The organism is Deltaproteobacteria bacterium (assembly GCA_019309045.1).
Lineage (GTDB): Bacteria > Desulfobacterota > Syntrophobacteria > BM002 > BM002 > JAFDGZ01.
Window position 1 is genome coordinate 1 of sequence record JAFDGZ010000001.1, and the last position, 115,343, is coordinate 115,343.

Here is a 115,343-nt window from a genome sequence, read left to right on the forward strand (position 1 = left end):
GCAATACGACTGTTTCAGCATACTGCGGCCCACAAGCCCATTTCGGCTGCCGCAGACCATTCAGCGGGCCTGGCAGGAGTTTCTCGAGGAAGAAGGGGTTGATTCTCTCAGGGCCGTGGAAAAGTGCAGCCAGCACCCAGGCAAGATGTGGGTGATTCGAGGAAAAAGGATGATGCCCCTGCTGCCGCTCAGCCCGCCTGAGCAGCCCTGGCATAGCAGTCAGTATCAGTCGCTGCCCGAGGTGTATGTCCAGAATGCCAGCCTGGAGATTGCCTGGTCGCGGGTGGTCTTTGAGGAGGGAACCATTGCCGGCAATGTCTTGATGCCATTTCTTACCAAGGAGTACGAGGGCTTCGACCTCAATACAGACTACGACTGGAGAATCGCCCAGGAACTGGTTCGGCAAGGCAGGGCCGAGCTGCCGTTCATAGAGCGATCCCCTTATCCCCTCGAGGAGCTGTCGAATAAATGCTAGAAATCAGGCTTATTCCCAGAAAAGAATTTCAAAGAATTCAGCAGGCAGGCATCGACAACTATGACAAACTGGCACTTCTTGCCGATATGTGCAGGGCAAATGCACTGGCCACGGTGAAAAAGGCAGGCTCCGGTCATCTTGGCTCCAGCTTCAGTTCTCTTGATATCGTCACCCTGCTCTACTACTCGGTAATGAACACCGTGGAACTGGGTCTGGACCACCCAGACCGGGACATCTACTTCTCTTCAAAAGGCCATGACGTCCCCGGCCACTATGCCGTTCTCTATGCCCTCGGCATCCTGCCGGAGGAGCAGTTCATAAAGCTGCGGCGTCTCGGGGGCACCCACGGCCATCCGGATGTGAGTGTGCCGGGCATAGAAGCGAATTCCGGCTCCCTGGGCATGGGCATCTCCAAGGCCAAAGGCATGGCCCTGGCCAAGCACTACCAGGGCGCTGGCGGCCGGGTGTTCGTCATGACAGGAGACGGGGAACTCCAGGAAGGTCAGATATGGGAGTCACTGCAGACTGCAGTGCATCAAAAAGTTAGCAACATCAATGTTATCATCGACTTCAACAAGATTCAGACGGACAAACCCGTTGAGGAAATTGTCGAACTTGGCGATCTGGAGAAGAAGTTTGCCACCTTCGGCTGGCACGTGGAGCGCTGCAGCGGACACGATTTTGCAGCACTCCAGGCAGCATTCGCAGCATTGCAACAAATTGGAGACAGGCCAAAGGTTCTCATTGCAGATACCATAAAGGGCAAGGGCGTTTCTTTTATGGAAGGACCAACCGCCTTGAGAGAGGGCAAAGGTCTTTACAGCTGGCATGCGGGAGCACCGGATGATGAGGCCTTTGAAGCGGGCTATCAAGAGATGTTGCAGCGGTTGCAGGAAAGATTACAGAGGCTTGGTCTGGCGCCTTTGGCGACCCGGGTCATAGAAAGGAGAGAAAAACACAGAACCAGGCTGAAGGATACCGCTGAAAAAGTAGTCAACGCTTACGGGGAGGCCCTGGTAGAGTTGGGTGGCCGCAGGAAAGACCTGGTGGTTCTGGATGCCGACCTGTCTGCCGACTGTGGCTTGCGCGCCTTTGAAACCACCTTTCCTGAACGGTTCATCGAAAACGGCATCGCCGAGCAGGACATGGTCTCTACTGCTGGCGGCCTGGCGCTCCAGGGACTGCTGCCCATAGTGAACTCATTCGGCGTATTCCTCGCCTCACGCGCCAATGAGCAAATCTATAACAATGCTACCGAACACACCAAGATCATCTACGTTTGCCATTACGCCGGGCTCATCCCCGCCGGCCCCGGCAAATCCCACCAGAGTCTGCGCGATGTCTCCCTGTTCGGCGCCCTGCCCAACTGCACTATAATAGAGCCGTGCAATGCAGTGGAGACCAAACAAGCTCTGGAGTGGTGCGTCATGGAAGCAGCAGAGAACTGCATGCTGCGGCTGGTGATTTCGCCTTCACCCAGAACCATTGCTCTGCCAGAAAATTATCGCTTTTTCTACGGCAGGGGGACTGTACTACGGGACGGCAGCGACGCTGTACTTTTCGGCTATGGGCCCGTGCTCCTCCACGAGGCACTGGTTGCCAGTGAGATCCTGGCAGAACAGGGCATCCATCTGAAAGTGATTGACATGCCCTGGTTGAACCGACTGGACAGGGACTGGTTCCAAGAAGTGACCTGGGGATGCAGCAAGGTCTTCGTCCTTGACAACCATGCTCCCTACGGCGGCCTGGGAGACTGCCTGCTCAAGGGGGCTGCTGCTGCAGGCCTCTTGCTGGACAAGCATCTGGTCAATTTTGCTGTCGACGACTTTCCTGCTTGTGGAACACCACCAGAAGTTCTACAACACCATGGTCTGGATGGCGCATCCCTGTCGCGGCGGATTGCCGGCATACTGCAAAATGCCAGCAAATGATGCTAAGATTCTCTACTCGAATTCCGGGAGTATGGTAGATCCATGGCAGTAAACAAGGCCCTGTTGCTCATACCGGTGGAAAACCAGGTGCGCGAACTGGACCCCAAGCTGCTGCTGGCCTGCGTGGCAGCCAGAAGAGGTTATTCCTCGGTTGTGGGCTCCCGCCGGGAGATGGAGTTTCACATCGATTCCTTCCCTCCCAGCATATATCTTTCCAAGAGCATGACCGTACGCAGCCTGTTGTTTTTCCGGGCTGCCAGAAAGCTGGGGCATGAAATCGTTGCCTGGGACGAAGAAGCACTGGTACACCTGCCCCCGGAAATCTACTATTCCCGCAGGCTGGATCCCAGGGCCATCAGGTACGTCTCTCGTCTGTTCGCCTGGGGTAAGGACAATGCTGAGCTGTGGGAACATTATCCTCATCTGCCTGCAGACCTGCCGATTCACATTACCGGCAATCCGCGCAGCGACATGCTGCGCTCCGATATCTGCGGCTTCTACCAGCAAGAAGTCGACAATCTACAGAAAAGATACGGTGATTTCATCCTGGTCAACACCAATTTTAACCATGTCAATGCCTTTGGACCGGATCTCAACCTGTTCAAGCCGGCCAAACTGCCTACAGGCAAGCCTCGATTCGGCCGGGCAGCGCGGGGCATGACTCGAGAATATGCCGAGGGGCTGCGAGATCACAAGCAGGCGGTCTTCGAGGACTTCCAGAGATTGATACCAATGTTGGACCTCGCTTTTCCAGATTTCAACATCGTGGTCCGCCCCCATCCCACTGAAAGTCACGAGATTTACCGCACGATCGCTGCCAGCTGCAAGCGGGTGGAGGTTACCAATGACGGCAATGTGGTGCCCTGGCTGATGGCCGCCCGGGCCCTGGTGCACAACGGCTGTACTACAGGAGTGGAGGCCTACCTTATGGGCGTACCGGCCCTGAGCTACCGGGCCACCATTGACGAACGCTATGACCTGGGTTTTTACCGATTGCCCAATCTGCTCAGCCATCAGTGTTTCAGCTTCGAACAGCTGCGGGACACCCTGGAAAAGGCGCTGGCTGGCCAACTCGAAGTTGCCGGCGACGACGATCGCCAGGCCATCATCGCCCATTACCTGGCGGCCCGCCATGGGCCCCTGGGCTGTGAACGTATGCTGGATGTGATCGAAGAAATGCTGGCTGCAGGGTTGGACTCGAATAGCAGCAACACCCTGGTGCGCCGCACTGTCTCCGCCGGGTTGCAGGTGGCCCGCAACCTGAAGTATCACCTGCCCGGTTCGCACAATCGGCCGGAATTCCAGCAGCATCGCTACCCGGGGATCTCTATGGCAGAGTTGCAGCAGAGGATTTCCCGCTTCCAGGAACTGCTGGGCGATGATCGGCAGTTGACAGTGGAGACGATTTCCCCAGTCCTTTTTCTAATCAGCCCCTGAGAAAGAGCCTGCAAAATCCCGGAGCTCAAACGCATGAAAAAAAGAACTGCACTCAAGTCAAAGGAATCATACGAAGACACCTGGAATGATGCTTTAAAGATTATGCAAAGCGATATAATCAACAAAGATAAGCATCTGATCGATATTTTAGATAATCTACTTAAGAATAAGGTGCATAAACGTTTCGAGAAAAAATTCTTTCGTGATTTTCACAAGAAATTAGGGATTCCTATGAAAAGGAATCAACTGCCTAGAGAACGTCTGGTAGTCCAAAATGGTGAATACAGGATTGTGCCTTTAAATACAATCCTAGACTATAATTTTATCGATATATTGGCAGAGTTTGTCCAGGAAAAAGAAAATCAACTTGATTATGTAATTGAACTCGGCAGCGGTATTGGCATAAATCTATTTTTGCTTGCCTATAAACTTGAACCCGCTCTGAGAAAACGGCTAAGATTTTTTTCGTGTGAGTTTACCGATTCAGGGAGGAAAGCCTGTCAAGAATTACTAAAATTAAGAGATGAATTCCCAATGTCAATAGAATATTTTGACTACTATAAGCCTGATTTCTCATTCCTTTCACCCAAGAAAAATGTGCTGTTTATTACCGCTCATTCGATTGAACAGATTCCTCAAATAGACAGGGCTGTCTTTACAGAAATGTTAGAGGTGTCGAACCAATGTTATTGCTATCATGCTGAACCTGTCGGTTGGCAATATGATGAAGCCGTAGCGAGTCAACGACTTCATTTGAAGCCCAGTCACTGGAAAGAAAATAGATCCAAATTTAGGCATAGACTGGAAAAAATTGATAGATGGACATTCTCACGATTTGGTATTGGTGTGGTAAATATAGGCGGAAAATTTGGAATCGACATAGAGAAAAGTGATATTGGCAGGAGTGATAAAGTCTCAACCAATGCTGCAATGTATTCATTTGCCAAAGACTATAATGCCAATCTGGTAGCAGTATTAAAAGAGATGCAGAGCGAAGGTTTAATTAAAATCGACACGGAAATGATAAATCTGTATGGCAAGAACCCGTTTAATCCAACCTCGTTAATTTCATGGCATAAAATTGGTGTTTGAATATAGTTCAGCAGGATTTACTGGAGTAGCCAAGAATAAAGTTAACCGCTAATCACTCGATCGCATTGATGACATGATATCAAGTAGACAGTGAACTGAGCTGAAGGGCAACAGTGAAAAGGATCCATAAAAAAGTTTCCCTGATTATTCCCGTTGAGAGCCAGTGGCGTGAATTTGATGCCAAGATGCTCCTTGCCTGTATTGCAGCTGCACGGGGATTTTCTGCTTACATAGGGCCTAATACGGAAATCGAATCGCAGATTTCTTCTTTTCCAAAGGGGTTTTATCTTGCTTATCGGCTGAAATCTGGAAATGCGAGATTCTTTAGAATTCTATGCAAGCTCGGCTTTGAAATAGTTGCCTGGGACGAGGAAGCCCTGGTGCGCTTACCTTCTGCAATGTACTATTCACGAAGGCTTTCTCCCAAGGCATTTCGCTGGGTTTCGCACCTGTTTGCCTGGGGAAAGGATAATTTTCACTTGTGGCGCCGCTATCCTCACCTGTCGTCCGATACGCCAATTCAAATCACAGGCAATCCGCGCTTCGACCTGTTGAGATCAGAATTGCGAGCTTTCTATGAACAGGAAGCTGCTGCTCTGCAGGAGAAATACGGCAACTACATACTGCTCAATACCAACTTCAAACATGTGAATGCCTTTTACCCCTTTCTGAATATATTGCAGCCCTCACAAGATGAAGCAGCAGCACCGATACTCGGCAGGGGGGGCAGCGGCATGACGTTGGAGTATGCAGTGGGGCTTCACGAACATAAAAAGAAGCTTTTCCACGCTTTCCAGGAAGCCATTCCTTTACTGGAGCAGGCTTTCCCAGATTACACCATCATCGTCAGACCACATCCGGTTGAAGATCAGCGAATTTATCATAACATCGCCGCCAGATGCAAACGGATCATTGTGACCAATGATGGTAATGTTGTTCTCTGGATGCTGGCGGCCAAAGCGCTCATTCATAATGGTTGTACTACAGCTGTTGAGGCGCACTCGATGGGACTGCCAGCAATCAGCTATTGTCCCGTTTTGAACGAGCTTTATGACGCTGGTTTTTACCATCTACCAAATTCCCTCAGTCACCAGTGTCTCAACTTCGAGCAGCTGTGCCAGACGCTGAGTAGAATACTTGCCGGCGAATTGGGACCGCCAGATGGAGCAAAAATAAGAGAACTCCTTGATCACTACCTGGCTGCTCAGGACGGCCCTCTAGCCAGTCATCGCATAGTTGACGTTCTGGAAAAGACTGTCGAAAGCCGGCCAAACTTCTCCAGGGCGGGGATTCGCGACAGGTTACATGGTCGGTACCTGGCCGTCAACCATCGTCTGAAGAAGAAGCATCGAAAAACTGAACTCCGCCGGCATCGCTATCCGGGCATAGCACTAGAGGAATTACAGAAGCAAGTTGACAAGATGCTGGAAGTATTGAAGATCGACAGTAACATAAGGGTAAAGCAGCTGGCCGAACAAATCTTCCAAATCAGCTCCTAGAATTGTCACCTCATATAGCAGCAGTAGATAACAGTCCCAAAAATTGGAAAATGTGCTAATCTGGGGGTCGGGCCGTATTAGGTCACTGCTGATTTTTAGACACTATCAAGATTAGAGAAGATGCGCTTTTTACTTATCATCTTTCGGCGGTATCCTGGGCAGACCATCATGCTGCTGATAGCTCTCCTCTTTGCCGGCATTGCCGAGGGTATTGGTATATCGGCGATGCTGCCGCTGCTTACCATTACACTGGGCGGCTCCGGAGCAGCAGCCGGGAAAAAGGCCACGCAGGCCGAGCAGATGATCCAGCATATTTTTGACTGGCTCGGCTTTACGCCAACGCTGGAATTTTTGCTCATCCTCATCTTTTTTACCTTCCTGATCAAAACCCTGCTGGTGTTGTTCGCTAACAAACGCGTCGGCTATACAGTGGCACAGTTAACCACTGATTTGCGCCACCAGGCGTTAAAGGCCTTCATTATGGCGGGGTGGGAGTTTCATCTGTCCCAGCCAATCGGCAGGCTATCGTCAGCCATGGGCGGCGAGACAGCTCAGACAGCCAAAGCATACGCAGCCGGCGTTTCCATGATTGTTGTCGTCATCCACACAATGATCTATATAGGTGTGGCCATGATGGTTTCCTGGAAGGCAACATTGGTCGCCCTGGCTGCCGGCGTCCTGATCTGGTATCCCCTGAACCACTTCGTCAAGAAAGCCAGAAAAGCCGGCCGCCGTCAGGTGAAGCTGAGGCGATCTCTGTCGTCTTTTTTTGTGGACACAATTCAATCCATGAAACCACTCAAAGCCATGGCGCGCGAGGACCGGGCGGAAGCTGTTCTCATTTCCAAGACCAACAAACTGAAAAAGGCTTTGCAGAGGGAAATTATAAGCAAAGAGTCTTTGTCAGCCTATCAGGAAATAATGCTGGTAACCTTTCTGCTCATTGCCATTTACGTGGCAATCGCTGTCTGGCATATGGCAGCGAGCACCGTGTTGATCTTGATAGTGCTGTTGCGCCGCATCCTGAGCAAGTTGGGCAAGATTCAGAAGCAGTACCAGCTGATGAGCATCCAGGAAGTCGGTTACTGGACAATGACCAAAACCATTGAGACGGCCCGTAATATGCGAGAGAAGAACCTCGGCCAGCAGAAGCCAGTGCTGAGGCATGCCATTCGGTTGCAGGAGGTGACATTTGCCTACGGTGAACACAACATCCTCGACAATGCCTCCCTTACCTTCCCGGCTGGAAAGATCACCGCAATTGTTGGGCCGTCGGGAGCTGGAAAAACCACCATTGTGGATCTGGTGATCGGGCTCTTGCGTCCACAGAAAGGTGAGATCTGGATAGACGACCTGCCGCTGGCCGAAGTGGACATTCGCCAGTGGCGGCGCATGATCGGTTATGTGTCCCAGGAGCCTATTCTGCTGCACGATTCCATTTTCATCAACGTCACTCTCGGAGATCCGAACGTCACTGAAAAAGAGGTGCGTGAAGCCTTGAAGAAGGCCGAGGTCTGGGACTTCGTTGCCACGATGCCCAAGGGGATGTACAGTTCCGTGGGACAGCGTGGCCTGAGATTGTCCGGAGGCCAGCGGCAGCGCGTTGCTATAGCCCGGGCACTCGTACACCAGCCCGAGTTGCTCATTTTGGACGAGGCCACCACCGCCCTCGATCCGAAAAGTGAAGCGGCCATCTGTGCTACCCTGCGAAGGCTCCGGGGTGATCTTACGATCCTGGCAATCTCCCACCAGCCTGCTGTACTGGAGGTTGCCGACCAGGCCTACCGGGTGCAGAACGGCACAGTGGTCCCTGTAAGCATAATTGCCAAGAGCGATGCTGTCTTGCAAGAAGTCAATGTTAGCTCTGACGAGAAACCGCAGACAGGCTGTGCAGTCAAGAAAACACCTTGAGAACAATCAAAATCCAGCTCCAGGGGTGCTGGTATAATTTCCCACCTGGAATGACTTCATGCCAAGACGTTACCTGCATAAATCAATACTATTATCACCATAGTATCTAGCCGTGCAATTTGGAAAACAATCTCTTTCTCTCTCTCTGGGAGAACAAGTTCGGTATATCCCGCAGAAGGCCGCCGCAGGCAAGAATATAACTGGGCCGCACGTCATAGCCAAATTGCCTGGCATAATTCCTCGTGATAGAGCTTACCAGATGAGCCTGGTCGACAGTAAGCGCCGCCTGCCATTTGTCGGGATCATTTCTGACGATTTCATTCAGCTCAATGTTTTTTCTTTTCCAGAATTCATGTTCCTGGACAATCTTCTCCGGGGCGGCAATATCAGGAACTCCCTGGCCGCCAAACGGGATATCCAAGAACTGCCATAGATTGTGAACAACTTTTTCTGTTTCAGAAGTTAAATCTTCATACCTAACTAGAAATACATTGTTTTCATTTTTGATTTGTATTATAGCTGCGGCAATTTTGTTATATAGAAGGGCTAGCCGTGTTATTGATTTCCTTTCAATCTTGGTCCTAGTTTTTTGTGAACTGACCACATTTTTCGGCTCACGAATCATGCAGATAAATTTAGCCGTCGGGTAATAATGAAGTATCTTTGAATAAAAAAATACATGCCTGGGGGTTTTCTCTAGGAAAGTATTCTTGTTCTCTTCATTAAATATATCAATAATATATTCAAATATTTCTTTTTGCGACTCTAGACTGCAGATAATTTCTTCATCTACTTCGATTCTTGCTTTTTTCTTTAAAAGATGCTGTATTTTCTTCCTGTTTTTTTCATCTAACTGTTCAGGCAAGCCATACCCCACCCGCGAAAAAAAGTGGGTCTCGGGCACTGGGAAATAATATCCTGTGTTGCACAGGATTCCCTGGATCAATGTGGTGCCGGACCTGGGCATCCCCACGACAAACACAGGATCTCGATAAGGCCTTTTGGCTTCTATTCGGCTCATGGCAGGGTAGCTTGCTGAAATTCACGATATTTTCGAACAGATCTTCAATACTTCTCTATACAGCCCAGTCGTCATATCTGCAATAATTTGTAACTGTTCCTGCGTCAATGTCTTGTATCTGTTTAGTGTGCTTTCGATGATCCCGGCTTGCTGGTCTTTGAACGAGGTGTTGGCCCTGATAGGGAATTTGTTGAATGAAGGAATCAACAGGCAATCATCAAAAGCAATCTGCAAAAAGTCGGCTAAAAAACGCATGACTGCTTCAGTGTGTAGTATTAAATCTTCGAACGTCAGAACACAGACGCGCTCGCCATACAGTGCTTTGTTGCGGAGCATTGCCTCGGCATTCTCTCTCCACAACTGCAATGATTCCCTGATATTGCCATAAATCGAAGGCTTGTGCCTTGCTGCTGAAGGATACCAGTTCTTGGGATCTCTGATGATGGATATCAGCCGACCGTCAGGGTAGATTTCGAAGAACGATTTTACATTGCTCTCATCCATGGCCAGCCTGGCAGTGAAAGCAATGATGAATTTTTTCTGGCCAGCACTGTTCTGGTTGTTGAGCCAGGCCCCGAAATAGGAGGTCATGTAAGCATTGAACACATCCCGTTGGGTAACTGAAGCCAGTTCGCCCAGATGTCGCAAAAAGAGCTCCTTTTGAACAGCTGGCAGGAACAGAAACAGAAACGTTTCATCCATGTTTTTCTGCTTTTTGTAGCCGCTTTTGAAATGCTTCAGAACAACCGGCTCGAACAGGACTTGCAGCCACCGTTCTGGTTCTTCATCAAGATGAAATTCAGGCCACACGTATTTTGTTGGAAAACCAATTTTCAGCTCGTGGGGGTGGGCATGAACTTCAGGATGACCATCGAAGAGCTGGCTCAACAGCGTGCCACCGGAACGCTGGAGCTGAGAGATAAGGACAAGAGGCGACTCCACAGTTTGCATGTGTGCTGCGCACGACCGCTGCAAGGCCTTTAACTGATCACTGCGACAGCGAAATTCCCTTTTCAGTTCATTGAGGCGGCGCCTCTGCTTGCGAAAACGCTTGAAAGTAATTTTGCCGTCTCTGGCAATCATGGCGTCTGTAGCACTGCGCCCCAATGTCTTCTGCGAAATTTTTGTCAAAAATTCTTGATAAATCATAGCATTTATGCCGGCTGTCTCTTATTAAAGCCGACTCTGTCACCTGACCACCTCTTTAATGGGCTACAGCACATCAGAGTGTGCAGTTGTTGAAAACGACCTATCTGCCGCCATGTTCACGATGAAAGCCTGGTAATCTCCGAGCACGTCTCTTTCCTCTGCGCCCCCATAAATGATCTCCGAGAGGAATCTAGCCACATTCTCCTCAGTATAGGGCAGGGCAGCCCTGTCTTTCTGCAATGACGCCAGGGCGTTCTGCAATTCAACCTCATCATGGATAATCCAGCAGGCCCCCAGTTCCTCGTACTGGGTAATGTTTTCATGGAGGTATTTTAGATAGAGAACTGGTTTATGCTGGACCAGAGATTCGATGAGGATACTCGAGCCAATAACCAGCATAACATCCGCCCATTCACATAACTCCACAGAGGAAATCTCGGCAACATTGGCAAGCGGCATCTCTTCATAAACAATTGCCTCCTTGCCGGTGCGAGTGTGAGGCTTGACCACCACGTCAATCCCCTCGATCCCTGCCAGGATGTCGAATGTTTTCAGCATCCTGTCCACATCGATTCGGTATGCAAATCTAGTTGTCATGAAAACAACTTTTAATCCTTGTCGGTCCTCTGTTGGCAATTTCGCAGTCCTCGGGAGGATGCTTTTGTTCTGTCTCATCCACTCCTTACAATAACGGGTACTGCCCAGCACAAAAATCTTATCTCTGTCAACTCCTGCTCGAGCCAATACTTCTTTGCGCAGATTATTTTGCGTAACAATAGCATCAAAGCGATTGAATTTATCGTATCTACTGTCCTCTGTCGAACCTATTCTAACGAAATTATTGGTATATATAAAGACACCGTGAGGAAGGGCAATTGTAGGCACCTTTTTTTCTCTTGCCGCTTTCAAGAGCACTTTGACTACAAATCTCTTTGGTTTTACATGGTCGAAACACATGACCTTTGTCCCTGTTTGTTCAATGATGCTGCGGGCCCAGGAAACATCATAAAATTTTCTTCTCGAATATCTGTATATTTTCTTGCCGATTTTCCGAAGACGGTTTCTTGATATGGAAAACAGGGGAGTTAAAACGTGAGATTTATTGTCCGCTCTGTTGACAACTGCAAAGCAGGTTCTGCTGAGCAGTCGCAGTAAACGGTGCACTGGACCCAAACCCTGGGCAAACTCGTCAAAGATATAATTGACGTTGACTCCGCTCTTTCTCAAGAATTCCAAACGATAATCACCTCGGATGTCATATTCTGGATTCAGACAGTAGACGGCAACCGGAAAATTATCCAAATTCATTTTCCACACCACAGGTGTGATGTGATCAATATCATTGAATTCTCTTACAAAAAACATATACATGTTAACCCTCTGACAACTCTTCTCAAAGTGTAGCCACGGACGGTTGGAATCTCTTGGAATGCCCTACATCATAGGAAGGGACCGATTTTTTTTCAATACCTGTGTGAGCTGCCAGTGGTACTGAAACTCAGCAATTTGTTTGAAAACGGCTGTAGAAGCTGATTGTGAACATGGATAGCAGCTATAAGCCAACGAAATCATGTTCTGCTTCTCTGGACATATTTCTTCTCACCTTTCCTTGAAATGCGGCTGAATCTTGTGGTAAATGAATTTTCTCTATCAATTAGGAAAGATGTAGGTAAAATACAGATGTCTCCAGCAGAGTAAAAAAGTAGAAGGAGAACAAGCAAGGCATGACGTCGAAGAGACCGTTTTTGTTGATTCCGGTGGAAAACCAGGTACGTGAACTGGATGCCAAACTCTTGCTGGCTTGCATTGCTGCCAACCGCGGCCTTTCCTCTATTATCGGCTCCAAGCGGGAGCTGGAAGCTCGCATTGCAACTTACCCGAAAAGCATCTATCTCGCCAAATCACTGCTGCACGGCCACAGCAAGTTTCTGCGCATTGCCCGTCAGCTCGGCCATGAAATCACTGCCTGGGACGAAGACGCCCTGGTCCATCTGCCGGCCGAGATTTACTTTTCTCGGCGGCTCTCGCCTGACTCCATTGCCTGCGTGTCTCAGCTGTTCGCCTGGGGCAAGGACAACGCCGAGCTCTGGCGCCAGTATCCCGCCATGCCGGCGCACATGCCTATTCATGTTACGGGAAACCCTCGCAATGATCTGCTGCGCCCTGAAATCCAGCCGTTTTATGACAAGGCGGTCAGTGAAATCAGGGACCAATTTGGCGATTTCATCCTCATCAACACCAATTTCAATCACGTCAATGCCTTTTCGCCCATCCGCAAGCTGTTCCTACCCCCGGACAAACCTGGTGAGGCCCCCAGGTTCGGCCGCGCCGCCAGGGGCATGCCGCGAGAATATGCCGAAGGGTTGCAGCTGCACAAGCAGGCTGTCTTCGAACAATTTCAGAAAATGATCCCTGCTCTGGACAGGGCCTTTCCAGATACCACCATCATTGTTCGTCCTCACCCGGTGGAAAGCCAGGAAATATATCACCGCATCGCCAGAGAATGCAAAAGGGTGCAGGTGACCAACCAGGGCAACGTGGTGCCCTGGCTGCTGGCCTGCAGGGCGCTCATTCACAATGGCTGCACCACCAGCGTCGAGGCCTATGTCATCGGCGTTCCCGCCATCAGCTATCGAGCAGTCACCAACGAAGTCTACGACTACGGTTTCTATCGCTTGCCGAACACACTCAGCCATCAGTGTTTCAATTTCGATGAATTGCAGCAGACTCTACAAAAGATCCTGGCTGGGGAGCTCGGCATCGTAGAGGGCCAGGAAGCCAGGGCAATGATGGAGCATCATCTGGCAGCTTATCATGGGCCGCTCGCTGGTGAGAGGATCGTCGATGTACTCGAAAAAATGGTGCACTCCCTGCCAGAGTCGCCCAAACCCCCCGCGGCAGCTCGCCTGGAGGGTTGGTATCGAGCGAACAAACGCCGCTTACGGCGCTGGACCAAGTCGGTGCGCAAGGATGCTAGCAGGTCCCTCGAACACCAGCGCAAAAAAAATCCGGCTGTTCCCCTGCCAGAGTTGCACGAGCGGATTGCCAGATTTCAGAAAGTGCTGGGGGAGAGCCGCCAACTCCAGGTAGAACAGCTTCACCCCACCCTCTTCCGTATCACTCCTTGAGGTTGCTGTTTTTCTGCTTCAATCAAAGACCGCCGCTAGAGCCATGACCTCTGCATAGGTCTCCGCCGTCATGCCTTCAATGGCCCGCAACTGTTGTCCTGTCAGTGTTTCGTACCTGGACAGCGGACCGGACAAGATACCAGCCCTGGTCGCTTCGAAGCTCGTGTGGGCTTTGATCGGAAACTTGTTAAAGGTTGGCAGCAAGAGAATATCAGCAAATTCTATATCCAGGAACTCGGCCAGATGATGCATCACAGCCTCAGCCTTGGCGAGCAGGTCTTCAAAGGCAATGATGCACATGCGCTCGCCATAGTGCTTCTTGTTCAAAATTGCTGCCCGGGTGTTGTTGTTCCACTGGCTGACGGCCTGCTTGAGGTCTCCGTATTTTTCTGGCACGTGTCGCAGGGCAGACGGATACCAGTTCTTGGGATCCCGGACAATGGTGATCAAGCGGCCATCTGGATAGACGTCAAAAAAGCGAGCCACGTTGTCCCTGTGCTCAGACAGTCTGGGGGTAAAAGCGGTCACAATCTTCTTGCGGCCGTGCATGTTCTGATTGTTTATCCAGGCACCAAAATAAGAGGTCATATAGGCATCGAAGACCTGACGCAATGTTCGAGTTCCCCTGGACTTGAGGCACGCCAAGAAGATTTCCTTCTGCAGAGAGGGCACAAAAAAGAAGGCAAAGGCTTCCTTGTCCCGCCGTCCTTTCTTGTAGCCCTTCTGGGAATGTTCCAGGACCATCCTTTCAAAGAGAACTGTAAACCAGCGCTCAGGTGAATCGTTGAGATCAATTCTTGGCCAGATGTACTTTTTCTTATAGCCCAGCATCAGCTCGTGTGGATGAGCGTGTATCTGCGGATGTCCATCAAATAGTTGACTCAGGAGCGAGCCGCCCGAGCGCTGGATCTGAGAAATGAGAACGAGCGGTTCAGTAACGGCTAAAATGTGCTGCAGGCAGGTTTGCTGCAAGTACTCCAATTGCAGTTCCTTGTCATTACAAAGCTTCCTGATCATTTTGGACCTGGAGTGACCCGGCAAATACGCCCTGCCTTTTTCCCTATTTTCTGCAGCACCCGGGGAGAGCACTTTTTCTGCCCTGTTCTTTCCGCAACTATCCTTGTCAGCCTGCCTGCCGCTTGCCTGCACATACGCTTGCAGGAGTTATGACCTTCTGGCGCGGCCTGGAACCGCAAGCAACAATGAATTGTAGATAACTGCCGAGCACATCCTTGTTGCTGCTGCCGCCATAGACCACCTCTTTCAGGTATGCCGCCACGTTCTTCTCACCATATGGCAGGTCCTGTTTGTCCTTGTGCAGCTTGCGCAATGCTCTCTGCAGTTCCACTTCGTCTGTTATGAGCCAACAGGCTCCCAGCTCTTCAAACAAAGTTGTGTTCTTGTGGAGATACTTGAGGTAAAGAGCTGGCTTTCCCTGCATGAGGGCCTCGGTAACAACGCTTGAGCCCACCACCAGCAGAACATCGGCCCATTCACACAACTCGGCGGTCAGGATGGTGGAGGCATCCAACAAATGGCTTTCATCTAGTTGTCGATTGTGATCGCCGCTTCTGGTATGGGGTTTGACCATCGTCTGGATGTCGGCAAGGTGGGCCAGGACGTCAAAGGTGGTAGCCATTCTTTGCAAATCAATTCTGCATTGCGGCTTTGACTGCATAAACACTACCTTCAATTTCCCAGAATCACTCTGGGCCGCTCCTAGTGATCTGGGCAGAATCCTGCTGTTCTGCTGCAACCATTCTTTGCAATAGCGGGCGCTGCCGAGTACGAATATTTTGTTCTCTGGAATGCCGGCCTCTAGCAAAAGTTCTTTGCGCAAGCGATTGGGAACCAGGATATAGTCGAATCTGGCGAACTTGGCCCTTCTTCTCCTGCGGGTTGACTTTGGTTTGCTATTCTTATTGGTATACAGCATGACCCCGTGCGGCAGCGACACCGTAGGTATGCACATCTCTCGGGCAGCTTTCAAGAACGAGCTGACCACATAACGCCGCGGCATGACGTAGTCGAAGCAAATCGCCTGCGCGCCGGTCTGTACCAGTATGCTATGCGCCCATGTCTTGTTGTAGTACAAGAGGCGCGTTATCTTGTAGAACAGTGTGCCCAGAAGAGCAAAAAAGGTTATTAGCAGACGGCTCGAGGCATCAGCAGTCCCAGGTTTCAGGGAAGCAAGCCTTTTTTCCCTGCCGTAGCTGGCATGCGTCAGAGTGCTCAAGAGCTTGTGAAGACGCCCTCGGTTTTGATCAAACTCGTTGTGGAGATAATTGACAGTAACGCCCAGCTGCTGCAAGAAACGGAGCCGATAATCCTCGGAGATATCATATCTGGGGTTCATACAGTATACGGCAACCGGATAGTTTTCCTTATGCATCTTCCAGACAACAGGCACGGTGTGGTCTATATCATTGAAGTGCCTCACAAAAAAAAGGTACATCCTGGCAACCCCTCTCTCCGCTCTAGCTGCCCGCCGCTAAGCACCGGAGATGGCAGCGGCCTGCTCGAGCACTTTCTTATACACCTCTCCTGTCATTTCTTCAATGATGCCAGAGTCTTCTGGAGCGATATCCCTTATTTTGGACTCTCCATGTCCAAAATTACTGGTCTCTTTTAAAGGATTCTTGTTAAAAGTGGGCGTCAACAGAATATCGTCAAAACAGACTCCCAGAAATTCTGCCAGATACCTCATGACGACCTCGGTGCGCTCGAGCAGGTCTTCAAATAGTATCAGGCACACCCTCTGGCCATATTTTTGTCGATTTCTCAGCACGGCCGCAGCACTCTTGTTCCATTGACTCAGGGCTTGGCGGAGATCTGCAAATTTGTCATGGCAGCAGTCCCTGGCCGAAAAATACCAATCTTGTGGCTCCCGAATTACCGAGATCAACCGACCTTCAGGATAAATTTCGAAATATGACTCCATATTTTCATCAGTGTGAGCCAGCTCTGAGGCAAGAGCCGTAATGAATCTTTTCTCACCGACCATATTCTGATTGTTGACCCAGGCGCCGAAGTAGGAGGTCATATAGGCGTCGAAAACATCACGAAGTGTGATGGAGTCCAATGTCGGCAGGTATTTCACAAAAAGATCTCTCTGCAGAGGCGGCAGAAAGATAAAGAGGAAGCTATCCTGGCAGCTTTCCAACTTCCCAAAACCGTCACGAAAATAGTCCACAACACTGTCTTCGAACAGAATCTCGAACCATTCAAGAGGAGTCTTGTCGAGGTCAATCTTGGGCCAGGTATCTCTTTCCGGATAGCCGATCTGCAATTCACCTGGATGGACGTGCAACTCGGGATGGCCGTCCAGGAGCTGCGTCAGAAGTGCTCCTCCTGAGCACTCTAGCTGGGAGATCAACACGAGCGGTGCCGCAAGCGGCGATATCTGCTGCTGATAGGCACGAAGAGAGCGCTCCAGCCAGCCGACTCCGTGCTTGAACTCCCTGTCCAGCCTCGAGAAGCGCCATCTGAGCTTGCAGCTTCTTCTCAGGCCAATCTTGCCGCCCTCGGCAATGATCGAATCCGTTACACTGTTGCCGAGCAACCTTCTCGCCACTTTTTCCTGCAACTCTTTATAAGTCAAATTGCCAAGCCTCACATCTGTCGAGACCTTGATTTGCTGTGGAGGCCCCCCACCTGAATGCTGGGGCCCCAGGTCGCCTCATATCATACCGCCAATAACCAACTCTGTCATCAAGCGCTGTCGTTGCCATATGGCGCTTGCCGTTGGAATCTCATATCCGCAAGGCAAACGGTTGCCTCTCACCTGCACGGCTGCGACAGCAGTGCAGCCTTGAAGGCTGTCACCAGTTGTAATTCTAGCTTATCTCCAGAATAACTTTCAGATATTTTTGGGACCTGGCCAGTTGCCAGGCCTGGGCGTAGTCAGAGAGGGGCAATATTTTCTCGGTAAAGCAACTGGTGTCGATTTGCGGCAAGAGCTCGATAGCCAGGTCGAAATGCTTGGCAGCACTACCGACAGAGCCCACAATCATCTTGTCATAGGCCACAATATTTTCAAATGTATACTGCCTGCGCGCATAAGGCAAACCGAGCAGAAGAATCTTGGCACCCGCAGGACTGTCGTGCAGCAGGACATCTAGCGCCTCTGGATTACCTGTCACTTCCACCAGATTTTCAAAATCAGCCAAACCGGAGAGGTTCTCTGCTACTTCGATGCCAGAGCCTCTGAGGTAGTCCAATCTTTTCGGGTTGCGGTCTATCACCGTTACCTGATGGCCCCAGAGTTGTAATACTCGGGCACAGAGGTGGCCGAGTGAGCCGGCGCCAACCACGGCACACTTCTTTGGCGCTTTTCTTTCCCGCCAGGTTCGCCGCAGCCGCTTGAGGCCTTTCAGGGCAACCGCCAGAGGCTCACAAAGACAGGCTTTCAACAAATCGAACTCTGCCGGCAGGGCATGGACATATTTCCCGGGCACGGCCACATATTCTGCGTAACCGCCGTTTCTGCCGATGACGCCCAGCTCAACCCTCTGGTTGCAGGCGATCCAGTTTTCTCGCTGACAGGCCTCGCAGGTGCCGCAGCTCTGAATGCACTCCACCACAACGGCATGACCGACCTTCAGGTGGTTGACATTGGGCCCAATGTCAACCACCCGGCCACTGAACTCATGTCCAGGGATAATGGGATATTTTGCCGTCCCTTGCCTGTAATACCCCAGGGTTCCCTCATAGACTTCGATGTCAGTAGCACAGACTGCCTCATAGGCAACCCGAATCAGGACATCTCCAGGTTTGACTCTGGGAATGTCAATTTCCTCGAGTCTGGCTTCGCCCGCGCCATGAATGACCACAGCTCTACAGGTACGGTCGAAAAGTATCTCCTCCCTGGCATTTGGATTTTCCATAATACCACCATCCAGCAACCCTTTTATGGTGCCTATGCTCTTGTTGGCCCGAAAGCGCGTAGTCTCGCCAACCATCTGCCAGAAGCGCAGCGATCCTGCTCGTCTGTCGTCAGCTGAACATAGAAAGCGTCCCCAGTCAAAGACGAGCCGTGTTGCTTCCTGGAGCGGTGTAGCCACAGCATGCTTGCTCCCTTTGATGCCAATCCAGCGGGCAGCAACTGCCTCGCGATAGTAGCGTCTGCGAACCTGCCGCCAGTTCTCCTCGTGTATATGGTAAAGGGCGGCCTCTGGTTCATAAACAACCTGGTAGTTGCGCTCCATCCAGTATTTGGCCCATTCAATATCTTCCAACCCCAACAGACTTTCGTCAAATGGGTGTTCCAGCCACAGGTCTCTGCGGATGGCAGAATTGGCGTTGTTGGCAAAAAAACGAGGCGGCCGCATAATCCTGGGTCTGGGACCAAAGGTTCGCCGCATGTCCTGGATTTCACTGAACTTGGAAGATCGCCCTCCCATCTGCCGGCCATAAACCATGGCTGTGCTGGGATCACGCAGCGGCTCTACCAACCTGCCCAGCCAATGTTCATCAACTGGCAGGGTATGGGCCGAGACAATGGCGATGAACTTCCCAGAACTGTTGCGAATACCCACGTTCAACGAATAGCCGAAAGTAAAATCATGGCTCTGCACGTGAAGCAGCTTGTCTGCCTCCCTGCGAGCGATATCGCAAGTTTTGTCCAGCGATCCTGAATCGACGACAATGGTCTCATAATCCCTGTAAGCCTGCTTGGCCAACGCCGCCAGCAGAGCCGGCAAGAACTTCTCTTCATTGAATGTGCGGATAACTACAGTTGTTTCTGGCTGACCCATCTATCCTTGACCTGAACTAAGCCCAAGTCTTTCAACTCATAACTTCAACAATGAACTTGTTTATTCAGGGCTTAGCGCTGAGTGAGCAATTGCTTCGAGGTAAGTCAACTAAGTACGTCACCATATTTGCGAATCTAAGTACCTGGTGAAGCTAAAGCAAAATGCCTGCAGTTTACTCCTGCGCCGACGTCCCGAAGAGGCTGCAGTATTATTGCTTGCGCCAGGCAGCAATCAATACAACAGGGGCCCATTATTCAGTGCCCACCGAAATAATCAGGCGAGCGCTGCCTGGCGCAGTCCGGCGAGCAAGTTTCGCACCGTACTTTCATGCACCCGCTTCCAGGCTCGCGGGCTGCTGTTCGCAGTGTGCGGAGCCAGCAGGCAGTTGTCCAGGCTCCGCAGTGGACTGTCCGCCGGCAGGGGCTCCTCTTCAAACACGTCCAGGGCAGCACCGGCAATAAGGCGCTGGCGCAAGGCTTCTATCAAAGCAGCTTCATCCACCACCGGCCCCCGAGAGGTGTTGATCAGATAAGCGCCCGGCTTCATCTGCTCCAGTTCCGCTCTGCCAATCAGGTGGTAGGATGTGGGGTTGAGATCGGGGTTGAGACTGACAAAATCAGCTGTGGCCAGAAGTTCTTCCAGGGAAACCACCTCTAGGCCGGTCTCAGCTATGAATTCATCTGGCAGTTCCACGATATCGTTGCCAAGGACGCGCATGCCGAAACTGACCGCCCGCCGCACAACTGCTTTGCCGCAGTCCCCCACTCCCACGACGCCCAGGACGCATTCTCCCAGAGAGAGCAGGCTCGGCTTCTCCCATTTGCCATTACGGATGTCCCGGTCCAACCACGGCAGCTTGCGGGCGAATGTCAGGATATAGCCGAGAACTGTATCAGCCACCGGCTCGGAGAAGGCATTCGGGGTTCGGTAAACCGGGATTCCCCGACGGGCCGCGGCTTCAGCATCAATTGAGTCGATGCCGGTGCCCCACTTGGAAATCACTTTGAGGCGTGGAGCAGCCGCCAACACACGTTCAGTAATTTTGTCGTCGCCGCAGATGATTCCGTCAATGTCCCCAATAACTCCCAGCAGTTCCTCTTCGCTCAATCTCTCCCTCACCCGAGCGCCAATGAGTTCCACGCCTTCTCCAGCAAGGCGCTCCCGGTAATCTTCCATTACGGGCAGAAAGTACGGCGCTGACACCAAAACTCTCCAGGTCATTTTTCCCTTCACTCCTTATTGTACTATATATTTCTTGGTCAATGGATCTTCTTGCAACAATGCTTCTACGAGATGCAGATCTTCAGGGGTGTCAACGGGATGCGTGGCGTAGGTAGTTTCCACCATCTTCACTTTGCGGCCGTGCTCGATAAAGCGCAGCATGTCTATGGACTCAGCCACCTCCAGAGGTGTTGGCGGCAGCCGGCTGAACTCCTGCAGGGATTCGGTAGTAAAGGGAATGATGCATACCTGTCTGTAAACAGGCAGCTGAGCGAAAGGTTGCAGATGGCGGCTCGGTATCGGTTCCCGGGACATGTACACCGCAAACCCCTCCAGATCCATAACCACCTTGATGGTGTTTGGATCGACAAACTCTTCTTCCGATTGAATGCGGCCTGCCAGATTGACGCAGGCAATTCGTCTGTCGCCGCTGCGCAAAGGGGCCGTAGAAGTCGCAATCATCTCTGGATAGGTCATGGGCTCGTCGCCTTGCACCATAACAACAATATCTGCGCTGAGTTTGCTGGCCGCCTCAGCTACCCGGTCACTGGCTCGCTGGTGAGATGCTGAGGTCATCACAGCCTTGCCGCCGAAGGCCTCCACAGCCGCCATAATCTCCTGATCACAGGTGGCCACAAGAACCTCGTCCAGTATGTCGCACATGGCAGTACGGCGGTATACATGCTCTATCATTGGCAGACCCAGGATGGGAGCCAGGGGTTTCCCCGGAAAGCGGCTCGAACCCATGCGAGCTGGTATTATAGCTATTATTTTCATAAGCTATCCTTCAATAAGCACTGCCCGGGCCGGGGCGCCGTCGCAGCCCACCAGCTTGAGCGGCAGGCAAACGAGCTGGTAGGCTCCTGGGCTGACGTGCCGCAGGTTGAGCCCTTCGATGATAACAACGCCAGCCTGCAACAGGATGCAGTGGGTCAATGGCTTGGAGTCGGTGAAAAGCTGCACCGACAAGTAATCAATGCCTACAAGGCGAATGCCTCTGGCTACGATCCAGCTGGCAGCTTCCTGGGTGAGGGCAACGTATTCAGTCTGAAAGCTGTGCTCCGCCTGGCGCCACAAGTTCGAATTGCGGGTCTTGAAAAGCAGCCGTTCGGTGCCAGCGGGCAAGGAGAGGCTGTCCAGAAACTCTGGTTCAATCCTGGTGTCCACTTGCGGCACTTCCACAATAAGGACCGGCCCAATGAGTGCCTCCAGCGGCAGCTCGTCAATCGCCGGAGCCTTGTCGATAAAGTGGCTGGGAGCATCAACGTGGGTACCCGAGTGCACACTGCACGAGAGTCTGGAGACGTTGCATTCGTCGCCTGTTGCTATGGATCGATAGCGCTCCACCTTGACAGGCGAGTCACCTGGCCACACCGGCAGTGCCGGGCTGACCGGCAGCGAAATGTCTAAAATTTTCAAGAGCTCATATCCCTTCAGGCTACACCCAAGAAACTGTCAACAGCGAGAACACTTTCCTGGAGAATGCGGAGCAATATAACTTTCGACTATAATTTTGTCAAGATTTTGATATCTTAACACCTTCCTGAAATATGGACAATTGCGGGCCCCGAGAGTAGCGTTAGACGAGCCGTCAAAACATGATAGAATAAAACTCAGTATATTCCTGAAGCGCAGAGCCAGATTTTCTTGCAATGCCAGGGACTCCTGTGATACATGCGCTGCAATCAGAACATTTATCTGGCTGCAGCGGTACTTGCACTTTGCAGGCTTGCCAATATAATACCACCCTGCCTCGACCGCATGAAGTGGAGAGCCGTGGTCTATGAGCGCCCCTATCTGGAAAAAAACAGCTTTACTGATCCCGGTAGAAAACCAGGTGCGTGAGCTGGATGCCAAGCTGCTGCTTGCTTGCGTTGCTGCTAGGCGCGGCATGCAGTCCGTTATCGGCTTCAAGCGGGACATAGAGTTTGGCATTGCCTCCTTTCCACCCAGCATCTTTCTTGCCAAATCCCTAAGGATCGGCAAGCGCAAGATTTTTCCACTGAGCCGCAGACTGGGCCACAAGATCGTCGCCTGGGATGAAGAAGCCCTGGTGCATTTGCCGGCGGACATTTATTATTCGCGGAGATTATCGGCTCGGGGAATGAAATACGTATCGCATTTGTTTGCCTGGGGCGATGATAATGCCGAGCTGTGGCGGCGGTATCCTGCATTGCCCGGCGCCACCCGGATTCACGTAACGGGCAATCCCCGAGGCGACCTGCTGCGGCGCGACATGAGGATCTTTTATCAGGAAGAAGCAGCAAGAATCAGACAATCTTATGGACAGTTTATACTCGTTAACACCAATTTCAACCATGTGAATGCCTTTTATCCAGCACAGAACCTGTTTCAACCCATAAAAAGATCAGGTGAAGAACCGGAGTTCGGTCAGGCGGCCCGGGGAATGCCGCGCAAGTATGCCGAAGGGTTGCGGGATCACAAGCAGACCATTTTCGAGCATTTTCAAAGACTTATTCCTGTCCTGGACGAGTCTTTTCCGGAATACACCATCGTGGTGCGGCCTCACCCCACAGAAAACCAGAAGATTTACCAGGAGATCGCCGCCAGGTGCCGTCGGGTCCGGGTCACCAATCAGGGCAACGTGGTGCCATGGTTGCTGGCCACTTGCGCCCTGATTCATAACGGCTGTACCACAGGGGTGGAAGCCTATGCCATGCGGGTGCCCAGCATTTCCTACATGCCGGAAACAAATGAATACTACGACTATGGTTTTTATCAGTTGCCGAATCGACTGAGCTACCAGTGTTTCAACCTCAGCGACCTGCAAGATACCCTGGCGCGGATCCTGGAGGGACAGCTGGCTGCCCTCCATGGTGAAGAGGGCGAGGCCCTTGTCAAGCGTCACCTGGCAGCCCAGAGCGGACCTCTGGCCTGCGAGCGGATCGTGGACATTCTGCAGAAGGTCGCTCAAGACCTGATCCGATGTCCTTCACCATCCTGGCGCCACAGGCTGGCTGGCCGGCTGCAGACAACCAGCCGCCGCCTGAGACAAAATGTAAAAGCCAAACTGCCGGGTGCAACCAAGACCAAGGAGTTCCAACAGCACCGCTATCCACCGGTTGCCCTGCAGGACATCAGCTCGCGAATTGACAAATTCCAGGAGATTCTGGGCGGCGACGAACAGGTAGAGGTAAGTCAGGTATCCAGAAATATTTTCCGGGTGGCGCCGGCAGCGAGGCATATCTGAGGTAATGCTGCCAACACTGTTGTTTGCAATGCTCAACTGGAAGCTTTGTTGATATTCAACCGGGAGATTATATGAAAATTCTCATCCTCGGACGCGGAAAATCTGGAACAACCGCCCTGTTATTCAAAATGGCGGCCGGGCTTGCAGACTGCCAGGCCTTTTCCGGTGGATATCCTGCCAGACATCAAAGCCTGCATGGCAATGCCATTTTCAAATATACTTATAGCGAAAGAAAAGGCAAGACCTTCGAGCTCTATCAGCAACACCTGGCAGAGCAACCGTATGATCGGAAAATCTGGATGGCGCGTGATCCTCGGGATGCCGCCGTGAGCAAGATGCTCTATCGTTGGCACAAGGGACCAAAAGGAAGCTGGAGACAGTTCTGGCAGCACCTGCGGCTGGTGGAGCAAAAAGAGCGCCAGCCCCACTCGATTCCTTTCCATGTCCTTTGCAGCTATGCTGGCCACGGCCCCTGGCCTCTGGCAACTGAGGCGTTGATCGAGGGCGAACGGTTTCGCAGCCAGCGAATGGCCGAGTTCGTAAAGAACCTTGGTGATGATTGGTTTGTCTTTACCTACGAAGACATGGTGCGCGGCAATTTCAAGGCCTTGAATCACTATCTCGGTTTCGAGGTCCACCTGGAGGCAGAGGTGCCGCAAACCACCAAGAAATCAAAGGTGGCTCGCAAGAAGGCCTTTGGCGATTGGCGCAACTGGTTTACACCGGAAGACGTCCAGCTGTTCAAAGCAGCCTACCTGCCGTATATGGAAGTCATTGGCTATGACTGCCGCGACTGGCAGATCAACCCCAGGCCCGTCATAGAGCCGCAATTTGCCTCTCTCTATATGAAAAGCCTGGTGCGCAAGAATGCCCTGAACAAAATCCGCAAATTCTGCACCAAGATATTTGCTGGTACAACTCACAGTAGTCGGCCGCAGCAGTGATCTCAATGCCCCCGGGACAGAACACCGTGATCAGTTGGCGCAGTCGGCCGCCTCCTGGAAGCCTCGGCAGGAACAGGCCGACAATGCTGGCCCGGACGGCAGTTTTCACAAGTCAACTGCTTCGTCGAGCAGGGCCTGGTAGATTTCCCCTGTTTCCGTGTCAATTTTTCGCAATACTTCCGGGCTGAGAGTCTGGTACCGGTAAAGAGTACTCCGCAAGATCTTCTCTTTTTCCGGACCGAAGCTGGTGTTTGCACTGATCTGGTTGCAATTGAAGGTGGGGATCAACAGGATATCATTGAAGTCGATATCTAAAAATTCACATAAGTACTGCATGACGTCTGCGGTTCGGCTTACCAGATCTTCAAAGCGAATGATGCAGACTCGGTCGGCAAACATCTCTTTGTTTCTCAGCATGGCGGCACCATTTTCTTGCCACTGAGCCAGGGCGTTATCGATGTCACCGTACTTGTTATGCTTTTTCTGGGGAGCATGCCGCAAGGCCGATGGATACCAGTTCTTGGGGTCCCTGACGATGGATATCAGGCGCCCATCCGGATAGACATGGAAAAACGCCTTCATGTTGGAAACTTTCATTGACAGCCTGGGTGTAAAGCCAGTGACGAACTTTTTTGACCCCAGCACATTATAGTTGTTGAGCCAGGCTCCAAAAAAAGAAGTCATGTAAGCATCGAAAATGTCACGCTGGCTGATCCGGCTGATGCCCGCAAGGTATTTGCAGAATATTTCCTTTTGCAGAGCAGGCAGAAAGATGAAGGGAAATGTCTCATCAGAGCGCTCTTTGTGATAGCCTTCTTTGAAGAGACGGACAACGATATCTTCGAAAAGGATCTCAAACCAGGCCTCTGGACTGTCGCGCAGATCGAGTACTGGCCAGAAGTACTTCTTGGGGTAACCAATTTTCAGCTCATAAGGATGCGCATGCAGCTGGTGGTGGCCGTCAAAGAGCCTGCTCAGCAGTGTTCCCCCTGAACGTTGGATCTGAGATATGAGAGCCAGGGGTTCGGTTACTGGAATCAAATGCTTGAGGCAGGTGCGGCTGAGATCATGGAGTATGGATTTGCTGCCATTCAGCTCACTCTTCAGAATTTTTCTTCTGGTCAGGCTCTTGCGAAGTCTGTGCAAGCTGACGCGCCCCTCTGCGGCCATGATGGCCTCGGTCATTCTTTCTCCCAGGATCTGCCTGGCTGCAAGAAACAAGAATCTTTCATAGTATTTTTTCAACATGTTGTTTTCCATAAATCGCCAGCAAACCAACCGCCTGTTTGTTAGCCTGGCTGCCTGCAAGGAGCATACTACCCGGCAACCCTGCAGCTCCAGGGCAGTTTAGAGCCTGCAACGCTCTGAAAAAAACACCATCTCTCTGCTCAAGAAATGGAGTTTGTCTGAGGTTGCCGCTATGTTCAAGACTGTTCCGTCAACTCCCGATAATTTGCTGCATCTTAAAGCAATTTACGCTCACCCTGCTGTGATTGTCAAGATATCCTCCCCTGTTGCGGCAATTGTCCTCGGCAGTGCTGCGCAGCTGCTTCACTGCCAAGAGTGCCAGAGCCTCGCAAAGGATCACTGTCAGCAGCAACACTCAGACCAGGCTGCATACCATTGTATCTGCAAGCGGCGCCATGGACCTTCTCAAGTTTTGTCCGAGTCAGGATAATCCGTACTTGACACTTGCTTCCTCCTTGGCCTAACATTTTTTGGACAACTGAAGAGCCCCTCGGGCGAAGGCGCCGGGCTCTAGCAGTGACTGCCATTGAGAGTTAACTATATGTCAATAAAATCCTTGCTTATTCCCGTTGAGAACCAGGTCCGCGAATTCGATCCCAAACTCTTGCTCGCCTATGTTGCTGCCAAGCATGGTTTCACCTCCATTATCGGGCCTCGCCGAGAAATTCATTTTCGTATCGCCTCATACCCTCCAAGCATTTATCTTTCCAAGAGTATCACTGTACACAGCGACATGATGTTCAAGATCATGCACAATCTCGGCCACGGCATCGTGGCCTGGGACGAGGAGGCCCTGGTTCACCTGCCCCCAGAGATTTACTTCTCGCGCCGGCTGTCGCCGGTGGCCCTGTCATATGTTTCTCATCTGTTCGCCTGGGGGGAGGACAATGCAGCACTGTGGCGCCAGTATGATCAACTACCAGCCGGGGCCAAAATCCATGTTACTGGAAACCCCCGAGGGGATCTATTACGGCCGGAAATGCGGCCTTTCTTTGAGCAAGAGGTGGCTAAACTTCGGGGAAAATATGGGGACTTCATACTCATCAACACCAACTTCAATCATGTGAACAGTTTTTCTCCTGTGCAGAATCTGTTTCAACCCACTAAAAAAGCCGGCGAAAAACCTAGATTCGGCCGAGCAGCCAGAGGCATGACCAGGGAATACGCCGAAGGACTGCGTGATCACAAACAGGCCATCTTCGCTGCTTTTCAGCGCCTCATTCCCTGGTTGGCGAAAACTTTTCCTGACTACAACGTAGTGGTGCGGCCTCACCCCACTGAGAATCCCGGTATTTACCAACAGATTGCCTCTAAATGCCAGCGGGTGTACGTAACCAACAAGGGCAATGTGGTTCCCTGGCTGTGGGCTACCAGGCTGGTGATTCACAACGGCTGCACTACCGGCGTAGAGGCTTACGTAATGGGTGTTCCTGCTGTCAGCTATCGAGCCAAAATCAATGAATACTATGACTACGGCTTTTATCGCTTGCCGAATCTCTTGAGTCACCAGTGTTTCGACTTTGATGAATTGCAAGAAACCTTGGCAGGAATTCTTGCTGGCAAGCTTGGCCCTGCAGAAGGGGCCGAGCGTCAGGCGCTGATTGAACACTATCTGGCCTCCAGGCAAGGACCTCTGGCCTGTGAACGGATGGTAGCAGTGCTGGAACAGATGGCAGCAGGTGAATCTGAATTGCCGCAGCCTTCCAGGCGTCAGCGTCTTGAAGGCAGAGCCGTTGCAGCTGGACGAATGATCGTCAAGCGCTGCAAATCCCGCCTGCCCGGGTCTCATAACAAGCCTGCCTTTCAACGCTATCGCTATCCAGGGGTAACACTGCCAGAGGTGCGCGCCAAGATCGCCAGGTTTCGCCGAGTGCTGGGGGATGCCAGAGAAGTACAGGCAGAACAGATAGCCGAGCAGTTCTTCCGAATCAGCTCGTGAAAGATTCGCCGCTGACCGCAGGCTCTGGGGACTATTGCTCTTGACAGCCTGTTGCCTTCCATCTATACTCCGGCCGCTTTCAGGGATTCATGCCACTGTTGCCGAGCAATGCCGGAAGGCGTCTTGCTTGCTCAGGCATTGAGCCTGCCGACTTTCGAGTTTAGAGGCGTTTTGCTGAGGGACTCTCATGAAGATTTTCATCTTGGGCACAGGCAAGTCAGGGACTACAGCCCTGCTCTACAAGGTTGCAGGAGGACTGCCCAACTGCCAGGCTTTCTCTGGCGGCCGTCCGGGCAAATATGTGGGCGACTACCAGAATGCTGTATACAAGCATACCTATGAGGAAAGAAAAGGGAAAACCTTTGATCTCTATCTGGCGCACCTGCAAAAGGAAGCTTATGATCGCAAAATCTGGATGGCCCGCGATCCCCGGGACGTTGCGGTCAGCCGGATGCTCTACCGCTGGCATCGCGGCTATCTAGGCAGCAAAAAGCAGTACCAGGCGCATCTCGATCTGGTCCTGAAAAAGGAGCAGGATCCTGCCTCTGTTCCTTTTCATGTCATCTGCCGGTATTCGGGTCACAATGGTTGGCCGCGAACAACTGAGGAAGTGGTGGCCGAGGAGGAGCGCCGTTATAAGCGCATGTCCAAGTTTGTCAGGGAACTTGACCAGGATTGGTTTATCTTCACCTATGAACAGATGGTTGCCAAAAATTTTGACGACTTGAACAGTTATCTTGGCTTCCAGGTAAAAGTGGACACTGAAGTCCCCAGGTCAACAGGCAAGGCCAAGGTGGTCCGCAAGAAGGCTACTGGTGACTGGCGGCACTGGTTTACCCCAGAGGATGTGGAACTGTTCAAACCAGTGTACCTGCCTTATATGGAAGTTATCGGCTATGATTGTGAAGATTGGGCCCTCAGCCAGCAGCCAGTGATCGAGCCGGAATTTTCTTCCCAATACATGCAAAGCCTGCCCAGGAGAAAATCTCTGAATTCCTTGATGACCTTCAAAGACCTCCTGATTCGCCGCTTGCGCAAATGAAGTAAGTTGCTGGAAGTTGTGCAGGCGTCAACCTGCCGATGATGCCCAAGAACTCGAATATTCAGCGTACCATAGTGTTCTCAGAATGTCAGGCAGATATCCAGACTGGTATTCATTCACATGATGAGCCTGCCAACTTCTGACGGTGTGAAATGGAGGTGGGCAAAGAGCTTTCTCTCTACGGCTCGGCAGGTGGCAAAATTGCTGATAATCCATTGACGGCGGAGGGGATTGTCCCGACCGTAGCGCTCGAGAATGTAGCGCAGCCGCTCGTCAAGACTCACCACCGAACTGTGATTCACCCTCTTGTCGGCATAATAGACGATTTCCTTCTCTGAAATGCCGTCTTGGGGATCAAAAGTTTGCAATATTACATGCTCGCCAATAATGTCAGCAATCTCGTCAAATTTGTGGCGCAGGCATATTACCCTGCCAAGGGCAGCATGATCACCACCGTTTCTTAGGCACAGGGTCTTGCCTATATCGTGCAGCAAGGCAGCAGCAAGAGTAGCTTCCACTGAGACCCTGGCCCCAGCAGTCGAAAGGGTTTCGGCTATCAGATGAGCAATCTTGGCCACCACAATGCTGTGCTCCCTGATATTGTCCAGCATGCGGTAGTCATCCATTAAACTGTAGCATTGAGCTATAGTAGGTATCACCTGTCACGTTCCTCTCGAAGTCGAACGTTTCATTTCGGAAGCGCCGCTGATAACATAAATGTATAACTTACCCTTGCTTTTTGTGCAATCCCTGCGGCGGCAAAGCAGGAAGCATTGCGCAGACTATCAAGCTGACCAGACAGACAGCCAGGGCCAGCCAGAAAACTGCCTCCACTCCCTGGGCAATTGCCTGTTGTACTGCCTGCCGAGCTGCTTCAGGAAATTGCCCCTGCAACTCCGGTCTGAGGAATTTTTGCATGTTCCTGGAAATCTCTGCCGCCATCTCTGCAGAAAGCCTCGCACTGTCCTGCTGGGTGAATGCCACCAGGCTGTTGTGAAGCTTATAAAAAAGCACACCACCGCTCATGCCAATGCCGATAGTGCCGCCCAATGTGCGGGCAAACTGTTGCGACGAGGTGGCAAGGCCCAGATCACTTTCTGACAGGCTGTTCTGTACTGTAAGGAGCGTGGCCACTGAGACGAAGCCCATGCCCGTGCCAATGGCACAGGTGACGATGCTGAAGTAGACTATGCCAGTGGCAGCGCTGAAAGTAAGAGTCATAAGGGTGGTTAGCAACATGAGCATGGCACCGCCTACACTGGCCCGCTTCTCTCCTATCCAGCTCACCATCTGGCCACAAAAGAGAGCACCAGCCGACCAGCCAAGGCTCAAGGGAACCATGATGGCCCCAACTTCAGCCGGTCTTTTTCCCATGGAAACCTGGATAAAGAGGGGCAGGAAGGCGATGAGAGAAAATATGGCAAAACTGCTGAAAAAGGCAGCGCCATTGGCGAGAACAAAACTGCGGATGGTGAGAAACTGCAGGGGAAGCAGGGGTTCTTTGGCCCGCTTTTCAGCCAGGTAAAACAACAGGCCAGCAAGAAAGACCACCACGGAGAGGCCGACAATTTCAGGAGAATGCCAGCTGGCCGCACCACTGGCGCGGAGAAAAATGAACAGCACAGACAGGATACAGACAGACAGGGCAAAGGAGCCAAGGTAGTCAATACTAGCTTCACTCTTTTTCTGGCGGGTTTCGTGGAAATAGGTCAGAATGGCAAGCATGGCCAGACCCCCTATAGGTAAATTGATGTAGAATACCCAGGGCCAGGCCAGATAGGTCACAATAAATCCTCCCAGAATGGGACCCAGCACACTGGCCACTCCCCAGACAAAGCTAATGAGCCCCATCATTTTGCCCCGGGTCTCGGGCGGCGACACTTCTGCCACTACCGTATAGGCCACGGCAAAATTGCCGCCAGCGCCGAAACCTTGAATTGCCCGGGTGGCTATGAGTTGAGGCATATTGCTTGCCAGGCCGGCACCGGCTGAGCCCAGCAGAAAAATGGACACTGCTGCCAAAAAGAGCTTCTTGCTGCCATACAGATCGGATAGTTTGCCAAACAAAGGCAGGGAGATTGTCCGGGTCAGCATGTAGCCAGAAAAAACCCAGCTGTAGAGCTCCAGGCCGCCAAGATCGGCCACTATGGTGGGCATAGCCGTGCCGATAACAAGGGCATCGAGGGCGCCGAGGAACACAGCGAGCAGGGCAGCGATCAGAACGAATAGCTTGGTTCTAGGTGATAGCTGCTGCATATCAAAAGATTCTTTCAGCCAGTGGCTTCTGCCCACAGCAGTAACAGTCCAGGTGAAACAATTGCCGGGCTGTGGCAAAAAGGGTTTTGCCAAAACCCTGAAGGACCTACTATACTTGGTGAAAGACCATTAGGGAACTGCCCTTTTTCAGAATCATTTGCTTCTGGATTTGAGGAAGCTATGAATGAGCCAGAGGAGATGCATTACCAAGGTGTCATCATTCGGCCGCCCAGCGAAGCGTTCAGTATCCTTTTGCAGGTAACCCTGGGCTGCTCCCATAACAGATGCACTTTTTGCGGCACTTACAAGGGCAAACGGTTCACCATCAAGGATGACCACACCATTCTCAACGATATTCTCTATGCCGCCAGGTACATGCGGCAGCAGCATCGTCTGTTTCTCCTGGACGGAGATGCGCTCATTGTGCCGCAAAAAAAACTGCTGTGGATCCTGCAAGAAATACGGCGACATCTGCCCTGGGTGCGCCGGGTTGGGGCCTATGCCAATGCCAAGAGTATCATGATGAAAAGTGATGCAGACCTGCAGCAATTGAGAGATAACGGCCTGGGTATTCTTTATGTGGGGGTGGAAAGCGGCGACGACGAAACGCTGAAGCAGATCCACAAGGGAACCACAGCGGCAAACCTCATCAACCAGGCAAAGCGGGTGAAGCAGGCAGGAATCAAATTGTCGGTCACCGTACTGCTGGGCATCGCCGGACGGCAGCGCTCCCTGGTGCATGCCAGGGCTACGGGAGAGGTCCTCACTGCCATGGATCCAGACTATGTGGGGGCACTTACCGTAATGCTGCTGCCCAACACGCCACTCGTTGAGGACTACGCTGCAGGAGAGTTCGACCTCCCCGACAGGCAAGGGCTCTTGATGGAACTGCGGGAAATGTTTGTCCATACGCAGATGAGCAAAGGGCTGTTTTTCGCCAACCATGCTTCCAATTATCTGCCGATCAAGGCGAGACTTCCCAGAGACCGCCAAAGCACCATGGAATTGCTCGATGCCGCCCTGAGAGGAGAAGTTGCCTTGAAGCCGGAGTGGTTGAGGAGGCTGTAGATCGCCCCATGCCAGCCGACAAAAAGAAAAGAGCTATACTGCACCTGGACATGGATGCCTTTTACGCCTCGGTTGAGGTGCTGGATGAGCCTATGCTGCGCGGCAAGCCAGTAATCGTTGGCGGCAGCAGCAAGAGAGGGGTGGTCTCATCCGCCTCCTATGTAGCGCGCCAATACGGCATCCACTCAGCTCAACCGCTAGCCACGGCTCGACACCTCTGTCCCCACGGTATTTTCCTGCCTGTAAGAATGGCGCGCTACAAGGAAGTATCACGAAGAATCTTTACAATCTTCTCCCAGTATACACCTCTGGTTGAGCCCGTATCCATTGATGAAGCTTTTCTAGATGTGACCGCCTCGAGAAGATTGTTCGGCTCGGCAGTTGAAATTGCCCAGATGATCAAAAAGCGAGTGCGGCAAGAAATTGGTCTGACCTTGTCAGCAGGAATTGCCCCTTGCAAGCTGGCAGCAAAGATCGCTTCGGATTTGCAAAAACCTGACGGCCTCACCATTGTTCCCCATGATGGTGTGCGGGAATTCCTTAGACCGCTTCCCATCGATAAACTCTGGGGTGTGGGCAGGGAAACCAGCAGGACCCTGGCTGCCCTTGGCGTCTCCACCATTGGCGACCTGGCTCTGCTGCCTCGCAAGCTCCTGTGCAGCAAGCTGGGAGCTCACGGCCTGCAGCTCCACCAGCTGGCCAACGGAGTGGATGACAGAGAGGTGAAGCCCGGGAGCAGAGCCAAGTCCGTGGGCCGTGAAAAGACTTATGATACTGATATTACGGATGTGCAGAGCGCAAGAAAAGAATTGCTTTCCCTCGCTTACATGGTAGCCAGGAAACTACGGCAACAGCATGTGTGGGGCAGCACCATCACCCTCAAGGTGAAATATGGCAATTTTCAACAGATCACCCGCTCGCTCACTCTGGAGAAGCCCACAGATGATGGCAGGGAAATCTTCCGAAACTGTTGCCTCCTGATGGACAGGTGCGACATCGGCAGCAGACCGGTCAGACTGCTCGGCGTTTCAGTATCACAACTGCGCCAGGCAGGAGGCCAGGAACAACTTCCACTTTTCCATACGGAATGCGACTCAGAGAAGCGGCAAAGACTGAATCGAGCCCTCGATAAGATATCTGAGAAATACGGCGACCAAGCGATCCTTCCGGCAACCTTGACCGACTCCCGCCGCTGAATTCGTACTCTATCCCCCCGGAGACCATCAGGAGCTTTTCGCGGATAGCCGCCCCGGCAACATTCCTGCCCTGCCAGAAGCTCCATCCCTCTAACGCCCTTCCGCAGCCCAGGAAATAGCTACCATCTGGTGAAATTGTGGGCCTTCTCCCACAGCAACGGCCGGATGGTTCAGGTGATGGGATGCACTTCCAGGATCTTTACCCGATAGTTGAGGGTCTTGCCGGCCAGGGGGTGGTTGAAGTCCAACAGAAAATGGTCTCGTCGAATATCGCCCACGAAGCAGAGGCTCTCCTCGCCATCTTTTGTTTCTATTTTCAAAACGGTGCCCTTTTTCAACTTTTTCCCTTTGGGAAATTCTTCCAGCGGAACCTTGATCACCTTGGATTCATCAAAAGGACCAAAGGCCTCTTCTGGACGAAGCACGAACTCGCGAGTATCACCCGGATTCAAGCCGGCAATTTCCTGCTCCAGTTTGGGAAATACTTCACCGGAGCCAAAGCGAAACACCAATGGCGGGTCGTTGTTGGTGCCAAGCACCTTGGTGCCGGAATCTAGAAATGCCTCATATTCGATGGTGACAAATGTACCTGGACCTACTTGAGCCATTTTCTTCTCGCTGCTAGTACAAGGTTTGTTCAAACACCTCACCAAGGGAGAGAATCCCTGACCAATTTTTTAGTATAGCCGAAAAGATTCCTTTGGCAAGCGCTCAATCTCCAGGATCTTTTCAATGGTTGACCCAGGCATATTTCTCTCGCACTGTTGGCTGGTTGTCACAGACCTTGCATATATGTTATGTTTGCAATACAAACAATATGCATATTATTTCTGTCATCTAACCTTACACTAAATAGAGTCAACTGATATAGGCACTGCGAATGCGTCCACGCCTGCACAAGCGAGAAACTCCCACGAGCATTCAACTTTCCCTCTGCTTTTACTCAGACTGTATAGCTCTCCACCTGGACAAAGAGACCTGCATCAAGTGTGACATTTGTCAGACAGTATGCCCCAAGGAGGCAATCAAGGTTCACATAGTGGACGAGCAACCACACATCTCAGTGGACCCGGACCTCTGCGTGCTCTGTGAACTCTGCTCACATTTTTGTCCGCTCTCCTGTATCCAACTTTTCTTCAATGGCGAGCCCAAAAAGATTCTTGCCGACCAGCAGGCACTGCCTCGGTTTCCCGAGAAGCTCAGGGTAGACACCAGTAAATGTCCGCAACCATGCTCCTTGGCAGAGGAGGAAAAAGAAGAACGCTGGTGTCGCCAGCAGCGACAGTGGATAGAAAATCACCAGGAAGCATGCCCGAAACATTGTCACACCTGTCTGGAAAACTGTCCCAGGGAAGCCTTCTGCCTCGAGGAAGGGCTTGTCAAGCCGCTGGCAGAGAATTGTCTGCGCTGTACCCTCTGCATGACAGGATGCGACTACGATGCAATTGTGGTACAACCGATCTTCACAGGAGTGGTGGAAATTGCCGACTACAGATGCCCTGCTGACTGCACCCTGTGCATCGACCTGTGTCCAACCAATTGCATTGTCAGGGAAGAAGAGCACGTCAGGGTGGTGCGTCAACATTGTGCTTATTGCGGTGTTTGCGTTAACATCTGCCCGGAGCAGGCGATCACTTTGCGTCGGCAACGCATTTACGCTCAGGAGGAAACTTTTTCACATGCATGGACCACTGCAGTGACGAAACTAAAGCAGAAATCACCTTCTGAAGCCTCAGCAAAGGCTACCAACAGCTATAGTATACAGAAAGGTCAGGGCAGCGACCGCCTCTCTTCTTTACCGCGGCGCTGATAAGGCTTGCTGGTGGCACGAATTTGCGGAGTTTACACATCGCCAGGCACTGATTGACTCGCAGATTGCATCACCTTTTCAGGAGGTGAAGTCAAGCCTTTTTCTGGCATGTTTTTCCTGCGCTTTGCCCCGGGGGTGGTCAGTTAGCCATGTCAAAGATGCAGCCATATTCTTTGCCACGCATTGGAGTCTATGTCTGCCACTGCGGCCACAACATAGCAGGGGCTGTGGATGTGGCAGCTGTGAGAGAGTTTGCCGCAGGATTGAAAAATGTGCATGTGGCGCGCGACCATGTGTTCTGCTGCGCGGAACCAGGACAGCTGGAAATCCAAGACGATATTCGTCAACACGGCTTGAACCGCATTGTAGTGGCAGCCTGTTCACCACGTCTTCACGAGCCAACCTTCCGGCGTACTATCAAAGAAGCCGGTCTCAATCCTTACCTCCTCGAGATGGCCAACATCCGTGAGCATTGCTCCTGGGTGCATTTTTTCCAGGGCCAACAGGCCACTGCCAAGGCAAAGGATCTGGTGGCCATGGCCGTGGCCAGGGTCACCATGATTTTTCCCCTGACAGACAGGCGGGTTCCTGTGCTCAAGAGAGCTCTGGTGGTGGGTGGAGGTCCGGCCGGTCTGCAGGCGGCGCTCGATCTGGCGGACACGGGTTATCCGGTATTACTGGTGGAACGCTCCCCATTTCTGGGAGGAATGCTGAACGATTACTGGCGAATTTTTCCCCAGGGTGAAATGGCAACTTGCCTCATCACGCCACTGAAAAGCCGTGTACTGTTCCACCCGCTTGTAGAGGTGGCCACATCGAGCGAAGTGGTGAGTGTCTCCGGACACATAGGAAACTACCAGGTAGAGATTCACACAGAACCGCGATATGTGGACAGCAGTTGCGATCTGTGTGGCAAATGCAGTGAAGTCTGTACGACCCAGCGTGACAAGGGTGGAGACAAAGCCATCTACCTCCCCAATCGCCTGGCATCCCCGCCCCTCTATGCCATTGATGGCCAAGCGTGCAGCCGCTGCGGCGACTGCGTCGAGGCGTGTCCAAGGGGTGCCATAGATTTACAAATGAAGCCTATTGACAAACGTATGGAAGTCGGCACCATCATTCTAGCCACAGGTTTTCAACCATATGATCCTCTGAAAACGGACCGGTATCCATATGCGGGCTTGCCCAACGTGGTGACCTCGGTGGAATTGGAACGAATGCTTGACCCTGAAGGAAGCACTGGCGGCTGCCTGCGCCGACCTTCGGACGGCAAACCCGTGGAAAGAGTAGCTTTTTTGCAGTGCGTGGGTTCACGTGAGCAAGATGGCAACCGCTACTGTTCGCGAGTATGCTGCATGGTAACCCTCAAGCAGGCTCACATCCTGAAAGCAGAAAGGCAAGTGGACGTCACTGTTTACTATAGCGACATCAGGGCTCTCAAGAAAACCTATGAAGACCTTTACGCGGCAGTGCGCTCCAGTGGAGTGTTGTTCTATCGCGGCAGAATAGACAGAGTGGTATCGCCGAGTAACGGCGCCTTGCAACTGCATGGCTACAATGAACTGCTGCAGACAGCCACCCTGCAGGAGGTAGATCTGCTGGTGCTGGCGCTTGGCATGGAAGCAAATGGCAATGCCGGGCCGCTCAAAGAGGTCCTGAAGCTGTCTGTGGGAGACGATGGTTTTTTTCTGGAGGCTCATCCCAAGCTGCGTCCACTGGAGACGGCCCTGGATGGCATATTCCTGGCGGGCACTTGCCAGGGGCCGAAAGACATCAGCGAAACCATCGCCCATGCAAGTGGTGCTGCTGCCAAGGCTGGCACTCTTCTAGCTCATGAACAGATTACTCTGGACGGCATAATAGCCAGAATTGATCTCGACGAATGTGTGGGCTGCCAGAAATGTGTGCAAAAGTGTCCTTTTCACGCTGTGCACCTGGTGGAAGTAGAAGGAGAAAAGAAAGCTGCCGTGATAGCAGCGGCCTGCAAAGGATGTGGAGTCTGTGCTGGCGAATGTCCTACTGGGGCAGCGCAGCTGCTCGGCTATACTGATGAACAGCTGGTAGCCCAAGTCCAGGCAGCACTTAGAGAGGAGGCCGACCGTAAAGTTGTCGTCTTTGCCTGCAATTGGTGCTCCTATGCTGGCGCAGATTTTGCCGGTGTATCCCGACTTCAATATCCGGAAAATGTGCGCATTATTCGCGTCCCCTGCTCCGGGCGGGTAAGCGAGCGGCTGATTATGGAGGCACTTCGTCTGGGCGCCGCAAGCGTCCTTGTTTCAGGCTGTCATCCGCCAGGAGACTGCCATTACATATCCGGCAATTTGCGGGCGCTGGCACGGGTGCAACGGTTGCGCAGCAAGCTGCCCAAAAAAAATATCGATCCACAAAGGCTGCAGCTCGAGTGGATATCAGCTACCGAGGGAAACAAGTTTCAGGCTGTTGTAGAACGACTTTGCCAGCAAGCCAGGGGAAATCAGCGGCAATCGCCTGGTTAACTGCCCAGAGAAGGCAGGGTGTCCAGAGCAGTCATGGCTGCAGATAGGCAACAAAGGAGTCAGGTGAAGGTGAACGACATACTGGTAGCTCTCTGTCAGAATCCCACCTGCAGATTATCTCCGGGACTACTTGAGTCTATTACACGAGAAGGTTGGCGGGTGTGGCCTTGTGATTCTCTCTGTGCTCCCTGGGGATTGCAGCAACTCCGCAGGAAGTGCAGGATTGAAAAACCCGCGCACCTGGTGGTTGGCGTCTGCCAAGAAGTAATTCGTCAGGGTCTCATTGAGCAAGCGCTGGGCAGATTGATCGGCAAACGGCGTCTGCACCTGTTGGAGTTGGGAGGCAGCGACGCTCTTTGCCAGGATCTGCCAGCACTGATTCGGGCATTGCTGCAAAGCAAGCCTGCCAGACGGCCGCCACTCAAACACAAGAGAGTTCTGGTTGTCGGCGGCGGGGTTGGCGGCTGTCAGGCGGCCCTGGACATAGCCAACAGTGGCATCCCGGTAACCCTGTTGGAAAGCGAACTGTCTATAGGCGGCTTGATGGCCAAACTGGACAAGACCTTTCCTACCCTGGATTGCTCTATCTGTATCCTGGGTCCTAAACTGGTGGAGGTGGCAAATCATCCGGAGATCCAATTGCTCACCAATGCTGAAGTGGTTAGTTTGGCAGGCCGGCAGGGAAACTTCTCTGTCGAGGTACAGCTGAAGCCACGTTATGTGGACATGGCCAAATGTTCCGGTTGCGGCAAGTGCATGGAAGTCTGTCCAGTAATAGTTCCCAGTGACTGGAACGTCAATATGAAACCGACAAAGTGCATTCACATCAGCTTTGAGCAGGCGATCCCTTTGCGCTCCGCCATAGACCGTCGCTATTGTATCGAATGCAAGCTCTGTGAAGTGGCCTGTGAACGGCAGGCTATCGACTTCGATGATCAGGGCCAGCAACTGCTACTGCGAGTGGGCGCCATTGTCCTGGCAACAGGCGTAGATCTCTTTGATCCTTCCAGAATAGGGTCCTACGGCTACGGTACGGTTCCCGGGGTTATCAGCAACATTGAGTTCGAACGGCTAGTGGCGGCTACCGGGCCCACTGCGGGCAGGTTGTTGACTCCTGACGGCAGGCAGGTTCGCTCACTGGCCTTCGTGCAGTGCGTGGGTTCACGCAACGCAAGATATCTGCCCAACTGTTCGGGATACTGCTGCACAGCCAGCATAAAGGAAGCCATGCTCGCTATTGAACACGTACCTGATGCAGAGGTAAGCATATTCTACAATGACATCCGTACAGCTGGCAAAGGATTTGAAGAATTGTATCAACGGGCAGTCACGGCGGGTATCCACTTTATAAAGGGATTGCCAGCGGCAGTCGAAATGCAACACGGCAGGCCTTCTCTGGTCTATGACAATATGGTAGGTGGCAGCCAGCAGCGACTGACCGTGGATCTGGTAGTGCTGGCTGTGGGAATGGAGCCAAGAAAGGACGGCTTGCTCTGGCAGCTCGATGAAGAACCTGCGAGAGACAGCTACGGTTTTTATCAGGAGAAAAACCCTGTTCTCCATCCCCTGGAATCCACAGTTGCCGGGGTATATCTGCTCGGCACCTGCAGAGGGCCGCGGGATATTGGTGAAACCGTAGCCGATGCTAGCGGGGTAGCAGCAAAGGTGGCAGCCCAGTTCCGCCTAGGCCAGCTCAAACAGAGGGCAACAAAGTACAAGGCCAACTAGCTCACAATGCAGCTCGCCTGTGACATCCCCGGGCGGCATGTGGCAGCGGTATTTTCGACAATGAACGGCTGCCCTTGCCAGCAGCAAAGCGGCCTGCAGTTGGCAAGGTATCAAACTTCAATGCCTTATGAGTAGGATGTACCAGTGAGCAAGACCACGTATGAGTCGGTTGTCTGTCCAGGATGCGCCTGCTTGTGTGACGATATCGATATGGTGGTGGAAGACAATCGAGTGACATCCATCAGCAACATCTGCACCTGGGGCATGAGCAAGTTCTTCGTGGGCAAGAAGTTTCACCACCGCAAAACACGGTATCGCTTGCAGCGGCCAGTAGTAAGAGGTACAGCTGGTAGCCGAGAAACATCCTACCGCGCAGCTGCCAGACAGGCAGCCGAGATCCTGGCCCGCTCACAGCGCATATTGCTTTATGGCTTCAGCCATTGCAGCTACGCAGCCCAGGAAATTGGAGTGCAGCTGGCTGCCCGTCTGCACGGTATCCTGGCGCCGGGAGACGGGGGCTTGCTATATCACTTTGGAAAGGCGCTGCTCAAATATCACCCCCTCCTGGTAACTTTTGAAGAAATCAGGGATCAGGCCGACCTGGCTATCTTCTGGGGCGGCAATCCCATGCACTCCTGCCCTCGGCTGGTATCGCGCTACTGCATTTTTGCCCGCGGTAGATTCACCGAACGGGGATATGAAGACAGACAAACCTTCACCGTTGACTTCCGTGCTACGGAAATGGACAGCATGTCGAATATGGTGGTCCTGCCGGAGAGCGGCGGTGACCTGGAAACACTGGAAGCCTTGCGCCTGCTTCTGCAGCAAGAAAAGCCCCGGTCATACAAAGGTAGATTGTCAGCACTCAGCAAGCTCGTTCAGGCTGCTGAACAAGCCTCCTACGGGGTGATCTTCTGCGGCAGGGGCATCTTGTATTCGGGTCAGGCAGAGCTGGTCTTTGACAGACTGTGCCAAATAGCCGCTGCTCTGCACGGACAACCTTCTCTGGCTATCATACCCATGGCCACAGACTTTAATGCCAACGGCCTCTATCAGGCAATATTGCGGCAAAACGGCTTTGGCACCAGGCCAACAATCATCACCACTGATCTGCTCTCTTGGGACCTTGCTGGCATAGATGCTGTACTGGCCGTTGGTGGGGATCTCTGGTGGTTCTTGACAGAGGAGCAGCGCCACATCATAAGGGAGCATGACATCCCCATCATTACAATTGCCGCCTTTGCAGATCACACCACGGTGAGGTCACAAATCTCCTTTCCCTGCGGTATTGTGGGCGTGGAAAAGGAGGGAGTCGCCTATAGAATGGACAGCCTTCCCCTGTCGCTCGGCAAGGTCATTGACAGCAACCTACCTGACGATCATGAGATCCTCGCTGACATAGGAGCATTTCTGTGAAGATCAAGATTGAAGCAGGAAATCTCTATGATCCCAGAAACAACTGTGAGGGAGAGGTTGCCGACCTCTATCTGGAAAACGGCCGAGTAGTTGACTATATCAGCAGACCCGATGTGGTGATCAAGGCGCGCAACATGGCAGTGATGCCCGGCGGCATTGACATCCATTCCCATGTGGCAGCATTCGGGATGAACAACCTTCGCCTGCAGCGCCTCTTTCCTACTCCCCGCGAAATCGGCCGCTTTTATGGCGAGATGGGCTTCACTCATATTCATGAACCTCTCATGACCATCACCACTGCCCCCTTTGTTCATCACGAGCTGCTGAGCATTCCATTTGTCGACACTTCTGCCTCTCTTGTGCTGCCACTTCGAGATCTAGGAGAACTAATCCGGGAAGACAGGGTGGCAGATGGAGCAGCAGTGGTGGCCTACCTGCTCCATTCCACCAAAGCAATGAATATCAAACTCTTCGAGCCTGAACTGCGTTATCGACAAGAGATCTACGCCCATCTCAATGTAGACCCCCAAACAGTGGTTGACTTTTGCAGCCGGGTGGCTGCGGCGTGTAACCTTCGCTTGTTTCTGCGTGCTTCCGGAGAGTTGCTCGCCTGCTCCTTCCACAATCCGCAGCTCCTCTACTTTACGCATCTGGGCGCGGCTCTGGCGGGAGATAAAGAACAACGTCGAGCAGTAGCTCTCCTGCAGGCAGGGGCTGCTGGCGATATGGGCTTGTCTTATCCGGGCAAGAGGATGCACCTTGTCCTGGGCAGCAAGAAGGTGGGCAGGGAACTGCTCCAAGTTGATTATGGCTTTTCCCTGCCAGTCTGTCTGGTTGACCTCGAAACTTACCATGAACCGCAAAAGGATCGCGCCTTCCAGCTGGCCCTCACCGAAGGACGGCAAAGGTTAGCCTTTTCTCTCGATTGCGCCACCCCGGCCTGGCCCCTGGCCTTTGCGGCACTCTTTGCACGTCTGCTCAGAGGAGAGACTGGAGACGGCTATTCCTTGACGGAGCTGGTGAGATGCACTCGCCAACTGCCAGCCGAGTTCCTCGGCCTCAGGGGAAAGGGTCACCTGGGAGCGGGGGCTGCTGCTGATGTAGCAATCTATGAAGTGGATGAAACAATGTCTGCTGATGACATGGCAGAAAGACTGCGACGCTGCCGGATATTGATCAAAGCAGGCACTATCGTCATTCAAGACTACAAATGGACAGGCAATAGCCCGGAGAAATATACCTGCTGGCGAGATCTGGGCCAGGTCAGCTCAGAGCTTGCCTGGAGACTGCTGGACAGGACGACCTTCAGGGCGGAGTCCCTCAAGGTGTCACCGCAGCTCACAGGCGCTCTGCTGGCAGTAGGGAATTGAGCGGCAGCAGTATTTCGAGACCCAGCATACGGGTGAACAGCCAGATGGCAGCAAACAAAGAAAACATCCTAGAGTTCCTGCCCCGTACCGATTGTGAAATGTGCGGTATGACATGCAGTGATTTTGCCGATTATTTGCTCTCCGGTGACCTGTCTCCCACCGACTGCCCTGTGCTGCATGAGGAGCAATATGCTGGACACATAGAGGCCCTGGAGGAGATTCTCGCCACTCTAGCTGAAAAGGCTGCCACTGGCCTGCTCATTGAAGCCGAAAAGTGCAACGGCTGCGGCATCTGTGTGGCCGTATGCGAGTACAATGCAGCCAACAGTGAATCTGGCAGAATGGGAAGAGGTCCGAGAGTTGGAGAAAAAGTAGCGCTTCGCGTCGACGATGGCTGCATAAAGCTTGTTGACGAAAGTCTATGCACTCGTCTCATTCAAGCTGCAGATAAATGCAGCAAGTGTGTGGACCACTGTCCAACAAAAGCCATCAGCCTAATATAGCACCGGGGTTCTAGTCAGAATGGACAGCAGCCATTCAGCAGGCAAAAGGCAGTACCACTACTGGTAGATCATGCAGCAGTAAACACCTGCTGTCTTGGCCGCCCTACATCGTATCAGAGGGATAAATTCTTGAAGAACAAGGCTGAACAAGTGCACAACTCGCAGGCAAAAGGCAGAGAGGCAGAACTGCAGACCATAGACATGCGGCTTTTGGACAGCCATTTTCGCATTACCGTCGCAGCGCAGCCTGGTGCAGAGGAGCTGCAACGATGCTTCTCTTGTGGGATCTGTACAGGAAGCTGCCCAGTAAGTGAAATCAATGCTCGCTTCAGCCCCAGCAGGATAATGCGCATGATCATGTTGGGAATGCGGCAGGCGGTTCTCGCAGGCGATGAGATCTGGTACTGCGTCCAATGTTTCAGCTGCTCTTTCCACTGTCCACAGGAGGTCCACTTTGCCGAGGTAATCAAAGGCTTGCGTCGGCTGTCTGTTGCTGACGGCCATGTGACCTCATCGTTTGCGGAGGCAGTCGACAACGCAGGACGGCTGCTGCAGAAGTTGAGAGTGCGACTGCTGGAAAAGCTTCTTGAAGCGAAACAGAGCGAAGAAATGCCGGAGCTCGACTCTCTCCTGCGGCAGATTGTTGATGCAGACCTCCACATCAAATGAAGCAGTTGAGGCGCATTTAGTTCATCCGCCGCTCACTGCTGCTCATAGGGCAAGCCATATAGAATTTGCTTGGCTGCTTTGTAAGTTGTCAAGCTGACGCTGTCAGGCTGCTTGTGTTGCCAGGCCAGAATTCACTATAGGAAAACAGGGTGACATGGCCACAGAAAGTAGAAAAAATAATGCCATAGGGGCGGTCCTGGTTATAGGTGGCGGCATCAGTGGCGTGCAGGCGGCTCTCGATCTAGCCACCTCCGGTTTCAAGACTTATCTCGTTGAATATTCGCCCACGGTCGGTGGCAAAATGGCCCAACTGGACAAGACCTTCCCTACCAATGACTGTTCTACTTGCATCCTCGCTCCCAAGCTGGGGGATCTGGCGAGACACCCGGATATCCACTTGCTCACCATGTGTGAAGTAATAAGGGTTAGCGGCCAAGTGGGCAATTTCTCTGTAAGCCTGCTCAAGAGACCTCGCTTCGTGGATCTGGAGCGCTGTACAGCCTGCGGCACCTGTGCCAGCAAATGTCCAAAAAAGACGGTGGATACTTACAACCAGGGATTGTCTGAACGAAAAGCAATCTACCTGCCATATCCTCAGGCGGTGCCGCAAAAATATGTCATTGATGCCAGCCAGTGCCTCTATTTCACCAAAGGCAAGTGTCGTGTCTGTGAAAAGGTCTGTCCGGCACAGGCCATTAGTTTTTCACAGCAGCCAGAGGTGCTCGAACTGCAGGTGGGAGCAATTATTGCCGCACCTGGTTTTGCGCCCTTCGATCCTCTCAGCGCCTCAGATACCTATGGCTATGGCAAGTTCGCCAATGTCATCACCTCCCTGCAATTCGAACGAATTCTCTCAGCCTCGGGGCCATACCAGGGGGAACTCAGGCGACCTTCGGATGGCAAACCGCCCGAGCAGATTGCCTTTATCCAATGCGTAGGATCAAGGGATCTGCTCTGTGGTCGTGGCTACTGCTCCGCAGTCTGCTGTATGGCTGCAGTGAAAGAGGCCGTGGTTGCCCATGAACATCTGACAGAGGGTGTGGTTACCACCATTTTTTTTATGGATATAAGGGCTCAGGGCAAGGGCTACGAGCAATATGTGGCTGCAGCAAAGCAGCAGTACGACGTCAAGTGTCTCTTTGGCAAGGTTGCTGCTGTAGAAGAGCTGGACAACTGCCGCCTCCGGCTGCACCATACGAACGAACACGGCCAGCACAGCTACCATGACTTTGACCTAGTGATTCTGTCGGTGGGCATGGGATTGTCGCCGCAGGCAGACAGGCTTGCTGCCGTCCTCGGGTTACCACTGGAAAACAACGGTTTTTGCAGGACATCTCTCAGCGCGCCAACCGCCACCACTAGGGAGGGCATTCTCGCTTGCGGAGCCTTTCTCGGGCCAAGGGACATTGCCGACTCGGTGCTCTCGGCTGGTGCCGCAGCCTGCCAAGCATCAGCTCACCTTGGAGCGCAACGATATAGCCTCACTGAGCAGCGCAGTTATCCTGAAGAACGACATGTTAGTGGCAGTGAGCTCAGAGTGGGGGTCTTCGTCTGCCGCTGCGGTTTCAACATTGCTCAAAATGTGGATGTGGCTGAAGTGGCCAGCTACGCTCGCTCCCTTGCCTCTGTGATACATGCAGAAGAAACCCTCTTTGCCTGCGCCGCTGACTCCTGCGACAACATGGTTGCCATAATTGTCCAGAGGAACTTGAACAGGGTTGTTGTAGCCTCGTGTACGCCTCGAACGCATGCCCCCCTGTTTCGGGAGACCATACGGCAGGCAGGCCTGAATGATGCATATCTGGAAATGGCCAACATTCGTGAGCAGTGCTCCTGGGTGCATCAACAGAACCCGGAGGTGGCCACCACCAAAGCCAAGGCTCTAGTGCGTATGGCGGTGGCAAGAGTATCCCGGGCCAGTCCTCTTCATGTGGAAAGTGTTGTTGTGCAGCCAAGGGCTCTGGTGATTGGCGGAGGTCTTGCTGGCATGCGGGCCTGCCTGGCTGTAGCGGAACAGGGCTACCAGTGCTTCCTGGTGGAAAAGACACAGCAGCTGGGAGGCAGTCTTCGTCACTTGCGGCACACTCTCGAAGGTGAAGATCCTGCAAGAATTCTGCGAACAAGCATCAGCAAGATCAAGAGACATCCTCTGATCAAGACATATCTGGGAGCTGAAATTCGCAGTGTCCATGGTCAGGTGGGTGATTTCCATACCACCATTGTCCAGCAAGCCCCTAGTGGTGGGAAGACTCAAGTCCTGCGACACGGGGCAATCGTGGTTGCTACCGGGGCCCGGGAATTCAAACCAGATGGTCTGTTTTTCTACGGCGAAGACCCACGCGTAGTTACCCAGCTGGAACTGGAGTCTCTCATTGCTGAGAACCATTCTCTACTCCAGAGGGTAGGGGCAGTGGTGATGCTGCAGTGCGTCGGTTCTAGAACTGAAGAAAGACCTTACTGTAGTCGACTATGCTGTAATGAAGCCGTCAAGAATGCACTCCTTCTGAAGGAGAAGTATCCCGGCGTGGAAGTCTGCATCCTGCACCGCGACATAAGAACTTATGGGCTACGGGAAGAATATTACCAGCGCGCCAGAGAACTGGGTGTCCTTTTCAGCCGCTACCAGGAGGACAACCCACCCGTAGTTCGGCTGCTGCATGACAGGTATGGGGCCCATATCGTAGTTGAGGTCATAGAGCCGCTCCTGGGCAGCGTGCTTTCCCTGCGCCCCGATCTGCTGGTACTCAGTACCGCCATCGTTCCTCCTGCAACAAATGAAGACCTTGCCAGCATTCTGAAGATTCCACTCGATGCCGACGGCTTTTTTCTCGAGGCGCATGCCAAGCTGCGGCCTGCTGATTTTGCCTCTGAAGGCATTTTTCTCTGTGGCATGGCCCATTACCCGAAACCAATCGATGAAGCAATCCTGCAGGCAGAGGCCGCGGCTCTCCGGACGGTCTCCATTCTGGCTCGAGAAAAGATACCTGCTGGCCGAGAAGTGGCTCAGGTGGATGAAAGCCGCTGCCAGAGCTGCCTCACTTGCCTGCGCGTCTGTCCATTTCAAGTGCCGATTATTGGAAATTCGGGCAAGGCAACGATAAACGCGGTGGCCTGTCAGGGGTGTGGTGTATGCGTGGCTGAATGCCCCGCAGCTGCAATCAAGATGGAGTCTTGCAGCGATTCGCAGTTGCTGGAAACACTCGGCGCCCTCTACTCGTAGCCGAATGGGCTTGCTGCTGTCCCGGCTTTCCTTGCCAGAATAGTGCTCGCAACACGGGCCGCCCTTGGCTGTTGCTGGCGCCTCTATTATTGTTCCTCTTCTCCCTTTCTCAGCTTGAGCACCACCTCATTGGTTACCAGACGATTTTCAATGGGATCGCGCCTGTACTCTTCCACCACGATTCTATCCGGAAGAATTTTCTTGACCACGCCGTCATTCTGGCCCACATAGGTTCCCACCGCAAGCACATATCCCTTGCCGGTGGCATCCTGCACCAGGGCCTTGCTGCCCATCTCTCCCCACACTATGGCCTTGAGGCCGCTCTGAATCTCGCTCAAGGGCATTTTCTGCAAGGGAGTCAGTGGCCTCTTCTTGACTTTCGGTGCCACTGCAGTTTCAGCTCGTCGGGCAACAATGAACGGTTTGAATGGATCAGGACGCCCCTTGGGGCTGTACTGCCAGCCAGTCTGAATTGTCGTCAGAGAACCGCTGCCCAGGCTGGTGGCGGCGGCTCCTGAAGACTTGCCTGCTTTCGCTACGGCAACCGATTTTTTTGCCGCCAGCCTCACCGGAGGTTTGCCGCGCTCGGGATACCGCAGTCGATATGTCTTTTGATCCAGGGCCACATACCGCAGTTTCTTTGCCACAGCCTGGTTATATGTGGCCTCGTCGAGGTATTTTCCCTTGAGTTCAGCAAGACCCTGGGGTACTTTGCCATGCTTTTTCAGATAGCGATGAACCGCCTTGCCCACCTTGGCCTTCAGCGCCAGGTTCGGGTCCAGTTTGGCAATATCCAGGGGCTTGCCCGTGGGCCTGCTCTCATTGGCAATCTTGGCGGAATGCCAGATGTACACACCCACCAGACCCAGGAGAATGACAGCGAGTACGACGACCCTTTTCTCTTTCATCCCGTCCCCCTATTTTTGGGTGGAAGCAGAGCCTGAATTGCATTTACTTCAATTACAAATTACATCTATAGCGGATTAGCAAAATTTATGCAACATGCTTAAAAAAAGAAAGAAATGCGCGCGAGGTGTATTGCTGCTCACGGCTTTTGCAAGTGCAGAAGCAATGAACCTAACTCTTGGGCACAGTTCACAAGCTAAGGAAAGGGTATTCTTCTTGCCAAGCTCTTTACCGAGGTAGTTGTACTATAGGCCAACAGTCCCCCTGTATGCCGGATTATCCAATATCATATCAGACGGGTTGCCTGCACCGTCAGTGGTAAAGGCACACGATTCTCCCGGTACCCAGAAGTAATAACCGGTATCTCCTGCTTCATGGGCAAAGAAGAAGAGCCACCTGTCGTTGCCATCATTGCTCACATCAAAAAATATGGTACTGTCCAGCTCGAAGTCTCCATAACCGGGGCCAAGACTGCCTAAATTGCCCCCGTTGCCGCTGTCTCCCGCACTTGGCTCGTCTGTGGAAGCCTTGGTAAGCACATTTCGTGTCAAGGTAAGGACGCTGGCGTTGAACGCTTTGGCCCGATTATATTTATAGGCTTGCATACCTATGGTGGCCAGAATGGCTATGATGCCAATGACGATGATGAGTTCAACGAGAGTAAAGCCGGCCTCCCTGCTGGCTTCTTGGGTCAACTGCCCGATTCTCATTTGCTTTTCCTCCTCTCGCCCCAAACGCGAATGTGCCCTGCTTTCTAAGTGCAGTTTCATGTCCTGTACACTACTTGGGCTGCATTTGCAAAAGGTTAGCAATCAAGATGCCAAAAAAGACCTCTCGGGCAATATATACCGTTTCTGCTTGAAATGACGCATCATTACAGTTGCTTTTAGATCGTACGGTTGTTCGCGACTGAGAACAAGAGCTCAGCGTACTCACCTTCAGCGGACACTTTTTGTCAGAGAGTACTCAAATGTGTCGCACTCCCCGTTTCCACATGGGCCCAGGTGTAATACGCAGATTCTTCGCCTCTTTGCCTCAAAGTGAAAGGAAAGAGCTGTCAGATATAAAGCCGCTCAGCTTCGTCCCTCTTGCTTGCCGCCAGGACACACTTCAGCGGCCTTTCTTGCCACCCTTCATTTTCTTGTATTTCTTGAACTCTGGGCAATTCCTACAAGAAAAACTGATCCAGTAATTCCTGACCGCCTCCTCCAAGCATTTCTGGTAGTGCGGGCAGTCAAAGTAGCGATGGGCATTTACGTTGCCGTACCTCAGTTCTTTCTGCAGTTCCTTTGCGGGGACGGCCATGTATTCCTCGCCTCCTCCATGTTCCGGGTTTTGCTGCCTCGGGGCAGCCCACCCTTTTGCTGTTCAGGGCACTGCCTGGATCTCACTGGGATCCTTTTTGTGTATTTTTATAACATATTTAGAACCTTCTGGAAAGCATTATCTACACGCCAAGCGGTTCACTTTCTTGGGCCTCTTTGTTTGCATTGTCCTTGTGTTCTGCCCGGTTTTGCGCTTAAATGAAATGCTCGTCTAGGAGAAACCACTGGGTCTACCAGCCCGCAGGTCTGCTGAGCCTGGATGTTTTCTGCAATGGTCTGAGGCAAAGGAGATGAGCACTCACCCGGGAATGTATTGAGGGTTGGAGAGAGAGATGAAAATTGCTTATTTGACCATGGAGATCGGCTTGAATGAAAACATCCCTACCTACAGCGGCGGTCTCGGTATTCTCGCGGGCGACCACATAAAATCTGCAGCAGACCTGGGGGTGCCACTGGTGGCCGTGACGCTTCTCTACAAGCGCGGCTATTTTGTTCAGAATATCAGTCCCATGGGTTGGCAGGAGGAATTGTATCCGTATTTTGATCCTCGGGCCTTTATGGAGCCCCTTCCGCTGAAAGTCAAGGTTCCCATAAACGGCAGACAGGTGAAGGTGGGAGTCTGGAAATATAGCTATCACGGCCTCAAAGGCAAGGTTCCCATATATTTTCTGGATGCAGACCTCGAAGACAACACTCCTGACGATAGACTTATCACCCAGTATCTCTATGGCGGCGACCAGCACACCCGCATCTGTCAGGAGGCGATCCTCGGTATCGGCGGCTACCAGGCGCTGAAGCGGCTGGAAGACAACATCACCACCTACCATATCAATGAAGGCCACTCGGCTTTTGTAACCCTTTCCCTCTACCACGACTGCAGGGGAGAGCTGGAGCGGGTTAAAGAAATGTGTGTCTTTACTACGCACACGCCAGTACCTGCAGGTCACGATGTCTTTGCCTATGATCTGGCAGAGGATGTTCTCGGAACGTTCCTGCCGAAGGAAATTCGTGAGCTAGCTGGCAAAGAGGGCCTCAACATGACCAGACTGGCTCTCAACTTGAGCCGCGCCTGTAATGGAGTGAGCGAGCTTCATGGGCAGGTCACCCGCCAGATGTTTCCAGGCTACGACATAGGCCACATAACCAACGGAGTGCACCACCTCACCTGGACCGGCCCTGAATATGCCTCTCTGTACGACCAATTTCTCCCTCACTGGAGGAGTTATCCGGAGGTACTTGGCAGTGCCTTTCAGATACCAGATGAACTGCTTGTGGAGGCGAAATTGTCTGCCAAGAGCCGCCTCATTCGCTACGTCAATGCAACCACCAATGCTGGCTTTTCTGAAGAATTCCTTACGGTAGGATTTGCGCGGCGGGCAGCCAGCTACAAAAGAGCAACTCTCTTTTTTACCGACATGGAAAGGCTGTTCAATCTCACCAGGAACCGGGTGCAGTTCATCTTTGCCGGCAAAGCGCACCCGCAAGATGAAGCCGGCAAGAAGCTCATTCAGGACATCGTTCGTACAACCCAACGCTACGAGGGTAGACTCCGCCTGGTGTATCTGATGAACTACAACATGTGGCAGGCGGCCTTTCTGACCCAAGGAGTGGATCTCTGGCTGAACAATCCGCGTCGGCCCAGAGAGGCCTCAGGCACCAGCGGCATGAAAGTGACTTTCAATGGCGGTATAAACATGAGTGTACTGGACGGCTGGTGGAGGGAGGCCTGCAGAAACCGGGTCAATGGCTGGGCCATTGGCGACGATGAGGAAACCTCGGACGAGGAGACAGCAGCAGATTTCTATGCAGTCCTGGAAGAGGCAGTGACAACCTACTATGCCAATCGGCGCCAGTGGGTTCGCATGATGAAGGCCTCCATTTCTGACTGCGCCTCTCGCTTCAATACCCAGAGGATGGTGCAGGAGTACCTGGACAAATACTACCGTTGACCGAGATGGCCGTGCAGAGCTTTTTTGGAACTGCTGGCGGCCTGCATATCTTTCAGCTGCTCGAGGCCCCTGACAGCCTGGGTGGCCGCTGGGGTGAGCAATGGCCCAATATGACTTCGAAGCCTGTGTGATCGGCTCGGGAACCGGCATACCCTCGGCAAGGCGGAGATCCCCGGCCCTGCTGGTGCGCTGGGCCAACCAGCTGCATCTCTTCGACTGCGGCGCTGGAACCAGCAGAGCTATGGCTGAAGCCAATCTCGATGTCCACCAGGTAGATTGGCTGTGGCTCACTCATTTCCATCCGGATCACACTGGGGACCTGGGTCCGCTGCTCTTTGCTGCCAGATCCCCTCTCTACGGCAGGCGGAAGACCCTCCATATTGGAGGTGCAGTCGGCCTGCGAAGTTTCTACAGAAAACTCAAGGACCTGTACGGCCGCTGGGTGCAATTGGCTCCAGGCCTCTTGCAGTTCTACGAGATTGAGCCGAGCACGCCAGCCACCCTCAATCTGGGGCCAGGCAAAATTACCTTTTTTGCCATGAATCACACCGAGGCAAGCATAGGCTATCGCCTGGAAACAGCCAACGGCAAGATATTATGCTACTCAGGTGACACCGACTACTGTGCCAATGCAGTTCAGCTGGCCAGCAATGCTGACCTCTTTTTCTGTGAGTGCTCTTTCCCGGAGCACCACAGGGTGGAGGGGCATCTCACTCCAAGGCTGGCAGGACGAATCGCCCGCGAGGCAAACTGCAAGAGGCTCGTCCTGCTCCATTGCTATCCCATCTGTGATGAGACAGACATTGCTGGCAGTTGCCGCCTGGAATATGAGGGGCCGGTAACCGTGGCTGAAGACCTCACGTGGTTTCTGCTTTGAGTCGGCTCTGCCTTCGTTGCCAGGGCACTGTCTTCCAGCGTACAGTACGACAGAGAAGCGGCAGGAGGCTGACTATGGCAACAAGCCAACAGAGCATGCCGAGGGCAATCAGCAGCTTGCCCAGGGCGGTATATGTCTGCACTTCCACAAAAGGCGCCATTTTCAAGGAGAGCATCTCTTTTTGGAAGGCATAATTGCGCAGGGCATGACCGAGATACCCAGACAGAGCACTGACAAGCAGAAACCCTAGCTCCTTATTTGCTCTTATGTGTGGAGACTGCATGACTCTGCTCCTTGTAACTCAGGGTCCAGGTACTGCGTGTATTTCTCAGAGATGCAACCGGGGGGCCATGGCGTCGATTTCTCGAACTCTATTGTCAGAGCAAGGCTATCTCTTGGTAATTACGATGATTGCTATGGGATGCAAAGGGAAAGTGGAATGTCTCTTGGGCCTTGAGGGTAACAACTGGTAGTATACTAAAATCTACTTGAAGTATCCACAACTGGAGAAAAGTAGTCATTTATATACTAATGTGGCGGCTCTTTTCTCTTGCCATGACTGGTAGAGAAGTAAAAAGCCACAATGGCAATAAGCACATAGGCACTTATGACAAGAATAGCAATGAACATCCACACCATGACAATACCTCGCAACCATAGGAAATAAGCAAGCGCTATGCCGGAGAGCACCACACAATATGTCCTGAGCCCCATGGAGAAGAAAGCGGCTGCCCTAGCTCTTCAGGATATGCCGGCAGAGCTGGTTGTGAAAGTAAAGAAAAGTGAACATCCACTTTCAGATGCGCTTGCTGCTTTCATGAGGGAACTTGCTGCGGCAACCCATAACTGCAAGCCCTTGTACCTAACGAGCAGTGGCCGCCAACCACCAAGCATTGAACTCAAGGCTAATCTTCATTTTTTTGTCATCCCTGTAGGTGCTGAGCTTGAGCCATTCCTCCAGACCCTGGTAATGGTTGCCTCTGGCGAGTATCCACTTTCAAAGAAAAGCGCCAGAGATCTGCAAAATTTTATGCGTCCAACACAGATCGAAGCTCTGATCAGTAGTCAGTGTCCACACTGTCCGCAAGTGGTCAAAGTTGTTGGTCGTCTGGCTGTGGCAAGCAACTATTTTCTGGTACGGGTTATCGACGTTCAGCTTTTCCCCGAACTTGTTGGCCGGTACAATATTCGTTCTTTGCCCACTGTGATAATCGATGGCGAGGAACAACTACTGGGGACAGTGTCCGAAGATGTACTCCTGGACAGAGTGCTCGGTTCTTCTCCCTCTATCTGGAGCGCTGGGACTTTCAAATATGCCCTGAAACAGGGCGATGCCGACAAGCTTGCCCGAGTCCTGCTCGCTGAGGGAGAAATTCCACCAGATGCCCTGCAATTACTTGGTGATCCCGAGTGGCCTGTGCGGCTTGGCATGATGGTGGTACTGGAAGAAATTGCCGCACGCGACATTGAACTTGGCCGCAGAGCAGTGCCATATCTTCTGGAACTTGTCAGCCATCGCGATTCGAATCTCAGAGGTGACGCGGCCTATCTTCTGGGCTTGATCGGTGACCGGAGCGTGTCGGCGAAGCTTGCAGAAGTAGCGCTCGATGAGAATGAAGAGGTAGCTGCTGCGGCGCGAGAGGCATTGAAGCGCATCAGCCTGAGGGGGGAGAAAGAGGCTTCTTGTTAGGAGCCACTGGTAGCCAGATAGTGAAGCGGCTTCCTTGGCCCGGACTCGATTCAACTTCCAGGCGGCCGCCGTGTTCGTCCACCACCTTCTTGGTTACAGCCAGACCCAGACCTGTTCCCTTGTTTCCCTTGGTGCTGAAGAAGACGTCAAAAATGCGCCTTTTTGTCTCCTCTGACATGCCGTGGCCGTTGTCCGCAACTGAGATCTCTATTGCCTTGTCAGCATGTCTTTTTGTGCTCAGAGTCACCCGTCCACCACTTTCATCAATGGCGTCCATGGCATTGCTGAGCAGATTGAGCAGACAGCGGTGCAGTCCCTGTGGATCAGCCTGGATCTGTCGAACGTCTGGGTCCAGATTGACAACGAGTTCCGCGTTCTTGGCCTGAAAACGATCCTCACACAGTTCAACTATTTCGCCACAGATCTCGTTGACCAGGCAAGGTTGCGGCTCAACCTTTCTCTCCTTCGAGTAGGTGAGCATGTCGAGGACCAGATTGCTGATGCGCTGGTTGCTGCGGCGCAAGATCTGCCAGACTCTCGCTATAGTCTCCAGATCTTCGGCGTCCAGCCCCCTTTCCATGACCGAGGCTGAAACTTCCATGGAGGCAAGGATGTTCTTGATGTAATGCGACAGCCCTGAAATGGCCTGCCCCACGGCAGCCAGCCGTTCGTTCTGAAGTTTCTCTCTGTAGAGCAGAACATTTTCTACGGCAATACCAGCGGCATTGCCTATGGCATCGAGCAGCTGCAATTGCTCCTGACTGAACTCTGCCACGCTGGTGCTGGTATCCACATGAATGATGCCGACTATTCTGTCGCGGCCGCGCAGGGGGGAACACATGGCCGAGCGAATCTTATGAAGCACCACGCTTTTGGCCAGGCCGAACTGGGCATCGGACATGGCATCTGCAATCAGAACCGACTCCCTCTTGCTGAGCACATGATCGATGATATGCTTGCTGATGCTCACCTTGCGCTCCAGGCCGCGCTTGTTTTGCCAGCGGGAAGCCTTTATCTCCAGCTGCTCACTGTCAGGCTCGAACAGGAGAATATGGGCCCGCTCGGGTCGAATAGTGGCAAAGACCTCATCGAGAATGTTGGCGAGAAGCTGGTCTAGATCAACAGTGGAACTCGCCAGGCGAATGACCCGATACATGGCTCGCAGGCTTGCATGGCTCTGAGCGATGGTCTGGTTGAAGTCTGCCGCACTCAACGTTGTGGTTATGCTCATCATGGAGGTGAGATGCTTGTCCTGTTGCAGGGGTGAGTTCTGTTCATAAAGAGATATGGCAGGGGTTGGCTGGCATGTGGAGAGAACGGCCGCCGGGGAAGTAGTTTTCCTTTGTTGCGGTGGCGCTGCCCGACGAAGAGTGAGTTCGGTTTGCCCCAGCACCAGCAGGTCACCCACTCGGAGAACCTGGGTCGTGATTTTCTCTTTGTTCACAAATGTGCCATTACGACTGTCAAGGTCTTCGAGAAGAAAAGAATCTTTGTGCAATACTATTCGGGCATGCAGCCTGGAGATTTCTTTGTCGTCAAGAGTAATGTGACAGGAAGGGTCGCGGCCAATGACAACTCTGGCCTCCTGAAGTGGAAAAACTCTCCCCTTTTCGACTCCAGAAAGAACTAGCAACTCACAGTCTGCCATTTTACAGGGAGCCCTCCGACTTTTTCTCTTTTTCTGGCGGCCACCAACCATTTATCCAACAGGTAGCCTCTATTACAGGCATGAGCCCCACGGCAGTTCAATAGAGCAAACGATGTGTCAAAACTAACAATCAAGCAAGTCGAAGCCACAGCACACAACCACTGCGTGAGAAGCCGGTGTCATACCAGTGGGCAGTGGATCATATAACAGAACTGAATCTTAGTATTGATGCCCCTTGCAGAAAAACGGTTCACAATGTCGCCGTAGCAACTGGGCAGCTGCCGTTTACTTCTCGTGCAGTTTCTGTTAAATATGTGGAGTAGCGGCCGCAAAGCAAAGCTGCGTGTTGTCTGAACTAATATCGAGACGCCGCCATTTCCTGCAGCCAAAGATCACTGTACAGAAGGGCCTACTTTGCTGCCCTTCTGCCGGTGCCTTTTAATGAATTGCCGCACAGCGTATTTTATTTCATGAATCGTGCCATAACTGGTATGGTCTGCAGGCAATTGTGCCAATACATGTAGGAAAGGGACCAGCAGAGGCAACAACTTACAATGTGTCCAGGCATACATCCCGGGGAGACAGGAGGGCGAACATGGAGCTTCTTGCACTGATCAAAGCACGAAGGAGTATACGGCGTTTTCAAAGTAAAGAGATTCCGCAGGATGATCTACAGCACATATTGGAAGCCGTGCAGTGGGCGCCATCCTGGGCCAATACCCAGTGCTGGGAAATCATTGTGGTACAAAAACCTGAACTCAAACAGCAGCTCAGAGAAACCCTCGGCAAAGGAAATCCAGCTGCCAAAGGTATGGTGGAGGCGCCGCTGGTGCTCGTCCTGTGTGCCAGGTTGAAAACATCCGGCTACTACAAGGGGGAGGTAACCACCAAGTTCGGCGACTGGTTCATGTACGACCTCGGCATCGCCACCCAGAATCTCTGCCTTATGGCTCACAGTGTTGGCCTGGGTACGGTAGTAGTGGGCCTCTTCGACCACGACAAGGCTGCAAGTCTGCTGGATGTGCCTGCAGGATACGAGGTGGTAACCATGATTCCCCTGGGTTATCCTGCTGCGGAATCCAAAGCGCCCAAGCGTCGCGAGATCAGCGACTTTGTGCACCACGAGAGGTTCTGAGCTAGAAGGGCGCGGCCGTCGGCAACAGCCACCAAGAGCGCTCGCATCTTTGACGCAGCTCAGCGCCCGCTAGGAACACTACCTGACAAAGGGGTTATATCTCCTCTCCTCGCCTATGGTAGAGGTGGGCGCAGGGCCATAATTGTGGCCGGGCAGCACCACGGTCTCCTCTGGCAAGGTCATGAGCTTCTCCTTGATAGAGTTGATGAGCAGCTCCATTGAGCCGCCGGGCAGATCAGTGCGGCCGATGCCTCCCACAAACAGAGTATCACCGGTAAAAACCCGGCCGTCTGTCAGGAGACACATGCCGCCGGGGGTGTGCCCCGGGGTGTGCAGCACCGAGAGTTGTTGCTCGCCGAACTCAATAGTTTCTCCTTCTTCCACGGTCCTGTCAGGAGGCGGCGAAGCCTCGCAGCGAAACATCTGGAGTATGAAGGGTGACGGATTGGCCAACCGTTGCGCATCTGCCGAGTGGATGACTATGCGAGCCCCAGTGAGCTCTTTCATCAACCGGTTGCCGCCGGTATGGTCGGCGTGGCAGTGAGTATTGACAATGTATTTTATCTTTTTGATTCCTCTGTCTTTTGCTATCTCCAGAAGGCGTTGCACCTCGTCAGCTGGATCGACAACAATTCCCTCGCCACTCTTTTCGCAGCCCACAATATAGGCAAAAACTGCAAAATTTCCCACCTGTACCTGTTCAATGATCATCTCTGTTTCCCTTTCGCTTTCTTTGTTTGTAATTCGAACGCTGCCCAAATTATCGAGCATAAATTTTTATTATAACTGTGCAGCAATTAAAATTGTAGAGCAAACCCAGCCCTTCATCTGAAAAGTTCACCTCTGATCTGCAATTCACTCAGCTGAAAAAGCTGCCGCACTCTCTTTACTCTCTCTCGTTGAGCCGAATATGCAGGCTTTTCTGACATCAGAGCCCATGCTGCTGTTCTGAGAGCAAAGCTTGACTTCCGGTCCTTGCGGGCTAGAATGGGCAAGACTCTCACAACAATTCCTGACAGTGTCTTCGGATGTTGGGCGATCTTGATTGCCTCCTGGATCAAGACTGTTCATTGGAGCAAGTATGACCTCTCAGACCCTTCCCGCAGGAAAACTCAGAGCAGAGACCTTGGACGAGCTGTTGCAACATACCTCTTCTGATCCTAACATCCTGCTGGGCCCGGCAATTGGAGAAGACGCGGCCGTGGTCGACTTCCATGGCCGCTATCTGGTGGTCAGTACGGATCCCATCACCTTTGCCACGGACCAGTGTGGCTGGTATGCGGTCTGGGTAAACGCCAATGATATAGCAGCATGCGGGGGGACGCCTCGTTACTTTTCTGCCTCTGTTGTCCTGCCGCATGGCCCCACGAGCCTGGACGATATAAAAAAGCTCTTTATGGAAATTGAACAGGCCTGCCAGCAGCTGGGCATCTTGTGGATTGGCGGTCATACTGAAATAAGTCCCACGGTGACCACTCCCCTGGTGGCCGGTCAGATGATTGGCGAGGTGGCCCCAGAAGAGTTGTGCCGCTCCGCGGATGCTCAGCCCGGAGATGCCCTCGTCCTGGTCAAGACAGCAGCCATAGAAGCAACAGCTATTATTGCCAGGGAAAAGGCCAGGCAAGTAACAGCTGCCTTTGGCAGAGAAACCACAGAAAGGTGCCAGAGATTTCTCTTCGAGCCCGGCATCAGCATTGTGGCCCAGGCAGCCATGGCCCGCGGCTTTGCCGTCCATGCAATGCACGATCCCACAGAAGGAGGGGTCATTACGGCAATTCGAGAGATTTGCCTGGCCTCCCGCTGTGGCGTGGTGGTGGACGAGAAGGCGATCCAGATACTGCCGGAGACGGCTGCCCTCTGCAGGCATTTCAACATAGACCCTCTGGGCGCCATATCTTCCGGCGCACTCCTGCTTACTCTTGCAGAGGAGAATGCTGCGCGCCTCCTCAGTCACTACCAGAAGCACACCGTTCCTGCAGCAGTGATCGGCACGATGGTGCCCAGAGAAAATGGCATGACCTTGCGAAAACAAGACGGCAAAATCACACCCCTGCCTTTGTTCGACGTGGATGAAATTGTCAAACTCTTTGCCTGAAATGATGCCGGCCATGTATCCCCAGATTGCCACTTTTTTCCGGCAGAATCCTTGCTTGCACCTCCTGGAAAAGTTTCTCCCCATGGGCATTAGCAGCAATCTGCTTTCTTGTGCGCCGTTGTCTGGGACTGCAGCCACTGCTCAGCAACAATTCTGTATCCAACAGAGCACTTTCTTCTCAACGTTCCCCTCTATGGTATACTTTTATATATCATTCATTTTCTCGATTTCCCTGCAGTTTCAAGCAGTTACAATCTGGCATTTCTCTTGCTCTTCTTGTTGCCGTCATGTCACAGGAAACAAGCTGAATTCAATATTCACTCAGGCAGAGCACTAGCAAGATCGAAGTGGTTTCTGCGCACCACAGAGGGGAGAGAACCATGGATGATAGAAAAGCAATACAGCTGCCGGTCTTCTACAACAAAGGGGGAAAGAAGATAAAAGCCCTCGGCAGCCGCTTTTCAGAGAAAGGTTGCTTTGTGGTCACCAAAGTTCCCCACATCTCGGGCACCACGTTTTCCCTGAAAATCACCAATCCTCGGACAAAACAGGATATATGCCTGGACAGTTCAGTGGTCATGCGCACTCGAAACAAATATGACAACAGTTGGGGCATGGTCCTGCGTTTCATGAACGTGGGCAGCAGCCACAAAGACAAGATCCAGGAGGTATTGGCTGAAAACAGCACCTCAGGCAACTCAAACCGGCAGGCAGGCTACCTGAAGACCCATGTGGGTCAGGCAATTCTCAAATATTTCAGCTATAAGAAAAATACCCTGTAGTAAGAAGTCTCGTCAAAGCTGTCGCTGGCAGTTGCCGCTCTGAGGACTATTGCTGCCAGGGATTCTCTGTATAGTGCGGCCATCTAATCATGGCACTCTTGGCCGCCCCGGTGCAGCAGAGACCATTCGGTGGATGCTCCCTGCTGATTGGCAGCAAGCTATGCTGAAAATGACAGCGGCACTGATATCTGCCCATGTGTCTCGAAAGGTTTCTATTTTCTGCCACTACTCATCGATCTCTCGCTCTGCTGTTTTGCAACAGGCAGATGCCCAGCCAGGTAGCATACTACTATACTCTGCTATAGCAGCCTTCCTGGCAAAAGCCTTGCCGGTCTTTTCGGTAGAGAAACACGAGCCCTCCTCTCCACCCACAGTTCATGATATGATGGCAGACGCCGATTAGCAGGCGTCAGTCCACTTCATATGAGCCATGCCAGGCAAGACCGGGACAGGAGTCAAAAGGAGACGTGCTCCTTTTGTCAGCGACATGAATAAGAAACAACCACTGCTCTGGCTCCTCTGGATCTTGAGCATTTTTCTGAGCTGCAGTGACAGGGCGAGTGCTGGTGACTGGGCCTTAGCTCTCTATGGAGGCGTATTGCTGGAAGGCGAGCTTAACAATGCCACCATTGCCCACCAGGGATTTGAGGACTCTTATCTGCTGGCCCTGGCACTTACCAGAAAAGTCGCAACCTGGGAAAATATGATCGATTGGGAGGTTGAGGGGCAGAGTGTCAAACATTTTGCTGCTCAAAGCAACTGGGAATTCAATGGTCTTGTCGCAGTTCGCTGGCTGCTGTTTCCCTGGGATAGCTACCTCGATACCAGTTTTGCCTTTGGCGGCGGATTGTCTTATGCCACTGAGACTCCCAAAGTAGAAAAAGAAAATCATGACCCTGCAGCCAAATTTCTAAAATATCTGATGCTCGAACTGGCTTTTTCTCTGCCTGACTCCGAACGCTGGAGCCTGCTTGTCCGCATTCATCATCGTTCAGGGGCCTTTGGCCTGTTTCACGGCGTAACCGGGGCCTCGAATGCCCTGGCCTTTGGCGTCCGGTATTCATTCTAGTGCCCTGCTTTTACTGTCCATCTGGGAAAACGGGGCCAGATTAACCTTTGGCCTCTGTCAATCTGGAGAGCAATGTTACAGGGTTTCTCTGTAAAGTTGGCTTCTTGCTTCATCCTGGCTTTGGGCGTGCCAGCGGTTTGCCAGCCGATGCCAGAGAAAGGCCAGAACAAGGCCCCGGCCGATCCTGACTGACTGTAGTTATCCGCCCCTTGCGCCTGAAGGAGCAACTAGAACACGAGCGAGGGCGAGCAGTTGACAGCTGGCATGCCTGCTGCTAGAAGACAAAAGGCCATTTGCGCAGCAGTTATATTCGATATACCAGTAAAGCATCAGATTCCATGAGCTGGAGAAAAGAGGGTGGACTCGAACAAGGAGAAAGGAAAGATGAAAAGATGGCTATTTTGTGCTGTATACATTGTCTGCTTCCAATTTTTGTCTTTGAGTTCAGCTTTTGCTTTTCAGATGGCGGACTACTGGCCGATAACAGCTGGCAACCTACTGATTTTTGATAATGAGATCATGACCTTCAGTTCAAGTATGCAGAAATTTGGCCAATATAATGCTCGCAAGACGATACTGGGGGCTACTTTCTGTGAGGATCTTTGTGGGAACCACCTTTATCTTTATCTCGGCCCTGAGGGCCTTTTGGCCGTCGCCCTGTACAATGATGGCGGCACTATAGATGTTTCCGCAACTCCGGTTAAATTATTTTCGGCGGAAATGCAAATTGGCGACTCTGTGGTTTCCACTGTTCCGGCTGGAGTGATCGATTCAGATCAAATAACTTTCACAGCAACTCTATCCGGCAAAGAGACAGTAGCAGTCCCTGCCGGGACCTTCAAGGACACCCTGGTTCTGGTGTTACTGGTGGAAGATAGTCCCAGTTCCCATTACACTGAAAAACTATGGTTGGCTAAAGGCGTCGGGCCGGTAAAGATAGAAAGGGTCGATGAACCCTCGGCAGATAATGAAGGATGTCTTTTTACCTGCGGCTGTTTTAACAGGGATACAGAGCACATCGTCCAAAGAGAAATCAAACTGGAGGATTTTTTCAGTCAAAAAAAGGGAGTTGTTGTCGTTCCATTATTTTGAGGCAGAGAGGCGCCGGGACGCTCTTTTATAATTCAATAACTCAATCCATCAATACGTATTGATCATCTCTATAGTAGGGGATATTAGTCACAAGAGATATTTATTGCTTCTCAATATCTGCCAGTCCTGCCGCAGGCGGCACTCATGCCCGCAGGTCTTCTTGCGCAAGAAAGTGTTATTTATCGCCCTGCGCCCTAAAACCGGCGCCTCGTCCCCGCAGACAGCAGCAAGAACAGTTTGAGACAAAACCTCGGCAGGCTCGATATCTACTGCCCTGAGAAGAATCTTATAATTTTATGGTTATGGATGTCCCGTTTTCGCTCGAATAATACGGTTCCATTTTCGCATTTTTGACCTATAATAGATGGATGGCTAGCGCATGCAGGGGTAAATTTGTCTGAGTGGTGTGGAAGAGAGCAGCTTTCAATGGAACAGAGTGAAAAGACAATTGCCGAATATGTGGAGCTGGCTAGCGGTATGAGCGGACGGGAATTTATTGCGCACCACAACCACCCGGTACTTGTTGAAAAAGTTGGGGTTTTCCCCCACCAGTCCGACTCCCTCATGTCCGGCACAATGGTTCTGGAGGCGGACGCCCCCGTAGGCAAGCTGGTAGAAGATCTTGCTGCCCTGGACATGGGCGGCGCCAAGGTATTCCCCCTGAAGAAAAAACCGGGGTCTTTGGGCGAAGACATTTTTGTGGGCAGAGCACCCACTAATGACATTGTGCTGCCCAGTTCTTCGGTGTCGAAGTCGCATGCCAATTTTACCCCCACTTCGGAGGAGAGAGACTACGAACTGGTGGACATGTTTTCTTCAAATGGCACTTTTGTAAATGGAGAAAAAATCCACCCCTTCGAAAAACATCCGGTAAAGGACCACGACGAAATCAGCTTCGGCCCCGATTATGTGCTGATTTACTACTCTCCCAGAGGCTTTTATGAACTCCTGAGGAGTCTGCGAATGTGAGGGGGGGGCATCATAGCGTTTCGCAAGCAGAAACTTCATCCGGCTGCCAGCAATGTGGCAGCGGCGGTGGCCGCTTGTGCCGGGCCAGCAGCAGACGCAAGTGAAGTTGGATTTGAGAGGACCACCATGAAAACCGAAAAACAGATGAATGCCAGGAATATTTTGCAACTTTTGATTGTAGCCTGCAGCATCCTGGCTGCAGGCATGTGGTGTGTGGCGGTCCCGGCCCACGCTGCCGAAAACAACAGCTACCGGGCCGGCTATGTCATGGGGTACCAGGAGGAACCCGCAGCCAGGGCTGCAGACCCCACACTCACCTACGGCAAGTATGCGGTTCAGAGGCGGGAGGCCCTCAAGAAAGAAGGCAAAGTGCCCATCAGCTTCTACCGGGGGCTGAAAGACGGCTACCGGCATGCCATCAGAAAAAGAACTCCCAAGTTCACCATCGAAGACGTCCATCTGGATCAGCTGCCTCCATATCTCCGGCCCACGACAAGTACAGCCGAACCAGTCAAGGAGAAGAAATCCTCAACTGAATAAGCTCTTTTCTCATTCTAATCCTCGATAGTATTTGCCCATATTGCAAAAGGAGGGATACGTCATGGCCAAAGCATTCGTGCTCATTACTGCCGAACCCGGAGCAGACCGGGAGGTCGCCACCAAGGTCAAGGAAATCGCTGGAGTGGGAAATGTCTACCTGGTGGCTGGACTCTATGACATAGTTGCCGAGGTCGACGCTGCCGACGACAGCGCTCTGCTGGCGCTCGTCTATGACAAGATCAGGGTCATCGACGACATTCGAGAAACCCAGACCATGTTTTGTCTGCCAGTATGATGTAGCTGTTCACAGGGCGTTGCAGGTTGCTCCGAGAGCAAGCCACCCCAATCAGAGCAATGGGCCAGCATCAGGTTGGCCTGAGAAGCTGCTCCCAGCTGCAGCCCCGGCCTGACACAGACCTGCGAGCCGCTGCCTGGAAAACTTCCTGGCAGCGGCAGGGCAACTCTGGCGGGGCCGTTTGTCGATGGGTCATATTAAATGGTTTGCGCCCGGAGAGGCGACTTTGACTCCTGTGGAGGAGCGCCTCACTGCAGCTGCTTTGCCAGTGCAGCCACCCGCGCCCCCAGTTTCTCTCCGTTCTGCCGAGCGCTTGCGTCCGGGGCGCCCAGGCAGGCCACCCCATAATGGCCGGTGGCACTCATGGGGTCGCCCACGATTATCATGCCGTAGATGAGCATGGCCTGAATGATGGAAAGCATGGTGGTCTCCTTGCCTCCCGAGGCGTCCCCACCGGTGGCAAAGGCAGCACCTACCTTGTTCTCCATCTTCTTGCGCACGCCTACAAAATCATCAAAGATTTTTTTGAGTTCAGCAGCCATCACGCCAAAATACACGGGAGAGCCGGCAATCACCCCGGCTGAACCCACAAAATCGTCCTCGCTGACCTCCTCGGTGGATCTCAGCAAAGGCTGCACGCCATCAACAGAGGCCACCCCCTCGGCAATGGCCTCGGCCAGCTTCCTGGTATTGCCGCTTCGCGAGTAGTACAGGACCAGTATCTGCATATCCATCTCCTTCCCTAGCCTCAGTTGGGCAGTTGGCTTATCTGAGCACTCTTTCCGTCAACCGCCTGCAAGAATATCCCCCCCAGCCGCTGCCGCCAATATAAAATACTGCGCCCCGCCTTTCAACCGGCAAGCATCCGGCTGCCAACAAGAAAAACACTGGTGTCTCTCACGGCCAAGTGCTAAGATCATCGCCATTTTAGTCGACAGGTGGCAGCCCTGGCAAGACAGCCCTCTTTGTTGACCAGGGAACGAGAAGACAACTAGGCCGAGGCAGCCATGCTCTCGGCGGCTCCCCCGCAGCCTTCGTATGGATGTGAGAACCTATAAAGCTGACTCCCTGCTGATGCTCACCGCGATCATCTGGGGAGGAGCCTTTGTGGCCCAGAGAGTGGGCATGGATCACGTGGGCCCCCTTACTTTCAATGGCGTGCGCTTTGCTCTCGGTGCTCTCACTCTGATGCCGCTGGCCCTGCGCCAGAGCCCTGCCGCCAAGATGCCCGCAGAGCTGCTGCCGAGCTTCACCACCAGGCAGACTCTTCTGGGAGGAGCCCTGGCAGGAATAGCGCTTTTTGCTGGTGCCACCTTGCAGCAGGTGGGGCTGCTGTATACCACAGCTGGCAAGGCTGGCTTCATCACCGGGCTCTACGTGGTGATCGTGCCATTGCTGGGTATGATCTGGAGACAATGGCCTGGCTGGGGGGACTGGACCGGCGCCATTTTGGCCGCCGCAGGCCTCTATTTGCTCAGTGTGAGCGAGCAGTTCACTCTTGCTCCGGGAGATGCCTGGGAAGTGGCAGGTGCCTTCATGTGGGCTGCCCACATGTTGATAATCGGCTGGTTGTCCCCACGGGTAAATGGCATTCGCCTCGCCTGTGCCCAGTACATCGTCTGTTCCACTCTGAGTCTCCTGGTTGCCTGCTTTACAGAAGAGATCCTCCTGAGTGGCCTGCTGGCAGCCACCGTGCCAATTCTCTATGGCGGCGTCATGTCTGTTGGCATTGCCTATACCCTGCAGGTTGTGGCCCAGCGTGTGGCCCCACCCACTCATGCCGCCATAATCCTCAGCCTGGAAGCTGTTTTTGCCGCCCTGGCAGGCTGGCTTATCCTGGGTGAAACCCTCAGCCTCAGGGCCATGCTCGGCTGCGGCCTCATGCTCTCGGGGATGCTGGTGGCGCAGCTCTGGCGCTCTCCATCCCTTTGCTGCAGGGAGGACTGCAGTGAGAAGCCTACTCCGGAGCACTCCGAAAAGACTCACCGCAACTAGGCGGGTAGCGGTTCTTTGCCAGCTTCAGCCCCAGAGTTCTAGGGGCGTTATTTTCCTATCCACCTCTTGCAGAGCCAACTTTCCCAGATAGTCAAAAACCTCTGCACCTTCAAAGTCAGCTGACTCATCTCGCCTGGCGCAAGCAAGAATGCGCTCCTGGCTCGCAGGCTGCTGCGGAGAGAATGTACCTCGCAGCAAGCCAAGCCAGAATCCCTCTTCTTTGAACAATAACAAGTCCTCGAATGCTGTCTGGGGCATGCCATTGCCTTTGACCCTGGCAAACGTCTGAGTATCCCCGGGGACAAAAGATAGATTTACCGCCTGATAGCGCAGCAATTCAAAAAACAGATCAAAGGACTCCTGGATTTGCTCCATGTCCTGCTGCTCCAGAGCCCTGGATGCCTCTGCAACGAGCTCGGCAATGTCCTGCTGGCCATAGGTCAGGTCCAGGAGAGAAAAAACATTGTTGTACACCCGTTTGAGAGACTCTTTGCCCTTGCTGGCAATGACATCTTTGTCGTTGAGTATTTTCTTGATGTTGCTGATGCTGAACATCTCCTTCCAGTCCGGGCTCTTGCGCAGGGCAACATCGTCAATGGAAGTGCGATAGATGGCCAGCTCGTTGTCGAGGACGAGCACCTCTGGCTGTTCAGCCTCCCCGATGCGAACGTAAAGTTCCAGGTCTCTGGCTTTCTCCTGCTTGAACTGCGACATGGCCAACAGTTTCCTCATGAGATCCTTGTCAACCCGCCTCTGACTCGGGCCTTCCCTGATGGAGCTGTTGATCGCTTGCACAAGCCTATCCAGGCTGATCTTGGCCTTGAGATTCTCTTTGAATGACACGATGGCCTCCTCCTCGGCAGATAATTGCTGTTGTCAGTCATCATTTTCATTGTATGATAGGCGAAGCAATCTGAGAAGCGAATAACATGCTGGCTGCAAATTTATGAGGATGCCAGCAATGACAGATCTGCAAGGAACTGCGCATGACCGGGCCCACGATTGAATTGCTGCAGAACCCCATCCAGGAATATGACTGGGGTTCTACCACCGCCATCGCCGAGTTGCTCGGTCAGCCGACGCCCTCCCCTTCGCCGCAGGCGGAACTATGGATGGGGGCACATCCGCGGGCGCCATCCAGAATTCTCTGGCAAGGGAGTTGGCGGCCTCTGCCGGAGCTGATACAGGAGTATCCAGAAGAAATTCTGGGTCCGCGCACTGCCCAGAAATTCGCCGGGCAGCTGCCATTCTTGTTCAAAGTCCTTGCCGCTGCCAGACCGCTGTCTCTGCAAGCTCATCCCAACAAAGTCCAGGCAGAAGAGGGGTTTGCCAGGGAAAATAGCCGAGGAATCCCCCTGGACGCACCAGAACGCAATTACAAAGACAGCAACCACAAGCCGGAGATCATCTGTGCCCTCACAGACTTCTGGGGCTTGAACGGCTTTCGTCCCATCCCAGAGACGCTCAGGTGGCTGCACATTCTGGACATAGCCGGACTGCAACCGGCAGTGCAACGGTTGCAGCAGCAACCTGATCAGCAAGGATTGCGCCGGTTTCTCGAGGACTTGCTCACCATGAGCAGTCAACAAAGGCTTTCGGTTGTGGCAGAGATCAGCGAAGCAGTGAAGGAGCTTGACAGGAAGGTTCCAGAGTTTTACTGGGTCACAAAGCTGTTGCAGGACTATCCCCAGGACATAGGAGTCATAGCTCCCCTGTTTCTCAATCTAATTTGCTTGCAGCCGGGAGAAGCCATGTATCTGGCTGCCGGGGATCTGCACGCCTATCTGCAAGGAACCGGCATCGAATTGATGGCCAACTCCGACAACGTCTTGCGGGGCGGCCTCACCAGAAAACACGTGGATGTGGCGGAGCTTCTCACGGTGCTGAGCTTCCGTGAAAAAAAGCTGGCAATCCTCACCCCCCGACAGCTCCCTTCAGGAGAAAAGCTTTATGAGACCCCTGCGGAAGAATTCTCTCTGGCCGTAATTTCCGTCAGCCAGGAGAGCCCCTTCAGCAGCAGAGCCAATCGCAGCGTGGAAATCCTCATCTGCACTGCAGGAGACGCGTGGCTTACCGCTATGGACAGCGGCAAGAAAATTCATCTTCTCCGAGGCCGATCCGTTCTGGTGCCAGCTGTGGTCAAGGAGTATCACCTGAAGGGGAGGGCGGAAATCTACCGGGCAACCGTGCCCATCTAGCCGGGACTTTTCGGGCATCACCCGCCTGGTGTGGCTGGAGGGCTGGATATCTCTGTACTGCAGAGCTGCTCTAGCGCCAGGATGAGGGCCTGGGTGCCAAGCTTGCCGTGGCCCTGGGCCTTTACTGCCAGATAGAGCTGCTGGACCAGAGCCAGGCCCGGCAAGGAGAGTTGGAGGCGTCTGGCCTCTTCCAGGGCAATGGCCATATCCTTGACAAAGTGGTCCACAAAAAAACCGGGATCAAAGTCTCGACGCAGGATGCGCGGCGCCAGATTCGTCAGCATGCCGCAGGCGGCAGCGCCGCTGCTCACAGAACGCAGCATTTTTTCCAGATCGAGACCCGCCTTGTAGCCGTAGAGCAGACTCTCGCACACTCCAATCATGGTTCCGGCAATGACTATCTGATTGCACATCTTGGTGTGCTGACCTGCTCCGGGGCCGCCCTGATGGACAACCTGTTTTCCCATCACAGCGAGCAGAGGCCTGATGGCTTCCACCGCCTCCCGGTCCCCACCCACCATTATGGAAAGGGCAGCTTCCCTGGCGCCCACATCACCGCCCGATACAGGCGCATCTACTGCCTGTACGCCGGCGGCCTGCGCTCTCCGGTAAATCTCTCTGGCAAGCGATGGTGTGCTGGTGGTCATGTCTACCACAATACTGCCAGGCCGCGCTCCCGAGAGAATGCCGTGTTCTTCAAGGTAGACCTGCCTGACATCCTCGGGAAAACCCACCATGGTAAAGACGACAGTAGAATTGGCCGCCACCTCCCGGGGCGATTCCGCCCAGGAAGCTCCCTTATCGAGGAGAGGCTGCGCCTTTGCCCTGGTGCGATTGAACACGGTCAGGCGGTGGCCGTATCTCAGCAGATGGCTGCACATGGAAAGACCCACAATTCCCGTGCCAATCCAGCCAAGAGGTGCATCCGTACCGAAGCGCAGAGTTTTGCTGCTGGCAGTATTCATGACAACTGACTGGATACACTTAGAGTGGTGCTCTTGTCAACCGGCAAAAAGACCGCAACTCTTTCATCGCAGGCAGCAGCGACCACTTTCCTTCTTCGGGAAGCAAATCCAGTCTGTTCGCAGTTCCCATTGACAGCACTCCACATAGCTTGCTAAGCTGAAACACTATAATTTTACCAGGGATAATCAGCAGCAAAAGGAGGCAGCCATGGCTTACACCAATGTGCTGGTAGACGTTCAGGACCACATCGGCCGCATAACCCTCAATCGACCAGAGGAAATGAACACCTTCAATGTACCTTTTGCCCGTGAGCTCAATGATGCTCTCAGAGAGCTGGACCAGAACCCGGAAGTGCGCGTTGTCATCATAGGAGCTGCGGGCAAGCATTTCTCCACTGGCATTTCGCTGGCTGAATTCAAGGACAAGAACCACGGCGACTATCGAGAATTCATCAAGCTGATGGATGAACACAATCACACTATAGCCGGAATGAAAAAGCCGGTCATTGCTGAGGTCAAGGGATATGCCATAGCCAACGGCGCCGGGCTGGTCTTTGCCTGCGATCTGGCTGTGGCCGCAGAAGATGCCAAGATAGGAACCACTGCCATCAATGTGGGCCTTATCTGTCTGGGGCCGGCCGTGCCCCTGGCCAGGCTGGTAGGTCGCAGAAAGACCCTGGAAATGGTGCTGGGCGGAGACATAATCTCAGCTGCCGAAGCAGAAAAGCTTGGACTGGTGAACAAGGTGGTTCCTGCCGACAAGCTCGAAGAAGCCACTACTGACCTGGCCAACAAACTGGCGGCCAAGAGCCCTCTCGCCTTGCAGATTGGCAAGGTAGGCATCTATGCCCTCGAGGATCTTCCCTATCACAAGGCCGTCGACTACATGAGCGAACTTTTTGCCGGCCTCTGTGTCACAGAAGACGCCATGGAAGGTCTGCAAGCTTTTCAGGAAAAAAGAAAGCCCGTCTGGAAGGGCCGTTGATCTGCAGCAAGAGCAACTGACTACTGGGTTCAGGGCCTCTGTGTCGAGGAAACGCCAGTCTCGTGGCAGGCCCCGAGCAGTCACCATACTGGCAAGGCGAATCCCTGTCTGGAGGTTTCAGCTAACTAATTACCACCTGACAGCCAAGTCTTTGTTCCAGTCTTCTTCAGCTTCGCATCCAACCAGCTTTTGGTGATGCCGGGGGTATATGTCATGCGGACAGTATGCTGTGCCGTGAACCTGCGAGTCAGAAAATCTTGCCTGCCACCCAGTAAAGGGCCATGCCCACCAGCACGGTGCCGCCAAGGGACTTTGTTTTCAAGGCAAAGACAAAAGTCGGCAGGGCGACCCACAGTTTTGCCTGGGACAAACTGAGACAGCGAGGTACACCGTGCGTGACGAGCTCGGGTGCCAGCAGGGCACTCAGAATGGCCACCGGCAGCAGATCCAACCACTCTACAAACCACTGGGGCAATTGTCTCCTGGACAGAAAAAGAAGTGGCACCCAGCGCGGCAGGTAAGTGACTACACCCATGCCAAGGACCAGCAGCAGGTAGTCGCTCTGATTCATAAACGATATCTCCGACCGTACACCCTTTTGAGCGCTGTGCCGCAGGTTGCAGCAAACAGGGAAGCAAGGACGATATAGCCATTACCCGGAAGCAGCAGGGCCAGCACTACGGCAACCACGGCGGCACAGGCAGCGGTGAGGACATACAACCCTCCGTGGAGCTGCAATACCAGCAAGCAAATGAACATGGCCACCAGGGCATAGTCGATGCCAAAGGAGCCTGCCGGAATAAACTGGCCACTGAAACCGCCTATAATGGTGCTGCTCAACCAGGCAATATTGGCTGTGTGGTTGAGAGCCAGGGCCTGGGGCCAGTGCCAGCTTCCTCGTCTGAATCTTGTCAGGTTGACAGCGAAGCTTTCATCGGTAATTCCATAGGCAAAGAGCGACAGCCAGCCCCTGGGGAGCCGCTGCAAGTAGACAGCAAGAGAAGAGCTCATGAGCAGATGTCGGAGGTTGACCATAAAGGTGGTGGCCACGATAGGTGAGACAGTGGCGCCGCCAGCCAACATGGACACAGCGATGAACTGGGAGCTGCCCGCAAATACCAGCAGAGACATGCAGCCGATTTCCAGAGGGTTGAGCCCTGCCTTCTGGGCCAGAACACCGAAGGCAAGGCCGATGGGAAAGTAGCCCAGGCAGATGGGCCAGGCAGCTCTAACGCCTTCCCAGAGGCTGGTGCCAGAAGGGTTTGCCGAGCGGCTGGATTCGGATGGCGGTACCATGAAAACCAGCTCCAATGAGAAACGGCCCCAACACAAAGGGGTTCTGCAATGCCTCATAGCCTATAGCTTTTTGCTGACCTTGTCGAGCCATGATTCTGTCTGTGCTTCCTCTCACCACAGTGATTTTTCCAGGAGCGCCTGTTAGATTAACCAGTAAAGTTACTGAAAAAATAGCATACAGTTCTGGAGGGTGTCTTGAAAAAGAAGGAAATTCTCACGCCGGATCATGATCTGTGGGATGAATTCTACCGTGGTCTGTGCGGACAGGGAGGCTGTGATTTCAGATTGGACCCGGCCAAAGGGTATGGCTGGAAATGTAACCATGGCAACAGCAAACAGCGCACCAGAGCCGTCCTCAAGACCATGCCGACAATTGATGTAGAGGGAACTCTGGCATACTTCGACGCCCGCGGCCTCTCCTGCGACTGCAAAATCTTGTTCAATGCAACCGGTAGTGAACTTGACGACGAGTTGCATTGATAGCCGCACCGCACATGGGCGCGATGATTGGCTGCGACTCTAGAAGATAACATTGAAACTGTTCACGGCGTTTGATGTAAGGTGTGTGCTGAAGCTCTTCGGCCAATGTTGTGATAGCGTGCTGCCCCGGGATTGCACGAACTTGCCATGTAGGCCGGGCCCCATGCTGCCGTGGGCCGCAACTCGAGCAGAGCTAAAGGCAAGATAAAAGTGGTGGGTGCGCGAGTGCAGAAGCCCGCGCCCCCAACCTCAGCCTGCCTTTACCTCGATCTTTCGCGGTCTTGCCTTTTCCACTTTTGGCAATACCAGCCGCAGGACACCGTCCTTCATGGTGGCAGAGATCTTGCTCTGATCAATGCGATCAGACAGGCTGAATTCTCGATGGAATCTGCCGGTTTCGTATTCCTTAAGCAAGAATCTCTCATTGTCTGCGGTCTGATCTTCTACTTCGGCTGAAATGGTCAATTGTCCCTCAGTCAGGTCTATGCTGATACTATCGCTCGCTACCCCTGGCAAGTCAGCAAGCAAAGTGATCTCGTTTTCCGATTCGAAAATGTCAACTGCTGGCACGAATACAGGCCCTGGCTTGGTCTGCTCTGCTTCCGCCTGCACCTGCTGTTTTTCTCTCACCTGCAGTTCCTTGTCTGCCATATTTGTCACCTCCCATCATCATTGTTGGCGCTTCTTTCAAGAGGACTTCACTTCGATCTGCCGCGGCTTTGCTTCAATTGCCTTGGGAAGTGTTACCGTCAAGACACCATTCTTGCACACAGCAGTTACCCTACTCGAGTCTATTTTCGAAGGCAGGGAGGTTATTCTCTGGAATCGTCCTGCTTCGCGCTCCCGCCTGTGGTAACATACGTCCTCGCCCTCCGCAGCTATCTTTCTCTCCCCCTTGATAATCAGATTGTTGTCCTGGGTAGTGATCTCGATATCCTCTGGAGACACCCCGGGCAGTTCTGCCCGCACATAAAGGTTCTCACTGTCTTCCGAAACATTGATGGCCGGAAACACACCGGCAGTAGAGACCCTCTGTGTCCCAGAGAAAGATTCGAACAATCTGCTGATCTCTCTCTGCAAACGCTCCATTTCGGCAAAAGGATCCTTTTGCCAGCCAAAAAGGCCTGGCCGCCATCTCACTACTGCCATACTATCTACCTCCTTTCTGTCATGCTCTTCACAATATGCTGCCCTGGAGTTGAGTTTGATGTGCTGTTTGAACTCCCCTCCACCTCAGCCTTGAAATATCGAGCCGCATAAATTCAAGGTCAAGCACCTGGAATTTATATTAACTTTGTTTGATCCGGCCAAAAAGTAAGTCCCCTTCCCGGGCTTGTCAAGAGGAGCCAGGGCGAAGATAGTCCCTACGGTGCTACAAGACATTCCCTAGCCGCCTTGCCTGGCACGACAAACCACAGGCAGCAACCAGAGGTCTGGAATGGTATCTCTGGTTTCGCATCCCTCTAGATTGCCGACTGCAGTTGTGCCATATGGCATTGGCTTGGCGGTCCGGGTTGTTCTGCTGAGCCGGCGTCTGCGCCTATCTCAAATGGGAAGCGGACAGCAGCAGCAATCCAGAGCCAACCATCTGCAGCGACCTTCTTGCAGCACAGCTCAATTAATAACGGCAAGGAATCGACCACCAGAATTCAGGCAGACTTACTGTTCATCTACACTGCGATGAAGAACCTGTCCGGCAGGCAGCCAACATGCCGCAAGCCAAGATATGGTCTTGCAAAACAATGGAAGCAAGAGAAGCAGAGGCAGCAACTGCCATAAAGGAGGTCAGCTGCCCGGGTAAGAGGGCTGTATGCCAGGGCGGTGTGATGATGATTTGGCGGTAGCCGCCAGCACGCCTCGAGTAAATCCATGAAATACTCAGATAAGCCGCGGCTAGAATAACAAGCGTGCTTTCTTCTTCATGAAGACATTGAAGCTTGATGCTCTATTATAAGCATATCTTTTAAGTATTGTGAGACGTTGTCACGAATATATTGACGGTCTTCATCAGAAATCTGCAAAAATCTTACGCCGACAGCACGCCTTTCTTGTTGAGATTTGTGCGGATACAAATGGCAATGCACCACCTGTGCAGTTATAATTAGAGGATCATGCGCCGGAGGATATATATCCATGCGGAATATTTCATAAGGAATAAATGAATAATTGCAGAAAAAGAGCGAACCATACGCACTTATATTCGCTGTTTCTCCTTTTATTAAACCATTCGTCTTCTGGGAATTCTGCGGCAGAAACGAAATCAAGCAAATCTGTTCTCGAGTGTTATTTACCTGAATAGGAAGGTTATTATTGTATAATTTTAAACAGTATCTCAATATACGAACTGGCCACTTTGCCTCCAGCCTGATTGCCAGTCTTCTCTTGTAAGACGCCTCTGTCATTTTTCCCGACCAGTGTTGTTCAACTGCCAACCGCTCAGCCTTCGTCCAGCAGTCATGTAAAACTTCTGCAGCCAATCGCTGCCAGCCCCACCTTCTTTCTCGTCAATTTACCCGGGCAGCCTCCAGGAAGCCTTTCTGTTGAGCTGGGCCTCCTGTCCCGGCTAACTTACAGGAAGAACTTCATGAATGCAAGAAAATCGTGCACCCTCTGTTGCCAAGGGAGATCAACCAGGGCGCTGCAAATCAAGGAGCTCGCCACAGTACCTGGCCGCTCTTGTCCAGCAAAATAAGAGCAGGCAAGGCCTTTTGTTCTATGAAGCCGGTTCGCCGTATCCTGGTAAGATCGGTATTGCCGAGTATTGCACGCTCTCTGCCGCTGCCATCGTAGATTGTCATTGCTGCTTCACCTGCATGGTCCACCAACAGGGCAATGCGGTTTCTACCCCGGTTGTCTCGCAACGACAGATAGGGCTCGCCATTTGTTTTTATGGCCATGGTAGCTCGATGCTTGCCTTGACCGTCCATCAGGGACAACACGGGAGTTTCTTGCTGCCCGGTCAGGGTAAACAGAGCATGTGGTCGACCCGAGCTATCATAAAGAACGAGGCCCGGCCCTTCAGCAGACATGGCCAGAGTAGCTCTAACCACGCCCTGCTTGTCCACCAGACGAAACTCCTGAGAAACCAGCACATGGTGGGCCTCTGCAGGTTGCTCGGCGAACAGGAGGGCGTGCTCGTCAAAGAGGTTGGTCAACAACCCTCCGCCTACCCCGGCAATTATGGCCAGCAAGACAAGCATTGCTATTCTTCCATTTTCTTTTGCCATCTTCCTCTTCCCTTTCCTAGGCTGGATAGTCCATGAATTAACAGCTGCCCTCTCTGGATCCTCCGAGCCAGTGCAGGGTCTTCAGCATGATTCGCTCGTGCACCGCCTGCTGGCTGACACCGGCGGCTTTGGGCAGCCGAAAAGAGTGGTCCCCACCCTCTATGATCTCCAGCACCCAGGGAGCCGACAACCGCTCCAAGACTTGCTGCAACAGCGGCAAATCGCATAGAGAGTCCCGACTGCCGGCAAAGAAGAGCATGGGGATAGTGATATGCTCGAGGTGGGCTGCCCTGAGTTTTTCTTTCCGTCCAGGCGGATGGAGTGGATAACCGTAAAAGATCAGCCTGGCCACTGGCAGGAGACCTTCGGCAACCATCTGGGCTGCCACTCTGCCACCCATGGATTTACCTGCAGCTATGATAGTTCGCGGAGCATGGCGGTGATCACGCAAGAAATGGTAGACCTGCTGCCAGGTAGCTGCCAGAACCTCTTGTCTGTCCGGAGACTTGCGCCCCTGTTCGCGATAGGGAAAGTTGAATCTGAGCGAAAGATAGCCGGCCTGGGCCAGTCCCTGGGCCAGAGTGACCAGCAGAGGATGGTTCATATCGTTGCCAGCCCCATGGGCCAGGATAACGCCTGTTCCAGTTTTTTCCCCAGAAGTTCGGGGCAAAGAGAGGATCCCTGAGACCTGCCTGTGTTTTCCTATGGGAATATACACTCTGTCATTCATGTGCAGTTGCCCCTCAAACTTTTTCTGCTGTGATTTTTTAGCTTATGCTTATGAGCTAAATGCTGTCAAGATCACCTTTGATAAAGGCTCTCTTTTGTTGCCGTTCACAGCCCCGCAGGAGCACAGTGGCAGCGTCCAGCGCCCCGCCCTTTGACTTATTGCTCGCACATCAGGTAATATATGAAATTCTTTTGACTTGCTCTGATCTCCCAGCTCAGAGATCTATGGATCAGCGGATGGTGCCCGGTGGAAAAGAAGCAGTTCATAGATGAACTCAGCCAGAATGACGCTGTGACAAGCCCTTTCCTGGTAAAGGAAAAGAGACTTGCTACAACTCGCAGCGGCAAGCCATACCTCAGCCTTCGCCTCGGAGACAGAAGCGGCGAGATTGAGGGCCGCATCTGGGAGCAGGCAACAGAGCTCGACTCCGCCTTCGATGTCAATGATGTGGTGTTGGTGCAGGGCAGGGTGGAGCGCTATCGCGAGCAACTGCAACTCAAGGTAACGGCAATCGAGCGTCTCGATCCGGAGGACATCGAGGCAGATCTGTTTCTGCCCACCAGTCCAGTAGACTCAGAGGAACTCTGGCAACAACTCAAAGCAATTGCAGCGCAGGTAAGGAATCGGCACCTGCAGCGGCTGCTGCAGCATTTTCTCACCGCCCCGGATTTTGCTCGGCAAATGAAAAAGGCACCTGCTGCCAAGTCCATGCATCACGCTTATGCCGGTGGCCTCCTGGAACACACGGTGTCAGTGACCAAACTCCTCGAGAGTTTTTGTGAACACTATCCTTTTTTGGACAGAGATCTGCTCATCACGGCAGGGATACTGCATGACATAGGAAAGTTGGAGGAACTCTCAGGCAATCTGGCCATAGACTATACTGATGCCGGCAGGCTGCTCGGCCATCTGGTGCTGGGCGCCCAACGTGTGGCTCAGGAAATTGACAAGATCGCCAATTTCCCAACGGATCTTGCCCTCAGCCTTCAACATCTTATTGTCAGCCACCACGGCGAATACGAATTCGGCTCCCCCAAGCGCCCCAAAATCATCGAGGCCTTTGCCCTCCATTATGCCGACGATCTGGACGCCAGGATGAACAACATCAGCAGCGTCCTTGCTGCAACTACCTCCCGCTGGACCACTTTTCAACGGCAGTACGGCCGTTTTCTATTCAAGGGCGGCAACAGTAGCCAAGCCGCCGCCCTGGAGACCTCCAGGTCTGCCCTAGAAGTGAGGCCCCGGGAAAAGTCTGCAAACTACAGCCTGTTGGAGCGGTTGTCCTCGATCAGCGAAGGAAAGGAGCCTTGACCGCTGTGTTCATAAGCTTCGAGGGAATTGAGGGATCGGGCAAGAGCACGCAGGTGCACAAATTGGCGCAGCTATTCAGCCGCCGACAGATCCCTCACGTGGTAACCAGGGAGCCAGGTGGCACTAGACTTGGCCAACTGGTCCGCCGCATTCTTCTCGATTCGCAGCACCGAGAAATGGAAAGCCTCACAGAACTGTTGCTCTATGCGGCGGACAGAGCCCAGCACGTGGCCCAGGTCATTCGTCCTGCCCTGGCAGCGGGAAAATGGATCATCTGCGACCGCTTTGCCGACGCCACCATCGCTTATCAGGGCTTTGGCCGAGGGCAAAACATGGATCTCATCCATGAGTTGAACAGGATGGCTACCCAGGGAGTATGGCCAGAGCTGACCCTGCTGCTCGACTGCCCGGTGGAAGTTGGCCTGCACAGAGCTCGACAACGTATCGACAGATTGGCCCCGGCGGATCGGCAGGACCGCTTCGAACAGCAGTCGCAGTCATTTCATCAGAAGGTCAGGAATGGCTATCTGCAACTGGCAGCCGCAGAGCCAGAGCGCTTCATGGTTCTGGATGCCACCAAGGACCCGGACCTGCTGCACGAGGAAATTGTCGCACTCCTGGCACCTCATGTGAGCTGAGGGAGGAGACGGAATGAGTTTTGCCGATATCTTTGGCCAGCAGCGTGTTATTCGCTTGTTGCAGAGAGGCTTGCGCAACAATCGTCTACCCCACTCCATGCTGTTCACGGGTCAGCAAGGTGTGGGCAAGCGGTTGACTGCTGTCACACTTGCCAAGGTCCTTACCTGTCAGGGCGGCAACAGACTGGATTGCTGCGAGCAGTGCAGCTCTTGCGCCAAGGTCAACAACAACAATCATCCGGACGTGCTCACCCTGAATGGCCAAAAGGATATCATCAAGATAGGCCAGATTCGCAACATGCAGCAACATCTCCGTTTCCGGCCGCTCGAGGGCGACTGGCGTATTGTTATCCTGGATCATGCCGAGCAGATGACCATGGAAGCAGCAAATGCGCTCCTCAAATCGCTAGAAGAGCCTCCTGCTGGCAATCTCTTCATCCTCACCGCTCCTGATGTTACTGCTCTGTTCCCCACTATTGTCTCGCGCTGCCTGCATCTCCGCTTTCAGCCACTGAGCCAGACTGTCATCTCACGGTATCTACAAGAGTCCCATGGAGTAAAGGTAGAACAGGCGGACGAGGTCGCCTCGCTTGCAGGGGGAAGCCTGTCACGAGCCCTCAATCTTGTGAATGAAGAGCTCAGCAAGCACCGCCGCTGGCTCTCGGCTGCCATAGACAATCTTCACGGTCTCAGCTACACGGAGGTGTTGACAGTTGCAGAGAAATGGAGCAAGAGCACACCGGGTCTGCGCCAGGACCTCGACTGGCTGCAAGTGCGCTTGCGTGATCTTGTGGTCAGCCGTCTGCTCCAGGCTGACAGCTGCCAACGAGTGACGCAGCCGGAGTCGTTGCCCACCTGGTTGCTGATGCAATTTTTTGATATGGTCACAGCACTGCAGCAGGGACTGCAGTACAACTTGAACAAACGGCTCGCCCTCGAAGCCCTGCTCCTGTCTGTGCAGAGTTTGCTGAAAAAGGAAGACAGCCAAGTCAGCTTTTCAGCAAAAGGCTTCGACCTCGCGGCCTCCAGTAGGATATTGCGTGGATAAAATGGATAAGATCGTCGGTATTCGCTTTCGAAGAGGGGGCAAGGTCTATTACTTCGATCCAGGCCACTTTGTCCTCAAAGAAGGCGACGAGGTCATAGTCAAGACCGAAAAGGGATTGGGATTCGGCTTCGTGGCCACGCCAGTGCGCCAAAGGCAGCCCAATTATCCTGCCAAGGAACTGAAAGAGGTCTTCCGCCTGGCCAACAATGCCGACCGCCGCCAGTACAAGGCAAATATTGCTCGGGAAAAGGATGCCTTTGCCTTCTGTCAGCAGAGGATTGCCAAACGTGGACTGCCCATGAGACTGGTGGATGTGGAGAGCTTCTTTGACGGTTCAAAAATAATATTTTACTTTTGTGCAGACGGCCGTGTTGATTTCAGAGAGCTCGTCAAAGATCTGGTCAAGAAACTCAGAACAAGAGTGGAGCTTCGTCAGATAGGTGTCCGCAACAAGGCCAAAATGATTGGCGGTCTGGGTCCTTGTGGCCGGGAATTATGCTGCACCACTTTTTTGAGAGAGTTCCATTCGGTCTCGGTGAAAATGGCAAAAGAGCAAAATCTCTCCCTGAACCCCACAAAAATTTCCGGGGTCTGTGGCCGACTCATGTGTTGTCTCAAATACGAGTATGCCGACTACCAGCGGCTGAAAAAGGGCCTGCCCAAAGTGGGAAAACGGGTGCACTCATCAGAAGGATCCGGCAAGATTATCAGGCAAAATGTCATGGAGCAGCGACTGATAGTGCAGTTGGATGAAGGAGGAGAGGTAGAGCTGGCAGCTGCCGACATCAGCATGGATGACAACAGTGAGAGAAAGAAATGACAGCAGCAAAGACCGGTAGGCCGTCACAAAGTAAAATACCGGCCTAGACTGCACAGAGCATGGAGGTCTGATGACAACGAGAAGCTACATTACCACCCCCATTTACTACGTGAACGCCCCCCCTCATCTTGGTCATGCCTATACTACTATTGTGGCCGACGTCATCAATCGCTTTCACAAGCTCATGGGGAAAGAAACTTTTTTTCTCACCGGTACGGACGAGCACGGCGACAAGGTTGTGGAAGCCGCTGCTGCAGCCGGCAAAGACCCCCAATCGTATGCCGATGAAATCAGCGCTCTCTTCCGCAACATCTGGCCAAAATTGAGGATCACCAACAACTATTTCATCCGGACCACAGACGAGGCTCACAAGCGGGTGGTCCAGTACATCCTGCAGAAAGTTTATGACAGTGGCGACATCTACTTCAGCTCTTACAGTGGCCAGTACTGCGTAGGCTGTGAGCGCTTCTATACGGAACGAGAACTGGTCGACGGCAAGTGCCCTCAGCATGACCGGGCTCCAGTTCTGCGCCACGAGGAAAATTACTTTTTCAGAATGAGCAAGTACCAGGACTGGCTCATCGACCACATCAACAACAATCCTGACTTTATCAGGCCAGAGCGCTATCGCAATGAGGTCCTGAGCTTCCTGAACGAACCCCTGGACGACCTGTGCATTTCTCGTCCCAAATCGCGGCTCAGCTGGGGTATCACCCTGCCTTTTGATGACCGCTATGTTACCTACGTCTGGTTCGATGCCCTCATAAATTACGTCTCGGCTCTCGGCTATCCCGACGGCGAACTCTATCAGCGCTTCTGGCCAGTAGCGCAACACCTGATCGCCAAGGACATCTTGAAGCCGCACGGCATCTACTGGCCCACCATGCTAAAGGCGGCAAACATTCCTTTGTATCGGCACCTCAATGTGCACGGCTACTGGAATGTGGATGAAAAGAAGATGTCCAAGAGCAGAGGTACGGTGGTCAAGCCACTGGATCTTCTCAAGATCTATGGCCTTGACGCCTTTCGTTACTTTCTCATGCGGGAGATGGTATTCGGGCTCGACGCCAACTTCAGCGAGGAGGCGTTGATCAACCGCATCAACGCTGATCTGGCCAATGATTTTGGCAACCTGGCGAGCCGCCTCCTCACCATGGTAAAAAAATACTGCGACGGCAAAGTGCCGGCGCCTGCCAGCCTGCAAGCGGAAGATACAGCCCTGCGAGAAGCAGCCATGCAGCTGCATCACAGCTATGTGGCCAACATGGAGGAACTGCAGTTTCACAAAGCTCTAATGGAGCTCTGGGCAGTGATCAACCTTATAAATCGCTATATAGACCAGTGTGCACCCTGGGTGCTGGCCAGAGACGACAGCAGTAAATCTCGCCTGCACACAGTACTGAATTGTGCTCTCGAAGCCCTGAAAATCGTCACTGTGCTTCTGGCTCCGGTCATGCCGGCAGCCAGTGAGGATTTGTTGAGCAGGCTTGGTCTGCAAAAGGACTCTCTGGACCTCAGGCTGGCAAGGGATGCTTCCTGGGGGACTCTCATACCGGGCACTGCCATCCGCCGAGGCAAACCTCTCTTCCCCAGGGTTGACAAGATCTCTGCCATGGCAGCTGCAGGCCCTCAGAGCAGCCTGCCACAGCTGGCAATTGATGAATTTGCCAGGTTGGACCTTCGGGTTGCCGAAATCATGGAAGCGGAAAGCATTCCTGGCTCCAACAAACTGCTCAAGCTGCAAGTTGATATGGGTGAGACCAGGACCATAGTAGCCGGCATCGCCCAGTCCTACAAGCCAGCCGAACTCAAGGGGAAGCAGGTGATAGTGGTGGCAAACCTGAAACCGGCCACCCTGATGGGAGTACGCTCAGAAGGGATGGTTCTTGCCGCCAGCGACGGCAGCAGCCTCACATTGGTGACCCCGGAAGAAAAAATGAAGCCAGGCACTCCTGTCAAGTAGCGGAGGCACCGAGGCGGCTCCAGGGGCAGTCAATGGGGCTCAGGTTTTAAGGGCCTGGCGAATCCTTTTCCTGAGCAACTCGAGGGTTGCCTGGTAATCTGCAGTAGAAAACACTGCTGAACCTGCAACAAACACCTCAGCCCCGGCCCGGGCTGCCTTGCCGATGGTATGGGGGTTGATGCCACCATCCACCTCGAGCTCCACCTGCAGCCCACGCTCATCTATCATGCGCCTGAGCTGGGCAATTTTCGGCACCATGGCTGCAATGAACTGCTGGCCACCAAACCCGGGGTTTACAGTCATGAGCAGCACCTGGTCCACCAGGTCCAGGACGTGTTCGATCATCACCAAAGGGGTGGAGGGATTGAGGGTGACGCTGGCCCTGACGCCCAGTTCCCTGATGCGCTCCAGGGTGCGATGCAGATGGGGCAAGACCTCCACGTGCACCCCGAGAGTGTCTGCCCCAGCCTTGACAAACTCTTCCAGATAAGAATCAGGATTGCTCACCATCAGATGCACATCCAACGGCAGATGGGTGGCCCGGCGTACTGCCTTAACCACCTCGGGGCCAAGGGTGATGTTGGGGACGAAATGCCCGTCCATCACATCCAGGTGAATGTAGTCTGCGCCGGCTGCAGTTACGGCAGCCACTTCTTGATGCAGCCTGCCGAAATCGGCAGCCAGAATCGATGGCGCCAGTTTTTTCATCTTGCCTCCCCTGCTATTGCCATGCAAGCGCGTCGAATTCCTCCATATTCATATAGAGCCTGCCAATGCCTTCCTGTTGCAAGACAGCCCCTTCGGGCAGCTGATGGACACCATCTGCGTAAATACTCACCTCTTGTGGAGAGCGGGCCCACACCAACCACTGCAACAGTTCGCCTGGCTGATGAATCCCTCGGGAAATCTCTACTGTCTTGCCACCGATCTGCTGAAAAACCGTTATCTCCTTCTTGAAATAGCCTTCGGGCACCAGATAAGAAATCAGCAACAACCCGGGGCGCTGCTCTGGGCGCTGCCGACTGCGATTTGTCTGCAGAGTAATGGGGGTGGCGGCAGTGACGCGATAGCCAGCCACTGGTCTCTGGCTGACGATGACATTCAGGGGTTCCCCGGGGCTGTGTACCTCCTGAATGGCAGCAACAGTGAGACCGAGGCCTTTCAGCCTCAACAGTGCTTTGCTCACGGATTGGTGCCTGAGTTCAGGCATGGCTCTGACCGGCGGCCTGGGCCCCTTGCTAACCAGTAGATCCACTGGACGGCCACGCTCGATCTCACCTAGAGCAGCAGGTGACTGCGCCATGACAATATTGCGAGGATAGCGCTGTGAAAATACCCGGCAGATGCCCCCTTGCTGTAGACCATTCTGGGACAGAACCAGTACTGCTTCCTGCAGCCTGACGCCTACCACATTGGGCATGCGCACAGTTCTGGATCCACGAGAGAGCACCACTTTCACATCCCTGTCGCGTTTGAGTCTGACGCCCGGAGCAGGATCCTGAAAGGCGATAAAATTTTTCGGCACACTATCACTCCATTCGAAGCCGCTTACCTTGATATTCAACCCCAGGGAAGTGAGAAGATCCAGGGCATACACTGTATCATGACCCACCAAGTCGGGAACCACCACCTCCGCCTCATTCTGGACGATCCATTTACTCGTAAAAAAAAGTCCTGATAACAGGGCGATGAGAAAAATCCCCAGGAAGAGGCCTACTCGAAGCATTTTGCCAATAATAGCCATGGAGCCGAACCTCAATACAGTTGCCAAAAGATATCACTGTAGGCCATCGATTTCAAACCGGAAGGGCCGGCAACGATTTGACCTTGCTCCCTTCATAAACCCATATCAGAGGCTCGCCTTCCATTGCAGGGCCCCTTGATGGAGGCGAGCAGGATGTCTTGCAGCCCTGCGCAGCCGCACGGCAAAGAAGCCATCTATGCCATGTTTATGCGGCCAGGTTCTGAGATTGCCGTTTTCATCCACCACTTCTCTGCTCTGCCTGGGCAGAGCAGAGACAGCCGCCTCCTGGCAAAAATCGGCGTGGCAGCCAAGAAACTCCTGGACCACGGCTTCGTTCTCTTCGCGGGAGACTGTGCAAGTAGCATACACCAGGAGACCTCCTGGTCGCACCATGGGCGCCACTGCCGCAAGAAGCGCCAGCTGCGTCCGCTGTAAGCGTCGCAAATCCTTTTTGTTGATCTTCCACTTGATATCTGGTTTCCTCCTGAGTACTCCCAGACCACTGCAGGGTGCATCAAGCAGTATCCGGTCGAAGGAGGCTAGCCAGGGATGGGCTGCGCCCATCTCGAGCAGGTCTACCTCCTTGGTGTCGATGCAGGAGATCTGCAGTCGCCTGGCATTCTCTTGCAAATGGTTTAGGCGCCAGCCCTGCTTGTCCATAGCAGTGAGGCGCCCCTCATTTTTCATCAGTTGGCCCAGATGGGTGCTTTTCCCTCCCAGGCCGGCGCAGGCATCCAGTATCCGTTCTCCGGGTTGAGGAGCCACAAGGTGGCTGACGAGCTGTGCCGCTTCATCCTGTACCTGGAATTCTCCCCGGAGGTATTCAGGCAATGAGGAAAGATCCGTACGGATATTGTCAAGATGAATGGCCTCAGGAGAAAATCTGCCAGGTGTCACCTTGAAACCTCGCGCGCCAAGAACCCTTGCCAATTCAGTAACCGTGGTTTTCAAAGTATTCACCCTGATGGTAGTGGGCGCCACCTCATTGCTCGAGCGGCAGAAGGCTTCCGTTTCCTGCTGACCCAGTTCAGCAAGCCATTTCTCTATCAACCAGCCAGGAAAGGAAAATGCCACTGCCCATCTTTCAGGAGTTGACTTCTCTGACAAAGCGTCTCGGAGAGCGTCGCGGTTGGCTGCAATGCTTCTCAGCACCGCATTGACAAAGCGGACGATGTAGAGAGGTTGACTGGCTTTGGCCAGTTTTACCGCTTCATTCACGGCAGCAGAAGGAGGCACCCGATCTAGATAGAGGAGCTGGTAGGTTGCCAGCCGCAAGATCACTCGTACGGGCAGGGCCATTCTGGCCGACTTCATCCGTGCATAGCGGTCAATGATCCAGTCGAGGCGGGCTTGCCAGCGCAGCGTGCCGTAGACCAGTTCAGTAATAAAGGCCCGGTCTCTGGCATCCAGGGTGGCCTGCCTTTTGAAACACCCACTCAGCAAGACATCAGCATGAGAGCCTTGCTGAGCCACCTGCATGAGGATGTGCATGGCCATCGACCGCGAATTCATCAGTTTCATTGCTCCAGCCGAGATGCCGTTCTTCAGAAGTGCAGCAGAAAATGGGGAATTGGTAACAATTTCCGCTTATTATAGAATAAGGGCAGCGGCAGCTATGGCAGCTCTCTGCGGCTCCACGATCGCCTTCATGACCCGGTCCTGTTTCAGTCTCCCAGCACCGTTCCTTCCCTGAGAGCATAGCCCGAGATAAATTCCTGGATCGGCATTCGCCGTCGCCCTTCGAGTTGCAAAGATTTGAGGCGCACGGCACCCTTGCCAGCCGCCACTAGCAAACCCCGTCTGTCCACGGCTAGCACAGTGCCGGGAGCCTGCCGCCCCATTTCTTTCACAGGAGTGCTGTCGAAGAGTTTTAAACGTCGTTCATTCCAGTAGGTGAAGGCGCCTGGACGAGGATCCAGAGCTCGAATTTTCCTGGAAATTTTTTCTGCCTCTTCCTGCCAGTTTATTCTGGCATCCTCTTTTGTCAGCATGGGCGCATAGGTGGCCCTGGCATGATCCTGGGCTCTAGCTTGCAAGGTCCCCGCCCCCAGGCCTTCCAGGGTCTCGAGCAACAGTGCCGCACCAACGCCTGCCAGGCGGTCGTGCAGGGTGCCTGCATTGTCCTCTGGTTCTATCTTTACCTCCCGGGACAACAGCAGGTCACCGGTATCCATGCCCTCGTCAAGAAGCATGGTGGTTACCCCGGTGACTCTGTCACCTTGCAGCAGGGCCCATTGAATAGGGGCAGGCCCCCGGTACCTGGGCAGCAATGAAGCATGGAGATTCACCGCTCCCAGAGGTGCCGCCCGCAAGAGGGCAGCCGGCAAGATCTGTCCGTAGGCAACTACTACCAGGCAGTCAGCTGCCGCGGCTCTGACCCGCTGCTGCGCATCGGGGACCTTGATGCTGGCAGGCTGGAACACTGGAAGATCATGTCTGGCAGCGACCTCCTTTATCGGCGGCACCTGCAGCTTTCTTCCTCGCCCTCTGGGCCGGTCAGGCTGGGTTATCACCAGCAGCACCCTGACACCGCCTTGCAGGAGCGTCTCCAGACTGGGAACGGCAAACTCGGGGGTACCAAGAAACACCACACTTGGAAGCTTTTTTGTCACCAGAGTCTCTTTCTTCAGAGCGCCACTCTGCTTCGGAGTCAAGCAAAGATGCCTATTTGGCGAGTTTTTTCCTCATCCTGCGCTTGTAGAGATCGCGCTTGAGTCTGCTGATTCGGTCAATGAAAAGAGTGCCGTTGAGATGATCGATCTCATGCTGCAGTACCACGGCGAAGAGGTCTTCTGCCTCTATTTCCACCGGCCTGCCCTCCAGATTGAGTGCCCGAACGACAACCTTCTGGAATCTCTTCACATCCGCCTGATAGTCCGGCACGCTGAGGCAGCCTTCCTCTGTGCTAATTAGCCCTTCGGCCGCCACTATTTCCGGATTGACCAGCACAATAAGATTAGACTCGGGCTTCTTGGGAGCCAGGTCAACCACTATCACCCGGCTCGTTTCCCCCACCTGATTGGCGGCGAGACCTATGCCTGGCGCTTCGTACATGGTCTCTGCCATGTCATCTGCAAGCTTGTATATGCTCCTGTCCACCTGCTCAACCGGGTGAGCCTTCTCGAGAAGCACCTTCTCAGGATATTTCCGAATTTCGAGTATGGCCATCAGTCAACTCCACCCTGTCAGCCTCAGCAGTCCCGCCATAACCTGCAACTGCAGCTTCACTTCCTATCATAACAACGGTTGAGTCTCGCCACAATAGCGTACCATCCCCGGAGTGCTGTCTTCTTGCCGCCGAATCATCTACTGGGGCGTTACTGTCCCGCTAGCCACCTGCTGTTGGCCCCCGAAACCACCCTGTTCCAGCAACCCTGGCGATTGGCCCCAGGGGCAGTGACCAGGCTGAATTATGCCGCCTTTACAGAGCAGCTCTCAGCGAATCCCGGGCATTTCCAGGAGCTGCAATGCTTGCCGAGCAGCAGTGCGCACGTTTCTATCCTCATCCTCCAGCATCGCTTCAAGGGCTGAACGTGAACGGGGATCGCCAATTTTGCCCAAAGCTTCGCTAAGGTGCTGCCTGACAACTGCTTCTCTATCGGCAAGAGCGGCCATCAACGGCTCCACAGCTCGAGTGTCGCCAATATTGCCCAAGGCCTGGGCAGCGCGGCTGCGAATATTCCAGTCCTGGTCCCGCAAGGCAGTGAGCAGTGGCTCGACGGCAATTGGATTACGGAGCAGACCGAGCGTCTCGGCAGCGCTGGCGCGCACATGAGCTGCCTCGTCCTTGCGCTGCAGTACTGCCAGCAGGGGCGCCACTGCCCTGTCATCGCCTATCTTGCCCAAAGCTTCGGCTGCCTGTCTCCTGATGAGCGGCTCCTGGTCGTTGAGAGCCGCCAGCAGTGGCTCGACCGCCCTCGGGTCACCGATCTCACCAAGGGCTTTCGCTGCCTGACTTCGCACCAGAGGATCAGGGTCATCTAGAGCGTCCATGAGAGAGTCGACTCCTGCAGCACCCAGGCCTCTGAGAATTTCCAAAGGCTGGTGGCCGAGATCATAGTGCTGGGGTAATTCATACTTCTCATCTGTGTAGCGGCGGACCTGGCGCTCACTCATTTGCAAACGCTCGGCTATTGCCGCCGGGCTGAGCCCCCGATGCTGAAGGTTCTTCACTCGCAGTAGTTCAGCCTCTTTTCTGGGCATTTGTATGTATCCCATTTCTTCCATACAGCGACTGACCTCGGTCGAGTCAGAAACCAGTCTGCGGCACTGTTCGAGGTCAGCGCGGCTTGCAGCAGCAGAACCATCCTGACGATACCACACCTTGTCACCGACCGCCCGTTGCTCCCATGGGGGCAGACCGGCACAACTGACAAGAGCCAGGCATGCCACTGCCAGGATAATGTTACCCAGAAGTCTAATCATGGCCACTCCAACAGTAAAGAACCACAGAAAAAGGCCAGGCTAGCAAGTTCATCCGAGAATATGTGTCACGACAGTGCCAGCATGTCAAGTGAGGTCTCTATATCGCCCCAGCCCAAGAGGCTACAACCTGCTGAGCAGTTACCAGCGAACCGCATTGTCTCGAGATCATCGAGGCAAATTGCAAATGGCTGAGGCCTCCATTTCTGCACAAAAGCTAACCAACTATAATAATACAGCAAAAATGTGTTCAAGAGGTGGCACTGATCTTGCTAATTCTCTAGACACCAGGAGTTTTGAGATGAATGCTGGGCACAATCCTACTGACCGCCAGAAACTTGAAAGCGACGGGTTCAAGATCCTGCTCGTAGAGCAGGACAAGGAAGCCGTTGAGCAGCTCAGAGGACTCCTCATCGCTAATGGTTATCAGGTGGCCCACCTCGATCCTAGTGCCATTGGTTCCACCAATGATATGCCCACCAGTTACGATGCCATTATTTTCTCCGAGGATAGTGCTTGTCTCACCCTGAGCGATCTGCAGGAGGTTCTCGGCCTCGATCGTCGCAGTTCTTTTCTGATACTGCTCGGCGGCAGTTCTACAGTAGAGCGAGCAGTGGATGCCATGCTCGAGGGCGCCCATGCCTATCTGACCAAGCCAGTATGTGGCAAGAGACTGCTGGATGTGTTGAAAAAAGGATTCGAAAATCAGAAAATTTTTCATGATATCATGCAGATGGCCACTGAAGTCCAGGAAGTGAACCGCCAGCTCGAGCAACACAGAAAGAATTTGCTCGAGGAAAAGAAGCAGCTAGAAAGAAAGACGGAACAGCTCCACCTGCTCTATGATCTCAGTCTCACAGTGAATGCCTCCCTCGACAGAGAAGAAATTGTCCATAAAGTATTTCATCACCTGCACCAGGTCTTCCAGGTGGACTGGTGCCGCGTGTGTTTGTTCAATAGCCATGAGAACCAGGATTGGGAATGCGTGGTGGGCAGCCGTGCCTCTGGACTGTCAGCAGTGCAGTCCCTACCCCTTTCAGCCCAGGGCAAATCCATTGGCGTCATGGAGTTGACAACCACTGCAGCAATTAGCAAAGAACATCGCCAATTGCTTGACACTATTGCCCTGCAGGTCGGTATGGCCCTCCAAAATGCCAACAGTCATGAACTGGTCAAACATCTTGCTGACCAGGATCCGCTGACCCGTCTGGGTAATCGGCGGTCTTTCGAACGTCAATTGCAGAGGGAGTTCAGGAGATACCGTCGCTACCGCCAGGATATGTCTCTCATCCTCTGCGACCTGGATCGCTTCAAGGAAATCAACGATCGCTTTGGACATCAAACTGGCGACAAGGTGCTTCGTCATCTGGGGCGGGTGATGCTCGAAAGCTTCCGTGACTGCGACTATGTGGCCCGCTGGGGTGGAGACGAATTCGCTGTCATTCTCCCCAACACTGCCAAAGAACAGGCCTTGCTCTCAGCTGAACGACTGCGTCAGCGTTTACGACAACCTGTGGAAAATGATGGCCGAGCCCTCATACAGGTGAGTGCCAGCTTTGGCATTGCCGACACAAAATCATGTGCCCTCAATAAGGCACACGACCTGCTTGCCCTGGCAGATCAGGCCCTTTATCAGGGTAAGAAGGCAGGGGGAGACGAAATACGACTGTGCCAGGAAAACCAGCAACCTCCGTCTGACTCTTGTCCGCTGTGGATTGAGGCAGGAACACCTGCGACCATTGCCTGGTAGTAGAGGGCTGTTCAATCCCCCCTTATTGGGCCTTGTGATTCTCCCGGAGCCCTTGTCGCAATTGCAATGCGTCAACCACAATGCTCTGCACCTTCGTCAATTCAAAAGGCTTGCAAAGCAAGAGATCCACGCCCTTCTCCTTCATTTCATTTTCGTTCAGTTCATTTCCCCAACCCGTGATCAGCACCACCGGGATGGAGGGTGTGCGCCGCTTGATGGCCGCAGCCACCTCCCAGCCGCTGAGATCCGGCATACCTAGATCGGTGAGCACAGCATCAAAACTCTGTTTCTCCAACTCTGCCAGTCCTTCCCTTCCCCCGGCCACACTAACCACCTCATGGCCCAACTGCTCGATCATAGTTGCCAATACATCTCGGACGAGATTGTCGTCGTCAATGAGGAGAATTCGAGCTTTCTGCATCCCCTGGCTATCGCCTTTCTTTTCCTTGTCGGCTGCTGACTCTTGACTGAGCGGCAGACGGATTGTAAAGGTTGTCCCTTTTCCCAGTTCACTTTCCACGGCGATCTCCCCCTCGTGCCTGCGGATTATCCCATAGGCCACACTGAGGCCGAGGCCAGAATTGCCAGGGCCTTTGCTGGTGAAAAACGGGTCGAAGATGCGATCCACAGTCTCACTGCTCATACCTGTACCACTGTCCTCAATGCGCACGAAACCCCGGGACTCAGTCGTCCAGGTGGAAACAGTGATCCTGCCTCCAGATGGCATGGCATCCAGGGCATTGAGGATAATGTTGGTGAAGGCCTCACGCAGCTCTGAACCGTCACCAGCCACCGGGTTTACATCATTGAGACGTGTGACAAATTCAACCTTCCTGCCACTCTTCTGCAACTGGTCTTTCCAGACCGGCTTGGTGATTGTCAGCACGTCGCTGATCAAATCTCTGAGATTCAGGGGCACGAATTCCCTGGTGCGTCTGGTGCGACTGAACTCTTGAATGCGCTTCACAGTGGCTGCCCCGTCTCGGGCAGCCATTTCCACAGCCTTCAACTTCTCCCTCTGTTCGGGAGCGCTGATATCGGCAAGAAGCAGTTGAGTGTAGCCAATGATGGCAGCCAGACTATTATTGAAATCATGGGCTACGCCAGAAGCCATCTGGCCGAGCGCTCTCAGTTTTTCGGTCTGGGCCATACGGGATTTGGTCTGCTGCAGTTTCTTGTGGGTCCTCTCCAGGTACTCTGTCCGCTGCCTCACCTTTTCTTCCAGCTCACTATTGATTTCTTGCAGCTCCTTGTACATCCGGGCATGGTCGAGCTGTACAGCGATCTGGTTGGCCACGATGATCATGCCGTGCAGATCTCTCCCCTGAAAGGAATTCTTCTCTTTGCAGCTCAGATTGAGAACCCCAACTGTTTCACCTCGTACCAGCAGAGGCAGACAGAGAAGAGAACCGATCTCCACGCTCTGGCGCGGATCTGTCAAGAATCTTTCATCTTTTTCCACATCGTTTATGAGAATGGGGGTTGCTTCCTCCAGTACTTTGCCAGCTACTCCTTCACCCTTCTTGAGAGACACGGTGGCAAAGTGGTTGCCCTTATCATGAGAGTCCGCATTGCTGCTGTCCACTCCTCTGGCCACTTTTAGCTTGAGTTCTCTTTTCTCCGGGTCGAAAAGCATTATGGAGGCATTGTCTACTGGCAGTTCATCCAGGAGGATGTCGAGGACAGCGCCACAGGTCTTCTCTACATCTTCGTCCAGCGCCACAGAGTCAGTGAGCCTCCGGGCTACAGAAAGTTCTCGCAAGCGCTGGAGTTGGATGCGACCACTATCATGCAATACTGCCCGGACTGCCTTGAGGTCTACCCTGGTCTGGTGCTGGGATGGCTTGTCTTCCAACATTTCTTGTCCGCTTGCATCTTCTGCAGATGGGCTAACCAAAGAAATGACTCCCGCGGATCTGCCGCGGTGCCAGCTAACGAATAACCATCTAACCTCATTCCTCCTAGGAAATTAGTGAAAACACTTCCTTTATTGCTGTCTGCTGTCGGCGAACAGCCCCGCACATCTCGGCCAGCTCTTCACTGTCTAGCTGCAGGACCGCCATGGCCTCCTTGCTGCCTCCATCAAATGGCCAGATGTTTTCTTCTCCTGCCGTCGCTTGATGGGCCAGTTTGTTGGCCAGATATACGGTGGCCACTCCTTTCGGACGAACCACAGAAGCGGCAAAAGGGGAATGATGCTGGGCAATGAGTTCCATGAGCTCTGCGGGGAAATGCCATCTCTCGGCCAGCCAGCCTCCTACTTGGCCGTGGTGAAGCTGATACGCCTCCTTCTCTGCTTCGTGGTCTGCCTGCCCTCTGCTTCTGGCTTCCTGGACCACAGTGAAATATGCGTCTCCCAGTATAGAGTGTAGGGCGAGCTTGCCAATGTCATGGAGGAGCGCCCCAATGTAGACCTTTTCAGGGTGTATTTCTTGACCCCGATCACCCAAAAGCCTGACGGCAGCAGCACTGGTGAGAACATGAATCCAGAAATCCTCCAGCACCTCCGCTGGCACCACAGAAGAAAAACTGTCATATACAGAGATTGTCAGACTAGCACTGCGCACCTCATTGAAGCCTACCACGATTACCGCCTGCTCAATGGTGGCTACATTACGGAAGCGTCCATAATAGGCTGAGTTCGCCATTTTCAAGATCTTCGAACACAAGGCTTGATCCTTGGCAATAATGTCAGCGAGATCTTTTACTGTGGAGTCTTCGTCTTCAATCGTATTAAGAATCATGGTAAATGAGTGCGGCAGGGTGGGAACTTCCTCGAGACGACGTATTTTCTCTCTGATTTCTTTGGCATTACTCATATGACAAGCCTTATCTTTATTGAAATCTGTGGCTCACAAATTCAGGAAAGAGATCACCATACCATAATCCGGGATGTTACAAGAGTTTTATCGGCAAAAAGCGGAAAAATCTTAAATAAATACGAGATAGGCTGCTTCAGGAAAAGCTGCAAAAAGGTACGGCCAGGAAAAAAAGGAACATCAAATGAGTTGACCGCTGCATACTTTATTTTTACTGAGTAACTGCAAGGGCAGGAAGATGATCAGGGGATTGACTTCTGTTGCCAATTGACAGCTATCTTATCATTCTTAATTGTTCTTCAATATTTCTCGCACTGCTGTCAGAACCTGTTCTATTTTGTACGGTTTACGAATGAATCCTTTTGCACCTAGTTCGAGCAGTTCCTGCTGCACAGCGCTGCTTGCATAGCCGCTGGCAACTAGTACCCTAGCCTGGGGATTGATCTTCAGGAGTTCCTTCAAGCATTCTTTGCCTCCCATACCAGGCATGATGAGATCTAGGATAATGACTTCTATCCCAGCCTCTTCCTTGGCATAGAGCTCCAGAGCCCATTCACCTTTCGCCGAACAGACCACGGTGTAGCCAAACATCTCGAGCATCTGTTTGACTGAATTTCGAATGGCTTCCTCATCCTCGATGAGCAAGATTTTCTCAGAGCCTGCTTGACAAACCGCTGCCTGCTCTTCAGCGGGAGTGGTGCGCCTCACCTGTGACACCGGCAATAGAATTTTGAAGGTTGTGCCATGGCCTGGACTGCTCTCTACAGTGATATGGCCCGAGTGATTGGCCACAATCCTCTTCACCATGGCCAATCCCAAGCCAGCACCCGCGCCATTTTGCTTGGTGGTGTAGAATGGTTGGAAGATTTGCTCGAGCATCTCTGCTGACATGCCGTGGCCGGTGTCAGTAATGGTGAGCTCCACATACTCTCCTGGCTTTATCTCCTGACGCAGACGACACTTCTCCTCACTTATGCTGACATTTGCCGTGGAGATGGTCAGGATTCCACCCTTCGGCATGCTGTCTCTGGCGTTGTTGGCCAAGTTGACGAGCACTTGTTCAATCTGGGTCGCATCAGCCAAAACAGTAGGCAGATCAGGGCCGAGCTCTAGTTCTATATTTATCATTCTGGGCATGGCGAGGCGCAAGAGATCCTCTGTTTTTTCCACAAGAGGATTGAGCTCCACCGGCTGTAGTTTACTGTCCAACTTCCGGCTGAAGCTCAGTAACTGGCCGGTCATCTGTTTTCCTCTCTCCGCAATGCTGAGAATCTCACGTAGCTGGCGCATGCAGTTTTCTTCATCGGCCCTTCCCAGCAGCAGCAGCTCTGCATAGCCCTGGATGCCCTGGAGTACATTGTTGAAATCATGGGCGATACCCCCAGTAAGAGTGCCGAGAGCTTCCATCTTCTGGGCCTGGCAGAGCTGCGCCTCCAGCTGCAGCCTCTCTTCCTGGGCATGCTTCCGCTCGGTAATGTCTTTGATGTAATCTATGACCCCCACCACATTGCCAGCGCCGTCTCTGAACGGAAATGCAGATATCTCGAACCATCTAGTTGACTGGTACCCATATTCAAAGGGAACTTCGCGAACACTCACCTCACCGGTCTCCAACGTTATGACCGCGGGGCACCAGGGGCAGGGCTCCTCCCTCATCTGGTAGACCTGGTAGCATTTCCTGCCTAATAGAGTATTCTTGTCTGCAAAGGCGCGCTCCAGCGACCTGTTGGTACGAATAATGTTGAAATGTAGATCGAGAACGCATATGCCGTCTTGAATGGAGTTGAATATGTCGCTGATAAATAATCTTTCCCTGCGCAGGACGTCTTCGGCAACCTTTCGTTTGCAGATCTCTTCCTCCAACAGGCCGCTCGTCTCCAGCACCAGCTCCCCATCCAACCGCCAATCTCCTGAGGGATGCTGTAAACGGCTCTCAGAAGAATTTCTGCTCATTTGTCACCTCTCCTCCTATCTACTCCTCTGTCCAGCAGCAACTTTCTGCCCTGGGGAAACTCGGCTCGGGCGTCCCCCGTGACCTGACTCTACTTTGGAGTAGAATACAGACAGCACCTGTTGCGTCCTTCAGCTTTCGCCTGGTAGAGGGCTCGATCAGCCATATCGAGCAGATCGTCATGGGTGATGTCTGCTTCCGCCTCGAGCGAGGCAACGCCGATGCTGACGCTTACCTGTACGCTCTTGCCTTCGAATTCAATGGCAAGAGATGCCAGCTGCTGCCGCAATCGCTCCACTGCAATCATAGCACCTGTACTGTCCGTCTCCGGCATGATGATGGCGAATTCTTCTCCACCATAACGAGCAATAATGTCTGACTCCCGGAAGCAGTCAGTCATGTGGCGGGCAACTGTCCGCAGCACCAGGTCACCAGCAAGGTGGCCGAAAGTATCATTGATGGCCTTGAACAGGTCAAAATCAACAATGGCGAGCGCCAGCTTGGACCTGTATCTCTGAGCACGGTAGAATTCGTTTTTGAGAAATTGACGGAAACCTTTATAGTTGAACAACCCTGTGAGACTGTCGCGCAGCGTCTGTTCTTTCAAGGTGGCAATAATTTTTTCTTGTTTCAATAGATCTGTCACTATGCTGCTAGATAGATTTATAAGCTCCTTCCGAGCCTCTTCAATCAAGTGTAGATAGTTTTCCTGTTTATCAACCCTGATTTCGAACAGAGGCAAAATATCCTTGGTGTTTTTATCAATTTGTTCGATTATGTCGTCCAATCTTATTTTATCCGCAAGATCATATTTCACCCAGGTTTCTTCCAATTGTTTAAGATAGTTAATGTTTTTCTGTGCAAGAAAATCACTGATAAGTGCAGCCAGATAGAGCAATTTTGTATAACCTTCTGCCTCAACTGCCGCTTCAGGCAATCGTTCGGGGTAATGATGATAGCTTATTGGTATGGAAAAGTTGTCAGGAAGACCCCATTTATCAACAAGAAATCCTCCTACCTGCATATGATTTATGCCAATTATCTTTTTTTCAGCTTCGTGATCTGTGCAGGAGCCTGCTTCTACTTCTTTTGCCACCAGTTCGTATTTCTCAGGGAGGCACTGGCTCAATACGAAGACCCCAATGTTGTGAAGCAGACCTAAAAAGAACACATCTTCCGCGCCGGAAGCAAGCAGCTGCTCTCCGATCAGTTTTGCTGCCACCGCTGCTATGAGCGAATTCTTCCAGAAGAGTGTGTGATCGAAAGAACTGCCGTTTCCCTGATTGTAGTTGCGGATAAGAGAAAAGCTTAGGGCTAGGTTCTTTACCGTGTTTATGCCGAGCAAATTTACTGCCAGCGGTACTGAAGTGACCTTCCTGGGCAAGCCGTAAAATGGTGAGTTGATCATTCTCAGCACCTTGGCACTGAGTGGTGGATCTTTGGAAAGGATGTCGGCAATCTCGTTCAAACCGGCCTTTTCATTTCTCACTGCGGCAAGAATTTCCATTGCTATGCCCGGCAGGGTTGCCAGATTTTCCGATTTCCTGATGATCTCTTCCACGTCTACTTGGCTCACTCTCTGTTCACCTCGTTGCGCCTCGGATAATCCAGTTCGTCGTGCACCCATCCAGCAGCCAGACACACTGCTATCACAGACACTTGTCTCTCCGAATCAGAAGCCTCATGCAACAGGCATGCCTCGAGAAAGTGGCGGCCCGGATTCCCCAGGCTCCTGGCCCAGGACCCCGACAGCTGGCAGCAACTGTGCCTGCCACCAGGGCACTGCCATGACAACATGCTGCTGATTCGCACAATTAGTAAAATAAATTGCCTGTAAATTCCCTGTCTTACAGTTAAATCGTCTGTCAGTTGCTCAGCCTGTGCTCTCGGGAAAAGAGCACCTTTTTGCTCTGAACCCCATTGTAGAACCTCACTTGCCGCAACTCTGCCATCTCCTTCTTTGTTTGATCTCCAACACAGCTTCTCTGTCAATGAAGCACTGCAGAGCCCCGAGGTGGCAAGGGCAGGGCACCACGAGTAAAAGAAAAATAGTACAGACCTGTATACCTTCCTTGTCAGAAAAAGCTCATGGAGGCATGGGTATTGCAAAAATAGATACTGAGGCACACCTCCAACCGCAACTCGGTATATGGCTATTGTGGTCCAAGGGGAGACCTCAGACAAGAGAATTTTATGAAATCATATCTGATTATAATAGGCAGCACTCTCCTTTGTCTGATCTTGTTCTTCCGGCGCCAGAGCCGCCGCCAGCCTCGGAAACTCTGTCAGGTAGACAGTGAATGCCAAATTAGAACAATCCTGGAACAGTCAATCATTGAGAGACAGGCTTACGAAATAGTCGTAGAACTGCAGGAAACCTCTTCATCAATGACTGCAGTTCCCATGGAATTGACCGAAAAGAACACTTTGCTGGTCGAGCTCCTGGACTATGGCAGTGAATTGACAAAGTTGCGCCAGTTGCCCCTGACTGTCTACTTTCGGGTGGGACATGGGCAAGGACAACAGTTTTTCTATTTCAATACGTCAGCAAGCGGCATCATCCAGAAGCAGATTGGCCGAGTGAAACATCGGCTTCTCAGTATTGCAATTCCTTCTTGTCTACACCAGGGCCAGAAACGGCGTCACTACAGACTGCAACCTGCCAAGGCAGCGCGTGTATGCGTTTCTCTCAGAGCGACAGGGCCAGCTCACCGCAGGCGCCAGCGCCTGATGCTGCAGAATGCTCCCGTGGATGATATCAGCGCCGGCGGTCTCAGCTTCACCAGCAGAGATCTTCCTGCAATCAGCGAACTTGGCAAAGGCGACGTCATGGTCCTGGAAGTATCATTCCAGCCGTGCTGTTTCGAAAGTCGGCAAGCAAGGGTGCCAGCAACCATCTTTTTCCAGGCGGAGCTCCTGGGCAACAGGCTGATAAAGCAGGGCAGGCGGCGTTTGCGTTTCCGCTTTCTCAGCCGACAGGTTGATGCGGGCTATGGCAAGTCCTATTTCTCAGATGACCTGGACAGGCTGAACGAAGATCTGTCACGCTGGATTCATGAATGTCAAAGGATGATCATCAAGCAACGGCGGCTGGCAGAAAACCTTGAGCATGGTCAAGAGCATCGTCGCTCGGTATCTCAACGCTCGCCCTGACCCTGGAAGGACGACAGAGAGACTTCCTCCTTGCCCTGCGTTACCCAACTCGCAAGGGCAACCTGTCCCCCTGCCAAGACTCTCTTACTTTGCTGTAATTCTGCAACATGCCTTCTGGGAACGGCCATTGTCAGGAGCGAGGAGAGGATGGCGATGGGAGTAGCAGCAGTTGTGCAGTACCAGTTGCTTGCCGAGCAGCTTGTTGGTATTTATGACAATCGGTCCCAGGAGGTTGATTGTCATGGCCGTGGGATCCTGACGGGGGATGGTTACCAGGCCATAGACGGCACACTGCCCCTCGTCTTGCAGTTGCAGTTCTTGCTTGTCCTCTTCGTGCAACTCTATCTGGTATTCAGGAACAACAGCTGCCGTCAGGACGACCACAAAGGCCAGGGTAGGATCATCAATAGATTGCAGCCAGAGAAAGGGAGAATCCTCCCTGTGTGACAGAAGCACGAATCTTTTCTGCTGCGGAAATCCCACCAGCCCTTTGGGCAGAGTGACGATCTGTCCAGTAGTGATCTGGATCTTGCCGAAGCGGCTCGTCTCAACATGAAGAATATCGCTTTGCTGGGCTTTTTCTTCTGCTGTGTTCTGCAAACTATTCTCCTCTACCGCGAAGCCACAGAGAATGCGCCTCCTGAAGATCAGCGGGTGCGGCTGCAGCCATGCGGTTCTGAGCCGCTATACGCTGGTATACTTCACTGCGATGAACGGCGGTATCTGCCGGGGCACTGATTCCCAGCCGTACTTGCCGTCCTCTGATCTCCAGTACCTGTACCAAGATATCGTCACCTATCTGTATTCCCTCTCCAGCCTTCCTGGCTAATATGAGCACCTCTCACCCTCCGTGGTGAACTCGAGACGATCCATTGTCTTGCTGCCGGTGGAGCCTGACGGCTACCCATTGTGCCGCTGTCTCCTGCTGCGGCTCTCCTGTCCCGCCCATCTGATTTGCGGGCTCTATGCTAACTTTGCCAACCGCTCAGTAGTGCCACCTCAGAGGTAGTCGAGCAGAGTGATCCTGGTGATCATGGTGGCAGATTGCAGAGCAGCCTCATAGGCAAGCTGCTGATTTTTGAGCTGGGTAATGGCGGCAACTATATCAGCGTCCTCCACCTGAGAAAGCCGTTCTTTGTTGAATAAGCCCAGGGAATCATTGAGAGTCTCTCTGACATCCAACCGTTCGAGCCTGGCCCCCACGTCTGCCGCCTCATCGAGCACTTTGTCCTGAGCTGCAGCCAGTTCCACAAGGCTGCTGCCAATAGCCTCGGTATTATTGTTGAGCAGCGCCGCCCGCAGCTCATCCAGGATGTCCAGGACGCTCTTGCCACTTGCCAGTTCGAGCACGCCTGAAGCGGTTACGTTCTTGGTCACTTTGGCGTTGCGGCCAATGTGCACCTCAACGGCATCATCCCCGGCCGTCATCTCATAGTGATGGATGGGAACGGTATAGCGGTCTGCCACCTGGAAGCTGCCGCCAAGAACGTCAAAGTTCACGTCCATGCCTGCCGCGATGTTCACGTCTGTACCACTGGCCACGTTATTGTACTCTGCCCAGGTGGTGCCGCCGTCGTTTGAGACTCGGAAGGAGATGGTGGATTTGTCTGCGGCCACAGCTGTTACCTCGATCAGGTAGGGATTGCTGGGAAATGTCTGGTCTATGAGTAGAGGATCCCAGGTTACGGTAATGTCTGCAGCATCGCCTCCAGTCTGCTGGTGGGCCACAACATCTGCTACACTGTTCAGGTGGCCAACTGCCTGCTGGTCTGTCTGAAAACCAGAAAAAACATACACGCCGTTCTGCTGAAAATTGACAGCCTGCATGACTTCTTCTGAAAGATGCCAGACTTCGGCAGCGGCAATTCTGCGATTCTCAGCAGACGATGTCTCGGAAGCCATCTGCACGGCAATCTCTTTTGCCCTGGTAAGTACCTGGGTTATGTGGTCTATAATACTTTCACTGGCCTGCAGTTGCGCTTTGGCCTCGTTGATGTTGTCGCTGTATTGCTGCAGTTCGCTCAAGCTGCCTTTGATGTCCAGCGCAAGGGCAGCAGCTGGAGGATCATCTGCAGGGCTGCTGATCCTCTTGCCGGAACTGACAACCTGATTCAAGTCCTGCAACCTTTCTGTCTGTCGAAAGAGGGTCTGAATAATCTGGTCGTATACCGTCCTGGTGGCAACTTTCATAAGCCATCTCCCTGAGTGCTCGGCTGCAGGGCCTCTCTTCTAGAGATGCTGCCCTGAGCCGGTCTCTCTGGCAGCGCTTCTCTTTTCAACTGCCCCGGTATTCTAGGTCTTGGTGTTCAACAGGGTCTGCAACATCTCGTCAGTGACGCCAATGAGTTTTGCCGCCGCAATGTAAGCATGCTGATACTTTATGATATTTGTCATTTCCTCATCCAGGGACACCCCGGCTACTGAATCACGCATGCTTGTCAATTGTTGTTGCAAACCCTCACTATACTTATGACGGCTGCTGGCCAAAGCACTGTCATTTCCAACTGCAGCAACCAGACCAGAGCGAAAAATCTCGCCAAGGGTCCCTTGCTGGCGGCATATCATAGTTTGCTGATTGCGCAGCTCTGCAATGGCCAGTGCATTGCGGTTATCGCCCGGTGCAAACGGCTCGCTACCAGCAGGCCTTGCTGCCGCCACCATTCTGGCGTCAGCCGCAAGCTCTGGCCTCACTCGCAGGTTGCTTGCCAGATCACGATTTGCCAGCAGCACAAAACCCTCGCCATTGCGCGGGCCGCTGCCCTTGTCGGCTATGGTAACCCGCAAACCATCAAAGTCGTAGGAAGTGCCAGAGACATAGGGTTGAGCTGCCACTACCAGAGCGCCAGTGGAAAAGTTGCTGATGGAGATTTCCATGACGCCACCGTTCATATTGAATTGAACGTGATAGCGGTCACCCGAAACCTCAGCCGGGTTATAGAGGCCCACAGTGTTGCTGGCACTGTCGTAAAATTCAGTCGTAATATTAACGCTATCACTGGTACCGGCATCAGGAAGACTGCCAAAGGTGGGAGTGTAAGTGAAGAAGTCAATGCCATCATTGCCTTCCAGGTCGACGCCGAGTCGGTGCAGTTCATTGACCATGTTGGCCAGATGGGCGGCCAGCCCGTCCAATGTCTCTTCATACTTGGGGATGAGTTCGTCCCTCACCTCGAGCCAGCCGCCAATTTTGCCGGCGCTAACGCTGTCAGTGATATCTGTGTCACCGTTGTAGAGCAGCCTTTGTCTGTTGTTGCCGTCCAGGGCAGTGCTCAGGTGCCAGGAACTGGTGCCCTCCACCAGGGTGTAGCCGCCCGGCAGGAAAACAGACAGAGTTCCCTGCTCGCTTTCCAGGGAGCTCACTGGCACCAGTTCGCTGAGTTTCTCGAGAATAAGGTCGCGTTGATCCCGCAGATCATTAGCATGACCGTATTGAGATTCATTGGCCACAATTTTTTCATTGAGTTCAGCCAGTTGATCCACGTAGCGATTGACTTCTGTACAGGCATTGCTGATGGTAAAATCCAGGTCATCCTTTACACTGTCGAGATGAAGGGCGGCATTGTTCATAGCCTCCGCAAGAGATCTGGCCCTGGCTATCAGGGTGGTCCTCTCTGCCATGCCTCCGGGATTGTTGCTCAGCTCTTCCCAGCTATTCCAGAAATCATCCAGCAGCTGGTTGAGGCCGGGCCCCTCAGTCTCATTGAAGCGCGATTCCAATACGGCCAGCACCTGCTTTTCTGCCTGCCACCTGGAGGTCTGGGCATGCTTGTCAATCAGTTGCTCATTGAGAAATTGGCTGTAAGCGCGTTGGATCTCCAGGGTCTCCACCCCGGTGCCCATCAGACCCACATCCACAGGAACCGGTTCATTGGCCTGCAGAATCGCCCTCTGCACTGAATATCCTGGGGTGTTCACATTGGCAATATTATGGCTCGTCACTTCCAGGCCATTTTGCTGCACTTCCAGGGCTCTCTGGGCAATGTCGAGTATGCTGTTTATTCCTGGCATGCTATACCTCTCTGTGCAAATAAAGAGGTCCTGGCTTTCTTTCGACAGTATGGGGTGTGGCTGAATACGGCTGGCAGTGTCCAGCAATGCCTGCATGCATGCAGGCCAGAGCATCCTGGCAAAAGGCCAGGCCTTCACCAATCAGAATACTGTTGCGACTCTGGAGAAATCCCAGTTTTTGCTTCCAGTCCTGCGCCAGCTGCCATGCCTCTGTGAGGAGTGTCCCTTGTGAATCTTTGGCAACGGCCATTTCCAGCAAAGCTTGCAGCTGTGTTGGTCCGGCAGGGATCTGCCAGCAAGTCGCCAGTCTTTCCTGGTACTCGTCCACTCTTGCAGCCGCCATTCCGAGCTCATGGAGTACCCCACTTTTCTTCGCTGCCAGGGCGAGCAGACCGTCAAAGTCAAAAGAACGCAAATTCTCCTGCTCCTCTTCCAGCAAGAGATACAGCTGCTGTAAACATTGGCTGACCTCCTGCAGGGACTCTGTCAGTTGTCTTACAGTTGTATGGGGCATCACTGACCCTCCATCTACTTATCGACACAATGTCCTTGTTTCACAAGCAGCAAGAGAGGATTTCCTTCCCGGAGCGCAGCCCAATACCGCAGTTGCAGACTCAGCGGTTGAGCAGAGGCAGAGCCAGCCCATTTTGTACAGTCTTTCTGGGACCACTTTTCAGGCGCGGCAAAGAAGCAGGCTGCGGCTCCTTCTCTCCAGTCTGCTCGACAGCAGGGCTCAGCTGCTTGTACATGAGTTCCGCCAGGCCGAGGCCGGAGCCCCGAGCAATGCCTCTGCAAAACTCCTGGTCCAGGAAGTCCTGGAACATCTCCTCCCCCTGGCCACCATGAAACAGCTCGCATTTGCTGATGGTCTTGCGCAGCCCTCTTACTATCTGATGCAGGAGCACGGCTTCGAATTCCCCGCAGGCCCTGCGCAGAGCCTGCTTCTGGTCTCCATCCTCCTGGAGGTGAAAGTCCAGGGCGCTGCCCATGCCTGCTGCTCCATCAATCATCTGTGGCCTCCTTCAGACCATTCCCTGTTGCTTGTTGTCCATCTTCGGCCTCTTCCGATAAACAGCTGCTTTGCAACTTCATGGAAAGGCCAGTTGTTCGACCAGATCCACGAGCAATACGGTAGTCATGATCAGATGATCTGCAGTTCCGCCTGCAGGGCGCCGGCTGCTTTCAAGGCCTGAAAAATGCTGATAAGATCTCGCGGAGTGGCGCCAACTGCATTGAGGGCCTGCACTACTTCGCCGATGTTGGCACCCTCTTTAACCAACAGCAATCTCTTGGTGCCCTCCTGCACCTGCACATCACTTTCAGGGGTTACCACCGTACGGCCTCTCCTGGCAAAAGGCGCTGGCTGGCTCACGTTGCGGGTCTCCTTGATCTGGATGCTCAAACTGCCGTGGGCCACAGCCACCGTGGAAATTCTCACATTCTCGCCCATTACTACGGTGCCGGTCCGTTCATCCACCACAACTCTGGCCTTGCTGTCAGGAATGATTTCGATCTGCTCGAGGCGGGCCATGAGACCCACCAGATCTTCTCTAGCCGAGGCCGGCACTTCCAACCTTATGGTGCCAGCGTCTATGGCCCTTGCCACCTCTCCTTGCAGGTATTTGTTGATTGCCGCTACAGTGCGAGTTGCCGTGGTAAAATCCGGATGAAACAGGTTTATTCCTATGGTGCTCTCGACGCTGAAATTGTATGGCAGCTCCCTTTCCACTGTTGCCCCTTCGGGGATGCGGCCCACCGTAGGGAAGTTTTTTTGCACCCCGCCGCCTGCAGCGCCTACAGCCTTGAAGCCTCCAATCGAGACCGCTCCCTGCGCCAGGGCGTATACCTGGCCATCCACACCTTTGAGGGGCGTGAGCAACAGGGTGCCGCCCTGGAGACTCTCAGCGTCTCCCAGGGAGGAGACCAGTACATCCAGCTTGCTGCCCCGGCGCGCAAAGGAGGGAAGATCTGCCGTCACCATCACAGCAGCCACATTATCCACTTTCACCTGCTCACGCGGCACATCCACCCCCAGGCGCTCCAGCATGTTGACCAGGGTTTGCACGGTAAATTTAGTTCCCTTGCCGTCTCCGGTGCCTTCCAAACCAACCACCAGGCCATAGCCGATGAGCTGATTCGAACGCATTCCCTGGACCGCGGCCATATCTTTCAGGCGTACGGCAGCAGCCTGATCACAGATTCCCCAAGCAAGAAAAATTGCCACAAAGATCAAGGCAAGCACTCTGTAGCTGTCGTATGTCCGTCTCACGTCTTCACTCCAGAAACCAAGTGGTTGCTCAGCAGGCGCTCAAAATGGCCAGACAATATCCAGCACTCGCGCCAACCAGCCGGGCCTCTGCTTTTCACTCACCACTCCCTTGCCATAGTATTCAATCCTGGCGTCAGCAATGAGACTGGAAAGCACGGTATTGTCGACAGTGATGTCCTCTGGCCGCACCATGCCGCTGAGCACGATGATCTGGTCCTCATTGTTCACTCTGATCTGCCGGCTGCCCCTGATGATCATATTGCCGTTGGCCATGACCTTCACCACTTTGGCGGAGATGGAGGCAACCATGGTTTCGTTGCGCGTGGTACTGCCGGAGCCGTCAAAGTCGTTTATGGTGTGTGCCCTGATCATGTGATCAGGATCGAAGCCGTACGACTCGTTCCAGTGGTCTTTCAGCCAATTCTCATAGCCGAAAAAATTGTTGATTCCCAGATCGACCTTAGAATCTCGAGCAGTACTGGTCTTGGCTTCTTTGCTGGCTTTGGCAGTCTCGACAATCTTGATTCTGACAATATCACCCACATTGCGCGCTCGAAAATCGCTGAACAGAGAGGTGTTCTGGCCATGCTGCCACAGTCCCGCATCAGGCGGCAGCTCCTCTTTTGTTGGCGGCTCAGCAAACCGTGACAGATCCAGACCGGCCTGCTGGTCAACCACCGGCGTACCGGCGCAGCCGCTCATAAGGCAGAGCAGCAGTATTGCCAGCATTCTTCGGAAAACTAAGCTCATTTTGCTCCCCTCGCACCTCGCCTTAAAAGTCGACCCGCACACTGCTGGGCCCCAGAACGCGGCCAATGATCTCCTTGCCGCTGCTGAGATTGGCCACCCTGATAGCGCTGCCCTCATAGCCATCTTCCAGAGCCCTGCCAGTGGTTACCACCTTCAAGCAGGCAGACTCGGCCACAATGACCAACCGGTCGCCTCGTTTGATCAACGGTGCTCTTTGCAGCATCCGGGAGAGAACCACCTCCCCTGCTCGCAGCGGCTGCACCGTCTGCATACCAATGGCGTCGCTCACATCTGTTAGCACGCCGCCGGGCATTCTTGCCAGATCCACTGTCTTGCTGCACAGGTCTCCCCTTTGAATCTTCTGACGTCGCCGCAAATCCCTGGCTGCTACCACCACCTGTTGCCTCACCTCCACCCGCCCGGAAAGACGCACGGCTCGCTGGCGCACATCATCGACAAAGAGAGTTGCCAACAAGGTGACAGTCCCCAGGTAGCGCGACTTTCCCAGGGTCTGCACCTTGTAGGAAAATCTGCCCACAGGAAGCAACACCGCCTCAGGCACTCTTATGTTGCTGAATCTCACCGTGGCTGGAGGCCAGGGCATGTGCGCCTTCACGTGTTCTCTGAATATGCGCACCAGTGTGCTTTTGCCCACTGTTTGAGCGCGTCGGGTCACTACAAGCTGTCGAGGAAGCACCACGGAAAGATGCGGCCGGCTGAGGCGCGCCTTGAGTTTGTAGCTCAGAAATTTGCGATCCAGCACCAGACGCCCACCAGCCGCAGGGGCGTGAGCCACTACTATCTGCTTGAGCTCTGCCAGCTGGGCATCACTCTGGCCGCTGAAAGAGGCTACTTCGCCCAGAGTAATCAGGCTACCTGTTACTTCCGCCTGCTCGTGTATCCTGATTTCCAGGGCACAGGCGGCAGGCGAGCTCCAGGCAAGAATGATGCCGGCAACCAGTGCTGCGAGGCCCACTGTCACTTTACTATTTCTCATTGTCTCACCTTACCTACCGCCGGATGGAGTTGGCCATCTGCAGCATTTCGTCAGCAGCTTTGATGGCTTTTGAACTCACTTCATAGGCCCGCTGGCTGATTATCATATTCACCATCTCTGTCACCACGTCCACATTGGACATCTCCAGGTATCCCTGGGCAATTGTTCCCACACTGTCCACCCCAGGAGTACCCTCCTGGGGATCGCCTGAGGCCTCGGTGGGAATAAAGCCGTTGCCGCCGATGGCCTGCAGGCCGGCAGGATTGGCAAAAGTATAGAGAGAGAGCTGAGTGGAAGCCAGTTCAGTGCCGTCTGAGCCGATTGCCACCAGGCGGCCGCCAGAATCCACAGTCACAGTGTTGGCTTCGCTGGGGATGGAGAACTCCGGCTGCAGACGCTCGCCGTCGGCAGTGCAGATAAAGCCCTCACTGTCTCTCTTGAAGGCGCCGGAGCGGATGTAGACCTCTTCGCCGTTGCGGAGGATCTTGAAGAAGCCCTTGCCCTCAATGGCAAAGTCGAGTTCGTTCTTGGTTTCCACATAGTCGCCCTGGGAAAAAAGCTTTTGCACTGCCACAGGTTTCGTTCCCATGCCCACCTGGATACCTGTGGGCACCTGGTTGCCGGAGGCAGTGGTTGCTCCTGGAGCCCGCAAAGTCTGATACAGCAAATCTTCGAAATCTGCCCGGCTCTTCTTGAAGCCGTTGGTGTTCACGTTGGCAAGGTTGTTGGCGATGATATCCATTTTCAACTGCTGCGCTGCCATGCCCGAGGCAGCCACCCATAAGCCGCGGATCATGTCTTCCTCCTTACATGCTGAACCCGGATGCTGCCGAGCAACTGTGGTCCCTGCTCGGCAATGTCCCTGCAGTAATCCTCCACAATCCCCTATTGACTCTCCCCGCTATCGCAACCTGCCGAAGTCATTTATGGCCTTGCTGTTTATCTCGTGCAGGGCTCGAATGATCTTCTGGTAACTCTCGTAAGCTCGGACGGTCTCGAGCATTCTCACCATCTCTGCCGTTGCTTTCACATTGGCCTCTTCCACATAGCCCTGCTCGATGGAAGTTTCTGTCTCGGAGGGCCTGTTCTCCATCATGTCAGCGGTTGCCCTGAACAGTGAGCCGCCTTCTTTCTGCAGATACTCAGGATTGTCAAATACCACTACCTCGAGGGTGTCAATGGCGTCGCCATCCACAGTTATCTGCCCTGTCTTATCAACACTGATCTCGCCCTCAGGAATGTTTATAGGCCCGTTCTTGCCGAGAACGAGTCCGCCATCCGAGGTAACCAGCATGCTGTCGCCGTTCACCTGAAAAGTGCCCTTCCTGGTATAGCGAATGCCGTAGTCCGTGCTGATTTTGAAAAACCCTCTGCCTGAGATGGCAAGATCCAATGGGTTGCCGGTGTACTTGAGCGTGCCCTGACTGGTGTCCACCTGCACACTGACGAAGCGCCGATAGAGTTGCTGATCCTGAATCACCTCTGCACCTGCCTGTTCTCCATTCATCTGCCTCAGCTGATCACGCATGAGAATGTGAAAGGAGAGGCGGTCCTTCTTGTAGCCCGGCACATTGATGTTGGCCAGGTTGTTGCTGATGATGCTCAGTTGCAGCTCTTCATTGAGACTGCCATTGATGGCTTCATATATTCCTGATATCACAGGAGCCTCCCTTGAATGTTTCTTCTGGTTGCCATAAGCATTAGGCAACCTTTATACCAATGAGGCTGGATCGACTGATTTTCATTCAACTATTTAATTTTGCTGGATTACTTAATTTTTCATTCCTGAAAATTCTCTGCCATCTTCTCTTGTTTTGCCGATTGCTGCCTGCAACTAGGAAATTGTTTCCTAGCATGAATTTTCAGGTCCATTACTGCAGCAGCCAGGCAGTGGCCCGAGGCAACAGGGGAGCAAAACCTATGGTTGTGCCGTGGGAGGTCCTGCTGTCTTGCGTTGTTCGTTCAAGCGGTAGACAAAGGCCAGCACTTCGGCCACTGCTTGATATAGAGAAGCAGGGATGTGCTCCTGCCAGTCGAGCTGGGCAAGAGTTTCCACCAGGTCCGGGTCTTCCCTGATAGGCACGCCATGGAGGCGGGCAACTTCAATGATTCGTTCGGCAAGCAGCCCAGTTCCTTTGGCTGTCAAACGAGGGGCCTTGTCTTTGTCTGGCTGATAACTGAGAGCTGCTGCTTTTTTCCTCTTGTCCATAAGAGTCCACTCGCCTGCTCAGCCAGCAGACATTCAAGCTGGCCTGCACCATGCACATCGACAATGTCAGCAAGCAAAGGCAGAAAAATTCACCGGCAATCGAACAGAATAGAAAACCTAGAGGACAGTATGGAAAAATTCCGCTTTTGCCATGCCCTCACTGCTAAGGGGAGGCGGTAACTTCTGCAAGTCTGCTGCTGAACAACCGATAACTCCCACCTGGAAACCGCGGGCAGCAAGCGCCTTTTCGAGGTGTACCAGCCGGGCGCTGATCCAGGCCGCCACCTCCTCGCTTTCCACAAGCAGCCGGCACGAAAGTCTCTTGCTGCGCAACTGTATATCTGCCTGTAAAGAGCCCAGGCAACTCAAACAAAGCCGCATGCACACCTTGAAAGTAAAATCTCCCTGTTCTTTCTTGTGCTCCTTATCTTCAGTCACGAAGATTTCTACACCGCCATGGTCCTTTTCCATCCTGGCGGGCACGAACCAGAACCAGTGGCCAGGGTCGCGTCTGCTCAGCACATTGTACTGTTGCTGAGCTTCCACCAGCTGCAGCACTTCTCGCCCCAACTGGGCCAGTCTTTGCCGCTCCTTGCTTTCGGCAAACTCCGTTAGAGCCTGCGGCAGTTTCAGCAGTATTCCTTTCAGATCTTCGGCAAACAGGGGCTGAGCCCCGCGGCCAACGAGCCAGCGCCAGATCTTGTGTTCCCAGAACAGTCCTCCAGAAAGAAGCTGGTTGGCCAGCCAGCTGCCAGCCAACACCGTTGTGGGCTCGAGGGTTATCACTGGCAACAGACGGCTCAGCCGCTGCAGTTCTTTCGCTGATCTTTCATTGCTGATCTGCTGCTGGCTGGCTGCTGCCAGGCGGGCGAGATCGCCCATGAGCACTCTGCTTGCCCGGTGAACAACCTGCCAGCACTGCAGCAGCCGGTTTGTCTGGTTGGCCTGGGGGGTCAGGACTCGCAGGATCGTCTGCTCTCCCAGTTGCTGGACAAAGAAGCGATACTGTTGGCCAGCCCTGAGAGGCAGTTGAGATCTGGCCTGAAATCGGATGCCTTTGGCAGTAATCGTGGCTGTCTGGTCCCTGTGTAGCTCTAGCACCTGGCCCCAGAAAACATCGCCATTCTTGAAAAGGCGGCCAAAATGGCTTGGCCTGGTATCCAGGTAGACGAGGGGTAGGTGGCTGTGCACCTTGAGATCGAGCACCATGGTACCTCAATGACTTGGTGGTCACAGCCATCCCGGTCCCTGATACTGTGACCCGCTTGCCCCAGGATTTTCTGGTCACGACGAACAACAGACCTTGCTGCTCTCATTGACTGCCTGATTGACTTTCAACATCAGGGCCACTTCCCCGACTGGCAAATTGACTGCTGTGGCGATCTCAGCAATTGACTCTCCCTGCTCGGCACGTTCCAGCACAACAGCCAATTTTTCTTCTCGCGGTAAAGCGGCGGCAAGTCCCGCCTTTGCCTCCTGGCGGCCAGCAGCAGTCAACTTCAGGTCCAGATCCTCCTTCAGCTGTTCCATGCGGGTCAACCGCTCCTCCACGCCAGCCAGGACCTGTTCCGTCAAGGCCTTCTTTTCTGCCAGATGGGCTGCCAGATCATCCGCCAGTTTCCTGATATCTGTCATCAGGGCGCCTGTCTGGCTATCCGGGGCCGAGCTCTGACTCATCCTGGTGGTTCGCAGCATAAATACCAGATAACAAAGCAGGCCGAGCACTGCCACATCTACCAGTAGTCGGCCAATGGCTAAGGTGTGCATGTCTACCCCATTTCTTCGTCCTAGACCACGATATCAATGAAGCGGCCGGGTTCGTCGCTGGCAGCCGCCTCACCTTCAGAGCCGTCATCCTTGCTGTTCTTCTTGTGGCGCTCATCTTTCCCTTTGTTGTGGGCTTGCCGCTCGGATATTGCCAGATTCTGGTCGCTTGCGGCGGACTTGCGAACCTGCTTCTGCTTTTGACTCCGCTCCTGCTCCGCAGCAGTCATGGTGGTCCTTTTTTGCCATTCGGGGGTCTGCTGTTGAATCTCCTGGAGTTTTTCTACCTTTACTCCTTCAGCAATGACGCCGCCCATGGAAGCAGTGCTACTCATGGCCATCCCCCTGCTTCTGCCGGCCAGCTCTCTCTGTCAGGGCCGACACTGGCTAATTGATCTCGACTGTTCAACTCCTCCCTGCCACTCCCTGCTCCCTCCCGGACAATTCGAGGATTCTGGCGAAGCCTAATTCGTGATACCTCTGGACTTACACAGTGGTTTGCCATTCAACCCAGATGCTAATATTGTCAGACTGCAGCCACCACTCCAGAATTTTGCGTATTTCAGCCTGCACTTCTGCTTCTCTACCCGACATTAACTGCGACCCGGCCATTCTCGCCAGCACACCGTAGATATCGTCGCGAATAGCAATCCGGTTGCGCCTGAATCTCTTCCTCGCCTCTGCCGGCCAGCTGACTTCCACAGATACCTGAACCACCTTCTGATTCGTCCCCTCTTGAAGGGGAATAAAAAAGTCCTGCAGATGTTCGGAACTCTGGCGCAGCAAGGCGCTTTGCGATGAGCTGCCAGCCTGTGGCTCATTTCTGGAGAGCAGAATTCCGGCAGCAATAGCAACAGCAAGCAGCACCACAACTGCTGCCGCCGAAGCGAACAGCAGCTTATGCTTGCTTGTCTTTTTCTCTGCAGCCGCCTCGCTGTCCTGTTCCTGGGAGTCGTCAGCTGCAGAGTGCTTCTCATCTCGAGCATCTGCAAGATCTGCGGCCGCCACATCTCGCGGCTCTTGCTCGTCAAGCGCTGCTGTTTGCTGTTGTTCGTCTATGTTCAACTCCATTGCCTGTTACTCCCTCGTCTGCCGCGACTTCTTTTCGGGAAAATAGGAGTGAAGCTTGCGGCGCAGACGCAAGACGGCCTGCGTCTGAAGTTGAGAGATGCGAGATTCGGTGTAGTTCATCACCAGGGCAATTTCCCGCATGGTAAGCTCTTCGTAATAATAGAGAGTGACTACCAACCGCTCCTTTTCCGGCAGCTGCTCAATGGCTGCCGCCAGCACCTGGCGCAGCTCAGCCAGCCCCAGAGCCTGCAGAGGATCACCGTTGCCGTTTTCTCCGCTTAGCAGACTCAGTAGACTGTCACATTTGAGATCGGGACACATCCTGGCCAGTTCACTCTCGGTGATCAGAGAGAGACCTCGCACCTCCTGCAGGAGCTGGTAAAAGCCTTCCATATCCTCGCCCAGCGCAGCGGCAACTTCCTCCGGCTCAGCAGGTCCACCCTTGGCACCTTCAACAGCTTCATAAGCTCGCGCCAGCATGTGGGCTTTTTTGCGCACCGAACGCGGCACCCAGTCCATCTGCCGCAGTTCATCTATCATGGCACCACGGATGCGAAATTCAGCATAGGTTTTGAACTGTACCTGTTTGGCAGGGTCAAACTTTTCAATGGCGTCTATGAGGCCGATCACCCCAGCGCTCATGAGATCGTCCATGCTGACGCTGGGGGGAAGTCTGTTGGCCAGTCTGGCCGCTATGGGTTTGATCAGGGGGGCAAATTCCAGGATGAGAGCCTCACGCTGTCGGCTGTCCACAGCGGACCATTTGTGACTGGCTCTGTTCTGGTATGATTTGAGTTTGCCAAGCGGTTGCTGTCGGGCAACCATGACCCTTCTCCATTGCTTACTGCTAGAGATTTATCAGCCGACGCCAGAAAAATTTTATGTTGCCGCTCACCTGCGGCTGTTTGCCGGAGCTCCAGACAGCCTTCGCCAGCTTGAGGAAACTCTTGCTGGCCGGCGCTTCGGGATACAGCTGAAGCACCGGCTGCTGACGGCAAACTGCTGCTGGGACATGCTCATCAAAGGGTATCCACCCCAGATAATCAAGGGAAGGTCCCCCCAAGAATCTTATGGCCACTGTACTCAGCTGGCGATATACCATCTCAGCCTCGTCTTCCTTCTCAACCCCGTTGACCAGCACTTTGAATTCTGTCTCCCGATAGCGGGTGTACAGCACTTTGATCAGAGCGTAGGCATCAGTGAGCGATGTTGGTTCACTGTTGGCAATAACCACTTTCTCCTGGGCAGCCATGTTGAAATACATGACGTTGGCAGAAATGCCCGCACCAGTGTCTATTATGAGGGCATCGAAACACTCTTCCAGAGTGTCCAACTCATCCAGGAGGCTGAGGCGCTCGCTGTCGCTGAGATGGGTGAGCTCCACCACGCCTGAGGTGGCGGGCAATATGGTAATTCCTGCTGGCCCGGGCACCAGGATCTCCTCGAGCTTCCTTTTACCTCTGAGCACATCTTGCATGGTATAGGGAGGATCCAGTCCCAGGAGAACATCAATGTTGCCGAGGCCCAGGTCAGCATCGAGTACTAGCACCTTTTTGCCTCGCTGCTGCAGGGCAATGGCCAGGTTGGCCACCACATTGGTCTTGCCAACGCCCCCCTTACCACTAGTGACCGAGATTACCCGCACCGGTGTAGTGGCACACTGCAGTTGAATTTCTTGTTGCTCAGCCTGCAGACAGTCTGCTGCCGGCCTGTTATGATTGGCCATCATTTTCCTGAGCCCGATTGCCTGATCCATATGTCCAATCCTTGTCAGCCATTTCCGTTTCAACAGCGTTCATGCTCGCCACAAGGGCGCAAATGCTGCGTCCTCTGGCGACAAATGCTGCCAGCCGCTCTCTGGTCGCTGCCTCGATGTCCTCGGGAACCCGCTGGCCGGTTGTAAAAAAAGATAGAGGACGGGGCTCAGTGAGCAGAAAATTCATCAGTTCAGCTCCATCACAGGCCTCATCCAGTTTTGTGATGAGATATCCCTTGTAGCCGAATCTTTCAAAGGCGGCAGCTGCCAGCAGCAGGTCACGGTATGCCGTGTTAGCACTGAGCACGAGCTGGTGCTCTACAGGCCAGGGCAGCCGGAAGATCTCTGCCAATTCAGCCAGATCGTCCTGATTTGCTGGACTGCGGCCGGTGGTGTCTATAAAGATCACGTCTTTGTCCAGGTGTCGTTTGAGCACCCGTCGCAGTTGGACAGCATTGGCTGCTGTTTCCATGGGAAGCTTCATTATCCGCGCATAGGCATACATCTGGTCGATTGCCCCAATGCGGTACTGATCCACGGTGACCAGTGCCACCCGTTTGCCCTGTTCAAAGGCTGTCCTGGCGGCGAGCTTTGCCATAGTGGTTGTCTTGCCAACCCCTGTGGGACCTATAAACGAAATTATTTGCTGGCCGTCCTCAGAAAAGGATGGTGGCGCCATGTCAATCTTGTCCAAAATATGATCCAGTACCTGGCGGACGCAATCCGAGCGGCTGCCTTTGCCATCTCGAGGCTGCTGCTGGTGTTCTGTCAGGGAAGAGCGAATAATGCCGTCTTTAATGCCCAGCTCTCTGTACACGGTGTATAGCTGTCCCAGATGATTGTCAAAAAATGCAGCACCGGCAAGCATTTGCTCCATCCGGCTGATCCAGAGCAGATCACGCAATTCCTCCAACTGTTGGTCGAGCCGCTGACACCACTGCGGCGACGGCCTCACCTGGTCCTGACCACCGGCCTCACCTGAGCTCTCCTCGAGCATGTCCAGATCAACTGCAGCGGTGACCTCGATCAGTTGCCCGCCAGCAGAAGAATTATTTTGCAGATTTCTGCTGCCGAGGACAACCGCACCAGGCCCCAGCTCAGATCTGATCTTGCGCAAGGCTTCATGAGAATTTCTGGCAACGAAACGTTTAATCCGCATGGCTCAATGTAAGTGTGTCAATGACTTTGACTTCTGTATCTGCCACAATTTCACTGTCTGAAAGTACAGCGAGTTCCGGTTGAAAACGTTCAACGAGCTTTCGCAAGTGCCTTCTAATTCTGGGAGCTGCCAGCAGCACCGGCGTACCCACCTCGGGAGCCAGCCGCTCAACAGTCCGTCTGAGTACTGCGGCAATCTTCTCTACCAGTGCAGGCTCCATCGCAAGGTAAGCGCCGTGTTCTGTTTCTCTTACTGCCTCGCTTATGGCCTGCTCCACATCTGCACCCACCATCACAACGCGCAGAGTGTTATCTGGACCCGTATGAGGCCTGATGATCGTCCTCGCCAGCCGCTGCCGCACGTACTCAGTGAGAAGATCCGGATCCTTGGTCATGGGAGCATAGTCAGCAAGGGTTTCCACAATGGTGAGAAGATCACGAATGGAAATGCGCTCCCGAACCAGATTTTGCAGAACCTTCTGAATTCCACCCAGGGAGAGCAAAGTCGGCGTCAATTCTTCAACAACTTTGGGATGTGTTTTTGACAGGTTGTTGAGCAGATTCTGAACATCCTGACGTCCAAGCAATTCATCAGCGTGGCGTGCGATGATCTCGCTGAGATGAGTGGCAATCACGCTGGCAGGGTCAGCAACGGTGTAGCCGGCAAACTGGGCCTCCTCCCTTTTTGCTTCCGGAATCCAGATGGCGGGCAGACCAAAGGCTGGTTCTACTGTGGGAATGCCTTCTATTCGGCGCCGCACATCACCCGGCGCCATGGCCAGATAGTGGTCCGCCATGAGCTCTCCTCTTGCCACCTCATTGCCTTTGATGCAGACGGCATACTCGCCCGGTTTGAGCTGCAGATTGTCGCGAACATGCAATGGCGGCACCACGATTCCCATCTCCAGCGCAAATTGTCGGCGGATGAGACGAATCCTTTCCAGAAGATCACCCTGCTGCTCTTCATCCACCAGAGGAATGAGGCCATAGCCAACCTCGAGCGACAGCAGATCCAGTGGCAGCAAATTCTCCACCGTTTCAGGACCTCGACTCGGTTCCACTTTGTCTTGCTCCAGAGCCAGTTCAAGCTCTTTGCGCTGCTGCCGCACTCGATAGCGGGCCAGAGCTCCCATAGCAGCTGCCAGAAGCAGAAAAGGAAGCAGGGGAAGCCCGGGAGAAAGACTGATCACCAGGACGATGACTGCCGCAATAGCCAGAGCCCTTGGATGCAGGCCAAAATGCTGGGCGAATTCCCTTCCCATGTGGTCTTCGCTTGCTGCCCGGCTCACCAGGATGCCTGCGGCAGTGGAGATCACCAGGGCTGGTATCTGGCTCACCAGACCGTCGCCAATGGTGAGCAGGGTATAATTCTGTACTGCCGTGTGAAAGTCCAAGCCTTTCTGAAAGACCCCGATAATCAGCCCGCCGATAATGTTGATGAGGGTAATGAGAATACCGGCGATGGCATCGCCGCGCACAAATTTGCTGGCACCGTCCATGGCCCCATAAAAATCTGCTTCCCGGGCAATTTCGGCTCGCCGCCGCCTCGCTTCATCTTCGTCAATGAGGCCGGCATTGAGGTCCGCATCGATGCTCATCTGTTTTCCTGGCATGGCATCCAGGGTGAAGCGGGCGGCAACCTCGGCTATGCGGCCAGAACCTTTGGTGATTACCACAAAATTGACCACCACCAGGATGACGAACACCACCAGGCCTACAGTAGGATTGCCGCCAACCATAAACGAGCCGAACCCTTTGATGATCTTGCCGGCAGCACCGGTACCAGTGTGGCCGTGCAGGAGCACCAGACGGGTGGAGGCAACATTCAGTGAGAGTCGAAAGAGTGTGGTAATCAACAACAGTGAGGGAAAAATGGAAAATTCCAGGGGCCTGGTTGCATATATGGTGAGCAGAAGTATGAGCAGGGCCAGAGTAATATTGAAGGCCAGCAGCATGTCGAGCATGAGCGGTGGCAGGGGCACCATCATGACAATCAAGACGCCCACCACGCCCAGGGCCATACCCACTTCACTGCTGGCCAGAAGGGTAAGTGGCCGCCGTGATGCCATCTGTGATTCGAGCACTGTCATTTATCAGGAAACCTTTCCTTTGAGCCGGTACACATGGGCCAGAACCATTGCCACTGCCTGGAATAAGGCAACCGGAATCTCTTGACCAATATCCACCGTACGATACAAGTTCTGTGCCAGAGGTTTGTCCTCCACAATGGCCACCTGATGTTCTCGAGCCAACTCTTTGATGCGCTCGGCAATAAGAGCCGCTCCCTTGGCCACCACGGTTGGGGCATTCATAGTGGCGGCTTCATAGCGCAGGGCTACAGCCAGATGTTCCGGGTTGGTAATGACCACGTCTGCCTTGGGCACCTCGGCCATCATTCTTCTGCGAGCCATGGTCCTCTGCAGACTGCGAATCCGCCCCTTCACATGTGGATCACCTTCGCTCTGCTTGAGCTCTTCCTTTACCTCCTGTTTGGTCATCTTCAGATTGCGTTCAAACTCCCACCGCTGGTAAGCATAGTCGAGAATGGCAAGAACCAGCATGGCCCAGAAACCGCGCTGCATGATCTTCAGGGTGGCGCTGCCCAGATAGCGGCTGATTTGAGCTGTATTCATCTCCGCCAGGGGCAGCAGTTGACGGAATTCTCCCTTCAGAGTCCAATAAACAACCAGACCCACCACGGCAATCTTTGCCATTGACTTGCCGAGCTCTACCAGAGAACGCTGGGAGATGAGCCTGCG

Annotated in this window: 105 protein-coding genes (1 of these 105 running past the window's edge); 43 read left to right on the forward strand and 62 right to left on the reverse strand. The window is 53.3% G+C overall.

The window, feature by feature from the left end; genetic code table 11:
* From JRI89_00005 to JRI89_00030, 6 genes are all read left to right on the forward strand, one after another.
* Positions 1-475, forward strand: a 475-nt coding sequence (locus tag JRI89_00005) for an acylneuraminate cytidylyltransferase family protein (GenBank protein ID MBW2069611.1), incomplete at its 5' end; no start/stop codon positions are given.
* On the forward strand, positions 469-2,406 hold the full coding sequence (locus tag JRI89_00010; GenBank protein ID MBW2069612.1) for a 1-deoxy-D-xylulose-5-phosphate synthase: 1,938 nt from the start codon (positions 469-471) through the stop codon (positions 2,404-2,406). The genes JRI89_00005 and JRI89_00010, both read left to right, overlap by 7 nt.
* Before the next feature lie 42 nt (positions 2,407-2,448).
* Positions 2,449-3,843 (forward strand): hypothetical protein, encoded by a 1,395-nt coding sequence (locus tag JRI89_00015; protein ID MBW2069613.1) that lies wholly within the window; start codon positions 2,449-2,451, stop codon positions 3,841-3,843.
* 33 nt (positions 3,844-3,876) lie between these two features.
* Complete coding sequence (locus JRI89_00020; protein MBW2069614.1) at positions 3,877-4,935, forward strand: hypothetical protein; 1,059 nt, start codon at positions 3,877-3,879, stop codon at positions 4,933-4,935.
* A gap of 113 nt (positions 4,936-5,048) precedes the next feature.
* Positions 5,049-6,434: a hypothetical protein gene (locus JRI89_00025; GenBank protein MBW2069615.1), complete on the forward strand. Its 1,386-nt coding sequence runs from the start codon at positions 5,049-5,051 to the stop codon at positions 6,432-6,434.
* A 168-nt stretch (positions 6,435-6,602) separates the two neighbouring features.
* Positions 6,603-8,345 carry an ABC transporter ATP-binding protein gene (locus tag JRI89_00030; GenBank protein MBW2069616.1) on the forward strand — a complete coding sequence of 581 codons (1,743 nt, stop codon included), beginning with the start codon at positions 6,603-6,605 and terminating at the stop codon, positions 8,343-8,345.
* Positions 8,346-8,451: 106 nt separating this feature from the next.
* On the opposite strand, the gene JRI89_00035 is transcribed toward JRI89_00030, so the two are convergent.
* The 3 genes from JRI89_00035 to JRI89_00045 form a co-directional block, all read right to left on the reverse strand.
* Entirely contained in the window at positions 8,452-9,366 is a 915-nt protein-coding gene (locus JRI89_00035; GenBank protein MBW2069617.1) for a sulfotransferase, read from the reverse strand.
* A 21-nt stretch (positions 9,367-9,387) separates the two neighbouring features.
* A complete protein-coding gene (locus tag JRI89_00040) occupies positions 9,388-10,515 on the reverse strand; it encodes a sulfotransferase (protein MBW2069618.1) in 1,128 nt (375 codons plus the stop codon).
* Between the two features lie 63 nt (positions 10,516-10,578).
* Positions 10,579-11,886 carry a hypothetical protein gene (locus JRI89_00045; protein ID MBW2069619.1) on the reverse strand — a complete coding sequence of 436 codons (1,308 nt, stop codon included), beginning with the start codon at positions 11,884-11,886 and terminating at the stop codon, positions 10,579-10,581.
* Positions 11,887-12,239: 353 nt separating this feature from the next.
* Here JRI89_00045 and JRI89_00050 point away from each other — a divergent pair, with 353 nt between their 5' ends.
* Positions 12,240-13,643, forward strand: coding sequence for a hypothetical protein (locus JRI89_00050; GenBank protein ID MBW2069620.1), 1,404 nt, complete (start codon positions 12,240-12,242; stop codon positions 13,641-13,643).
* Positions 13,644-13,661: 18 nt separating this feature from the next.
* On the opposite strand, the gene JRI89_00055 is transcribed toward JRI89_00050, so the two are convergent.
* The 7 genes from JRI89_00055 to JRI89_00085 all read right to left on the reverse strand — a co-directional run bounded on the left by JRI89_00055 (position 13,662) and on the right by JRI89_00085 (position 22,057).
* A complete protein-coding gene (locus tag JRI89_00055) occupies positions 13,662-14,660 on the reverse strand; it encodes a sulfotransferase (GenBank protein MBW2069621.1) in 999 nt (332 codons plus the stop codon).
* Between the two features lie 106 nt (positions 14,661-14,766).
* Positions 14,767-16,098, reverse strand: coding sequence for a hypothetical protein (locus tag JRI89_00060; GenBank protein ID MBW2069622.1), 1,332 nt, complete (start codon positions 16,096-16,098; stop codon positions 14,767-14,769).
* 36 nt (positions 16,099-16,134) lie between these two features.
* Positions 16,135-17,217 carry a sulfotransferase gene (locus JRI89_00065; GenBank protein ID MBW2069623.1) on the reverse strand — a complete coding sequence of 361 codons (1,083 nt, stop codon included), beginning with the start codon at positions 17,215-17,217 and terminating at the stop codon, positions 16,135-16,137.
* Between the two features lie 262 nt (positions 17,218-17,479).
* A complete protein-coding gene (locus JRI89_00070) occupies positions 17,480-19,399 on the reverse strand; it encodes an alcohol dehydrogenase catalytic domain-containing protein (GenBank protein ID MBW2069624.1) in 1,920 nt (639 codons plus the stop codon).
* A gap of 273 nt (positions 19,400-19,672) precedes the next feature.
* Positions 19,673-20,620: a phosphoglycerate dehydrogenase gene (locus tag JRI89_00075; protein MBW2069625.1), complete on the reverse strand. Its 948-nt coding sequence runs from the start codon at positions 20,618-20,620 to the stop codon at positions 19,673-19,675.
* Positions 20,621-20,635: 15 nt separating this feature from the next.
* Positions 20,636-21,397: a 3-deoxy-manno-octulosonate cytidylyltransferase gene (gene kdsB, locus JRI89_00080; GenBank protein MBW2069626.1), complete on the reverse strand. Its 762-nt coding sequence runs from the start codon at positions 21,395-21,397 to the stop codon at positions 20,636-20,638.
* Between the two features lie 3 nt (positions 21,398-21,400).
* Positions 21,401-22,057, reverse strand: coding sequence for a cyclase family protein (locus JRI89_00085; GenBank protein ID MBW2069627.1), 657 nt, complete (start codon positions 22,055-22,057; stop codon positions 21,401-21,403).
* 346 nt (positions 22,058-22,403) lie between these two features.
* Here JRI89_00085 and JRI89_00090 point away from each other — a divergent pair, with 346 nt between their 5' ends.
* Both JRI89_00090 and JRI89_00095 read left to right on the forward strand, forming a co-directional pair.
* A complete protein-coding gene (locus JRI89_00090) occupies positions 22,404-23,831 on the forward strand; it encodes a hypothetical protein (GenBank protein ID MBW2069628.1) in 1,428 nt (475 codons plus the stop codon).
* Between the two features lie 71 nt (positions 23,832-23,902).
* Entirely contained in the window at positions 23,903-24,775 is an 873-nt protein-coding gene (locus tag JRI89_00095; protein MBW2069629.1) for a sulfotransferase domain-containing protein, read from the forward strand.
* 105 nt (positions 24,776-24,880) lie between these two features.
* Here JRI89_00095 and JRI89_00100 read toward each other — a convergent pair whose 3' ends face one another.
* Positions 24,881-26,023, reverse strand: a complete 1,143-nt coding sequence (locus JRI89_00100) for a sulfotransferase (protein MBW2069630.1) — start codon at positions 26,021-26,023, stop codon at positions 24,881-24,883.
* Between the two features lie 541 nt (positions 26,024-26,564).
* Here JRI89_00100 and JRI89_00105 point away from each other — a divergent pair.
* Both JRI89_00105 and JRI89_00110 read left to right on the forward strand, forming a co-directional pair.
* A complete protein-coding gene (locus tag JRI89_00105; GenBank protein MBW2069631.1) occupies positions 26,565-27,962 on the forward strand; it encodes a hypothetical protein in 1,398 nt (465 codons plus the stop codon).
* Between the two features lie 187 nt (positions 27,963-28,149).
* Positions 28,150-29,004, forward strand: coding sequence for a hypothetical protein (locus JRI89_00110; GenBank protein MBW2069632.1), 855 nt, complete (start codon positions 28,150-28,152; stop codon positions 29,002-29,004).
* A gap of 116 nt (positions 29,005-29,120) precedes the next feature.
* On the opposite strand, the gene JRI89_00115 is transcribed toward JRI89_00110, so the two are convergent.
* Together JRI89_00115 and JRI89_00120 are read right to left on the reverse strand one after the other, a co-directional pair.
* Positions 29,121-29,615 carry an HDIG domain-containing protein gene (locus tag JRI89_00115; protein ID MBW2069633.1) on the reverse strand — a complete coding sequence of 165 codons (495 nt, stop codon included), beginning with the start codon at positions 29,613-29,615 and terminating at the stop codon, positions 29,121-29,123.
* A 115-nt stretch (positions 29,616-29,730) separates the two neighbouring features.
* Positions 29,731-31,260, reverse strand: a complete 1,530-nt coding sequence (locus JRI89_00120; GenBank protein MBW2069634.1) for an MFS transporter — start codon at positions 31,258-31,260, stop codon at positions 29,731-29,733.
* Between the two features lie 198 nt (positions 31,261-31,458).
* Between JRI89_00120 and JRI89_00125 the strand changes: the two genes are divergently transcribed.
* Positions 31,459-32,328 carry a B12-binding domain-containing radical SAM protein gene (locus JRI89_00125; protein MBW2069635.1) on the forward strand — a complete coding sequence of 290 codons (870 nt, stop codon included), beginning with the start codon at positions 31,459-31,461 and terminating at the stop codon, positions 32,326-32,328.
* A gap of 8 nt (positions 32,329-32,336) precedes the next feature.
* Positions 32,337-33,524, forward strand: a complete 1,188-nt coding sequence (gene dinB, locus JRI89_00130) for a DNA polymerase IV (protein MBW2069636.1) — start codon at positions 32,337-32,339, stop codon at positions 33,522-33,524.
* Between the two features lie 170 nt (positions 33,525-33,694).
* On the opposite strand, the gene JRI89_00135 is transcribed toward dinB, so the two are convergent.
* Entirely contained in the window at positions 33,695-34,132 is a 438-nt protein-coding gene (locus tag JRI89_00135) for an FKBP-type peptidyl-prolyl cis-trans isomerase (GenBank protein ID MBW2069637.1), read from the reverse strand.
* 272 nt (positions 34,133-34,404) lie between these two features.
* On the opposite strand from JRI89_00135, the gene JRI89_00140 reads away from it, so the two are divergent.
* From JRI89_00140 to JRI89_00175, 8 genes are all read left to right on the forward strand, one after another.
* Complete coding sequence (locus JRI89_00140) at positions 34,405-35,334, forward strand: 4Fe-4S binding protein (protein ID MBW2069638.1); 930 nt, start codon at positions 34,405-34,407, stop codon at positions 35,332-35,334.
* A gap of 149 nt (positions 35,335-35,483) precedes the next feature.
* Entirely contained in the window at positions 35,484-37,829 is a 2,346-nt protein-coding gene (locus tag JRI89_00145) for a hydrogenase iron-sulfur subunit (GenBank protein MBW2069639.1), read from the forward strand.
* A 33-nt stretch (positions 37,830-37,862) separates the two neighbouring features.
* Entirely contained in the window at positions 37,863-39,557 is a 1,695-nt protein-coding gene (locus tag JRI89_00150) for a CoB--CoM heterodisulfide reductase iron-sulfur subunit A family protein (GenBank protein MBW2069640.1), read from the forward strand.
* Positions 39,558-39,701: 144 nt separating this feature from the next.
* Positions 39,702-40,973, forward strand: a complete 1,272-nt coding sequence (locus tag JRI89_00155; GenBank protein MBW2069641.1) for a hypothetical protein — start codon at positions 39,702-39,704, stop codon at positions 40,971-40,973.
* Entirely contained in the window at positions 40,970-42,343 is a 1,374-nt protein-coding gene (locus JRI89_00160; GenBank protein MBW2069642.1) for an amidohydrolase family protein, read from the forward strand. Before JRI89_00155 ends, JRI89_00160 begins: the two co-directional genes overlap by 4 nt.
* 44 nt (positions 42,344-42,387) lie before the next feature.
* Positions 42,388-42,846 carry a 4Fe-4S binding protein gene (locus JRI89_00165; protein ID MBW2069643.1) on the forward strand — a complete coding sequence of 153 codons (459 nt, stop codon included), beginning with the start codon at positions 42,388-42,390 and terminating at the stop codon, positions 42,844-42,846.
* Positions 42,847-42,975: 129 nt separating this feature from the next.
* Positions 42,976-43,515, forward strand: a complete 540-nt coding sequence (locus tag JRI89_00170; GenBank protein ID MBW2069644.1) for a 4Fe-4S dicluster domain-containing protein — start codon at positions 42,976-42,978, stop codon at positions 43,513-43,515.
* Between the two features lie 154 nt (positions 43,516-43,669).
* Positions 43,670-46,735 (forward strand): CoB--CoM heterodisulfide reductase iron-sulfur subunit A family protein, encoded by a 3,066-nt coding sequence (locus tag JRI89_00175; GenBank protein MBW2069645.1) that lies wholly within the window; start codon positions 43,670-43,672, stop codon positions 46,733-46,735.
* A gap of 86 nt (positions 46,736-46,821) precedes the next feature.
* Here the strand turns inward: JRI89_00175 and JRI89_00180 are convergent, their stop codons facing one another.
* From JRI89_00180 to JRI89_00190, 3 genes are all read right to left on the reverse strand, one after another.
* The gene (locus JRI89_00180) at positions 46,822-47,643 is read right to left on the reverse strand and encodes a pilus assembly protein PilP (GenBank protein MBW2069646.1); all 822 of its coding nucleotides are present in this window, start codon (positions 47,641-47,643) and stop codon (positions 46,822-46,824) included.
* Between the two features lie 243 nt (positions 47,644-47,886).
* Complete coding sequence (locus JRI89_00185; protein MBW2069647.1) at positions 47,887-48,351, reverse strand: prepilin-type N-terminal cleavage/methylation domain-containing protein; 465 nt, start codon at positions 48,349-48,351, stop codon at positions 47,887-47,889.
* A 400-nt stretch (positions 48,352-48,751) separates the two neighbouring features.
* Positions 48,752-48,946: a hypothetical protein gene (locus JRI89_00190; GenBank protein MBW2069648.1), complete on the reverse strand. Its 195-nt coding sequence runs from the start codon at positions 48,944-48,946 to the stop codon at positions 48,752-48,754.
* Positions 48,947-49,298: 352 nt separating this feature from the next.
* On the opposite strand from JRI89_00190, the gene glgP reads away from it, so the two are divergent.
* Together glgP and JRI89_00200 are read left to right on the forward strand one after the other, a co-directional pair.
* On the forward strand, positions 49,299-50,915 hold the full coding sequence (glgP, locus tag JRI89_00195; protein ID MBW2069649.1) for an alpha-glucan family phosphorylase: 1,617 nt from the start codon (positions 49,299-49,301) through the stop codon (positions 50,913-50,915).
* Positions 50,916-51,015: 100 nt separating this feature from the next.
* On the forward strand, positions 51,016-51,792 hold the full coding sequence (locus tag JRI89_00200) for an MBL fold metallo-hydrolase (protein MBW2069650.1): 777 nt from the start codon (positions 51,016-51,018) through the stop codon (positions 51,790-51,792).
* Here the strand turns inward: JRI89_00200 and JRI89_00205 are convergent.
* Together JRI89_00205 and JRI89_00210 are read right to left on the reverse strand one after the other, a co-directional pair.
* Positions 51,773-52,075 (reverse strand): hypothetical protein, encoded by a 303-nt coding sequence (locus tag JRI89_00205; GenBank protein MBW2069651.1) that lies wholly within the window; start codon positions 52,073-52,075, stop codon positions 51,773-51,775. The two genes, JRI89_00200 and JRI89_00205, sit on opposite strands and share 20 nt — an antisense overlap.
* A 245-nt stretch (positions 52,076-52,320) precedes the next feature.
* Entirely contained in the window at positions 52,321-52,506 is a 186-nt protein-coding gene (locus tag JRI89_00210; protein MBW2069652.1) for a hypothetical protein, read from the reverse strand.
* Between the two features lie 52 nt (positions 52,507-52,558).
* Between JRI89_00210 and JRI89_00215 the strand changes: the two genes are divergently transcribed.
* Positions 52,559-53,482 carry a thioredoxin family protein gene (locus JRI89_00215; GenBank protein ID MBW2069653.1) on the forward strand — a complete coding sequence of 308 codons (924 nt, stop codon included), beginning with the start codon at positions 52,559-52,561 and terminating at the stop codon, positions 53,480-53,482.
* Here JRI89_00215 and JRI89_00220 read toward each other — a convergent pair.
* Positions 53,448-55,130 (reverse strand): FHA domain-containing protein, encoded by a 1,683-nt coding sequence (locus tag JRI89_00220; protein MBW2069654.1) that lies wholly within the window; start codon positions 55,128-55,130, stop codon positions 53,448-53,450. The two genes, JRI89_00215 and JRI89_00220, sit on opposite strands and share 35 nt — an antisense overlap.
* 595 nt (positions 55,131-55,725) lie before the next feature.
* Between JRI89_00220 and JRI89_00225 the strand changes: the two genes are divergently transcribed.
* Positions 55,726-56,265, forward strand: coding sequence for a nitroreductase family protein (locus tag JRI89_00225; protein MBW2069655.1), 540 nt, complete (start codon positions 55,726-55,728; stop codon positions 56,263-56,265).
* A 78-nt stretch (positions 56,266-56,343) separates the two neighbouring features.
* Here JRI89_00225 and JRI89_00230 read toward each other — a convergent pair whose 3' ends face one another.
* Complete coding sequence (locus JRI89_00230) at positions 56,344-56,976, reverse strand: MBL fold metallo-hydrolase (protein MBW2069656.1); 633 nt, start codon at positions 56,974-56,976, stop codon at positions 56,344-56,346.
* A gap of 370 nt (positions 56,977-57,346) precedes the next feature.
* Between JRI89_00230 and JRI89_00235 the strand changes: the two genes are divergently transcribed.
* From JRI89_00235 to JRI89_00265, 7 genes are all read left to right on the forward strand, one after another.
* Positions 57,347-58,360, forward strand: coding sequence for a hydrogenase expression protein (locus JRI89_00235; GenBank protein ID MBW2069657.1), 1,014 nt, complete (start codon positions 57,347-57,349; stop codon positions 58,358-58,360).
* Positions 58,361-58,740: 380 nt separating this feature from the next.
* A complete protein-coding gene (locus JRI89_00240; GenBank protein ID MBW2069658.1) occupies positions 58,741-59,142 on the forward strand; it encodes a PilZ domain-containing protein in 402 nt (133 codons plus the stop codon).
* A gap of 487 nt (positions 59,143-59,629) precedes the next feature.
* Entirely contained in the window at positions 59,630-60,211 is a 582-nt protein-coding gene (locus JRI89_00245; GenBank protein ID MBW2069659.1) for an acyloxyacyl hydrolase, read from the forward strand.
* Positions 60,212-60,595: 384 nt separating this feature from the next.
* Positions 60,596-61,303 carry a hypothetical protein gene (locus JRI89_00250; protein ID MBW2069660.1) on the forward strand — a complete coding sequence of 236 codons (708 nt, stop codon included), beginning with the start codon at positions 60,596-60,598 and terminating at the stop codon, positions 61,301-61,303.
* A 426-nt stretch (positions 61,304-61,729) separates the two neighbouring features.
* On the forward strand, positions 61,730-62,272 hold the full coding sequence (locus tag JRI89_00255) for an FHA domain-containing protein (GenBank protein MBW2069661.1): 543 nt from the start codon (positions 61,730-61,732) through the stop codon (positions 62,270-62,272).
* A gap of 126 nt (positions 62,273-62,398) precedes the next feature.
* Positions 62,399-62,812, forward strand: coding sequence for a hypothetical protein (locus JRI89_00260; protein ID MBW2069662.1), 414 nt, complete (start codon positions 62,399-62,401; stop codon positions 62,810-62,812).
* A gap of 61 nt (positions 62,813-62,873) precedes the next feature.
* Complete coding sequence (locus JRI89_00265) at positions 62,874-63,107, forward strand: Lrp/AsnC ligand binding domain-containing protein (protein MBW2069663.1); 234 nt, start codon at positions 62,874-62,876, stop codon at positions 63,105-63,107.
* A gap of 248 nt (positions 63,108-63,355) precedes the next feature.
* Here the strand turns inward: JRI89_00265 and JRI89_00270 are convergent, their stop codons facing one another.
* Positions 63,356-63,835, reverse strand: coding sequence for an NAD(P)H-dependent oxidoreductase (locus tag JRI89_00270; GenBank protein MBW2069664.1), 480 nt, complete (start codon positions 63,833-63,835; stop codon positions 63,356-63,358).
* 310 nt (positions 63,836-64,145) lie between these two features.
* Here JRI89_00270 and JRI89_00275 point away from each other — a divergent pair, with 310 nt between their 5' ends.
* Positions 64,146-65,102, forward strand: a complete 957-nt coding sequence (locus tag JRI89_00275) for a DMT family transporter (GenBank protein MBW2069665.1) — start codon at positions 64,146-64,148, stop codon at positions 65,100-65,102.
* Between the two features lie 24 nt (positions 65,103-65,126).
* On the opposite strand, the gene JRI89_00280 is transcribed toward JRI89_00275, so the two are convergent.
* Positions 65,127-65,945 (reverse strand): hypothetical protein, encoded by an 819-nt coding sequence (locus JRI89_00280; GenBank protein ID MBW2069666.1) that lies wholly within the window; start codon positions 65,943-65,945, stop codon positions 65,127-65,129.
* A gap of 158 nt (positions 65,946-66,103) precedes the next feature.
* On the opposite strand from JRI89_00280, the gene manA reads away from it, so the two are divergent.
* Positions 66,104-67,300: a mannose-6-phosphate isomerase, class I gene (manA, locus tag JRI89_00285; GenBank protein ID MBW2069667.1), complete on the forward strand. Its 1,197-nt coding sequence runs from the start codon at positions 66,104-66,106 to the stop codon at positions 67,298-67,300.
* A 17-nt stretch (positions 67,301-67,317) separates the two neighbouring features.
* Here manA and JRI89_00290 read toward each other — a convergent pair whose 3' ends face one another.
* Positions 67,318-68,265 carry an NAD(P)-dependent oxidoreductase gene (locus tag JRI89_00290; protein MBW2069668.1) on the reverse strand — a complete coding sequence of 316 codons (948 nt, stop codon included), beginning with the start codon at positions 68,263-68,265 and terminating at the stop codon, positions 67,318-67,320.
* Positions 68,266-68,473: 208 nt separating this feature from the next.
* On the opposite strand from JRI89_00290, the gene JRI89_00295 reads away from it, so the two are divergent.
* Positions 68,474-69,250, forward strand: a complete 777-nt coding sequence (locus JRI89_00295) for an enoyl-CoA hydratase/isomerase family protein (protein MBW2069669.1) — start codon at positions 68,474-68,476, stop codon at positions 69,248-69,250.
* 247 nt (positions 69,251-69,497) lie between these two features.
* Here JRI89_00295 and JRI89_00300 read toward each other — a convergent pair whose 3' ends face one another.
* The gene (locus JRI89_00300) at positions 69,498-69,821 is read right to left on the reverse strand and encodes an AzlD domain-containing protein (protein MBW2069670.1); all 324 of its coding nucleotides are present in this window, start codon (positions 69,819-69,821) and stop codon (positions 69,498-69,500) included.
* Positions 69,818-70,546, reverse strand: a complete 729-nt coding sequence (locus JRI89_00305; GenBank protein MBW2069671.1) for an AzlC family ABC transporter permease — start codon at positions 70,544-70,546, stop codon at positions 69,818-69,820. The genes JRI89_00300 and JRI89_00305 overlap by 4 nt, the downstream gene beginning before the upstream one ends.
* Positions 70,547-70,741: 195 nt before the next feature.
* On the opposite strand from JRI89_00305, the gene JRI89_00310 reads away from it, so the two are divergent.
* Positions 70,742-71,026: a hypothetical protein gene (locus tag JRI89_00310; protein MBW2069672.1), complete on the forward strand. Its 285-nt coding sequence runs from the start codon at positions 70,742-70,744 to the stop codon at positions 71,024-71,026.
* Positions 71,027-71,275: 249 nt separating this feature from the next.
* Here JRI89_00310 and JRI89_00315 read toward each other — a convergent pair whose 3' ends face one another.
* The 5 genes from JRI89_00315 to JRI89_00335 all read right to left on the reverse strand — a co-directional run bounded on the left by JRI89_00315 (position 71,276) and on the right by JRI89_00335 (position 74,983).
* Entirely contained in the window at positions 71,276-71,677 is a 402-nt protein-coding gene (locus JRI89_00315) for an Hsp20/alpha crystallin family protein (GenBank protein MBW2069673.1), read from the reverse strand.
* 36 nt (positions 71,678-71,713) lie between these two features.
* The gene (locus JRI89_00320) at positions 71,714-72,175 is read right to left on the reverse strand and encodes an Hsp20/alpha crystallin family protein (protein ID MBW2069674.1); all 462 of its coding nucleotides are present in this window, start codon (positions 72,173-72,175) and stop codon (positions 71,714-71,716) included.
* A 770-nt stretch (positions 72,176-72,945) separates the two neighbouring features.
* Positions 72,946-73,503, reverse strand: coding sequence for a PilZ domain-containing protein (locus JRI89_00325; GenBank protein MBW2069675.1), 558 nt, complete (start codon positions 73,501-73,503; stop codon positions 72,946-72,948).
* 168 nt (positions 73,504-73,671) lie between these two features.
* A complete protein-coding gene (locus JRI89_00330) occupies positions 73,672-74,253 on the reverse strand; it encodes a hypothetical protein (GenBank protein ID MBW2069676.1) in 582 nt (193 codons plus the stop codon).
* A 37-nt stretch (positions 74,254-74,290) separates the two neighbouring features.
* Positions 74,291-74,983 carry a dienelactone hydrolase family protein gene (locus tag JRI89_00335; protein ID MBW2069677.1) on the reverse strand — a complete coding sequence of 231 codons (693 nt, stop codon included), beginning with the start codon at positions 74,981-74,983 and terminating at the stop codon, positions 74,291-74,293.
* A gap of 246 nt (positions 74,984-75,229) precedes the next feature.
* Here JRI89_00335 and JRI89_00340 point away from each other — a divergent pair, with 246 nt between their 5' ends.
* The 5 genes from JRI89_00340 to metG all read left to right on the forward strand — a co-directional run bounded on the left by JRI89_00340 (position 75,230) and on the right by metG (position 80,763).
* Positions 75,230-76,294: an HD domain-containing protein gene (locus JRI89_00340; protein MBW2069678.1), complete on the forward strand. Its 1,065-nt coding sequence runs from the start codon at positions 75,230-75,232 to the stop codon at positions 76,292-76,294.
* A gap of 5 nt (positions 76,295-76,299) precedes the next feature.
* Positions 76,300-76,932: a dTMP kinase gene (locus JRI89_00345; protein MBW2069679.1), complete on the forward strand. Its 633-nt coding sequence runs from the start codon at positions 76,300-76,302 to the stop codon at positions 76,930-76,932.
* Between the two features lie 13 nt (positions 76,933-76,945).
* Positions 76,946-77,980 (forward strand): DNA polymerase III subunit delta', encoded by a 1,035-nt coding sequence (gene holB, locus JRI89_00350; GenBank protein ID MBW2069680.1) that lies wholly within the window; start codon positions 76,946-76,948, stop codon positions 77,978-77,980.
* A 1-nt stretch (position 77,981) separates the two neighbouring features.
* Positions 77,982-78,800: a stage 0 sporulation family protein gene (locus JRI89_00355; GenBank protein ID MBW2069681.1), complete on the forward strand. Its 819-nt coding sequence runs from the start codon at positions 77,982-77,984 to the stop codon at positions 78,798-78,800.
* A 70-nt stretch (positions 78,801-78,870) separates the two neighbouring features.
* Positions 78,871-80,763, forward strand: coding sequence for a methionine--tRNA ligase (gene metG / locus JRI89_00360; GenBank protein MBW2069682.1), 1,893 nt, complete (start codon positions 78,871-78,873; stop codon positions 80,761-80,763).
* A 39-nt stretch (positions 80,764-80,802) separates the two neighbouring features.
* Here metG and JRI89_00365 read toward each other — a convergent pair whose 3' ends face one another.
* The 6 genes from JRI89_00365 to JRI89_00390 all read right to left on the reverse strand — a co-directional run bounded on the left by JRI89_00365 (position 80,803) and on the right by JRI89_00390 (position 86,932).
* The gene (locus tag JRI89_00365) at positions 80,803-81,471 is read right to left on the reverse strand and encodes a ribulose-phosphate 3-epimerase (GenBank protein ID MBW2069683.1); all 669 of its coding nucleotides are present in this window, start codon (positions 81,469-81,471) and stop codon (positions 80,803-80,805) included.
* A gap of 13 nt (positions 81,472-81,484) precedes the next feature.
* Positions 81,485-82,507: a PASTA domain-containing protein gene (locus JRI89_00370; protein ID MBW2069684.1), complete on the reverse strand. Its 1,023-nt coding sequence runs from the start codon at positions 82,505-82,507 to the stop codon at positions 81,485-81,487.
* Between the two features lie 105 nt (positions 82,508-82,612).
* A complete protein-coding gene (gene rsmB / locus JRI89_00375) occupies positions 82,613-84,019 on the reverse strand; it encodes a 16S rRNA (cytosine(967)-C(5))-methyltransferase RsmB (protein ID MBW2069685.1) in 1,407 nt (468 codons plus the stop codon).
* 152 nt (positions 84,020-84,171) lie between these two features.
* Positions 84,172-85,119 (reverse strand): methionyl-tRNA formyltransferase, encoded by a 948-nt coding sequence (locus tag JRI89_00380; protein MBW2069686.1) that lies wholly within the window; start codon positions 85,117-85,119, stop codon positions 84,172-84,174.
* Positions 85,120-85,171: 52 nt separating this feature from the next.
* Positions 85,172-85,675, reverse strand: coding sequence for a peptide deformylase (gene def, locus JRI89_00385; protein MBW2069687.1), 504 nt, complete (start codon positions 85,673-85,675; stop codon positions 85,172-85,174).
* 267 nt (positions 85,676-85,942) lie between these two features.
* Entirely contained in the window at positions 85,943-86,932 is a 990-nt protein-coding gene (locus JRI89_00390) for a HEAT repeat domain-containing protein (protein MBW2069688.1), read from the reverse strand.
* Positions 86,933-87,230: 298 nt separating this feature from the next.
* Here JRI89_00390 and JRI89_00395 point away from each other — a divergent pair, with 298 nt between their 5' ends.
* Positions 87,231-88,679 carry a diguanylate cyclase gene (locus JRI89_00395; GenBank protein ID MBW2069689.1) on the forward strand — a complete coding sequence of 483 codons (1,449 nt, stop codon included), beginning with the start codon at positions 87,231-87,233 and terminating at the stop codon, positions 88,677-88,679.
* A 22-nt stretch (positions 88,680-88,701) separates the two neighbouring features.
* On the opposite strand, the gene JRI89_00400 is transcribed toward JRI89_00395, so the two are convergent.
* The 4 genes from JRI89_00400 to JRI89_00415 all read right to left on the reverse strand — a co-directional run bounded on the left by JRI89_00400 (position 88,702) and on the right by JRI89_00415 (position 95,025).
* On the reverse strand, positions 88,702-90,537 hold the full coding sequence (locus JRI89_00400) for a response regulator (GenBank protein MBW2069690.1): 1,836 nt from the start codon (positions 90,535-90,537) through the stop codon (positions 88,702-88,704).
* A gap of 103 nt (positions 90,538-90,640) precedes the next feature.
* Positions 90,641-91,498: an HDOD domain-containing protein gene (locus tag JRI89_00405; GenBank protein MBW2069691.1), complete on the reverse strand. Its 858-nt coding sequence runs from the start codon at positions 91,496-91,498 to the stop codon at positions 90,641-90,643.
* A gap of 288 nt (positions 91,499-91,786) precedes the next feature.
* Positions 91,787-93,451, reverse strand: a complete 1,665-nt coding sequence (locus JRI89_00410) for a response regulator (protein ID MBW2069692.1) — start codon at positions 93,449-93,451, stop codon at positions 91,787-91,789.
* An 89-nt stretch (positions 93,452-93,540) separates the two neighbouring features.
* Positions 93,541-95,025, reverse strand: a complete 1,485-nt coding sequence (locus JRI89_00415) for a GGDEF domain-containing protein (protein MBW2069693.1) — start codon at positions 95,023-95,025, stop codon at positions 93,541-93,543.
* Positions 95,026-95,642: 617 nt separating this feature from the next.
* On the opposite strand from JRI89_00415, the gene JRI89_00420 reads away from it, so the two are divergent.
* The gene (locus JRI89_00420) at positions 95,643-96,602 is read left to right on the forward strand and encodes a hypothetical protein (protein ID MBW2069694.1); all 960 of its coding nucleotides are present in this window, start codon (positions 95,643-95,645) and stop codon (positions 96,600-96,602) included.
* 84 nt (positions 96,603-96,686) lie between these two features.
* On the opposite strand, the gene JRI89_00425 is transcribed toward JRI89_00420, so the two are convergent.
* The 21 genes from JRI89_00425 to flhB all read right to left on the reverse strand — a co-directional run.
* Positions 96,687-97,202, reverse strand: coding sequence for a flagellar assembly protein FliW (locus JRI89_00425; protein MBW2069695.1), 516 nt, complete (start codon positions 97,200-97,202; stop codon positions 96,687-96,689).
* A 1-nt stretch (position 97,203) separates the two neighbouring features.
* A complete protein-coding gene (gene csrA, locus JRI89_00430; protein MBW2069696.1) occupies positions 97,204-97,440 on the reverse strand; it encodes a carbon storage regulator CsrA in 237 nt (78 codons plus the stop codon).
* A gap of 161 nt (positions 97,441-97,601) precedes the next feature.
* Positions 97,602-98,792, reverse strand: coding sequence for a flagellar hook-associated protein FlgL (flgL, locus tag JRI89_00435; GenBank protein ID MBW2069697.1), 1,191 nt, complete (start codon positions 98,790-98,792; stop codon positions 97,602-97,604).
* A 102-nt stretch (positions 98,793-98,894) separates the two neighbouring features.
* A complete protein-coding gene (gene flgK / locus JRI89_00440) occupies positions 98,895-100,610 on the reverse strand; it encodes a flagellar hook-associated protein FlgK (GenBank protein ID MBW2069698.1) in 1,716 nt (571 codons plus the stop codon).
* Position 100,611: 1 nt separating this feature from the next.
* Positions 100,612-101,124 (reverse strand): flagellar export chaperone FlgN, encoded by a 513-nt coding sequence (gene flgN / locus JRI89_00445; GenBank protein MBW2069699.1) that lies wholly within the window; start codon positions 101,122-101,124, stop codon positions 100,612-100,614.
* 100 nt (positions 101,125-101,224) lie between these two features.
* Positions 101,225-101,620: a rod-binding protein gene (locus JRI89_00450; protein MBW2069700.1), complete on the reverse strand. Its 396-nt coding sequence runs from the start codon at positions 101,618-101,620 to the stop codon at positions 101,225-101,227.
* Positions 101,621-101,751: 131 nt separating this feature from the next.
* A complete protein-coding gene (locus tag JRI89_00455; protein MBW2069701.1) occupies positions 101,752-102,852 on the reverse strand; it encodes a flagellar basal body P-ring protein FlgI in 1,101 nt (366 codons plus the stop codon).
* Positions 102,853-102,918: 66 nt separating this feature from the next.
* Positions 102,919-103,629 (reverse strand): flagellar basal body L-ring protein FlgH, encoded by a 711-nt coding sequence (locus JRI89_00460; GenBank protein ID MBW2069702.1) that lies wholly within the window; start codon positions 103,627-103,629, stop codon positions 102,919-102,921.
* Between the two features lie 22 nt (positions 103,630-103,651).
* Positions 103,652-104,626: a flagellar basal body P-ring formation protein FlgA gene (flgA, locus tag JRI89_00465; protein MBW2069703.1), complete on the reverse strand. Its 975-nt coding sequence runs from the start codon at positions 104,624-104,626 to the stop codon at positions 103,652-103,654.
* A 13-nt stretch (positions 104,627-104,639) separates the two neighbouring features.
* A complete protein-coding gene (flgG, locus tag JRI89_00470) occupies positions 104,640-105,422 on the reverse strand; it encodes a flagellar basal-body rod protein FlgG (GenBank protein MBW2069704.1) in 783 nt (260 codons plus the stop codon).
* A 105-nt stretch (positions 105,423-105,527) separates the two neighbouring features.
* Positions 105,528-106,286: a flagellar basal-body rod protein FlgF gene (flgF, locus tag JRI89_00475; protein ID MBW2069705.1), complete on the reverse strand. Its 759-nt coding sequence runs from the start codon at positions 106,284-106,286 to the stop codon at positions 105,528-105,530.
* Between the two features lie 258 nt (positions 106,287-106,544).
* Positions 106,545-106,835, reverse strand: a complete 291-nt coding sequence (locus JRI89_00480) for an EscU/YscU/HrcU family type III secretion system export apparatus switch protein (protein MBW2069706.1) — start codon at positions 106,833-106,835, stop codon at positions 106,545-106,547.
* 117 nt (positions 106,836-106,952) lie between these two features.
* A complete protein-coding gene (locus JRI89_00485) occupies positions 106,953-108,044 on the reverse strand; it encodes a flagellar hook-length control protein FliK (protein ID MBW2069707.1) in 1,092 nt (363 codons plus the stop codon).
* A 75-nt stretch (positions 108,045-108,119) separates the two neighbouring features.
* Positions 108,120-108,602, reverse strand: coding sequence for a hypothetical protein (locus JRI89_00490; protein MBW2069708.1), 483 nt, complete (start codon positions 108,600-108,602; stop codon positions 108,120-108,122).
* A 20-nt stretch (positions 108,603-108,622) separates the two neighbouring features.
* Positions 108,623-108,934, reverse strand: a complete 312-nt coding sequence (locus tag JRI89_00495; GenBank protein ID MBW2069709.1) for a hypothetical protein — start codon at positions 108,932-108,934, stop codon at positions 108,623-108,625.
* A gap of 151 nt (positions 108,935-109,085) precedes the next feature.
* Positions 109,086-109,670 carry a hypothetical protein gene (locus JRI89_00500; protein MBW2069710.1) on the reverse strand — a complete coding sequence of 195 codons (585 nt, stop codon included), beginning with the start codon at positions 109,668-109,670 and terminating at the stop codon, positions 109,086-109,088.
* A gap of 6 nt (positions 109,671-109,676) precedes the next feature.
* Positions 109,677-110,495, reverse strand: coding sequence for a FliA/WhiG family RNA polymerase sigma factor (locus JRI89_00505; GenBank protein ID MBW2069711.1), 819 nt, complete (start codon positions 110,493-110,495; stop codon positions 109,677-109,679).
* Positions 110,496-110,517: 22 nt separating this feature from the next.
* Entirely contained in the window at positions 110,518-111,426 is a 909-nt protein-coding gene (locus JRI89_00510; GenBank protein ID MBW2069712.1) for a MinD/ParA family protein, read from the reverse strand.
* Positions 111,383-112,585: a flagellar biosynthesis protein FlhF gene (gene flhF / locus JRI89_00515; protein ID MBW2069713.1), complete on the reverse strand. Its 1,203-nt coding sequence runs from the start codon at positions 112,583-112,585 to the stop codon at positions 111,383-111,385. The genes JRI89_00510 and flhF overlap by 44 nt, the downstream gene beginning before the upstream one ends.
* Positions 112,575-114,674 carry a flagellar biosynthesis protein FlhA gene (flhA, locus tag JRI89_00520; protein ID MBW2069714.1) on the reverse strand — a complete coding sequence of 700 codons (2,100 nt, stop codon included), beginning with the start codon at positions 114,672-114,674 and terminating at the stop codon, positions 112,575-112,577. Before flhA ends, flhF begins: the two co-directional genes overlap by 11 nt.
* Before the next feature lie 3 nt (positions 114,675-114,677).
* On the reverse strand, positions 114,678-115,343 hold the 3' portion of the coding sequence (gene flhB, locus JRI89_00525; protein MBW2069715.1) for a flagellar biosynthesis protein FlhB. 402 nt of this gene lie beyond the right edge of the window; only the last 666 of its 1,068 coding nucleotides appear in the window; its start codon lies beyond the right edge, outside the window; its stop codon occupies positions 114,678-114,680.

Excerpts from the sequence above, each read along its gene's own strand:
- JRI89_00410 (MBW2069692.1), bottom strand. The coding sequence starts at position 93,451 with ATGAGCAGAAATTCTTCTGAGAGCCGTTTACAGCATCCCTCAGGAGAT.
- JRI89_00060 (MBW2069622.1), bottom strand. The coding sequence starts at position 16,098 with ATGTACCTTTTTTTTGTGAGGCACTTCAATGATATAGACCACACCGTG.
- JRI89_00500 (MBW2069710.1), bottom strand. The coding sequence starts at position 109,670 with ATGGAGTTGAACATAGACGAACAACAGCAAACAGCAGCGCTTGACGAG.
- JRI89_00140 (MBW2069638.1), top strand. The coding sequence starts at position 34,405 with ATGCGTCCACGCCTGCACAAGCGAGAAACTCCCACGAGCATTCAACTT.
- JRI89_00335 (MBW2069677.1), bottom strand. The coding sequence starts at position 74,983 with ATGAATGACAGAGTGTATATTCCCATAGGAAAACACAGGCAGGTCTCA.
- JRI89_00180 (MBW2069646.1), bottom strand. The coding sequence starts at position 47,643 with ATGAAAGAGAAAAGGGTCGTCGTACTCGCTGTCATTCTCCTGGGTCTG.
- flgA (MBW2069703.1), bottom strand. The coding sequence starts at position 104,626 with ATGAGAAATAGTAAAGTGACAGTGGGCCTCGCAGCACTGGTTGCCGGC.
- JRI89_00495 (MBW2069709.1), bottom strand. The coding sequence starts at position 108,934 with ATGAGTAGCACTGCTTCCATGGGCGGCGTCATTGCTGAAGGAGTAAAG.
- JRI89_00395 (MBW2069689.1), top strand. The coding sequence starts at position 87,231 with ATGAATGCTGGGCACAATCCTACTGACCGCCAGAAACTTGAAAGCGAC.
- flgL (MBW2069697.1), bottom strand. The coding sequence starts at position 98,792 with ATGAAAGTTGCCACCAGGACGGTATACGACCAGATTATTCAGACCCTC.
- JRI89_00370 (MBW2069684.1), bottom strand. The coding sequence starts at position 82,507 with ATGGCTATTATTGGCAAAATGCTTCGAGTAGGCCTCTTCCTGGGGATT.
- JRI89_00320 (MBW2069674.1), bottom strand. The coding sequence starts at position 72,175 with ATGGCAGTAGTGAGATGGCGGCCAGGCCTTTTTGGCTGGCAAAAGGAT.
- flhF (MBW2069713.1), bottom strand. The coding sequence starts at position 112,585 with ATGCGGATTAAACGTTTCGTTGCCAGAAATTCTCATGAAGCCTTGCGC.
- def (MBW2069687.1), bottom strand. The coding sequence starts at position 85,675 with ATGGCCATACTCGAAATTCGGAAATATCCTGAGAAGGTGCTTCTCGAG.
- JRI89_00400 (MBW2069690.1), bottom strand. The coding sequence starts at position 90,537 with ATGTTGGAAGACAAGCCATCCCAGCACCAGACCAGGGTAGACCTCAAG.
- JRI89_00330 (MBW2069676.1), bottom strand. The coding sequence starts at position 74,253 with ATGGCAAAAGAAAATGGAAGAATAGCAATGCTTGTCTTGCTGGCCATA.
- JRI89_00205 (MBW2069651.1), bottom strand. The coding sequence starts at position 52,075 with ATGCAGTCTCCACACATAAGAGCAAATAAGGAGCTAGGGTTTCTGCTT.
- JRI89_00135 (MBW2069637.1), bottom strand. The coding sequence starts at position 34,132 with ATGGCTCAAGTAGGTCCAGGTACATTTGTCACCATCGAATATGAGGCA.
- JRI89_00105 (MBW2069631.1), top strand. The coding sequence starts at position 26,565 with ATGTCAATAAAATCCTTGCTTATTCCCGTTGAGAACCAGGTCCGCGAA.
- JRI89_00175 (MBW2069645.1), top strand. The coding sequence starts at position 43,670 with ATGGCCACAGAAAGTAGAAAAAATAATGCCATAGGGGCGGTCCTGGTT.
- JRI89_00190 (MBW2069648.1), bottom strand. The coding sequence starts at position 48,946 with ATGGCCGTCCCCGCAAAGGAACTGCAGAAAGAACTGAGGTACGGCAAC.
- JRI89_00505 (MBW2069711.1), bottom strand. The coding sequence starts at position 110,495 with ATGGTTGCCCGACAGCAACCGCTTGGCAAACTCAAATCATACCAGAAC.
- JRI89_00165 (MBW2069643.1), top strand. The coding sequence starts at position 42,388 with ATGGCAGCAAACAAAGAAAACATCCTAGAGTTCCTGCCCCGTACCGAT.
- JRI89_00055 (MBW2069621.1), bottom strand. The coding sequence starts at position 14,660 with ATGATCAGGAAGCTTTGTAATGACAAGGAACTGCAATTGGAGTACTTG.
- dinB (MBW2069636.1), top strand. The coding sequence starts at position 32,337 with ATGCCAGCCGACAAAAAGAAAAGAGCTATACTGCACCTGGACATGGAT.
- JRI89_00035 (MBW2069617.1), bottom strand. The coding sequence starts at position 9,366 with ATGAGCCGAATAGAAGCCAAAAGGCCTTATCGAGATCCTGTGTTTGTC.
- JRI89_00300 (MBW2069670.1), bottom strand. The coding sequence starts at position 69,821 with ATGAATCAGAGCGACTACCTGCTGCTGGTCCTTGGCATGGGTGTAGTC.
- JRI89_00480 (MBW2069706.1), bottom strand. The coding sequence starts at position 106,835 with ATGGACAAGAGGAAAAAAGCAGCAGCTCTCAGTTATCAGCCAGACAAA.
- JRI89_00390 (MBW2069688.1), bottom strand. The coding sequence starts at position 86,932 with ATGATTAGACTTCTGGGTAACATTATCCTGGCAGTGGCATGCCTGGCT.
- JRI89_00040 (MBW2069618.1), bottom strand. The coding sequence starts at position 10,515 with ATGATTTATCAAGAATTTTTGACAAAAATTTCGCAGAAGACATTGGGG.
- flgN (MBW2069699.1), bottom strand. The coding sequence starts at position 101,124 with ATGCCCCATACAACTGTAAGACAACTGACAGAGTCCCTGCAGGAGGTC.
- JRI89_00485 (MBW2069707.1), bottom strand. The coding sequence starts at position 108,044 with ATGGTGCTCGATCTCAAGGTGCACAGCCACCTACCCCTCGTCTACCTG.
- JRI89_00185 (MBW2069647.1), bottom strand. The coding sequence starts at position 48,351 with ATGAGAATCGGGCAGTTGACCCAAGAAGCCAGCAGGGAGGCCGGCTTT.
- JRI89_00045 (MBW2069619.1), bottom strand. The coding sequence starts at position 11,886 with ATGTATATGTTTTTTGTAAGAGAATTCAATGATATTGATCACATCACA.
- JRI89_00490 (MBW2069708.1), bottom strand. The coding sequence starts at position 108,602 with ATGCACACCTTAGCCATTGGCCGACTACTGGTAGATGTGGCAGTGCTC.
- JRI89_00125 (MBW2069635.1), top strand. The coding sequence starts at position 31,459 with ATGCATTACCAAGGTGTCATCATTCGGCCGCCCAGCGAAGCGTTCAGT.
- JRI89_00290 (MBW2069668.1), bottom strand. The coding sequence starts at position 68,265 with ATGAATACTGCCAGCAGCAAAACTCTGCGCTTCGGTACGGATGCACCT.
- JRI89_00150 (MBW2069640.1), top strand. The coding sequence starts at position 37,863 with ATGGCTGCAGATAGGCAACAAAGGAGTCAGGTGAAGGTGAACGACATA.
- JRI89_00275 (MBW2069665.1), top strand. The coding sequence starts at position 64,146 with ATGGATGTGAGAACCTATAAAGCTGACTCCCTGCTGATGCTCACCGCG.
- JRI89_00510 (MBW2069712.1), bottom strand. The coding sequence starts at position 111,426 with ATGGATCAGGCAATCGGGCTCAGGAAAATGATGGCCAATCATAACAGG.
- JRI89_00075 (MBW2069625.1), bottom strand. The coding sequence starts at position 20,620 with ATGACCTGGAGAGTTTTGGTGTCAGCGCCGTACTTTCTGCCCGTAATG.
- glgP (MBW2069649.1), top strand. The coding sequence starts at position 49,299 with ATGAAAATTGCTTATTTGACCATGGAGATCGGCTTGAATGAAAACATC.
- JRI89_00010 (MBW2069612.1), top strand. The coding sequence starts at position 469 with ATGCTAGAAATCAGGCTTATTCCCAGAAAAGAATTTCAAAGAATTCAG.
- JRI89_00270 (MBW2069664.1), bottom strand. The coding sequence starts at position 63,835 with ATGCAGATACTGGTCCTGTACTACTCGCGAAGCGGCAATACCAGGAAG.
- metG (MBW2069682.1), top strand. The coding sequence starts at position 78,871 with ATGACAACGAGAAGCTACATTACCACCCCCATTTACTACGTGAACGCC.
- JRI89_00315 (MBW2069673.1), bottom strand. The coding sequence starts at position 71,677 with ATGGCAGACAAGGAACTGCAGGTGAGAGAAAAACAGCAGGTGCAGGCG.
- JRI89_00365 (MBW2069683.1), bottom strand. The coding sequence starts at position 81,471 with ATGAAAAAACTGGCGCCATCGATTCTGGCTGCCGATTTCGGCAGGCTG.
- JRI89_00260 (MBW2069662.1), top strand. The coding sequence starts at position 62,399 with ATGAAAACCGAAAAACAGATGAATGCCAGGAATATTTTGCAACTTTTG.
- JRI89_00420 (MBW2069694.1), top strand. The coding sequence starts at position 95,643 with ATGAAATCATATCTGATTATAATAGGCAGCACTCTCCTTTGTCTGATC.
- JRI89_00230 (MBW2069656.1), bottom strand. The coding sequence starts at position 56,976 with ATGATCATTGAACAGGTACAGGTGGGAAATTTTGCAGTTTTTGCCTAT.
- JRI89_00120 (MBW2069634.1), bottom strand. The coding sequence starts at position 31,260 with ATGCAGCAGCTATCACCTAGAACCAAGCTATTCGTTCTGATCGCTGCC.
- JRI89_00220 (MBW2069654.1), bottom strand. The coding sequence starts at position 55,130 with ATGGCAGACTGTGAGTTGCTAGTTCTTTCTGGAGTCGAAAAGGGGAGA.
- flhA (MBW2069714.1), bottom strand. The coding sequence starts at position 114,674 with ATGACAGTGCTCGAATCACAGATGGCATCACGGCGGCCACTTACCCTT.
- JRI89_00240 (MBW2069658.1), top strand. The coding sequence starts at position 58,741 with ATGGATGATAGAAAAGCAATACAGCTGCCGGTCTTCTACAACAAAGGG.
- JRI89_00115 (MBW2069633.1), bottom strand. The coding sequence starts at position 29,615 with ATGCTGGACAATATCAGGGAGCACAGCATTGTGGTGGCCAAGATTGCT.
- flgG (MBW2069704.1), bottom strand. The coding sequence starts at position 105,422 with ATGATCCGCGGCTTATGGGTGGCTGCCTCGGGCATGGCAGCGCAGCAG.
- JRI89_00235 (MBW2069657.1), top strand. The coding sequence starts at position 57,347 with ATGACCTCTCAGACCCTTCCCGCAGGAAAACTCAGAGCAGAGACCTTG.
- JRI89_00250 (MBW2069660.1), top strand. The coding sequence starts at position 60,596 with ATGAAAAGATGGCTATTTTGTGCTGTATACATTGTCTGCTTCCAATTT.
- JRI89_00015 (MBW2069613.1), top strand. The coding sequence starts at position 2,449 with ATGGCAGTAAACAAGGCCCTGTTGCTCATACCGGTGGAAAACCAGGTG.
- kdsB (MBW2069626.1), bottom strand. The coding sequence starts at position 21,397 with ATGAAAATAATAGCTATAATACCAGCTCGCATGGGTTCGAGCCGCTTT.
- JRI89_00100 (MBW2069630.1), bottom strand. The coding sequence starts at position 26,023 with ATGTTGAAAAAATACTATGAAAGATTCTTGTTTCTTGCAGCCAGGCAG.
- JRI89_00460 (MBW2069702.1), bottom strand. The coding sequence starts at position 103,629 with ATGAGCTTAGTTTTCCGAAGAATGCTGGCAATACTGCTGCTCTGCCTT.
- JRI89_00255 (MBW2069661.1), top strand. The coding sequence starts at position 61,730 with ATGGAACAGAGTGAAAAGACAATTGCCGAATATGTGGAGCTGGCTAGC.
- JRI89_00050 (MBW2069620.1), top strand. The coding sequence starts at position 12,240 with ATGACGTCGAAGAGACCGTTTTTGTTGATTCCGGTGGAAAACCAGGTA.
- JRI89_00305 (MBW2069671.1), bottom strand. The coding sequence starts at position 70,546 with ATGGTACCGCCATCCGAATCCAGCCGCTCGGCAAACCCTTCTGGCACC.
- JRI89_00210 (MBW2069652.1), bottom strand. The coding sequence starts at position 52,506 with ATGGGGCTCAGGACATATTGTGTGGTGCTCTCCGGCATAGCGCTTGCT.
- JRI89_00200 (MBW2069650.1), top strand. The coding sequence starts at position 51,016 with ATGGCCCAATATGACTTCGAAGCCTGTGTGATCGGCTCGGGAACCGGC.
- rsmB (MBW2069685.1), bottom strand. The coding sequence starts at position 84,019 with ATGAATTCGCGGTCGATGGCCATGCACATCCTCATGCAGGTGGCTCAG.
- JRI89_00265 (MBW2069663.1), top strand. The coding sequence starts at position 62,874 with ATGGCCAAAGCATTCGTGCTCATTACTGCCGAACCCGGAGCAGACCGG.
- JRI89_00030 (MBW2069616.1), top strand. The coding sequence starts at position 6,603 with ATGCTGCTGATAGCTCTCCTCTTTGCCGGCATTGCCGAGGGTATTGGT.
- JRI89_00295 (MBW2069669.1), top strand. The coding sequence starts at position 68,474 with ATGGCTTACACCAATGTGCTGGTAGACGTTCAGGACCACATCGGCCGC.
- JRI89_00225 (MBW2069655.1), top strand. The coding sequence starts at position 55,726 with ATGGAGCTTCTTGCACTGATCAAAGCACGAAGGAGTATACGGCGTTTT.
- flgK (MBW2069698.1), bottom strand. The coding sequence starts at position 100,610 with ATGCCAGGAATAAACAGCATACTCGACATTGCCCAGAGAGCCCTGGAA.
- JRI89_00450 (MBW2069700.1), bottom strand. The coding sequence starts at position 101,620 with ATGATTGATGGAGCAGCAGGCATGGGCAGCGCCCTGGACTTTCACCTC.
- JRI89_00355 (MBW2069681.1), top strand. The coding sequence starts at position 77,982 with ATGGATAAGATCGTCGGTATTCGCTTTCGAAGAGGGGGCAAGGTCTAT.
- JRI89_00405 (MBW2069691.1), bottom strand. The coding sequence starts at position 91,498 with ATGAGTAATGCCAAAGAAATCAGAGAGAAAATACGTCGTCTCGAGGAA.
- JRI89_00245 (MBW2069659.1), top strand. The coding sequence starts at position 59,630 with ATGAATAAGAAACAACCACTGCTCTGGCTCCTCTGGATCTTGAGCATT.
- JRI89_00110 (MBW2069632.1), top strand. The coding sequence starts at position 28,150 with ATGAAGATTTTCATCTTGGGCACAGGCAAGTCAGGGACTACAGCCCTG.
- JRI89_00090 (MBW2069628.1), top strand. The coding sequence starts at position 22,404 with ATGAGCGCCCCTATCTGGAAAAAAACAGCTTTACTGATCCCGGTAGAA.
- JRI89_00145 (MBW2069639.1), top strand. The coding sequence starts at position 35,484 with ATGTCAAAGATGCAGCCATATTCTTTGCCACGCATTGGAGTCTATGTC.
- JRI89_00070 (MBW2069624.1), bottom strand. The coding sequence starts at position 19,399 with ATGGGTCAGCCAGAAACAACTGTAGTTATCCGCACATTCAATGAAGAG.
- holB (MBW2069680.1), top strand. The coding sequence starts at position 76,946 with ATGAGTTTTGCCGATATCTTTGGCCAGCAGCGTGTTATTCGCTTGTTG.
- JRI89_00095 (MBW2069629.1), top strand. The coding sequence starts at position 23,903 with ATGAAAATTCTCATCCTCGGACGCGGAAAATCTGGAACAACCGCCCTG.
- JRI89_00020 (MBW2069614.1), top strand. The coding sequence starts at position 3,877 with ATGAAAAAAAGAACTGCACTCAAGTCAAAGGAATCATACGAAGACACC.